The organism is Achromobacter insolitus (genome assembly GCF_002209555.1).
Lineage (GTDB): Bacteria > Pseudomonadota > Gammaproteobacteria > Burkholderiales > Burkholderiaceae_B > Achromobacter > Achromobacter insolitus.
This window is the reverse complement of sequence record NZ_NJIF01000005.1, coordinates 1-114,654: the sequence shown is the minus strand read 5'-3', so window position 1 is coordinate 114,654 and position 114,654 is coordinate 1. Positions and strand designations below refer to the sequence as shown.

The following is a 114,654-nucleotide window of genomic DNA, read 5'->3' as shown; positions in this document are numbered from 1 at the left end:
CCGAGCGCGGTGCCTATGGCAAAGCCGGTGAACTCCCGCGCCAGGCTGGCGCTCAGCGCGCGCCACAACCGGCCCGAAGATATCTGGCTGGCGGCGGTGTCCAGCACTTTTCCCGGCGACACCAGCAAGGGCGTGGAAACCCAGTCCAGCCGCGCCAGCGCCCACCACGCCAGGATCGCGGCGGCGGGTAGCACCAGGCCGCGCCATCGGGCCCGCAGCCAGGCGTGGAGAGCACCAGCCTTGGGAAACGAGCGTGTCTGTGCCGTCGTCATGCGTGGACTCCGGTGGACGCCGTGCCCAGGCGGGTCGCGGCCTGTCCGCCGCCTGCGCGGGCTTCGGCCACGTCCAGCAGCTTGTCGATGGCATAGCCGATGGCGCCCACCACGATCACCGCCGCCATGACCAGATCCAGCTGGAACAGTTGCCGGCCGTAGACGATCAAGTAACCCAGCCCTTCGCTGGACGCGACCAGCTCCACCACGACCAGCGACAGCCAGGCTTTGGTGAAACCCAGGCGCAGGCCCGTGAACAGCGTGGGCAAGGCGTGCGGCAGCACCACTTCCAGCACTTGCTGTCGGCGTGTGTAGCCGTAGACGCGGGCCACCTCCAGCAGGCTGGCCGGTGTCTGGCGGAATCCCTGCAGGGTGTTCAGCGTGACGGGTACCAGCGCCGCCTTGGCGATCAGGATGTACTTCAGCGGTTCGCCTATGCCGACCAGCAGCAGCACAAAGGGCAGCCAGGCCAACACGGGAATCTGCACCAGCGCGTTGAAGGTGGGCAGGATGTAGGCTTCCAGTGGCCGCCACAGGCCCATGGCGGCGCCCAGCGCCAATCCCAGCAGGCTGCCGGCCGCAAAGCCGACCAGCACGCGCTGCATGCTGGCCTGCACGTTGAGCCAGAGGTCTCCGCTGCTGTAGAGATCCTGCAAGGTAAGCCAGACGAAATGGGGGGACGGCAGCACCTGCGGCGAAATCCAGCCCCGGGACGCACCGAGTTGCCAAAGGGCGAGCAAGCCCAGGGGCAGCAGCCAGGGCAGCAGGCGATTGCCGGCGCTGCGCAGCAGAGCGAGAGGCGGGCGGGTTGCGCGGTGATGCGTGGAGGGAAACGGCGCGCTCAGGGTGTTGCCGGACATGACGGCTCCTTATCGCGCCACTGCGGCGCTTGCCTGGCGTTCGCCGGACGCGGGCTGGCCTTGCGCATTGAATGCCGTCCAGCGGGTGGAAAGATTGGCCTTTTGCAGCGCGGTATTGAGGTAGCGCGGCTCGAACCAGCCCTCCACGCTGACGGGGCGGCGGATCAGCTTCAGTTTCAGCGCGTCGTCCGCCACCGCCTGGTAGCGCGAGGCCAGGAACTCGTCCAGTAGCGGCGAGTTGCGCACGGCCAGCACTTCGCCATCGAATTCCGCCTGCCAGGAGGCATAAGGCGTGCCGCTGCGCGCCCAGATCTTGAAGAGAGCGTCGCGGTTCTGCTCGTCGGAGGCCCATTGCGCGGCGCGCACGAACACGTCGACCACGCGTTGCACGGCTTCGGGATTCTCTTTTTCGAAGTCTTCGCGCACGAGCAAGGACGCCTGGCGCGTGAACGAGGGATCCTGACCCTTGGTGGAATAGATGATGCGTGCCAGGCCCTGGTCGCGAAGCTTGAAGTATTCGTACCCGCCGAAAGCAGCATCCACTCCATTTGAGACCAGCGCCGCTTGCGCGCTGCCGGTGTCGAGGTTGACCCCCTTGATGTCGCGTTCGGTCAGCTGGCGCGAGGCCAGTACGTTGATGGCGACCAGATGGCCGTTGGTGCCGCGGAAGATCGACACTTTACGGTCCTTCAGGTCGTCCAGCGACTGCAATGCGGAATCTTTGGGCGTGGATACGTACAAGTTGTTGCGCACGCCGCTGCCAAGCAGGATGCGGGTCTTCAGGCCATTGGATCGGCCCACCACGGACGGCAGGTCGCCCTGGTAGGCGAAGTCGATCTGCTTGTTGGAGAGCGCTTCATTCACAGCGGGCCCCGCGCCCTTGAAGAACAGCCACTGCACCTCGGTGCCGGTGCCTTGGAAGGCCTCCTCCAGCCAATTGTTGGCGCGCGCGACGCCACCGGGAGATCCGCCCCAGGTGATGGGATCGCCGCCGCCGGCCGTCGCCACGCCAATGCGGACTACGTTGGGCGCGGCCAAGGAGGAGATGCTGACGGCGCACAAGGCAGCGCCCAGCAACAGGCGTGAAATCAGGCTGCGGGAAGAGAGCAGGGTGCGCATGGTCGTTCCGTAAGATGGTGATGGGTTACAGGCCCGCTGCCGACGCGCGCCGGCAGCGGGCAGGACAGTCCACTCGCCGGCTTGCGCCGGCGAGGATCGGTGTGGAGTTACTGGTTTGGCGGAAAGCTCAGGCGGCGCGTTTCTGGGGCTGGGCCTGCAGCTTCTGTTCGATGCGAGTGCCCTTGAAGAATTCGCTGTTCGCCTGCGTGTAGAAGCGGTAAGGGTTGTCGAAGACCAGCGCCTTGAAGTCCTCCGCGGTGATCACCCCGTCTTCGACCAAGTCCCAGCTTTCGGCCAGCGGCTCGGTCAGGTCGGGCACGTCCCAATGGCCGACGTCGGACGACCAGATTGCATTGAGCTTGGTGTGCAGCGGGTTGGCGCGGTCGTTGAAAGCGGCGCCTATGTTGCGGTCATCCGCTTCGGAACCGAAGTAGAAGCTGTCCACCCAGCGCTTGCGGATGTCCTCCACGCTTTCGATGCCGGCCGCGGCGAAGTCGTCGAGCTCGTCGCCCTCGGGCTCGCGGCTATGGTGCAGCGCCGACAGGCCCAGGCTGTCGCGCAGCAGGGTCTGCTTGTTGAGTTCGCGCCCGTTCAGCAATTCGGCGCCATAGCGCTCGAACAGGTCCGCCAGCAGCTCCACGTCCGCGTTGGCAGGGTTGTACTGCTGCACGGCGTTGCGGTTGCGCTTTTCCCAGCGGTCCACCAAGTGCGCATACACGTGCGCGCCCCAATCGGCTCCGCCCTCCAGCAGGGCTACGCGCAGATCCGGGAACCGCCGGGTCACGCCACCGAAGAACAGCGCCTTGGCGAAGGCCTGGGAACCATCGGCGAAGTGGCCGATATGGTTGAACATGTAATTGCTGATGGAGTGGCGACCAGTCCAGCCCTGGCTGCCGTAATGGGTCGCCAGCGGTACGCCCAGCTCTACTACCTTGGCCCAGAACGGGTCGTAGTCGTATTCGCTGTCCAGCCCGAAGAAATCCACGTAGGACGCATGCCGCGCGATTTCCGGATATTCGGAAGCGGGGTACTTGTCGGCGATGGCCTTGATCGGCCGGCGAACGCCGCCCGGAATGTTGGCCACTTTCAGCCCGAGCGTTTTGACGGCGAACTCGAGTTCCTCGATGGCTTCCTGCGGCGTATGCAGCGGAATTCCGGCCACCGGCGTCAGGCGGTCGCTGTACTTGCGGTACTGGTCCGCATGGAAATGGTTGATTGCGCGGTGCAGCGGCTGGCGGTATTCGTCGCCTGCGCCCAGCGGCGCCAGCACGTCGTTGGGAAACAGGATGGAGTAGTCCGAACCCTGTTCCTCCAGGCGTTCATACAGCAGTTCCGGCAAGGTGACCGTAGCCAGATCCAGCGTGTTGCGCGTAACCCGCGCCCACCACGGCGAACGCAGCGTACGGTTGTATTGCCGCTCTGCCGGGGTTTGCTGGTACCAGTCCTTGCCCTGGGATTTGGTGGCGAAGCGCGATCCCTGCGTCTTGCGCAGCACGTCCACGAGCTTGGACCCGCCGTAATGCTGGATGTAGTCCTCCAGAACGGGGGCATAGTCGTTGACGTGTACGTCGGTATCGATCACGGGATAGTCCAGCTTCGCCTTGATGGCGGCGGAGCGGGAAGCCTGGGTACGGTGCAGCCGGTCGTTCATGCGGGTCTCCGAGAGTGAAACGGACGCGGCGCCTTGCGGGGTCGGCAAGGCCGGCGCGGACAGGTCACAGTACGGGAGACGGGCGCTGGGCCAAACGACCGATTCGCAATTTCTATCTGAGTGATGTGCTTATGAACGGCACGCCGGGGACGGAGACTTCAGTTCGAGGCCTGCTTGGAGAAATCCCCCCGCTCCAGAACGAAGCTGGTTGCCACGCCGAATACCACGCCCCAGAAAGGGGCGCCGATGCCAAACAGGGGCAGGCCGCCCAGCGTCACGAGGAAAGCGACCAGGGCGCCAAGCGTGAAGTGTTGGCGGAACGCGGTATGGAAGGCGCCTTGCAGAATGCGCAAGAGCGCCAGCCCCGCAAGCGTTGCCACGAAGGCTGTGGGCGTGGCCAGCAGCGCTTGCGTGACCAAGGGCGAGAACAGCCCGAACACGATCACCATCACTCCCAGGAAGATCGCGGCAAGCCAGTGCCGCGATGCGTTGGCGCCCGAGGCGATGATGGCGTTCGACGGGCCGGCCAGACAGGTGGACACGCAGCCCAGGCAAGCGGTCAGCGCCGAGAACACCCCACAGGCATTGGTGATGGCATTGACCGGAGGCCGGTGCAGCGAATTGCGCAGCACGGCTATGCCCTGCGCGTTCTGTACCGCGATCACGGTAACGGCCAGAGGCAGGACCAGCTCGAATGCTGCGGCCCAGGAGAACGCAGGCGCGTGGAACTGGGGGCTGGCGACCGAGGTCGCCAGGGTGATGTGTTCCAGGGCGGGCGCTCTGCCCATGATGACCAGCGCGCACACACCGGCGATCAAGGCGCCAATGATGGGCGACAGCCTTTTTTGCACTGCCGGGAAGAACGAGACCAGGAAGAATGTGGCGGTCATTGCGCCGGCGAGCCAGGGATCGGAAGCAAATGAGCGAATCCAGTCCAGCGCGAAACTGAGGAAAACCCCGGCGACCATGCCCATGACGATGGGCATGGGTATGCGGTCCATGATGGTGCCCACCCATCCTGTGAGTCCCAGCACCAGCATGAGCGCCGCGGTTAGCAGATAGGCGCCGATGACCTCGGAGAAGGGCAGATGCTGCAGGGCGCTGGCCACGAGCACCGCGCCGGGAATGGTCCAGAGAAAGGCTAGCGGTTGCCGGTAGATGGCCGACATCACGATGGTAAGAATGCCGTTGAGCACGAAAGCCGCGAAGATCCATGAGGCCAGGTCGGCCTGGCTGAGGCCGCCCTTTACGCCTGCGCTCAGGATGATGGCGACGGGGGCGGATGCGGAGAACAGGAACGCGACAAAGGCGTTCGTCAGTTCGGTCGCGGGGAACGAGGATGGGGAGGCTGGAATCGCGTTTTGCTCAGCCATGGGTCCGCCCGCAAGTGAGTGGGTCACGACTGCTGAAGAAGAGGAAGAATGATTCGGGCGTCATTGCGGATCCGCTTTGCGTATTGGGCAGTTGGCCATGCTGTTCCCGGCGTCTCGCCGAGCCCTGCAATCATAGCCGGCTCCTGGCCGATGCTTGCGGGCTGGCGCGGGATCTGGCGGGGCGGACCTGCGGGGCGGGTACACGGTACCTGGGCATCGCGATCTCCGCGGTCATCCGAGGCGGCTGAAACGATCCCTGCCCAGGCCTGCGCCCAGCTGTCCGCTTTTACGCTGTCCTGTTTCGGGAGGCGCATATCACAGGCCGAATCTTCTGCTTGGCGTTCGTGGCGGGCGCGGGGCTGGTCCAGTTGTCATCGCGGCTTCCAGGTGCCGGCATCTGCGGGGGGCTTGCGGTTCTAGGCATGATTGCGCTTGCCGCGGGCCTGCGCTTGCAGCGGCGCATCTTGCGGCTGCTCGCAAGCCTGACGCTGGGCTTTTGCGCGGGGCTGCTCAACGCCAGTGTGCTGGCACAGTTCCGGCTGGACGATGCGCTGTCCGACGAACACCAGGATGCCGTGTCGCGCCTGGTCGTGCGCGTGGCCGGGCTGCCTCAAGGCGACGCGCGCGGCCAGCGTTTCGTGGCCGAACTGGCCGAGCCCGCGCCGCCCGGCATCCCGTCGCGCATCCAGGTGGCCTGGCAGGCGCCGCCCGGCCCGCATTCCGCGCTTCCATTGCTGATACCGGGCCAGGTGTGGCGCATGGCGGTGGTGCTACGGCGTCCGCACGGCCTGTTGAACCCGGCGGGCCCGGATACGGAAGGACGCATGTTCGCGCAAGGGATACGCGCGACGGGCACGGTGCGGGGGCAGCCCAGGCTGCTTGAGGACCGGCCTTGGGCGACGCCTGGCATTGCAATAGAGCGGGCACGCCATCGCGTGCGCGAGGGGTTGCGCGCCGCCCTGGGCGAACATCGCTATGCGCCGGTGATGATCGCGCTGGCGATTGGGGACCAGGCTGGCGTGGCGCGTGAAGACTGGCGCCTGTTCAATCGCAGCGGCATCACGCATCTGGTGTCGATCAGCGGCATGCACGTGACGTTGATCGCGGGCATCGCCGGGTTGCTGGTGGCGGCGTTGTGGCGGCGGGCTCGGTGGCGGGGCGGCGCGCTGGCCGAACATGTGCCTGCGCGTGTCGCGGGCGGCGCGGCGGCCGCGGCCGTGGCGCTGCTGTACTGCCTCTTGGCCGGGTGGGGCGTGCCGGCGCGGCGCACCTTCTTCATGTTGTCGGTCGTGCTGGCGGCGGCGATGTCGCGCCTGCCGCTGTCGGCGGATCGCGTGTTGGTCTGCGCGGCGGCGGTGGTGGTGGCGCTGGACCCCTGGGCGCCGGTGTCGGCGGGCTTTTGGTTGTCGTTCGGCGCGGTGGCTGTGCTGCTGCGTATCGCGCAACTGCCCGTGGATCCCGAGGCGGGGTGGGTCCGGCGTTGCGCAGCCAGGCTGTCGCAGGCGGCGCGCCTGCAATTGATGGTGACGCTGGGCCTTACGCCGTTGCTGGCATTCCTGGTGCACCAGGTATCTATTGGGTCGCCGTTGGCAAATGCGGTGGCCATACCCGTCGTGACCTTTGTGGTGACGCCGCTGGCATTGCTGTGCGCGGCGCTGTCGGTAGTGCCGGGCGCGCAGCCGCTGGGCTCCTTCGCCGGCCAGGCAGGGCTGCAGGCGTTCGATCTCACCATGGCGCCCGTCGCATGGGTGGGCAATGCCGCCTGGGCCAGTGTGCCGGTGGCGGCGGCGCCGTGGCCATGGCTATTGCTGGCGGTGGCGGGCATGGCCTGGGCGTTGCAGGTGCGGGGCTGGCCGGGCAGGCGCTTGGGATGGGTCTGCATGCTGCCGCTGTTGTGCTGGCGCCCTGACCGGCCCGAGCCGGGGCATTGGCACATGAGCGCGCTGGACGTGGGGCAGGGCAGCGCCATTCTGGTGGAGACGGCCAGCCAGACGCTGCTGTTTGACGCGGGGCCGCGCCATTACGGCGGCAATGACGCCGGCGAGCGCGTGGTCGCGCCGTTCCTGCTGGCCCGTGGCGTCCGGCAACTGGATGTGCTGGTGCTGTCGCACGCCGACCTGGATCATGTCGGAGGGCTGCGCTCGGTGCTGGCCGCTGTTTCCGCGCAGCGCAGCTACGCGTCCTTCGATTTGGACGCCTTCTTGCGCCGTGATGTCCGGGTCTGGCCGGGAGCGGGAAACAGTCTGCCGCCGCTGCCGGATGATAGACGGCCATGCTTGCGCGGTGACCATTGGGAGGTGGACGGCGTGGCCTTCACCTTCCTGCATCCCGCCGCCACTGCTGGCAAGGCCGGGCAGGATCGCAACGCGGATAGCTGTGTACTGCTGGTGCAAGGGGCGTCGCATTCCCTGCTGTTGACCGGGGACGTGGGGGTCGCGCAGGAACGCGAGCTGGCTCCCGAACTGCCACGGATCGATGTGGTGATGGCGCCGCATCATGGATCGGCGTCGTCCTCGGGCAGGGATTTGGTGTCGGCCGTGGCCGCCAGCCATGTGATTGCGCAGGCGGGCCACCTGAACCGCTTCCGCCATCCCGCACGCGCGGTTGAGCTGCGATGGACGCGGGCCGGCGCGACCTTCTGGCGCAGCGACCGCGATGGCGCGGTGATGGCGCGTTCAGGTCCCGATGGCTTGGAAGTCCGGGCGGAGCGCGAACGCGGACGGCGGTATTGGCATGGACGCTGAGGCCGGTCCTGTGCGGTCTATTTCGCGCCCAGGACTATCCCGTCCCGGATCTGCCGGAAGTCGGGGAGAGCGGCCGGCAGAGCGTCGCTTGCCGTCGTGCAGCGCATGGCGACGCGCAGCGTGGCCGTGTCCAGCAGCGCGTTGTACTCCAGCAGATGCACGCCATCCGGTCCGATACCGGCTGCAGCGACGTAGTCGACGCCTTTGGCGCCCTGAAGTTCGAAGGTGCTGCGGTGATCGAGCGACTGGCCCTGAGCCGCAAGGATGGTCTCGGCCGCCGCCAGCCGCTCGGCGGCCGATGGCGGCGCTTCGGCGCCAGGATGCGTCTTCAGCGACTTGCGCGGGGCGTTGAAACCGACACTGCATAAATAGCCGGCTGCGTCCGCAGTGTGTGGCCCGCCGCTGCGTTGGCCGATACGCACCAGCACGTCGAATTCATCGGACTTGCCGCTGCCCAGGACGCGGTAAGACCTCGGCACGTTTACGCCAAAGCCGCTACCCGGGTGGGTGTAGCGGCGCTCTGTTTCGTCCGGGGCGTCATCCGTTAACTGGAACCGCACCGGCAGCATCAGGATTTCCCGCTCTGCCTGCATGTCACTGGTGAACGCGGGCAGCGGGCTGGCGCGACGGACCATGTTGGCTGTCGCTTTGTCCACGGCCACGTATCCCGAGGAACTGGCCAATTCCACCGAGTCGATCTTGCCGTCCCGCATGACGATGAGGCGCAGGCGCAGGCTAAGCGGGCCGTCGAGCTCGTACGCTTCCTTGGGCATTTCCAGGTGATGCTGCAGTTTGCGCATCGCGCCGGCCGTCCATTCGGCGCGGTTGGCTGGCGCCGCGGCCGTGGCCGTGGCCGCGCACAGCATGATCGCGGCCGTGGTGCAAGCGCGTAGCGGCCATTCCATGGGGCAAGTCTCCTGGGTAAGCGGCGCCCGCCGGCCGGGCGCACCGGCGCAGCATAACCCGGGCGCACGCCAGGTTTCAGGCCCGTCCCTGCGCCAGTTCGTCGAACAGCAGGTCGCCGCCCATCTGTCCGCCCTTGAGCATCAGTTCGATGCCGTCGGTGACGGGATCGTCGCTGCGCGTCAGGCTGACCGTCACGCCCGGAGCGAGCACGCAGCGGAATGCCAGACCCCAGGCGCCCAGGGCCAGGGTGGCCTGGCTGGAGGTATCTCCACCCGCAATGCCGATGCGGGTCAGGCGCGTGCCGGCCCGAGCGCTGGCGCGCACAATGTCCGCCACCAGTTGGCCGGTGGCACGGGCGGTTGCCGCGGTCTGGTGTGCGGTGAGCGGCTGGGCCGGCCGGTCGGTATGCGCCAGCACGTTGCGCCCTTGCGCCAGCGCGGCGGTGGCTTGCCTGACTTGTTCGGCCGCATAGGCTGGATCCCGCAGCAGCCGTTCCGCCTGCAAAGGCTGGCGGTCGTATTGCCGGCACGCCGCGATCTGCCGGGCGGTGACGGGAGACAGGCTGCCGGCCACCGCCAGCACGGGGCCTGCCGCGGCAGGGAGGGAAGCGGTGGAGGCATGATCACGGCTTGTGGGCACGACGCGGGCCAGCGCCTGCTGCACGCTGCTGGGGCCGACCGCCAGCACGGGCAGGCACGAGGCGGCACGCCAGATAAGGCGCCCGATGATGGCGAGTTGTTCCTCATCGATCAGGTCGAACAGCAGCGGTCCATCGTTGGTCTCGATCACCTGGTCGACCCAGTCGTCCACCGCGGGCGCATCCGCCGCCTGGCGTACGCGAGGGTAGGCTGTGTGCGGTATCGAACGGATGTCGGCCAAGCCTTGCGCCGCCAGATGCAGGCGCAGGTCGGCCTCGTGCATGGGCGTGACCGGGTGCCTGCTCATGACCGGATGGCGGTCGATGCGGTGGATTTCCGGCGCGGAGCCCGCCCGCGCGTATAGCTGGGCGAAGCTGCAGTAACGGCCGATGCTGGGTTGCCCGCCGACGATGGGGACCAGTGGATTGGGCATGTGGCGGCGCAGTTCGTGCACGGCCGCGCCGATACTGCCTACGTGCGGCGCGCTGTCGAACGTGGAGCAGCATTTGTAATGCAGCACTCGGACGCCGGCGCGGGCCATGAATCGGCCGACGGCGGATAATTCAGTCCGCATCTCCGCTGGGGCCATGCCGCGCGCCGCGCCGGCGATGCCGATGGCGTCGAGCGCGCCCGCGCGTTGCAGCTGTTCCGTTGTTGGCACACCCAGGAAAAGCAGGCTGCGCAGGCCGGCTCGAGCCGTTTCCGCCAACGTGTCGGTGGCGCCCGTGAAGTCGTCGCCGTACCAGCCGATCTGCGGACGCGTCTCGTCGCGGGGCGTCGCGTTCATGCGCGGCCGCCGAAGCGTTCCATGGCGCGCCGCAGTTCAGGGGCATTGCGGGCATAGTCTTCCAGGCCTGCGCCTTCGCGCATGGCTTGCCAGGCCTGGCGGATGCTGAGCACGCCCGCGGCGGGACCGTCTGGGTGGGCCAGGATGCCGCCGCCGGACATGAAGAGCAGGTCGTCGCTTTGCACGGCTGCCCACGTGGCAGGCACGGTGCCAGCCCATTGGCCGGACGAAAACGCCGGCAGGACGGGATCGTCGATGCCGGGGGTCAGCGACGCCAGGCAGTCGCGCGCGGACGCGACGACCTCGGCGTCCTCTTGGGAGAACTTGCCCTGCAGGCCGTGCACGTGCATGTGGTCCACGCCGGCCAGGCGCCACAGCGTCTGATAGGCCTGGAAGCCCACGCCCAGCGCCGGGTGGCGCGACAGCGCGCCATATCCGTTGCGATGGCCGTGCAGCGCCAGCGGGGTGCTGCGGCGCAGGGTCTGGATGGCCGAGTAGCCGCAATGGTTCAGGCTGGCCATGACGCAAGTGCCGCCTTCGCGTTCGATCAGGTCGGCATGGCGGCGCATGGCGTCGGTTTCGTCGCTGATGTTGAAGGCCACCATCACCTGGCGGCCGGTGCGCTCGCGGTGCGCGCGCACCACCGCCATGACGGCGGCGACGCGTTGCGCCAGCGGCGCGTGCGCGGGGTTGGCGCAAACTTCGTCGTCCTTGATAAAGTCCACGCCCGCGGCGCACAGCTGGGCCGCCAGATGCGCGGTCTGTTCGGGCGACAGGCCCACGTTGGGCTTGATGATGGTGCCCACCAGCGGACCGCGCGCTACGCCCGTCAGTTGCCGCGTCCCGGCGATGCCGGCGCGCGGCATGTCGAACTGGGCGCGATAGTTGGCCGGCAGTTCCATGCTTTCCAGGCGCAAGCCGGTGACTTCGCCCAGGTCGTACAGATTGCCGCCCACCGTGGCCGCCAGCGTCGGCAAATTGGCGCCGACGTTGGCGACGGGAAACGAGATGCGCACCCGGGCGCGCCGGTAGAGACCGGGCATGCCGCCCGCTTGCCTCGCCAGCCAGGCGTTGGGCAGGCTGGGGACAGGGGTGGACTCCAGCGTCTCGATGGATTCGATCCGCGCGCGGGCGCGAGCGCGCAACTCATCGGTTTCGCCCTGCACCCGCGTGAAGGTGCCGCAGGATTGTTCGCCGGCCATGACCTCCGCGACGCCGGCGGGGTCCAACGGGGTTTCGATCAGGTAGGTGGCGCTAAACGATTGGGAATTCATGATGGCGGCTTGCGGCGTTATCGGTAAGGACGGGTCAGATCCGGCTCAGGTCGGGGAAAGGGCGAACGGGGTCCTTGCCGTCCCAGTCGCGCGCGCTGTCGCGGATCAGGTCGAACAGTCGGCCCTTGGGGCCGGCCACCTCGGACAGTTCGATAACGGTCCCGGGGTGGTACTCGGTGTCGAAGTAGATGAAGCGGCCTTTTTCGCCGACTTCGCCGCTCATCTTGGGCTTGAAGCCTTGCGCCAGCAGGCGTTCGAGGTCGGCGTCGTAGCTTTCGGTCCAGTAGGCCACGTGCTGCAGCCCGGTGCGGCCAGCCTGCAGGAAGTCTCGGTACATGGAAGGCACGTCATTGCGGGTCTGGATCAGCTCTACCTGCACATAGCCCGAATTGGCCAGCGCCACCGAGTTGTGCGGCTCGTGGCGGACGCCGTCGTACTGGTAATTGACGATGGGCACGCGCGGGTTGTAGTACCAGGGGCCGACGCCCAGCGTGGTGCTCCAGTAGTCCATGGCGGCTTCGATGTCGTGCACCACATAACCGAGTTGGCGGATCTCGCCCAGGAAACGACTCATGATGGATTCTTTGCGGATAGGGAGGATGGAAGGTTGCGGAGCGGGGCGGCCCGTGACGGGCCGCGAGGGCTCACAGGAAACCGATGGAAAACCAGGGGAAGGCGGCGACGACGACCAAGCCCACCAGCAGCGCGGCGATGTAGCCCCAGATAGGCCCTATGCCTTCGTTGGGATCGACACGGCTGATGGCGCAGGCGCCGTAGTAACCCACGCCGAAAGGCGGCGCGAACAGGCCGATGCCCATGGCGAAGATCACCACCATGGCGTAGTGCACTTCGTGCACGCCGGCCTGCGCCGCGATCGGGAACAGCAGCGGGCCAAACAGCACGATGGCGGGAATGCCCTCCAGCACGCTGCCCAGGATGATGAAGGCCACGATGGACACTGCCAGAAAGCCATAGCTGCCGCCGGGCATGCCGGCCATCAGGCGGGCCAGGTCGCCAGAGAATCCGGACTGGGTCAGTGCCCAGGCCATGGCGGTGGCGCAGCCCACGATCAGCATGATCGCGCCGGACAGCGAGGCGGTCTCGATCAGCATGGGCTTGAGCCGGCCCCAATCGAAGCGCCGGTAGATCAGCAGACCGACTATCGCGGAATACACGATGCCGATCGTCGAGACCTCTGTGGCGGTCGCCACGCCTTCGACCACGGCGGCTCGGATCACGAAGGGCAGGGCCACGGCGGGCAGGGCGATGACGAAGAAGCGTCCGATCTCCCGGGCGCTGAAGCGCTGGGCCAGCGTCAGGTCTTCCTTGCGGTAGCGCCACCACACCACCGAGCACAGCGCCAGCCCCAGCACCACGGCCGGCAGCAGCCCGCCCGTGAAGAGCGCGGCGATGGACACGCCCGTCACCGAACCGATGGTGATGAGCACGATAGACGGCGGGATGGTCTCGGTCTGCGCGCCCGTGGCGGACAACAAGGCGACCAGATCGCCTGGCTTGGCGCCGCGCTTCTGCATCTCCGGGAACAAGACCGGAGCGATGGCTGCCATGTCGGCGATCTTTGATCCCGAGATGCCGGATACTAGGTACATCGCGCCGATCAGCACATAGGACAATCCGCCGCGCACGTGTCCGAGCAGGCTGGCGAGGAACTGGATCATGGCGCGTGCCATGCCGGTCATTTCAATCAGCGAGCCCAGGAAGATAAATAGCGGCACCGCCAGCAGCATCAGGTGCGACATGCCCTCGTCCAGCCGGCCGACCATCACCACCATGGGCGTGTTTGTGGTCAGGGCCAGGTAGGAGAAGGTCGCCAGCGCGAATGAGAAGGCGATCGGCACGCCCGAAAATACCGTGGCGGCCACGATGCCCACGAAGAAGATCAGCAGGTTCAGTTTGCCCAGGGTGGCAAACAGCGGCTGCGCCACCCAGAACAGCGCAACCACCGCGGCCGCGCCGGCCAACGCCGCAAGCATCTGCGGTGCAGTCTGCGTGCGCAATAGGCGCAGCAGCGCGACCACTGCCATCAAGCCCATGCCCACGGGAATCGCGGCGGCGCGCCAGGCATTGCTCAGCTCCAGCGCGGGCGTGATGATGAAGTGTTCCTCGTGCGCATACTCCACGGCGGGCGCCAGAATCAACGCGAGGAAGGCGAGCGAGGCCGCCAGCGCGGCCGTTTCCAGCTGGGCGCGGCGCGCCGGGCTGACATTGTTGACGAGCGCGGTCATCCGCATGTGCTCGCCGCGACGCAAGGCAACCACGGCGCCCAGCATGGAAAGCCACAGGAACAGGATGGAGGCGAGCTCGTCGGACCAGACCAGCGGGCTGTGGAAGGCATAGCGCGCCACCACGCCCGCGAACAGCACGGCGATCTCCACCAGCACGATGGCCGCGGCCACGTGCTCGACGATGCCGCCCAGCAGAGCGTCGAGCGCGCCGGCGGCGCGGCGCAAGGGGTGGGCTGGGAGCGCCTGCGGCGCGGCGTGGGGAGCGGACAGGGAGGACATGGCGCGTCCTCAGGCCAGCTTGCCGACGGCCTGCTCCAGCAAGGTCCAGGCCTCGTTGCCGAAGCGCCCTTGCCATTCCTTGTAAAAGCCAGCGGCGCGCAATTGCTCGCGGAAGCTGTTGGCGGACGGTTGGTTGAACTGGAGCCCCTTGCCTTCCAGGTCCGACTGCACCGAAGCGTTGAGCTTCTTGATGTCTTCGCGCTGGGCCAGGCCAGCCTCGTTGATGCCGCGCGCCACGACCGTCTTCAGGTCTTGCGGCAAGCCCTCCCACATGCGGCCATTGGCGATGAACCAGTAGCCGTCCCAGATATGGTTGGTGAGCGAGCAGTATTTCTGCACTTCATAAAGCTTGGCCACCTGGATGATGGGCAGGGGATTCTCCTGAGCGTCCACCACCTTGGTCTGCAACGAGGAATAGACTTCGCTGAACTGCAGGCTGGCGGGGGCGGCGCCCAGACCCTTGAACATGGAGATCGGCAGAGAACTGACGGGTACGCGGATCTTCAGGCCCTCCATGTCGGCTGCCGACTTGACGGGCGCCTTGCTGCTGGTGGTCTGGCGAAAACCGTTGTCCCACATCTTCTCGAAGGCATAGAGCCGGCGCTGCGCGATGGCGGCGCGCACGTGGGCGCCGAGCGCGCCGTCCATGGCGCCCCATACCTGGTTGTAGTCCTTGAACGCGAAGCCCACGGCATTGATTGCCGCCACCGGCACCAGGGTCGCGATGACCAGCGCGGACGGCGTGAAGAAGTCGATGCCGCCCGAACGCACCTGGGCCAGCATGTCGGTGTCGCCGCCCAGTTGGTTGTTGGGGAAAATCTTGATGTCCACGCGCCCGTTGCTTTCCTTGAGGATGCGTTCCGCGGCTTCCTGCGCGCGGATGTTCAGCGGATGCGTGACCGGCAGGTTGTTGCCGTATTTGAGGGTGTAGTCGGCCGCGCGGGCGATCAGCGGGAAGCCCGCGCCCAGGGCGACGGCGGGTACCGCACAAAGGCGGCGCAGGGCACTACGGCGTGTCAGCAGCTTCATGGTTGTCTCCATAATCTTGGTTATGATGTTTTTTGATGTGCCACAAAAGCGCCAGTACCATGCGGCAGACTGGACAATAGTGAATCGTCGCCAATATCGTCAAACGCGATTAATGATGGATTTTGATGTGAATCGAACGCCTCCCGAACGTAAGCTGGCGCGCCTGGCCGATGTGGCGGAACGTGCTGGCGTGTCTACCGCCACGGCCGACCGGGTCCTGAATCGCCGGCCTGGCGTGCGCGCCAGCACGGCGCAAAAAGTCTTCAAAGCGGCCATCGAGCTGGACTATCTGCCGGAACAGGAGGTTCGAGCCGCCGCCGCGCCCGAGCCGCTGCGGCTGGTATTTCTGCTGCCGCGCGGCAGCAACCGCTACCTGCGCATGCTGGGCGATACGGTCAGCTATGCCCAGGAGCACTTTGCGCCGCTCAATGCCAGGTGCCAGGTGGAGTACGTCGAGAGCTTCAATCCCGACGCGCTTGCGCAAGCGCTGGCCAAGCACGGCAAGCGCGCGGACGGCATCGCGTTCATGGCGCTGGAGCATCCGACGGTGCGCGAGGCCGTCAACTCGCTGGCGCAGCAGGGCGTGCCGACGGTGACCTTGATATCCGACTTGGCCAATAGCGCGCGCGCGGCCTACGTGGGCCTGGACAACCGCGCCGCTGGCCGGACCGCCGGCTATCTGATTGCCCGCTTCATCGGTTCGAGGGCGGCGCATGTGGCGCTGATCGCGGGTTCGCGCCACTACCGGGCGCATGAAGAACGCGAGGGCGGCTTCCTGCAGCTGTACGCCGAGCAGTTCCAGGCCATGCAGGTGGTCGATTTGCGCGAAGGCTACGACGATGCGCAGCGAAACTACGAGCAGACCCGCCAATTGCTGGAGCAGTATCCGCAGCTGGCCGGCATCTACAACATCGGCGGCGCATCGGACGGCGTGGCGCGGGCGCTCAAGGAAGCCGGCCAGCAGCACCGGGTGGTCTTCATCGGGCACGGTCTCACGCCCGACACCCGCGCGCTGCTGATCGACGGCACCATGGATGCGGTCATCACGCAAAGCCCCATGGAAGCGCTGATGAGCTGCGTGCGCATCTTCTGCAACTTGCGCGACAAGCGCAGTCCGATGAACGGCGTGGAGCTGGCGCGCAGCCAGGTGATCTTCCGGGAGAACCTGCCCTAGGGCTGGCGGGGTCCGGAGTAACCCTGACTGCGCGGTCGTTATGCAAACTATGCATAAGGCGCACGGACCCGATCCCTATACTGCCTCGCATTCAGTCTGACGGCGCGGCGGTTGCAATGGATCTACGTTGGTTCCAGGATTTTCTGACCCTGGCGGAATGCGGGCAGTTCACCACGGCTGCAGAGCTGCGGCATGTGTCGCAATCGGCGTTCAGCCGGCGTATCCAGTCCCTGGAAACCTGGGCAGGCACGGCGCTGATAGACCGTAGCTGCTTCCCGCTGCGCCTGACGACGGCGGGAGAGCAGTTCCGCTCCAACGCCGCCGAGATCGTGCGCAAGGTGGTCGATGCCCGCGGCGAGGCCGGCGTGGCCAGCCACGAAGGCGCGGTCCTGCGGGTGGCAATGCCGCATTGCCTGGCGACCTCGCACTTCCCGGGTTGGTGCATTCGCTGGAAGGACGAAAGCGCGGTCGGTTCGTTGCGGCTGCACGTGGGCAATGTGCACGATTCGGTCGAGTGGCTGGCTGCCGGCGTCGTGGATCTGCTGGTCTGCTTTCGCCATGCGGCCGAAGACATACAACTGGATCCGCAAGCCTACATGCGCACCGGCATGGCGCCGGACGGCCTGCGCCTGTTCAGGCCCGCCGCGATGGACGTGGACGAAGCCGCTCTATACGCCAACGGCTCCGCCCAGCGCTATCCCTATGTGTCATACGCCCAGGGCGCGTATTTCCGGCGCCTGGTCGAATTGGCTTGCGGCGACCTGCTGCAGCGGCCCGTGCTCGAGCGCGTCTGCGAGACCGATTTCGTGGACGGCGCCCGCACGCTGGTCAGTGCGGGCGTCGGCTTGGCGTGGCTGCCGGACTCCAGCGCCAAGGCTTCGGTGGATGCCGGACAGATCGTTGCCATCAAGGACCGCCGCTGCGCGATTCCGATGCAGATCTGCATGTATGCGCGCCGCCAGGGACCGGCCCAGGAGCCGGTGGAGCGCGTGTTCAACCTGTATACCCAACGCTGACTGACGGCGGCCACAACTCCCGCGTTGGGCGGGCACGGGCGCGCTCGGCGGTGAATTCTGTGCAGCACCCCATAAGTACATGAATCCCAAGGAGAAAAGCATGACAATATCCATCAAGGCATCAATCGCAGCGTTCGCGATCGCAATGGCGGGCACCGCCGCGGCCCAGCAGCTCGACGGGACGCTGAAGAAGGTCGCGGATACCGGCACGATCACAATCGGCCATCGGGAGACCTCGATTCCGTTCTCCTACTATGACGGCAACCAGAAGCCCGTGGGCTATTCGATCGACATCTGCGAGCGCATCGTCAAGGCCGTGCAGGCGCGCCTGAACCGCAGCGATATCCAGGTGAAGTACCTGCCGGTCACCTCCGCCACGCGCATTCCGCTGATGGGCAACGGCACCATCGACCTGGAATGCGCCTCCACCTCCAACACGCTGGATCGCCAGCAGCAGGTGGCGTTCTCGGTTACCACTTTCGTGACCGGCAACCGCTTCCTCAGCCAGAAATCCGCCCAGCTGCGCAGCATCGACGATCTGAAGGGCAAAGTCGTGGCCTCGACTTCGGGAACCGCGAACATCCGCCAGATCAACGAGCTGAACGAGACGCGCGGGCTGGGCATGAGAATCGTGCCCGTGAAGGAGCACGCGGAAGGATTCCTGATGGTCGAGACGGGCCGCGCTTCCGCATTCGTGATGGACGACATCCTGCTCTATGGCCTGATCGCCAATGCGAAACAGCCCGACCGCTATCAGGTCTCGGAGGAATCCCTGTCGATCGAACCCTACGCCATCATGCTGCGCCGCGACGATCCGCAGTTCAAGGCGCTGGTGGACGACACCATCAAGGCCCTCTATGCCAGCGGGGAATTCGACGCGCTGTATGACCGCTGGTACCGCAGCCCGCTGCCGCCCAAGGGAATCAACCTGAACGTGGCAATGAGCGAAGCGCTCAAGCGCGTGGTGGCAAAGCCGACCGATTCGGGCGATCCGGCCGCCTACCGCTAGGCGCGCGACCCCGTTGCAATGCGCCGATGCGCGGCCCCAGCCAGGGGCCGGGACCGCGCGCGGCCTGATCATCGAGAAAAAGCATGGCATATCAATGGAACTGGGGCGTGCTGTTCGCTCCATCGCCCGACGGCGGGCACACCTATCTGCAGACCCTGCTGGACGGGCTGGGCGTGACGGTGAAGACCGCGGCGCTGGCGTGGCTGATCGCGCTGGCCATGGGCCTGGTCGTCGGCGTCGCGCGCACGCTGCCTTATCGCAAGGTGCAGGCGGCGGCAGCCGTCTATGTGGAAGTGTTCCGGAACATCCCCCTGATCGTGCAGATGTTCCTGTGGTACTTCGTCCTGCCGGAGCTGTTGCCGACCAGGGCCGGAGACTGGATCAAGCAGCTGCCGGACGCATCTTTCTACACGGCGGCGCTGGCTATCGGCATGTACATGTCGGCGCGCATCGGTGAGCAATTGCGCGCCGGCATCGAGGCCTTGCCGAAGGGGCAGCGCAACGCCGGCCTGGCGCTGGGTCTCACGCTGCCGCAGCTGTACTGGCATGTGCTTTTGCCCAATGCGCTGCGCACGGTCCTGCCGACCATGACGTCCGACTGCCTCAATACCATCAAGAACACCTCGGTGGCGCTGACGATCGGGCTGGCGGAGCTGACCGCCCAGGCCCACGCGATGCAGGAATTTTCGTTCCAGGTGTTCGAGGCCTTCCTGACCGCGACCATGGCCTATCTGGCGCTCAACCTGATTGTGATCGTGGTGATGCGGGCGCTCGAATACAAGCTGCGCATTCCGGGGCGCGCAGTCGGCGGGCGCGCGGCAAAAGGGGGCAGGGCATGACGGATTTCGACCTGCAAGCCATCGTCGACGCGTTGCCGTACCTGATCCTGTCGGGCCTGCGCTTTACCCTGCTGCTGACCTTCACGTCGACCGTGGGAGGCCTGCTGCTGGGCACCTTGCTGGCGATTGCGCGGCTCTACGGCGGCCGGCTGCTGGCCTGGCCAGCCACGGTGTATGTGAACCTGTTCCGCTCGCTGCCGCTGGTGCTGGTGATCTTCCTGATCTATTTCATCCTGCCCTACGCATTGCAGGCGGTTACGGGGGCTGAGCGGCCCATCGTGCTAGGCGCCATGGGGTCGGCCTTCATTACCTTCATCCTGTTCGAGGCCGCGTATTTCTCCGAGATCATCCGGGCAGGCGTGGGCAGCGTGGGGCACGGCCAGTATGCGGCGGGCAGCGCCCTGGGCCTCAGGCACGGACAGGTGCTGCGCAAGGTGATCCTGCCGCAGGCGTTTCGCAACATGCTGCCGGTGCTGCTGACGCAGGTGATCGTCATCTTCCAGGAAACGGCGCTGGTCTATGTCCTGTCGCTCACGGACTTCCTCGGGGCGGCGACCAAGATCGCGCAACGCGACAACCGCCTGGTCGAAATGTACATGCTGGTCGCGCTGGTGTTTTTCGTGATCTCGTTCACCGCCTCGCGCGGCGTGCGGGCGCTGCGTGCCCGAATCGGCGCCTGAACGGGCGAGTGTTTCACTGAGGAGCCTACATTCATGATCGAGATTCAACAGGTCGGCAAGCGCTATGGCGATTTGCCGGTGCTCAAACAATGCTCGCTGCGTGTGCAGCGCGGCGAGGTCGTGGTGGTCTGCGGACCGTCGGGATCGGGCAAATCGACGCTGATCAAATGCGTGAACCGGCTTGAACCGTTCGACGCGGGCCGCATCGTGGTCGACGGCACCGACGTCGGCGCCCCGGGCACGGATCTGCCCAAGCTGCGCGCCCGCGTCGGCATGGTGTTCCAGCACTTCGAGCTGTTTCCCCACCTGACGGTGCTGGAGAATGTCTGCCTGGGACAGGTCAGCGTATTGGGCCGCAGCCGCGCGCAGGCACAGGACAAGGCGGCTGCGCTGCTTGAGCGCGTGGGCGTGGCCGCGCATCGCGACAAGCATCCGGGCCAGCTCTCGGGCGGCCAGCAGCAACGCGTCGCGATCGCGCGCGCGCTGGCCATGGACCCCGTAGTCATGCTGTTCGACGAGCCGACTTCCGCGCTCGACCCGGAGATGATCGGCGAGGTGCTGGAAGTAATGACGGGACTGGCGCGCGATGGCATGACCATGATGGTCGTCACGCATGAAATGGGATTCGCGCGCCGCGTTGCCGACCGTGTCGTATTCATGGAGTCGGGAGAGATCGTCGACGACGCCAGCGCCGAGGCGTTCTTTGGCAACGCCGCGTCGGCGCGATCGCGCGCATTCCTCTCCCGCATCATCAGCCACTGATTTCCCTCACCCACATAAGCATCCATGTCCTCCATTTTCTATATCAACGGCAATCTCGTCCCGGCCGAGCAGGCCGTTATCCCGGCGCTGGACCGGGGCTTCCTGTTCGGCGACGGCGTCTATGAGGTGATCGCGGTGATCGACGGCCTGCTGCTGGAGTTCGAGCGGCACGCCGCCCGCCTGGCGCGCAGCCTGTCCGAAGTCGGCATCCGCAATCCCTTGCCGCGCGACGCGCTGCTGGAACGTTGCCGCGAGCTGGTGCGGCGCAATGGCCTGCGCGAAGGATCGGTCTACGTGCAGGTCACGCGCGGGGCCGACGTCAAGCGCGACTTCGCCTTCCCCGCGGACGTCGAGCCCACCGTGATGATGTACGTCAGCGAAAAGTCCCTGCGGGTGAATCCGCTGGCCGAATCGGGCGTGCGGGTGGCGAGCGTGCCGGACATGCGCTGGCAGCGGCGCGACATCAAGAGCGTTTCGCTGATCGCCCAGGTGCTGGCCAAACAGGCGGCGCAAACGTCAGGCGCATTCGAAGCCTTGATGGTCGATGCCGATGGCGTGGTGACCGAAGGGGCGTCGTCGAGCGCGCTGCTGGTCGACGAACGGGGACGGATCGTGGTGCGGCCTTTGTCGCGCGAGATCCTGCCGGGCTGCACGCGCGCCGCGGTGTTGGCCCTGGCGGCCAGGCGCGGGGTGGCGGTGGAAGAGCGCAAGTTCACGCTGGACGAGTGCCGGCGCGCGTCCGAACTGGTGCTGACCTCTGCATTGCACTTCGTGCTGCCGGTGGTCGAGCTGGATGGTCAGCCGGTCGGGACGGGGCGGCCAGGACCCGTATGCCACGAACTGCGTCAGCTATACCTGGAGTACGCGCTGGCGAGCGCGCTGTAGCGGCGCGCGAGCCGCCGCGGGCGTATGATTCCCGATAAGGGCTCGCACCCCGTCCGGCAGTGGCCGGTACGCCATTGCCTGTTCCATCGTACGGTTGCTCAACATCGGTCACCCGGGCCGTCCTGCGGGTGACCGTGAAGGCGTTGCGCCATGGATCATTTCCCGTCCGCTGTCCGCGTGGATGGCCCGGACTGCCCGCAGGCTGGCATCAAAGCCCGGTCACCGGCGCGTAACCACGATCTCCAGGTATTCACTGGGTACGACCATCGCGGTGTCGCCAGAGCGGTTGAAACGGTCTATTTGCACCATGAGGTCGTTGGTCAGCGCGGCCTGGGCGGCGGGCTCCAGCGCGCCAAACGCCTTGAGCAGCGGGCCATAGTAAGTCTTGAATACCTGCAGCCAGTGCTCCGGCGACCGATAGCGGAACACGAAATTGCGGGGTTCCGCCTGGATCGAGGATGCGTGCGGGCCGAACATCTCCTCGATGCGCGCCCGCGTGCCCCACAGGGCAGGCGACTTGACGCCGGCGGGCGGCGGCAAATGCTTGCCGATGGTCTTGAACACCTGGCCGATGAAGCCGTCCGGCGTCCAGTTGGCCAGGCCGATCTTGCCGCCGGACCGGCACACGCGGGCCAGTTCGGCTGCCGCCTTGTCCTGATCGGGTGTGAACATGACGCCGAAGGTGGAGACGACCGCATCGAATCCGCCATCCGGAAATGGCAAGGCCTCGGCGTCGGCTTCCTGGAACTCGATCTTCAGCCGTTCAGCGGCGGCGCGTTCGCGCGCGCGTCCCAGCAGCGCCGGCACGTAGTCGGTGGATACGACATCGCACCAGCGGCGGGCGGCGGCCAGCGAGGCATTGCCGTTGCCTGCGGCTACGTCGAGCACCTTTTGGCCGGCGCGGACATCCAGCGATTCGCACAGCTGTTCTCCTACGATCTGCAGTGTAGTGCCGACAACGGCATAGTCCCCGGAAGCCCAGGTACCCTGCTGGCGAGTCTTCAAGGCGGCCAGGTCGGGCTGCGCGGAATCGCGCACTGGACTGGTGGCGAGGGAGGAAATGGACATGGTCTGTCTCCATTAACGCGTTGTGTTTGCGGCAGCGCGCGATGCCGGCCTGCCGGGGAGTCGCAGGGGGCGCCGCGCAGGCTTGCGCGCGCCGTGCTTCCCAAGGGCCAAGTTAAGGGCCGGTCGTGGAGGCGAGCGTGGTAGCCGGCGTGGAATCCGCCGAGGTATCGGGGGACCGCGATCCGCAGGGCGGCGCCGTCCCCCAGGGAGCGGTGCGGGTACGCCTGCTCGGACCCATGGCGATCAGCCGCGCGGGCGCCGCCGTGGCGTTGCCGCCATCGCGCAAGCTGCGCGCGCTGATTGCCTACCTGGCGCTGGCTCCGCGTCCCGTCATGCGCGCGCATCTCTGCGAACTGCTGTGGGACATTCCGAACGATCCGCGCGGCGAACTCCGCTGGTGCCTCAGCAAGGCCAGGGCGTTGCTGGACGACCCCGGCCGCCGCCGGGTGGAAACGGCGCGGGACAGCGTCAGGCTGGATCTGGCTGATTGCCAAGTCGATGCCATCGAAATCGGTTGCGCGATGCAGGAGGATATAGGCGACCTGGGCGCCGAGCGTCTCCGAGCGCTGGCCGGGCTGTTCGCGGGCGATTTCCTGGAAGGGTTGGAGATCGACCGCAACCCCTATTTCAACAACTGGCTGACGGCGCAACGCCGGCGCTTGCGTGCCTGCCACGCGGCCGTCCTGGAGCACCTGGCGGGGGTGCTGCCGGCAGAGGGCGGCGAGATCTTTGCCTGCCTGGACAAGTGGCTGCAATTGGCTCCGTTCGACCGGCGCGCGCACGAGCTGCTACTGGACCTGCTGGCGCAGCGCGGCCGATGGCGCGAAGGCGAGGAGCATCTGGCCGCCGCCGTGCGCGCCTTCGACGCGGATGGGCTGGACTGGCGGCCCCTGCGCGACGCGTGGCGCGAGCTGAGGGGACGGCGGGCCAGTCAGATGCCTCGACCGGATGCCTTGCGCACGGTGGAGGCGGGAGAACCCGCTGGGGCTGCGCGGGACCATAAGGGCCGTGCCTCGATTGCGGTGATGCCATTCCTGGACAGGTCGGCGCAAGCCGGCGTGCGGGGCGGGCTGGCCGACGGCCTGGCCTATGACATCATTACCCGGTTGGCCAAGCTGCGCAGCCTGTTCGTCATCGCGCAAGGCACAGTCTTTGCGCTTGACCAGCGCAATGTGGGGCCGGATGAAGCGGGCCGCACGCTCAACGTGGACTATGTCGTCAGCGGCGCGCTGCAACGGATGGGCAAACGTCTTGCCGTGGCCGTCGAGCTCATTGAATCCAGGACCGCTCGCATTGTGTGGGCGGACGTTTTCGACCGCGAACTGGATGATGCTTTTGCCGCTCTGGACGAGATCGGCAACCGGATCGTCGCGGCCGTCGACATCGAGATCGAAGCCGCCGAGCGCAACCGCGCCATCTTGAGGCCGCCGAATTCCCTGGATGCCTGGCAGGCGCATCATCGCGGCCTTTGGCACATGTACCGTTTCAACCGGCCCGACAACGAGCAGGCGCGGCACTTTTTCCAAATGGCCTTGCGACTCGATCCGACGTTCTCGCGCGCCTACGCGGGCCTCTCGTTCACCTATTGGCAAGACGCGTTCCAGCGCTGGGGCGAGCAGGCGCCGGCCATCGACCTGGCGTTCGACGCCGCCGGCCAGGGTCTGATTGCCGATGACCGCGATCCGGCGGCGCACTGGGCCATGGGGCGGGCGTTATGGCTGCGCGGCAGTCAGGAGCAGTCGCTGGCGGAGTTGCGCAGCGCCGTGGAGCTGAGTCCGAACTTTGCCCTGGCTCACTACACGCTGGGCTTCGTCAACTGCCAGTCCGGCGATGCGGAAGCGGCAATCGGCTCGTCCGACCATTCGCGTGACCTCAGCCCCTACGACCCGCTCTTGTTCGGCATGCTGGCCGTGCGCGCGATCGCGCTGGTCCGGCTGGGCCGGTTCGACGAAGCCGCCGGTTGGGCGGTGAAGGCCGCCGCGCGTCCCAATGCCCATGTGCACATCCTGGCGATCGCGGCCTGCTGTCTAGCGATAGCCGGCAGGGGGGAGGAGTCTGCGGGCCTGCTCGCCGGGATCCGCAAGACGCATCCCTCGTATCGCGTGGACGATTTCCTCGCGGCCTTCCGTTTGGCGGGCGATGCCGAGGCATTGTTCCGCCTCGGCGCCCGGCGCATCGGCCTGGGTTGAGCTTCTGCTCGCGCCTTACGCGATTTCGACGGTGTCGCCATTGACGCGTGCCTGCCAGGTTCGCAGCCGCTGTTCCGGATACTGCACGCAGCGGCCGTCGGCCAGCCGGAAATGCTGCTTATACAGGGGCGATGCCACGACCAGTTCACCGCCGATGTGGCCGACGATGCCGCGGCCGATGACGTTGGCGCCGGACTTGGGGTCACGGTTTTCTATGGCGTAGATGCGGTCGCCGCCTGGCTGCGGTACGTAGAACAGGGCGATCTGCGCGCCGTCCATCAGCGCTACCACGCCGGAGTTGGGCACCAGGTCCTGGCGGCGGCACACTGGCCGCCAGGCGTGGGGTTCCGGGATCAGGGCGTCCATCAGACGATCTCCTCCGCAATGGGGATGATGCGCGCGGGAGCAGGCCGGGGCTGGCCGCGCTCCTGCACGAACTGAATGTCGGGATCGGCGCTGCGGTCGTTCACAAAGGTGCGGAAGCGCTTGAGTTTTTCCGGGTCGCTGAGGGCATTGGCCCATTCGCATTCGTACCGGTCCACCACCAACTGCATCTGCGCTTCAAGTTCGGCGCACAGGCCCAGGCTATCCTCCAGCACCACTTGCTTCAGGTAGTCCAGGCCGCCCTCCAGCGATTCGCGCCATACCGAGGTGCGCTGCAGCTTGTCGGCCGTGCGGATGTAGAACATCAGCAGGCGGTCGATGGTGCGTATCAACGCGGCGTCGTCCAAGTCGGTCGCGAAGAGTTCAGCATGGCGCGGGCGCATGCCGCCGTTGCCGCACACGTAGAGATTCCAGCCGTTTTCGGTGGCGATGACGCCGATGTCTTTGCTCTGCGCCTCGGCGCATTCGCGGGTGCAACCGGACACGGCGAACTTCAGCTTGTGCGGCGAACGCAGGCCCTTATAGCGGTGCTCGATATCCAGCGCCATCTTCACGCTGTCCTGCACGCCGTAGCGGCACCACGTGCTGCCCACGCAGGACTTCACTGTGCGGGTGGACTTGCCATAGGCGTGGCCGGTCTCGAAGCCCGCGGCAATCAGTTCCGCCCAGATGTCCGGCAGTTCATGCAGCTGGGCGCCGAACAGGTCGATGCGCTGGCCTCCGGTGATCTTGGTGTACAGCTTGTACTTCTTGGCAACCGCGCCGATCGCGATCAGGCCGTCGGGCGTGATCTCGCCCGCAGGGATGCGCGGCACCACCGAATACGTGCCGTTCTTCTGCATGTTCGCCATGAAGGTGTCGTTGGTGTCCTGCAGTGCCACCAGGTGGGGGGCCTGGATCGGCCGGTTCCAGCACGAGGCCAGGATGGACCCGACAGCCGGCTTGCAGATGTCGCAACCCTGTTGCCCGCGCCCATGGCTGGCCAGGAGTTCCTCGAAGGATTCGATGCCGCTGACGCGCACGATGGCGTACAGCTCCTGCCGCGTGTGCGGAAAGTGTTCGCACAGGCTCTTGTCCACGGCGACGCCGCGGCTGGCTAGTTCATGTTCGACCACTTGCTTGAGCAGGCCGGCGCAGCCGCCGCAGCCGGATGCGGCCTTGGTGCAGCGCTTGACCGCGCCCAGGTCCGTACAGCCGCCGTCGATCGCCGCGCAGACCGCGGCCTTGCTTACGTTGTGGCAGGAGCAGATGGTGGCGCCTGCGGGTAGCGCGTCCACGCCAAGCAGCGGAGCCGCCTGGCCTTGCGGCAGGATCAGGCTGGCCGGGTCAGCCGGCGGCGCAATGCCGTTCTGCACGTATTGCAGCAGCGTGTCGTAGTAGCGGTTGTCGCCCACCAGGACAGCACCCAGCACCCGCTTGCCGTCGGCCGAGACCACCAGGCGACGGTAGCTGGCGCCGGCTTCGTCGATGTAGCGATAGCTGAGCGCGCCGGGCGTGGCGCCGTGGGCATCGCCGATCGAACCTACGTCCACCCCCAGCAGCTTGAGCTTGGTGGACATGTCCGCGCCCGTGAACGCCTGGCCGGCTTCCCCACAGAGCGCCGCGGCCACCGTGCGCGCCATCTGGTAGCCGGGCGCCACCAGGCCGAACACGCTGCCGTTCCAGGCCGCGCATTCGCCGATGGCGTAGATGTGTTCGTCGCTGCTGCGGCACTGGTCATCGATGGCCACGCCGCCGCGCTCGGCCAGCGTCAATCCCGCTTGGCGCGCCAACGCGACCTGTGGCCGAATGCCCGCGGAGAACACGATCAGGTCGGTCTCCAGCGGCGCGCCTTCGGCAAAGCGCATGCGGTAGCGGTACTGCGTCCCGGGCTTGATATCCTGAGTGGCGCGCGACAGATGCACGCCCACGCCCAGCGCTTCGATGCGCGCCTTGAGCGCGGCGCCGCCTTGTTCATCCAGCTGCACCGGCATCAGGCGCGGAGCGAACTCGACAACGTGCGCCTCCAGCCGTAGCGACTTCAGCGCATGGGCGGCTTCAAGTCCCAGCAGGCCGCCTCCCACCACCACACCGCGCCGCGCGCCGTTTGCCGCCTCGCGGATCAGGTCCAGATCGTCGATGCTGCGGTACACCAGCCGCGACGCGCCTTCCGCGCCCGAGATAGGCGGCACGAATGGATATGAGCCCGTCGCCAACACCAGCTTGTCGTAGGCGGTACGGCCCCGCGCGGTCACGACCTCGCGGTGCCGGCGGTCTATTTCCAGCACGGGCGTGCCCAGATGCAAGGTGATTCCCTGCTGTTCATACAACGACGCATCGCCCAGCGCCATCGATTCGGCGTCACGCCCGTCCAGGTACTCGGAGAGGTGCACGCGGTCATAGGCGCGGCGGCTTTCCTCGCCGAATACGTGGATGCGATAGCGATCCAGCGCGCCTCGGGCGATGAGTTGCTCGACGCAATGGTGGCCCACCATGCCGTTGCCGATGACAACGAGGGTCTGCAGAGAATCGGATGTGGCCGCTACATTCATGGGATGTCCCTGGGGCTTGGATACACGGGTTTCAAAAACGCAATGGCGCCCTGGACCTTGCGGTCGGGGCGCCATTGCCGTCACTGCTCGAATTGTCTCGCCGGCCTTGCGGCCCGCGCACGAATCATCAAGCAAAGTCCGTGCCAGGAAAGCCGATGCTTATCCGCGCGCGCGGGGAGCTGAGGGTTCCATAGGGATAGCGGGAGGACGCAGGAGGGATCCGATGCAATTCCTGGCGGGCGACCGGGATGCCCGCGCGCCAAACGGGTGCATATCCCAGTGCGGATTTGCACCCGTTTGGCGCAGTGCAGCGCCCGCCCTCAGGCGAACGCGGCTTCTACCGCGGCAAATGCCGCCGCGACCAGCGGATCGTCGCGGCGCGAGGTCTGTGTGACGAAGGAGAGCTGGGCCTGGATCGACAGGTCCTTGACCAGTACCAGCCCGTTCGCCTGGGACTCGCGTAGCGCAATGGAGTCGCGCGCCAGCGACAGACCGACACCCGAACGCACCAGGTCCAGCATCGAGGCTTCCTGGTCAACTTCCGCCACGGCGTTGGGCGCGACGGCCAGCGCTTCGAACTGGTCCGACAGCAAGCGATGATGGACCGAGTCAGGCGGCGTCCAGATCCAGGGCAGCGCGGCAATCGCCGCCCAGTCGCGGCCAGCTACCTGCGGCCCCCAGCCCTTCGGAGCGACGACGCAGTAGGTAAACGACGCGAGCGGCAGCGCCTCCAGACCCGGATGGGCGGCACCGGGTCCTGACGGGCCCAGGGAAAAACCCACGTCCAGCTCGCCCGCGCGCACCTGCCTGGCCACCGATCCCGACATGCCGTGGCGCAGGGTGGGGCGGATCCTGGGATAGTGCTCGACCAGGTATTGCAGCGTGGCGCCAAGACGCAGGAACTCCGGATCGAGGATGGTGCCTATGCGCAGGTCGCCCTGGACAGTGTCGCGCAGGGCGCCGATCGCGCGCTGAAAGTCGTCCAAGGCCTCCAGTATGCGTTGCGCCGCGGGTAGCAGCGCGCGGCCGTCGGCGTTGGGCGCCAGCCCTTGCGCCGTGCGGGCAAACAAGGTGAGGTCCAGCGATTCCTGGAAATTCTTCAGTTGCAGGCTGAGCGCCGGCTGGGTCAGGTGCAGATGCTCGGCCGCGCGCGTCAAATTGCCCTCGCGGGCCACGGCGGCAAAGGTGCGGATGTGCTTCAGATCCATGGAGCGGTTCCCGGAGACGTTGGCCCTCGCCGTGCCAACCAGAGTGGAATAAGGCCGAGCATTATTTAAGATGCTTATAAACCGTTTTTCAACAATTCATTGGACAGTTGTTCCCGGCTGCGCGAGAGTCACGGTAGATGCCCGGCGTGCGCAAGGTCGCCAGAGCCGGGTCGGCTCACCCAGTCCGGGGCCCTCGTCCCGGCAAGAAGATAAGAAGAGCTTATGGAGACATACGACTACATCATCGTGGGCGCGGGCTCGGCAGGTTGCGTATTGGCCAACCGCCTGAGCCGCGATCCCGGCGTGCGGGTGCTGCTGCTGGAGGCCGGCGGCAGCGACAACTACCACTGGATCCATATCCCGGTGGGCTATCTGCATTGCATTGGCAACCCCCGGACAGATTGGATGTACCGTACCGCGGCGGAACCCGGTCTGGGCGGCCGTTCCTTGATCTATCCGCGTGGCCGTGTGTTGGGGGGGAGTTCTTCGATCAACGGCATGATCTACATGCGGGGCCAGCGCCAGGACTACGACGACTGGGCCGAGCTGTCCGGCGATCCTGCATGGGGCTGGGACCAGGTGCTGCCCGTGTTCAAGCGCAGCGAGGACTATCACCGCGGCGCCGACGAATACCATGGCGCCGGCGGCGAATGGAGGGTGGAATCGCAGCGCCTGCGCTGGGACATCCTGGAGGCTTTTGCCGGTGCTGCCGAGCAGGAGGGGATCCCTCGGGTGCAGGACTTCAATCGGGGCGACAACTTCGGTTGCGGCTATTTCGAGGTGAACCAGCGCGGAGGCTGGCGCTGGAACACCGCCAAGGCGTTCCTGCGGCCGGTCCGCAAGCGCCCGAACCTGCGCGTCATGACCGGCGCGCAGGCCGAGCAGCTGGTATTCGAGGGCAAGCGCTGCGTCGGCGTGCAGTTGCGCCACGGCGGACAGAGTGTGACGGTGCGCGCGCGTCGCGAGGTAGTGCTGGCGGCGGGCGCGGTCAACACGCCACATCTGCTGGAGCTCTCCGGCGTAGGCGAGCCGGCGCGCCTGCGCGAAGGCGGGATTGCGTTGCGCCACGCCTTGCCGGGCGTGGGCGAGAACCTGCAGGATCATCTGCAGCTGCGCGTCATCATCCAGGTGCAGGGCGTGAAGACGCTGAACCGCATCGCCTCCACCTGGCTGGGCAAGGCGGGCATAGGCCTGGAGTACCTGTGCAAGCGCAGCGGCCCCATGAGCATGGCGCCTTCGCAGTTGGGCGCGTTCGCCAAGTCCGATCCGGGCCAGCCGCGCGCCAACGTCGAATTCCACGTGCAACCCTTGTCGCTGGGCGCTTTTGGCGAACCTCTGCACGGCTTCGATGCCTTCACTGCCAGCGTGTGCAATCTACGCCCGACCTCGCGCGGCAGCGTGCACGCGCAGGGGCCGCAAGGCGCGCCGGTCATTACGCCCAAGTATCTGAGCACCGAGGAAGACCTGCGCGTGGCGGCGGACTCGATCCGCCTGGTGCGGCGGATCGCGGCGGCGCCCGCCTTGCAGCGCTACCAGCCTCAGGAATGGCTGCCGGGACCGGCGTTCCAGACGGACGCGGAACTGCGGGAAGCGGCCGGCAAGATCGGCACCACGATCTTTCATCCGGTGGGCACCTGCGCCATGGGGCGCGACGCGGACGGCGGTGCGGTGGTGGACGCAAGGCTGCGCGTCCATGGCCTGGAAGGCCTGCGCATTGCCGATGCATCGGTGATGCCGCTGATCACTTCCGGCAACACCAATTCGCCCACCATCATGATCGCGGAGCGGGCGGCGGACATGATCCGCGAAGACGCCGGGGGCGCGTCCGCGGGCCGTTGATCCTGCCCACGCCATCCCGAAAGAAAGGCGCCCCAGGGCGCCTTTCCTGCCGTTGCGTTGCCGCGTTCAACGCAGCGAGCGGTACATCTCCTTGCGCTGCGGGTGCGTCAGGATCACTTGCCAGAGCTGGCCCTCGCGCGACCGGAAGAAGCCCGCGCAGCACATCAGGTAGTACTTCCACATGCGGTAGAAGCGCGTGCCATAGCGCGGTTCCAGCGCGGGCCAGGCCCGTTCGAAGTTGTCCCACCAGGCCATCAGCGTGCGGTCGTAGTCGGCGCCGAAGTTGTGCCAGTCTTCGATGATGTAGCGGCCTTCCACCGCCGTTGCGATCTCGCGGGCGGACGGCAGCTTGCCATTTGGGAAGACATAGCGGTCGATCCACGGATCGGTGCTCTGGCTGGTCGCGGCGATGCCGATGGTGTGTAGCAGGAACACGCCGTCCGGCGCCATCAGGCGTTGTACGTTCGTGAAGTAGGTGTCGTAGTTCTTGGGGCCGACATGTTCGAACATGCCCACCGACACTACCTTGTCGAAGCTGCCCTGGAGGTCGCGGTAATCCTGCAGCAGGAGCTGCACCGGCAGGCCCTTCACCTTTTCCTGGGCCAGCGCCAGCTGTTCCTTGGACACGGTTACGCCGGTCACCTTCACGCCATAGCGCTCGGCGGCGAAGCGGGCCAGTCCGCCCCAGCCGCAGCCGATGTCCAGCAGGGTTTCGCCTTCGCGCAACTGCAGTTTGCGGCAGATCATATCCAGCTTGGCCAGCTGTGCTTCCTCCAGCGTCTGGGCGTTTTCCCAGTAGGCGCAGGAATAGATCATGCGGCTGTCCAGCATGGCCTCGAACACGTCATTGCCCGCGTCGTAGTGCTGCTCGCCGACCTCGAATGCGCGGCTCTTGGACTGGAGATTGAACAGCTTGTGGCGCAGGTGCTCTGCGATCAGCTTGACGCGGGCCAGGCCCAGCGCCGCCGATCCCATGTCCGCGCGCAGCAGGCGGGTAAACAGTTCGTCGAGCTGGTCGCAGTCCCACTCGCCGTCCATGTACGACTCGCCCAGGCCCAGCGACCAGCTGGAGAAGACGCGGTCGTACATATGCTTGTCATGAACCTGGATGTCCCAAGGGCGGGAGCCGTTGATGCGGACATCGGCTCGCGCCAGGATGTCCTGGAGCACTTTGGGCGGTTCGGGGGGAGGGGGGGTGACGGCGGGGTGGCTGGTGGCCAGCGGCGAGGAAGGACTGCTTTGCTGCATACGGACTCCATATCAATTTTGGGATGACTGATCTGGCAATGCTTGAAAACTTCCGACTCTGATCCTAACAGGTCCGCAACTCCAATTTAATGATTGGATCGCCTCGATAGGCAATGGCAATGCCGCGGCAGGCACGGCGATCCGGATGCAAGGATCGTAGCGACGAGCGGGCCGATAGTCCAGAACCTGGCGGGGTGGCTGTTGCGGCGGCGTCGCCCGGCGTCCTATAAGATACCGGCCTGGCGCGCCATACGCTGCGGCGCGCACCGACTTGTGGAGTGTATCGATGGTGGACGCCAGCCTGGAACCCCGTTTGGATTTCGTCACCTGCGCCAGCCCGGCCGGCCTGCACCGCATGGCCTATTGGGAATGGGGCGACCCGGCCAATGACCAGGTGCTGGTCTGCGTGCACGGCCTGACGCGCAGCGGACGCGACTTCGATACGCTTGCGCGGCGGCTGGCGGGGCGCTATCGCGTGGTCTGCCCGGACGTGGTCGGGCGCGGCCGTTCCGATTGGCTGGCTAACCCGGCTTTCTATACGGTGCCGCAGTACGTCTCGGACATGGTCACCCTATTGGCGCGGCTCAAGCCGGCGCGGCTGGCCTGGGTAGGCACGTCGATGGGCGGATTGATCGGCCTCGCGTTGTCGGGCGCGGCCGTGTTCGCCCGCGCCATGTTGGCCATGCGCCCTCACGCGGGCATGCTGCCGCCCGAACAGGGATTCCGCCTGGAAAAGCTGGTTCTCAACGATGTGGGCCCGCGTCTGGAAACCGGCGCGCTGGCCCGCATTGGCCAATACGTGGGCGAGCCCGGCGAATTCGCTACGTTTGAAGAGGCGGTGGCCACCATGCGCGCCAACTCCACCACCTTCGGGCCCCATACCGACGCCCAGTGGGCGGAATTGGCGCGCTACCTGTATCCCGAGCAGGGCGGCAAATGGGTCAAGCATTACGACCTGGCGCTGTCGCAGGCCCTGGCCGCCCAGACGCCCGAGGAATTGGCCGCGGGGGAGCAGATCCTGTGGCGTTCGTATGACTCGCTGGAGTGTCCGGTGCTGATCGTGCGTGGCGCGCAATCCGATCTGCTGACGCGCGCCACCGTTGAAGAAATGCTCAAGCGCAATCCCCGCGCGCAGGCGCACGAGGTCCAAGGCGTGGGCCACGCGCCCACCTTGATGTCGGACGAGCAGGTGAATCCGGTGGCGGCATTCCTGCTGTCCTGAGCGCGCGGACAAACCGGGGACGGCTTGGCGCTATCCAGGGTGCCGGGCCTTCTCTACAATAGCCGGATGAACGCGCGCACCCTGAACATCGATCTGCATTGCCATTCCACCGTCTCGGACGGCGCGCTGGCGCCGCGCGACGTGGCGCAACGCGCGCATGCCAACGGCGTGGACGTCTGGGCGCTGACCGACCACGATGAGGTGGGCGGCCTGGCGGAGGCGGCCCGAGCCGCGCGCGACCTGGAAATGGACTTCGCCACCGGCGTCGAGATTTCCGTCACCTGGGCGGGCGTGACGGTGCATATCGTGGGCCTGCGCTTCGATCCCGAAAACACAGCCCTGATCGAAGGCCTGCGCAAGACCCGTTCCGGCCGTGCCGAACGCGCCAAGCGGATCGGCGAACGCCTCGCGGCAATGGGCATGCCCGGCGCCTACGAAGGCGCGCTGCCGTTCGCAGGCAACCCCGAACTCATCAGCCGCACGCACTTTGCCCGCTATCTGGTCGAAGCCGGTTTCTGCCCGGACGTGCAGACCGTGTTCACCAAGCATCTGGGCGACGACCGGCCCGGCCACGTGCCCATGCAATGGGCCACGCTGGCTGAAGCGGTGGGCTGGATACGCGGCGCGGGCGGCATCGCCGTCATCGCACACCCCGGCCGCTACAAGTACACGCCGTTGCAATTCGCCGCCTTGTTCGACGAATTCCTGCAGCTCGGGGGCGTCGGCATTGAGGTCAACACCGGCAGCCATACCTCCGAAGAGGCCCGCTATTATGCCGATGTGGCGCGCCGCTACGGATTCCTGGCGTCGCGCGGTTCGGACTTCCATAGCCCGAACGAAAGCCGGGTGGACCTGGGCCGCTTGCCGGCGCTTCCGCCCGACCTGAAACCGGTCTGGCACGACTGGTTCTGACGCGGGCGGCGGCTTGGCCGCTCGCCCTATACGCTATTGACTGTGACCGCGCCTGACCGGCGCAACCGCCATGAACAAAGCATTTGTCAAAGAGTCGGACAACGAGGACGACGACGATCTGCCGCAAGCCCAGGCTCTGCCGGCGGGTTCCAAGAACTACATGACGCCTGGCGGCTACGAGCGCCTGCGCGGCGAACTCACGCACCTGATGAACGTGGAGCGGCCTTCCGTCGTGCAGGTAGTCTCGTGGGCCGCGTCCAACGGCGACCGCTCCGAGAATGGCGATTATCTCTACGGCAAGAAGCGCCTGCGCGAAATCGACCGCCGCATGCGCTTCCTGACCAAGCGGCTGGACATCGCCGAAGTGGTGGATCCGGCCGCGCAGCCCAACCGCGACCAGATTTTCTTCGGGGCCACCGTACTGTATTCGGACAAGGCCGGCCAGGAACACCACGTCACCATCGTCGGGGTGGACGAGGCCGAGCCGCTGGCGGGCAAGATCAGCTGGATATCGCCGGTGGCGCGCGCGCTGATCAAGGCCCGCGAAGGCGATACCGTGGTGCTGCGCACGCCCGGCGGAATCGAAGAGCTGGACATCCTGGAAGTCAGCTATCCATCTTGAAAAAATACGGGCGCCGGCTTTTGGCCGGCGCCCGTTGGTGGGCGGGATCTGACGTCCCTGCCTCGGTTGGCGGCTTGCGCCGCCGTTCCCCTGGGGCTTGCTGCTTGTTCTTGCGGGCAAGCCAGGCTGCCCGCGGATTTACTTCTTGCGGTTGGCGATCGACTTCTCGGCCAGGTTCACCAGGTCTTCGCCGATCTGCTTCTTCCACTTGTCGTAGACGGGCTTGGTGACTTTGACGAAGGCTTCGTGGTCCGCTTGGGAGAGCGAAGTGACGGTCACGCCGTGGCCCGCGATTTCCTTCAACAGTGACGGGTCTTCGGGAGTCACGCCCTTGCGCGCGATCACGATCTGCTGCTTGCCGGCGTCCAGCGCCGCCTGGCGCACGATATCGCGGTCCTTTTCGGACCACGAATTCCAGACCTCGCGGTTGACCACGAAGATCAGCGGATCAGCCACGTAGTTCCACAGGGTGAGGTATTTCTGGCCCACGGTATAGAGCTTGGAACCGGTGTAGATCGACAGGGGATTTTCCTGGCCGTCCACGGCGCCGCTGGCCAATGCCGGCTGGGCGTCGGCCCAGCTCATCTGCGTCGGGTTGGCGCCCAGGGCGGTGAACGTATCGATGTACAGCGGCGAGCCCACCACGCGCAGCTTCAGGCCCTTCATGTCCTCGGGCTTCTTGATTTCATGCTTGGAGTTGCTGAGCTGACGGTAGCCGTTCTCGCCCCAAGCCAGCGGCACCACGCCGGCCTTCTCGATGAGCTTGAACATTTCGCGGCCGACGTCGCCCTGCACCAGCGAATCGATGGCGGCATAGTCGGGCATCAGGAAGGGCAGGGAGAACAGGTTCAACTGCTTGACCTGCGGCGACCAGTTGATGGTGGAGCCGACGGCCATGTCGATCACGCCCTGGCGGATCGCGGTGAATTCGCGGGTCTGGTCGCCCTGGACCAGCGAGGTGCCGGGATAGACCTTGATGTTGATGCGGCCCTGGGTGCGCTCGCGCACCAGGTTCGACCAGATTTCGGCGCCCTGGCCCCAGGGGAAGGTCGTGCCGACGACGATGGAGAGCTTGTACTCGGGCTTGTAGGTCTGCGCATGCGCGGGCGTCATGCCCACGACGGCGGCCGCGCACAGGGCGGCTCCGATCAGGTTGCGGAATTTCATGTTGCGTCTCCTCTCATTGCGGGTCTGTCTGTTGTTGTAGTGAGTACCGGTACCGCCGGCCTTGGGGTCGCCCCGTCCGGCCACTTCAATAACCCAGTTTGTGCGGCAGCCACAGCGCCAGTTGCGGAAACACCAGCACCGCGACCAGCACCAGGAACATCGCGCCCAGCAGCCACACGACCCAGCGCACGGTGGACTCCATCGGCACGCGGGCGATGCGGCAGGACACCATCAGGTTCACGGCCAGCGGCGGGGTGAACTGCCCCAGCGCCACCTTCAAGGTCAGGATCACGCCGAACCACACGGGGTCCCAGCCATAGGCGTTGGCGATCGGCATGAGCAGCGGCACGAAGATCAGGAAGATCGAAATCCCGTCCAGGAACATGCCCACGGTCATCAGCAGCAGGATCAGGAGCGCCAGCACGCCCCATTCGCCCAGTCCGGAATTGACGATGGCATGGGTGATGGGATCGATCACGCTCAGCGTGGACAGGGCCCAGGCGAAGATGCCGGCCAGCGTCACGACCAGCATGATGACGGCGGACAGCTCCGCGGCTTCGCGCAGGATGGTGTACAGGTCGCGCAGCTTGATGGTGCGGTGGATGCACATGCCCACGAACAGGCCGTAGAACACGGCGACCACGGCGGCTTCGGTGGGCGTGAACCAGCCCATGCGCATGCCGCCCAGTATCAGCACCGGCGCGGCCAGGCCCCAGGACGCTTCGCGCAGGCTGGCCCAGAACGGCGGGCGGGGCAGGTGGGCTTCAAGCGCGCCCATCTTGTGCTTGCGCGCCAGCCAGACCGCCGGAACGATGAGGGCAATGCCGGCCAGGATGCCGGGGACCATGCCGGCGGCAAAGAGCGCGGGCACCGAGGCGCCAGGCACCAGCACCGAATAGATGATGAAGGCCACCGACGGCGGGATCAGGATGTCCGTGGCCGCGCCCGCCGCCACCACGGCGGCCGAGAAAGAACCGGGGTAGCCGGCGCGCGACATGGCGGCAATCATCACCGCGCCCACCGCGGCTGCGCAGGCCGGGCCAGAACCCGAGATGCCGCCCAGGAACATGGCCACCGCGATCGACACCAGGGGCAGCATGCCCGGGCCGCGTCCGACGATGGCGATGGCGAAGTCCACCAGCCGCTTGGCCACGCCCGAGCGGTCGAATATCGAGCCGACCAGCACGAACATGGGGATGGCCAGCAACGGATACTTGGCCAGGCCGGCATAGAAGTTCTGGGGTACGGTCAGCAGGCCATACCAGGGCGTGTCCAGGTTGGACAACACGATGGCCACGGTCCCGCCCAGGCCCAGGGCCACGCCGACCGGCACGCCGATCAGCATCAGGACGATGAAGACAATGAAGAGGATGGCGGCGATCATTGCTGATCCTGCCCGGCGGCGCCCGCGCTCCTGGCGATGCGGCGCAGCGAGCCGATGGTGCGCAACGAAATCGCCGCGGCCATGACGGGCAGCCAGATCGAATACCACCAGGTCGGCACGCCGATGGCGGGGGACGTCTCTTCGTAGATGTACTCGTCGGCCACCAGCTTCACCGACAACACCGTCAGCAGCAGGAAGAAGGCCAGCACGCAGCCATTGGAGATCAGCGCCATGATGCGCTGGCGGCGCGGCGAGCCGGAGTCCGCCAGGATCTCGATGCGGATATGGTGGTTGCGCACGAAGGCGACGCTGCCCCCGGCCATGGTCAGCACGATCAGCAGGAATACCGAGATCTCTTCTGTCCAGGCGAAGGACTGGTCGGTGAAGTAGCGCACCAGCACGTTCAGGAAGGTAATGATTGCCAGGGTCGCCAGCAGAATCACGGCCAGCCAGTCCTCGATGGCCAGCGGCACTTTGACTGCGGGATCTGCTTCGGCGGGAATGATCGGTTCGACAGGCTCGGCGGGGGCTTCGGGGCGGGACATGTGAGGCAACGGCCAGCGCGCGGGTAGGCGCTATTCATTTATGGGGTCGCTGCATCCTACCGTTGCGGCGTGAGGCCGGTAGTTCGTGTTTTCCCGTGGTGCGGGATGGCTGCAACATGCTGCGACGCAGCATAAATTCCTGGCCCGGCCGGTAAACGCAGCGGGGAAAAATTCGCAGCGCCGCGGAGTTGCTGCGGATGTTGCTATGCACCATTGCGGTGCGAGGCGGTCGGAATTCTTTTGTAACAATGGCCGAAATGGCCATGTCCGGCATTGATCGAACAACGTCTCCGGGAAAACCCCCTAAACAGGTAAAATCACTTTTTGCTCTCCTCTCTTTATACGGCGCCCGCATCGTGTCCCTAGTTCAGCATCTGCCTGGTTCCTCCGTCCTGTCCTCCTTCCGTCGCGATCGCCTCCTGGCGCAATTGAAGGAAGCCGGCCTGCCGGTGGCCGACATATCCGCCCGCTACGAGCACTTCGTCAGCACCGACGCGGCCCTGACGGCCGAACAACAGCAGCAGCTGGTCCAACTGCTTGACTACGGCACTCCCGCCACCGGCGAAGCGCCGGCCAAGAGCATTTCCCTGCTGGTGATCCCGCGGCTGGGCACGATTTCGCCGTGGGCCAGCAAGGCCACCGACATCGCCCACAACTGTGGCCTGTCGTCCGTGCACCGCATCGAGCGCGGCGTGCGCTACGTGATCACTCCCGAGCGCGGCCTGCTGGGCGCCAAGACTTTCGACGACGCCATGCTGGCGCGCGCGGCAGACTGCCTGCACGACCGCATGACCGAAACCGTGGTGGATGCCGGCTTCGATGGCCAGGCGCTGTTCCAGCCGCTGGCCGGCAAGCCCATGCGCACGGTCGACGTGCAGGCGCGCGGCGCGGCAGCCCTGGTCGAGGCCAACATCACGCTGGGCCTGGCACTGTCCGAAGACGAAATCGAATACCTGGCCAAGTCGTTCACCGACCTGGGCCGCGATCCCACCGACGTGGAACTGATGATGTTCGCCCAGGCCAACAGCGAACATTGCCGCCACAAGATCTTCAACGCCCAGTGGGTGATCGACGGACAGGAACAGCCCAATACGCTGTTCGGCATGATCCGCGCCACCCACAAGGCGCAGCCCGCGGGCACCGTGGTCGCCTATTCGGACAACGCCGCCATCATGGAAGGCGGCCCCGCGCAGCGCTTTCAGGCTGGCGTGCCGGGCGTGACGGGCGAGGGCGTCGATGGCGCCAAGTACATCCGCCGCGACACGACCGTGCATACGCTCATGAAGGTGGAAACCCACAATCACCCGACCGCGATCGCGCCGTTCCCTGGCGCCTCGACGGGCGCGGGCGGCGAAATCCGCGACGAAGGCGCGACCGGCCGCGGCTCCAAGCCCAAGGCCGGCCTGACCGGCTTCACCGTGTCGCACCTGCGCTTTGACGATGCCCTGCAGCCCTGGGAAGCCGACCACCACGGCCTGCCCGAGCGCATCGCCTCGCCGCTGTCCATCATGATCGACGGACCCATCGGCGGCGCGGCCTTCAACAATGAATTCGGTCGCCCCAACCTGTTGGGCTATTTCCGTTCGTTCGAGCAGACCGCCGGCGGCACGCGCTGGGGCTATCACAAGCCCATCATGATCGCGGGCGGCCTGGGCAGCATCGATGCCGGCCTGACCCACAAAGACGTGATTCCGCCGGGCGCGCTGCTGATCCAGCTGGGCGGCCCGGGCTTCCGCATCGGCATGGGCGGTGGCGCCGCCTCCAGCATCAGCATGGGCAGCAATTCGGCCGAACTCGACTTCGATTCCGTCCAGCGCGGCAACCCCGAAATCGAGCGTCGCGCCCAGGAGGTCATCGACCGCTGCTGGCAGCAGGCCGAGAACAATCCCATCATCGCGATCCACGACGTGGGCGCGGGCGGCCTGTCCAACGCCTTCCCCGAACTGGTGAACGACGCCGGCCGCGGCGCCATCTTCGACCTGAAGCGCGTGCCGCTGGAAGAATCGGGCCTGTCGCCCGCCGAAATCTGGAGCAACGAGTCCCAGGAACGCTATGTCCTGTCGATCCTGCCCAAGGACCTCGAACGCTTCGACGCCATTGCCCGCCGCGAACGCTGCCCCTATGCGGTGGTCGGCGTGGCCACCGAAGAACGCCAATTGCGCGTGGTGGACGGCGAGGGCTTGCCTGGCCTGGACACGATCCGTCCGCAAGGCGAGGCCGAAGTGCGGCCCGTGGACGTGCCGATCGACGTCATCCTGGGCAAGCCGCCGCGCATGACCCGTGACGTCACGCGCCTGCCCGGCGTGTCCGCGCCGCTGGACCTGGCCGGCATCGACCTGACCGAAGCCGCTTACCGCGTGCTGCGTCACCCCACGGTGGCCAACAAGTCCTTCCTCATCACCATCGGCGACCGCACCGTTGGCGGGCTGTCCAGCCGCGACCAGATGGTTGGCCCGTGGCAGGTACCGGTGGCGGATTGCGCCGTGACCCTGGCCGACTACGAAGGCTTCCGCGGCGAAGCGATGTCCATGGGCGAACGCACGCCGATCGCCATGCTGGACGCGCCGGCATCCGGCCGCATGGCCGTGGCCGAAGCCCTGACCAACCTGGCCGCCGCCGACGTGGCGCGCCTGGAAGACATCAAGCTGTCGGCCAACTGGATGGCCGCCTGCGGCGTGGCCGGACAAGACGCCGCGCTGTACGACACCGTGTCGGCGGTCAGCGAACTGTGCCAGGCCACTGGCCTGTCGATTCCTGTGGGCAAGGATTCCCTGTCCATGAAGACCTCCTGGGAACAGGAAGGCGAACAGCGCCAGGTGGTCGCGCCGGTGTCCCTGATCGTCACCGCCTTCGCGCCAGTGGCGGACGTGCGCGCCAGCCTGACTCCGCAGTTGCGCTCCGACGCCGGCGACAGCGTCCTGATCCTGATCGACCTGGGCCGCGGCCGCCATCGCATGGGCGGCTCGATCCTGGCGCAAGCCTATAACCAGGTCGGCGAAACCGTGCCGGACATCGACGCACCGCAAGACCTGCGCGCCTTCTTCGTCACCATCCGCACCCTGGCCGAGGCCGGCACCATCCTGGCCTACCATGACCGTTCCGACGGCGGCTTGTTCGCGACCCTGGCCGAAATGGCTTTCGCCGGCCGCACCGGCATCTCGGTCAACCTGGACATGCTGACCTTCGATCCGCAATCGGCGGATTGGGGCGACTACAAGATCCGTCCCGAACAGGTCGCGGTTCAACGCGAGGAATTGACCCTCAAGGCCTTGTTCTCCGAAGAAGCCGGCGCCGTCATCCAGGTGCCTGCGTCGCAGCGCGACGCGGTCATGCAGGTCCTGCGCGGGGCGGGCCTGTCGGCGCACTCGCACGTCATCGGCGGTTTGAATGGCGCGGACGAAGTCGAGTTCTACCGCGACGGCAAGAAGGTCTGGGGCCAGCCGCGCGCCGAACTGGGCCGCGCCTGGAGCGAAGTGTCCTATCGCATCATGTCTCGCCGCGACAATCCTGCCTGCGCGCAAGCCGAGCTGGACGTCTGGAACGACACCACGGATCCGGGCATGAGCCCCAACGTGGACTTCGATCCCCAGGAGGACGTGGCCGCGCCTTTCATCAACACCGGCAAGCGTCCGCGCGTGGCGATCCTGCGCGAGCAGGGCTGCAACAGCCAGGTGGAAATGGGCTGGGCTTTCGACACCGCGGGCTTCGAGGCTATCGACGTGCACATGACCGACCTGCTGTCCGGTCGCGTGGACCTTGCGCAGGTGCAGGGCCTGGTCGCCGTGGGGGGCTTCAGCTACGGCGACGTGCTGGGCGCCGGCGAAGGCTGGGCGCGCACCATCCGCTTCAACAGCAAGCTGTCGGACCAGTTTGCCGCCTACTTCGCGCGCCCCGATACTTTCGCGCTGGGCGTGTGCAATGGCTGCCAGATGATGGCCGCGCTGGCGCCGATGATCCCCGGCGCCGAATTCTGGCCGCGCTTCACGCGCAACCAGTCGGAAAAATACGAAGCCCGCCTGGCCATGATTGAAGTAGCCAAGTCGCCGTCGATCTTCTTTGCCGGCATGGAAGGCGCGCGCATTCCGGTCGCCGTGGCGCACGGCGAAGGCTATGCGGACTTCTCGCAGCAAGGCGACGCCAGCCGCCTCCTGGCTGCGGCGCGTTATATCGACAACCGCGGTCAGGCTACCGAAGCCTACCCCTTCAACCCGAATGGCAGCCCCGGCGGCCTGACGGCCGTCACCACTGCCGACGGCCGCTTCACGGTCATGATGCCGCACCCGGAACGCGTGACGCGCAATGTCATGATGTCGTGGGCGCCCGAGAAGTGGGGCAATGCGGATACGGGCGGCGCGTTCAGCCCGTGGATGCGTATCTTCCGCAACGCGCGCGTCTGGCTGAAGTAAGCGGGATCAGGCGCCACGCTTTGCATGGGCGCACATATGCCCCACCGGTTGCCGGTGGGGCATTTTTCATGCGCGACGTATTCAGAACTGGTATTTCACGCGGCCGATGACACTGCGCCGGCTCCCCGGGTAGCAATCGCTCAGGTCGGAGCAAGTTGCCAGGTATTCCTTGTCGAACAGATTGGTGGCGTTGACCGACAGGGTCAGGTGCTTGTCCACCGCGTAGGACACGCCCGCATCGACCAGCGTGCGGCCGTCGATCTTCAGCGTATTGGCGTTGTCGCCGTAGGTCGAGCCCACGTAGCGCACGCCCGCGCCCAGGCTCAGCCCGGCCAGCGCGCTGTTGCGCACTGTGTAGTTCAGCCAGCCCGAGGCGCTGTGCTCCGGCACCAGCGCAGGACGGTTGCCTTCAGTGCCGTTGTTGGCGCGGGTGATCCGGGCGCGCACGTAGGTGTAGGACCCGGTGAAGTCCCAGCCGTCGCCCAGGCTGAACTTGCCTTCCAGTTCCACGCCGCGTGATTGCACCTCGCCCGAAGCGACCTGGAATCCGGGGTTTTGCAGATCATTGGTTAGCACGTTGCTTTTTTTGATGTCGAAGACCGCCAGCGTGTAGAGCGCATTCGACCCGGGAGGCTGGAACTTGATGCCGCCTTCCCACTGGCGGCCGCGCGAAGGCGCAAACGTTGAACTGCCATTGGCGGGCGCCGAGGTTCCGGTGTTGGGCAGGAAGGACTGGGCGAAGCTGACGTAGGGCGCGACGCCGTTGGGCATGACGTAGTTCACGCCAGCGCGGCCGCTGAAGCGGCTGCCGCTCTGGTCGGTGTCGCTGTTCAGTATCCGGTTTTCCGTCTTCTGGCTGTACCAGTCGTAGCGGCCGCCCAGGGTCAGCACCCAGCGCTCATCGAAGCGGATCTGATCCTGCAGATAGAGGCCGGTCTGGTGCGTGCGTTCCAGGTAATTGGCCAGTGGGACGGTCGGGGTCGGCACGTCCACGCCATAGACCGGATCGAAGGGGTTCAGGCTCGGCGCCGGCCCCATGGTGCGCGACACGTCCGCGCTGCTACGGTTGAAGTCCAGGCCCAGCAGCACCGTATGGGAGAGCGGACCCGTGCGCAGGTCGAGCTGCGCCTGGTTGTCCAGCGCCAGCGCGGTCATGCTTTCGTCGTAGCGGCGCGCGGTACGGGCAATTCCAGTGGGAGTCAGGCCGGCCAGGAACAGGTTGTCCAGGATTGAATCGACGCGCCCGTAGCGCAGGTTCTGCCGTACCTGCAATGTATCGTTGAAGCGATGTTCGAACAGGTAGCCGATGCTCTTCTGGTCCTGGTCGTAGCGGTTGAAGTTGGGATCGCCGTTGCGCAGATTAGTTGGCTTGCCGTTGACAGTGACCGTGCCGATGGTGCCGCCAGAACGGTCGCGCAGGTACTCCGTCAGCAGTGTGAAGTGGGTTGCGGCGGAAGGCGCCCAGGTCAGCGAGGGCGCGAGGAATAGGCGGTCATCGGAAATGCGGTCACCGTTCGGGTAGGTGAATTGCGTGTTGGCGTCGCGCGCCACGCCGATGACGCGATACAGCAGGGTGCCGTCTTCGGTCGCGGGACCGGTCAGGTCGACCGCGGCCTGCTTGCGCTGGTAGCTGCCGTACTCCAGCTCGGCTTCATAGTGGGGCGTGGCCGATGGCAGCTTGCTGACGCGGTTGATGACGCCGCCCGCGTCGCCTTGGCCATACAGCACGGAGGAGGGGCCGCGCAGGACTTCGATGCGGTCGAGGGCGTAGGGCTCGCTGCGAAAGAGCGTGTAGCCGGAAGTGGCTTGCCGCAAGCCGTCCTTGTAGTCGCTGGTGGCCTGGGCGTTGAAGCCGCGCAGCATTACCCAGTCGAACCCCTTGGGATCGACGCCGTAGGTTTCCACCGTTACGCCGGGCACATAGCGCAGCACTTCGGTCACGCTCTGCGCGTTCTGAGCTTCCATCTGGGCGCGGGTCACGACGGAGATCGATTGAGGCACTTCCAGGATGGGCGTATCCGTCTTAGTGCCGGCACGGGTTTCCTCCGCAACGTAGCTGTCCGGCGCCACGCCCGAGGCGCGGACGGTGACCGGCTCCAGCGTGGAAACCCCGCCCGTGCCCGGCGGCAGCGGACGCAATACGTAGCCGCCGTCCTCCAGGCGAGCCGCGAGGCCGCTGCCCGCGAGGATGGCGGCGTAGCCGGAGTTCAGGCCATAGGTCCCGCGCAGGCCGGGGCTGCGCAGGCCGGCGGTCAGTGCGCCGTCGATGGTGATGGTCACGCCCGCCTGCTGGGCGTAGGCGTTCAACACCTGGTCCAGCGGGCCGGCCGGGATGTCATAGCGCTTGGCCGCCCGCTCCTGGGGCGCAGGGGCGCCAGGTCCCGCAGCCAAGGCGGCGGGGGGCGCGGCAAGCGCCAGGGCGGTCAGGGCCAGGGCCAGGGCCAGCGTGCTGCGGGCGGCCTTAGGGGTGGAGCGGGCGTGCATGTGGGGGTTCCTCGTTGCGGACGTGAATGCTGCGGGTATGCAGGTATCCCGAACGAGAAAGAAAAAGTGCTACGGTTTTCGCGGAATTTTTTTTCCGGGCTTTGGGGGGAGCGGGCTATCTGGGCTCTATCACCACCCAGTATCCGGTGTAGCGGGACACGCGCAGGGGCAGGACTCTTGCAAGGGAACTCAGAATCCGGTCGGTATCGTCCAGTGAGTACACGCCCGAGACGATCAGGTCCGCCACGCGCGGATCGCAACGGATGACGCCGCGCCGGTGACGTCCGACCTGATCCAGGAAGTCGGCCAGCCGCAGGCGTTCCGCCACCAACTGGCCGCGCAGCCAGCCCGGGGACTGTTGCGGCGAGTCCGGCATGCGTTCGGCGGCCATGGGGGTAAATGCGGCGGACTGGCCCGCGTCCAAGCGCAGGGCGCGGCCCTGGGAGGGCTGGATCTCGACCGCGCCCTCATATACCCCGACGCGTATCCGGTCGCGTTGGTGTTCCACGCTGAACCGGGTGCCCAGCGCCTGCACCTCGCCGTAGGCGGTCGTGACAAAGAAGGGGCGGCCCGCGGCGGCGGGCCCATGACCCGTCTCGATGTAGGCGTCGCCGCGCCGCAAGACCAGACGGCGCGCATCGGCAGAGTAGGCCAGGTCTACCGCGCTATCCCCGTTCAGCGTGAGGCGGGTGCCGTCCTCCAGCGCGATCTCGCGCCGTTCGCCTACCGCGCTGCGGTAGTCCGCAATGTAGGCGGGCCAGGGCAGTCGATGCGCCGCCAGGCCCGCCGTGCCGACGCCCAGCGCCGCCCAGCCCATCAGGCGCAGCGCCTTGCGACGGGCCGCCTGCCGGCCGGAACGGGCCAGGGCCTGGGCCGAGGCTTCGGGCGATACGTCCGTCAACCGGGCATCGATGCGCTGTACCTGCTGCCAGGCGCGTTCGTGATCGGGGTGGGCCGCGCGCCAGCGCTGCCAGGCGGCCCGTTCATCGGCGCTGGCTTCACCGGACCACAGGATGACCAGCCATTCCAAGCCCTGCGCGAGTATCGGTTCGGGGATGTCCCCGTGCCTGGCGCTCACAGCACGGCCAGACAGGCTTGGGCGGCACGCAACATGTGCTTGCGCACCAGCGCTACAGACACGCCCAGGCTTTGCGCGATGTCGGAATAGGTCCGACCTTCGAAGCGGGACAGGATGAAGACCTGGCGCGCGCGGGCGGGCAAGGCGTCCAGTGCGGCATCCACGGCCGTCAGTGTTTCCAGCGCCAGCGCGCGTTCCTCGGCGGAAGGCATGTGCGCCTCGGGCAGGCGGGCCAGAGCGTCCAGATAGGCGGTTTCCAACGCGCGGCGGCGGAACAGGTCCACCACCAGGCCCTTGGCGATCTGGGCAAGAAAAGCGCGGGCTTGTCCGGTTTCGGGCAGGCGACCGGAGTTCAGCAACCGTTCATAGGTGTCGTGCGACAGGTCCGCGGCGTCATGCGCGCAGCCCAGCCGCCGTCGCAGCCATCCCGCCAGCCATCCGTGATGGTCTCGGTAGAGCGTGTTCAAGGTGTGCGCCGTGGGCTGGGTTGCCGCCGTCACGATGGGTTCTCGTTAGGTCCAAAGATTGCAAATGATAATCGTTGTTAATTGTATTGGACAAGCGGGCTCGGACGGAAAAGCAGCCATGCAATCAACTGAGATATTTAACTTTTCATTGCGTCGTGTCGTAAAGCACACGTAGCCGCAATACGCAACCCGGAGTGACCCTTATGTTCAAGAATCTCAGCATTCGCGCGGTCTTGACGACCGCATTAGCCGTTTTCTTCGCGCTTTTCCTGCTGACTGGCATTGCCGTCCACCAGCAGCTGACTTCCAACCGCAATTCCATCGAAGTACTGTTGGACACCAATCTGGTGCGCGCCAACGCCGTGAACGGCGCCGGCACCGAATTGCTGCGCGCCCGCCTGGTGCTGCTGGCGGCCCAGACCGCGCTGATGGAAGGCAAGAGCCTCGACAACCTGGCCAGCATGCAGCGCCTGGACGGCTATACCAAAAAGGCCGGCGAACTGATCCAGCTGGTGCGCCAGACGCCGGAAACCTCGGCGCAGGGCAAGCCGCTGCTGGACGCTGCGCTCGCTGCCTACGACGTCTATCAGCGTGACGCCATCGTGCCGATGATCGCGGCGATTCGCGCGGGCAATGCACAGGAGTCCAACCGTCTCAACCTCGAAAAAGTGACCCCGCTGGGCCTGACGTTTACCGCCGCCATCCAGAAGTACGTGGACTACGCCGACGAGGTCGGCCAGCGCGTGGCCCGCGAGGCTTCCGCCCGCATCAATGGCGCCATCGCGCTGCTGATCGGCCTGCTGATAGTCGTGGCCGTGCTGGTGGTGGGGCTGTACGCGGTGTTCGGCCGCTCCGTGTTCCGTCCGCTGCATGAAGCGGGCCGCCTGTTCGACCGCATTGCCGGCGGCGACCTGACCAACCGCATCGAACAACGCGGCAACAACGAAATCGGCGTGCTGTATGCCGCCGTCAAGCGCATGCAGGAGAGCCTGGCCCGCACCGTGTCGGCGGTGCGCCTGGGCGTGGAAGAAATCCACACGGGCGCGCGCGAGATTGCCGCTGGCAACATCGACCTGTCTTCGCGTACCGAACAGCAAGCCGCCTCGCTGGAAGAAACCGCTGCCAGCATGGACGAATTGTCTTCCACGGTGCGCAACAACGCGGAAAGCTCGCGCAGCGCCTCGGAACTCGCCGTGGCAGCCTCCGAAGTGGCCACGCGCGGCGGCCAGGCCGTGGGCGATGTGGTCGGCACGATGCGCGGCATTGCCGACAGCTCCAACCGCATCGCCGACATCGTGGGCGTGATCGACGGCATTGCCTTCCAGACCAACATCCTGGCGCTGAACGCGGCGGTGGAAGCGGCGCGGGCAGGCGAGCAGGGCAAGGGCTTCGCGGTCGTCGCCAGCGAAGTGCGCGCCCTGGCGCAGCGCAGCGCTGCCGCCGCCAAGGAGATCAAGGGCCTGATCGACGACTCCGTGCAGAAGGTGTCGGTGGGTTCGGACCAGGTGGAAGCCGCCGGCGCCACCATGCAGGAAATCGTGGTTTCGGTGCGCCGGGTGACGGACATCATCAACGAAATTTCCAGCGCGTCTGAAGAACAGTCGCAGGGCATCCAGCAGGTCAACCAGGCCGTGTCGCAGATGGACAGTGTGACGCAGCAGAACGCCGCGCTGGTCGAAGAGGCCGCGGCGTCCGCGGCGTCGCTGGAAACCCAGGCGCAGCGCTTGCGCGAAGCGGTGGCCGTGTTCAAGCTGCAGACCGGCCGCGTGATCGACGCCGAGGCGCCCGCCGTGGGCCGCAACGGCGAACCGGCCTTGCTGGGCGCCTGATCGCGACCCTGATCGCGACCCTGATCGCGGCCCTATAGCGGCTGGCCCGGACACGGCCGGCCGCAAGCGGGAACAATGCCCCCAACGCGTCTGCGGTTGGGGGCATTGTTTTTGGGCCAGATGCCCGGGCCCGGGGCGGCACCCTTTTCCATTGCCGATAACAATCAGGGACAAAAGATGCCAGTCGTGCCGCGCAGGCATAAAATAGCAGATTGCCTATCCCCCCCTCCGCACACAGGATCCCGCGCCATGAACGCACGCATCCCCGAAGACGCTCTTCCTCCCACCCTGGACCCCAAGGCCTTGCAGGCGTTCGTGGACGAAAAATGGGACAACGAGATCATCCCGGCGCTGACCGACTACATCGCCATCCCGGCCAAGAGCCCGGCTTTTGACGCGGACTGGGAGAAGAATGCCTTCATCGAGCGCGTGGTGCGCGACGCCGCGCAATGGGTCGAAGCGCAAAAGGTCTCGGGCCTGAAGCTGGAAGTGGTGCGCCTGCCGGGCCGCACGCCCGTCATTTTCTTTGACGCGCCCGCCACCCGCAGCGACAACGGCGACACCGTGCTGCTGTACGGCCACCTGGACAAGCAACCCGAATTCTCCGGCTGGCGCGCCGGCCTGGGCCCCTGGACCCCCAAGCTGGAAGACGGCAAGCTGTACGGCCGTGGCGGCGCGGACGACGGCTACGCCGTGTACGCCTCGCTGACCGCCATCATGGCGCTGGACAAGCAGGGCATTCCGCGGCCGCGCTGCGTGGGCATCGTCGAAACCTGTGAGGAATCCGGCAGCTACGACCTGCTGCCCTACGTGGACGCGCTGCGCGACCGACTGGGCAACGTGGCCCTGGTGGTGTGCCTGGATTCGGGCGCCGGCAACTACGACCAGCTCTGGATGACGACCTCGCTGCGCGGCATGGTGTCGGGCACGCTGGAAGTACAAGTGCTGGACGAAGGCGTGCACTCGGGCGACTCCAGCGGCGTGGTGCCGTCGTCGTTCCGTATCCTGCGCCATCTGCTGGACCGCCTCGAAGACAGCGGCACCGGCCGCCTGTTGCCGCAAAGCCTGCATTGCGAAATCCCCGCGGAACGCATTGAGCAAGTGCACGCGACCGCGCGCATCCTGGGCGATGAGGTCTGGCGCCGTTTCCCCTGGAGCTGCGGCGCCGACGGCGGCTTCGTGCTGCCCATGACGACCGAACCCGAACAGGCTTTGCTGAACCGCACCTGGCGTCCGACCCTGTCCGTGACCGGCGCGGAAGGCCTGCCGCCGCTGTCCAGCGCCGGCAACGTGCTGCGTCCGCGCACCGCTTTCAAGTTGTCGCTGCGCCTGCCGCCGCTGGTGGATGCCGTGGCTGCCTCGCAGGAAATCAAGGCGTTGCTGGAGGCCGACGCGCCCTACAACGCCAAGGTGATCTTCAAGGCCAACGAAGGCGCCGCCACCGGCTGGAACGCCCCGGCCTCCGCGCCCTGGTTGACCCAGGCGCTGGATGCCGCCTCGCAGCAGTACTACGGCGCGTCCTGCGGCTACATCGGCCAGGGCGGCACCATCCCGCTCATGAGCATTCTGCAGAAGGGCTTCCCCAAGGCCCAGTTCATGGTCTGCGGCGTGTTGGGCCCCAAGTCCAACGCCCACGGCCCCAATGAATTCCTGCACGTGCCCTACGGCAAGAAGCTGACCGCGGCAGTGGCCCAGACCATGGCGGCAATGCCGGCATGATTTCCACTTCCGATGCCTACGCCAACGTGGTCGCCGAGACCAAGCATTGGCTGAACCAGGCCGTGATCGGCCTGAACCTCTGTCCCTTCGCCAAGGCGGTGCAGGTCAAGGACCAGATCCGCTTTGCCGTCAGTGACGCCACCGACGCCGAAGGCGTGCTTACCGACCTGCAGGACGAGCTGGCGCTGCTGGCCGAGGCCGATCCGGAGCAGATCGACACCACGTTGCTGATCATCCCGGACGCGCTGGACGACTTCCTGGAGTTCAACGACTTCGAAGACCTGTCGGACCGCCTGCTCAAGCGCATGCGCCTGGTGGGCGAGCTGCAGGTCGCCACCTTCCATCCGCACTTCCAGTTCGCGGACACGCAGCCGGACGATATCGACAACTACACGAACCGTTCGCCGTATCCCATCCTGCACCTGTTGCGCGAGGACAGTATCGATCGCGCGGTGGAGTCCTTCCCGGACGCAGCTGAAATCTATGAAAAGAACATCGACACGATGAGGCGCCTGGGGCTGGAAGGGTGGAAGAAACTGATGACCAAGGCCTGAGCCCCTGCGCTTCATCGGATCGCATACCAAATACCGCGACATAAATACCGCAGGGCGAAATCCCCGAGCTGCCTTCCATGCAAGGCCTCGGGATATCCCTAGATAGCCGGTCCGCGGTATTGCATACAACATACTGACGCCGTGACAGCTCGCCGTAAGGTGAGCGGCGCGCGTCCTTTCCCTTCGATTGCTTTGCCCCGTGGCCTTTCCCGGGCGCGGGGGCGTTGTCCTTGCCTGGAGAGTTGTATGCGATTCACCCGCCGCCATGCCCTGGGCGCGCTTGCCGCGCTACCCCTGATCTCGCGTCCCGCCTGGGCCCAGAACACCTTCCCGACGCGTCCCGTGCGCCTGCTGGTGGGCTTTGCCCCCGGCGGCTTGACCGACATTGCGGCGCGCGCCTTGGCCGAGCGCATGGGCAAGACGCTCAAGCAGAGCGTGATCGTGGAAAACCGCCCCGGCGGCCAGGCCATCATTGCCACGGTGGCGGTGGCGCGCGCGGAGCCCGATGGGTACACACTGGGCTTCGCCGGCACCAACGGCATGATCCTGAACCCCTTGCTCTACAACAACCTGCCTTACCAGCCGTCCGACTTCAAGCAGCTGGGCTCCATGGGCAAGTCGCCCATGCTGTTGATCGTGCACCCCGACCTGGGCGTGAAAAACGTGCAGGAGTTCATCGCGCTGGCCAAGAAGAAGCCCGGGGACATCACCTGCGCGCATGCGGGGCGAGGGGTGATCAATCACCTGGCGCTGTTGCATTTCCAGTCCAAGACCGGCACGCAGTTCCAGGATGTGCCCTACAAGGGCAGCGGCCCTGCGTTGCTGGACCTGATGGCAGGCACGGTGCAGAGCACCTTCGACTTTCCGACTTCGGCAATGCCCAACATCAAGTCGGGCAAGTTGCAGGTGCTGGCGGTCACATCGGACAAGCGCCTGTCCAGCCTGCCGGACGTGCCCACCATGAAGGAAGCCGGGCTGGATGGCTTCGAGCTCTACACCCGCATGATGATCTCCGGTCCGGCCGCGATGCCCGCGCCCGTGGTCGCCGCGCTGGAGAACGCAGTGCGCGAAGGCACGCGTGATCCCAGCCTGGTTCAGCAGTTCGCGGACCAGGGCGTGACCGTGGAGTTCACGTCCTCGGCCGATCTGGACAAGGTCATTGCGGATGAATCCGCCATGTGGGCCCAGGTCATCAAGGCCAACGGCGTGCCCAAGACCGACCTGAAGAGCTAAGGAGCCATCGTGGCAGAACAACCCAGCATTACCGTCACGCCGGAACGCGCCCTGATCGACGTGGCGCGCGAGATCCGCGTGAGCGGATTTCCGGCCTACGCTTTCATCACCGTGACGGCCAGCATGACCATGTGCGGCGCGCCGTGGCGATCGCAAGCCGTGTTCGTGGCTGGCCACGACGGCGCCCTGGACCTGGCCCGCGATTGCCCCGTGTCCGGCAGCTACGCGGAGCCCTCGGCCATGGGCATCGTCTGGTCCATGGCGTGCGAGGACGTCGCCAGCGTGGTGTTTCCGCCGGACCGCACCGAGCCGCTTGCCATCCGCATCGAAGCCAGCGATGGCCGCCAGACTGCCGCGGCAACCCTGGTGCAGGAGTTCCAGGCGGAGGGCGTGACCCACCGCGCCGTGCGCGAGCAGGTCGGCGGCATGACCGTGTCGGGCGAACTCTACACGCCAGCCGGTCCCGGCCCGCATCCGCTGGTGATCTACATGAATGGCTCGTCAGGCGGCGTCAACGCGCCCCGCGCCGCGCTTTTCGCGTCCCGCGGCTACCAGTGCCTGGCGCTGGCCATCTTCAACTACGAGGGTCGTCCCAAGTATCTGAACGACATGCCGCTGGAGTACTTCGAGCATGCGCTGCGCTGGGCGCGCGCCGAGCTCGCGCCGCGCGACGGCTTCGTAGCGCTGTCCGGCATCAGCCGCGGCGGCGAGACCTCGCTGCTGGTGGCTTCGCATTATCCGGATCTGGTCAGCGCGGTGGTCGCCTACGTGCCGTCGCCCGTCATGCACGGGGTGGTCAGCGCGGGGGCGCCCGGCACCGGCCGCGACGCGCAGGTCTGGACCAAGGCCGGCGCACCCCTGCCGCACCTGTGGCAGGACAACGCCAGCGCCAACTGGGACGCGGCCTATGCGTCTCAGCCGCCGTATCGTCAGACGCACGCCTTTCTCAGCGCCACGCGCGACAGCGCGGCGTTTGAGCGGGCCCGCATCCCGGTCGAGAACTATCCCGGTCCCGTCATGCTGGTCAGCGCATCCGATGATGGCTTCTGGCCCAGCACCGCGTACTCGGAAATTGTCATGCGCCGTCGGCAGGCCCATGGCCTGCCGACGTTCCACCACGTTTGCATGGGCGCTGGCCACCATGTGCACTATCCCTGCCTGCCCGCCACGCTGATCAGCAAGCCGCACGCGATGTCCGGCCTGCTGCTGGACGCGGGCGGAACGCCCAGCGCGAACGCGGCAGGCAATGAAGGATCCTATCTGGCGGTGCTGGATTTCCTGGGCAGGGTGGGAGGCGTGGCCAGATAGGCCTTGGGCGGGCGGCCAGGCGGGCGTCCGTTGCCCGGCACGCCCGCTTCATCCGTTGCGCAGTTTCTGTTCCGACACGAATGCCGACCAGCGCTGCAGCTCGCCCCGTATCAGCCCCGCGAATTCGGCCGGGCTGTTGGCCTGGGCGGCCTCCATGCCCAGGCCGGCCAGCCGTTCGCGCACGCCGGCGTCGGCCAGGATGGCCGTCATGGCGCCGTTCCACTTGGCGACCAGCTCTGGCGGCGTGCCTGCGGGCGCGACGATGCCTTCCCACTCCTTCAGGTCGAACGCGGGCACCCCGGCCTCGGCCAAGGTGGGCACACCGGGCAGGGCGTCCATGCGGCCGTCGCGCGTGACCGCCAGGGCGCGCAGCTTGCCGGACTGCGCCAGCGGCACGGCGACGGACGCGGTGGCGAACATGGTCTGCACATAGCCGCCCATGAGCGCCTGCGCCGCTTCGGCGGGGCCCTTGAAGGGCACGTGCAGCATGTCTATCCCCGCCGCCTGGCAAAAGGCCGCGCCCAGCAGATGGGCGGGTGAGCCGTTGCCGCCTGAACCGTAGCTGAGCTTGCCGGGCTGGCGCCTGGCCTGCTCGACCAGGCTGCGGACGTCGGCATAGTCGCTGCCTGGCGCGACGAGCAAGGCGTTGTACAGCCACACCAGGTTGGCGATCGGCGCGAAATCGCCGTCGGTGCGATAAGACACCTTGCCGAACAGCGCGGGCAGCACGGTGTGGGTCAGGAACATGATGCCCACGGTGTAGCCGTCCGGGGCGCTGCGGGCGACTGCGTCCAGGCCGATCATGCCGGTCGCGCCCGGCCGGTTCTCGACGACCACCGGCTGCCCCCACAGGCGCTGCAGCCTTTCCGCGATGACGCGCGCCAGCACGTCGGGAGGGCTGGCCGCGGGCAGCGGCACGATGATGCGCAGCGGTTTGTCCGGGTACGCGGCCCTGGCGGACCACGGCAGGGTACAGGCGAGGGCGGCGGACAGGCCCTTGAGTAGCGTGCGGCGGCGCATGGTTCAGGCCGCGGACGAAACAGGCGGCATGAAGATCACGTCGTATTCCGGCGCCACGGCCACCACCTCCGCCGGACTCGACATATTGTGGATGCGGCGGTAAAGCTCAAGCAGCTTGCCTGCGGGCGCCGCCCAGAACAGCGCGGTGGCGGGAACGCCGGAATTGTTGAAGAAGGCATGCGGCACGCCGCGGGGCATGCGCACCAGATCGCCCGGGCCGGCAGAGGTTTTCCTGCCGTCCAGCAGCAGGTCGATGCGGCCGTGCAGCACGAAGATGTACTCGTCCTGGTTGGGGTGCACGTGCGGTGGCACGAAGGACTCTTCGGGAAAAGTGGCGTGCCAGGAAATGCTGTCCAGGCTGACTTGCTTGGGCACGTATACCTGGCCCAGGATGTTCCAGGAGACGCCGTCCAGGCCGGCGTGCGCGCGGGTGATGTCTGGGGTTTCGAGAATCATGCTGCACTCCTCAGGATTGCGACAGCCGATCCAGCGTCGGCTTCACGAGCGGGTTGGATGAGGCGAAACGTGGCTTGAAGGTTTGCCTGGCGCGGGCCAGGTCGGCTTCGTCCCAATAGCCGATCAGGATGCCGCCTTCGGAAATGCGAGGCTGGACCTCGATGGACTCGATGGTGCCGTCGGCCACGGTGGCGCGTTGGCGGGGCTGGCGCGCCCAGCGGAACAGCAGATCCTCCATGCGCCGGCGCACCGCTTCGTGCGCGGGCGAGGCGCCCAGGTCGACGAATTCATTGGGGTCTTCCAGCAGGTCGTAGAGCATTGGCCGGTAGCCCTCGGCCATCACGTACTTCCAGCGCTCGTCGCGCACCATGCGCAGCCAGGCCTGCCGTGCCGGCGTGCCCAGCGTGATGCGCGAATCCTGGAAGGCATAGTCGTATTCGCAGATGACGTGGTCGCGCCAATCCGGCGGCGTCTGACCGAATAATAGGGGGCGCAGCGAACGTCCGTCCATGACGTGGGGCACCGGCACTCCGCCGCAGGCGTCCAGGAAGGTCGGCGCCAGGTCTATCGCTTCGACCATGGCCGCGCAACGGGTGCCGCGTGCCGCATCGGCGCGGGGATCCGGGTCGTAGACGATCAGTGGCGCGCGGATGACGGGTTCATGGAACAGGTCCTTTTCTCCCATCCAGTGATCACCCAGGTAATCGCCGTGATCGGACGTGAAAACGATCATGGTGTTGTCGAACAGGCCGCGCGCTTCCAGGAAGCGGAACAGCACGCCGAGCTGGTCGTCGATCTGCTTGATCAGTCCCATATAGCCCGGCATGACGGCCTCGCGCACACCGGGCTCGGAGAAGGTCGCCGATACGCGGTGCTTCATCATCGCGGCGTAGACGGGGTGCGGATCGGCCCGTTCGGCGTCATTGCGCACCACCGGCAACGCATCTTCCGGCCCGTACAGGCCGGCGTAGGGCGCCGGCGCCAGATAGGGCCAGTGGGGCTTGATGTAGGACAGGTGCAGGCACCACGGCTGTTCGCCGGCTTCGCTGATGAAGTCCATCACCCGGCGCGTGATGTACGGCGTCTCCGAATGTTCGTCCGGCACGCGCGCGGGCAGGTTGGAATACTTGAGGAACCAGCCCGAACGCACCGTGCCGTCCGTGTCCACGGCGGAGTTGGCCCAGCTTTCCCAGGGATTGTCGCCGCCGTACCCCTGCGCGCGCAGATAGTCGTTGTAGCGCGGGTCGGGATCGTGGCCGGAGTATGGATGGATGCCATCGTCGCGTTCGTAGGCGTCGAAGCCGCACTCGGCAATGCGGCGGCCGATGACCGACGCCGGGTCGATGCCCAGCCGCGACATGCCGGCCAAGTCCGCCCGCATATGCGTCTTGCCCACCAGCACGGAACGCACGCCCAGGGGCCGCAGATGGTCGCCTATGGTCATTTCTCCCGCCTTCAGCGGCACGAAGTTCCAGCTGGCGCCATGCGCATGCACGTAGCGGCCCGTGTAGTAACTCATGCGCGACGGACCGCATACGGGCGACTGCACGTAGGCGCGGTCGAAGACCATGCCGCGCGCCGCCAGCGCATCCAGGTTCGGCGTCTTCAGCGTGGGGTGGCCAAAGCAGGAAAGATGGTCGTAGCGCAGCTGGTCGCACATGATGAAGAGAATGTTCTTCACGCCTCGGGTCATGCTAGGCTCCTGTCTCCGATGGGGCATGCAGGAATTCTATCGACGGCCTGCGCGCCCATCCCTTGAATTGTTTTGATGTCGATTACCCCTGGTAATCGGCCGGAGAGGCGGCTTGCGACTCCAGCATCTGAACCTGTTGCTCACCCTGGCGCGGACAGGCAGCATGCGCGCTGCCGCGCAGGTCCTGAACGTGTCGCAACCAGCGCTGACCAAGGCGTTGCGCCAGCTGGAAGAAGAGGTCGGCACGGAGCTGGTGCTGCGCACGCCGAAGGGCGTGCGGCTGGCGCAGGCCGGCGAAATCCTCGCGGCGCGCGCCGCCGTCGTCATGCGCGAGATCGAAAAGGCCCATGAGGACCTTGCCTGGCATCTGCGTGGCGCGGAGGCGCAGGTGACGCTGGGCGTGTCGCCGGCCGCCGCAATCCTGCTGGCGCCGGGCGCGGTGGCGCGCTACGGCGCGCGCTGGCCGCAAGTGCGGCTGCGCGTGCGCGACACACTTTATCCGCAGGCGCTGGAGCGCATCCGGTCCGGCGAACTCGACATGGCGCTTGGGCCCTTGCCTGAAGCCGGCGGTGGCGGCGACCTGGCCGTGCAACCCCTGTTCGAAAGCCAGTCGGTCGTGGTTGCGCGCGCCGCGCATCCGCTTGCCCGTGTCCGCCGCCTGAGCGAGCTGGCCGAGGCCGCCTGGGTACTGACGGGACCGGCGCAAGGACCGGGCGATCCCAGGGCGCTATACGCCGACGAAGTGCAGGCGCGCGCCTTGCATCTGCAACTGGAGTGCGAGTCGTTCTCCACGCTGCTGGCGCTGATGCCGCAGCTGGATCTGGTCGGCATCATGCCGCAAGGGTTTCTGGACCGTTACGGCCCCGCGCTGGGACTGGTCCGCCTGGATCTCATCGACCCTTTGCCCAAGACCGTCATCTATGTGACGCACCGCGCGGATGCGCCGCTGACCGTGCCGGCGCGCCGTCTGCTGGATGCGCTGCTGGGCGAGGCCGCGCAGATGGCTGCGCACGCCTGAACCTAGGCCTTGGTTCATCGCGTTGACGGAAAATCTTCGATCCGCCGCAGACCCTGGCCGCCTACATCGAACTGCTGCGCGCACCCGCTGTGGGAAGGGCCGAAGCGTCCTGATCCGGCATCTGCGAAATGCCTGGCACGCCGCGCCGGATGTTGCGCGAGAACTCTGCTGCGTCCGAGGTGGCGCGGGCGCGCTGCGTGTAATGGCCCGCTTGCCGGTATCCCTCGGGACTGTCGGCGCCTTCCAGCGCGTCAAGCCGATACAGGTACTCGGGCAGGTAGCCCGACAGCAGCAGCCGGTAATCCAGGGGCAGGCCGGGCACGATCTCGTCCGCCAGCCGGTACACGATGGTGGTGCAGTTACCCGTCAGTGTGTTGTAGAAGCGGGGCTTGGCCACCAGCCGGGTCGCGGTTTCTACATAGGAAAGGAACAGCTTGCGGGCAGCGCCTTCCGGCATGTGCACGCGGTACAAGTAGCCTTCCTCGCCACGCACGTTGGTGCGCACGCGCAGGCTGTCTTCCTCGGTGGAAGCCAGTACCGCCAGTTCGTACTGGCGGAAGAAGCCGCCGATTTCGGAGAACACGTCGTGCAGCTTGCGGCGGATCTCCACCGAGAACACCACGTATTGCCCATCGTCGAAGCCGAACGACACCATGGCGTGGGCGACGGCGGGCCGGCCCCAATAGGACAACGCCAGATCCACCGAAGCCAGCCGCGTCAGATCGTAGGTGCGAGTTTCCCAGCGGATGTCGTAGTCGGTGCGCGAGCGCCAGTCAAAGTTGCGCACGTTGCGCAAGGTGACGATATCGCCCTCTATCGAGCCCTGGGTCTGGCGGGCGACTTCAGGCATCCATTGGCGGTCGTTGGAAGCACGCACCCCTAGCGTCCACCAGGCTATCAGCGCCAGCAGCAGGGCGCCGAACAGCCAGGCGGGAAAAGAATGTCCCAGGACCAGTCCGCTCAATGCAGCCGCAGCAAGCGCCAGCCATGCCGCGGACAAGGCGGCGCGTGCGCGGCCCCGGTACGGAGACTGGAACCAGAGGGCCGCCGCGCCCCAGGCGGCGCCGGCCACGATGGCCACGCCGAGCACGAGATGCAGCATCATGGGGTTTGCGTTTGCGTTTGCGTGTGCATCCGTGCGCGCGTTGCGGGTCCGCGCCCGCGGGCGCGCATCATTGCGCCCCTTGCGACGACTCGGCCTGCTCCGCATTGCGGGCGTGCGCGTGGCGGTCCTGCTTGCGCCAGCCGGCGCGCATGCGGGCGATCTGCCGCAGCGCGTCCTGCGATACCTTCCACCAGCCGAACGGCCGCGGGTCCGCCAACATGCTGAGCGCGCGCGCATAGTCCAGCGTCAGGCCAGGGGTCCAGGCCATGGTCAGGGCGCGCTTGCGGATCTGTGCCGCCACCCACAGTTCGGGCGTCAGCAGGAGGCGCAGCAGCACACGCCATCCGGCGCCTGCGCCATGCAAGCGGCCAACCACGCCGTCCAGCGCGGCTTCCAGCGCGCTGGACACGGAACTGGAGCAGTTCCGGTGAGTCAGGTTGTAGGTGGTGGTCTTGCGGTATTCGTCCCAGAATGCCTGTAGCTTGGCCGCGTCATAGTTGCGGATGCGGACCCGGGTCGTCGACGGCGTCCAGGCCTTGGACTCGGTGGCGTAGTCGGGCTGGAAAACGCCCGGCACGTTGTTCTCGGCCGTGGCGCGCAGTAGGGTGCCGAACTGTTCCGGAGAGTGGTCGATCTCCTGGGCCGGGTACAGGCTGATGTAGATGCCTTCCGGCGATTCCAGCGCGGCATGGCCGGTGGAAACCACGCCATTGATGTCCACGGCGGCGATATAGCGGTTCACGACGGGGTAGTTGCGTGTCTGGGTCTTGGCCGAACCGGATGGCGTCCAGACGTGAACGGTCAGCGCGCGCTCCGATTCCAGGGGAGGGCCGTCGAATACCCTCTGTGCGGGGCTGTCGGCGCGCGTGGGCATGAAGTCCGGGCTGGGGTTGACGTCCAGGGCCGGATTGGAGTCCAGGTTGCGGACCCGGCGCGCCAGCGACAGCAGGTGCAGACCCGAAAACGCCAGGAACAGCCCAAGGCAATACGGCACCGTACCGACGTAATGGGTGGGGTACGGCTGGAAAAAGAAAATGGCCAGCAGGATTTCCGCGACGCCCGAAGCGAAAACATAGCGCCAGCGCTCATAACGCACCACATAGGCGGCGGTGCATTGGATCAGCCCGTCCATCAGGAACATCAGGCCGAACAGCATGGACAGCACGAAATGCCCATGGTGGTGCCCGACCAGGACCAGCACGCCCGCAGTCAGCACGATGGCGCCTTTGGCATACCGCAGCACCCGTTGGCCGCCCACGCCCGATTTGGCGATCACCAGCGTGGCCAGGCCCTCGAGCACCAGCAGCGCCGCGAAGAAGTTCAGCGGAAAATAGACGGCATTATCCAGCGCGTCGATAAATAGCGTAACGCCTATCAGCAGAAGCAGGCCGCCGATGACATACAAGGCGCGGGCGCGCTTGCGCAGATAATCCACGCCCAGCAATAACAAAACCAGATTAGCCATTGCGCTTGAATCTCCTCTCCCGTAATCCAGTTAGTCCGCTCGATATTTTGGTTTGCTGACCACGTTAACAAATTTTCCGGCACCGATGCATGTATTCTTCTGAAGTATCCGCCCGCGGTCTTTTCCGGAATATGGCATGAATACCAAGACAAGCAGCGCAGGACAGGAACACGCTGGAGAGACCCCTGCCAGTCTGATAGACGCCAGGATCCGCGAGCTGGGTGACTGGCGGGGTCAGACGCTCGCGCTCGTCAGGGCCGTGATCAGGCAAGCCGATCCCGACGTGGTCGAAGAGTGGAAGTGGCGGGTGCCGGTGTGGTCGCACGACGGCATTATCTGCACCGGCGAGGCCTACAAAAGCGCCGTCAAGCTGACATTCGCCAAGGGCGCGGTCCTGGAGGATCCCACGGGACTCTTCAACGCCAGCCTGGACGGCAATACGCGGCGCGCCATCGATATCCGCCAGGGAGAGTCCCTGGACGAAGCGGCTTTCAAGGCGCTGATCCGTGCCGCGGTGCGCTTGAATGCGGCAGGCGCCAAATAGCAGCTTGCACGATGGCGCAATCAGGGCAATAGGCCGGCGTCCCGCAATAACGGTTCCTCATACGTGGAGTCCTCTGCCGGATAGCGCAGGCCCGGGAGGTTGCCGGCTTTGGCTAGCGCCCAGACGATGCTTTCGCCAGCGGGCAGGTTATCGGGCGCCTGAGCGTACAGCGGATCTTCAAACGCGGCGTTCGCCGCGGCGATTGTCCACCCTTGGGCGGTCAGCGCGGCAATCACGTCCGGCAGGGCGTCGGCATTGAGCTGGTTGGTGTGCAACAGCATGACATGCTTCGGGCTGCGTCCCAGGACTTGGCGTGCCAGCCCGTCGTAATACGCCGCGCGGTCCAGCAAATGGCGGATGTAGCGCTGCTTCACTCCCTGGGCCTTGGCAGTTTGGCCTGCCTTCATGTGATCGGCATAGACGCGGCTGTAATACCAGTCGCTTGCGTCGATGGATACCGGTGCGCTCCGGTAGCCGTTCTTCGTCATCCAGATGCGCATCCCATCACGTTTGGCTGGCGTATCGCCTTCCTTCAGATAGGGGAACCTCAACATCGGTACGAAGGTAGGCATGTTCCGGAGGGCGGCATCCGCTGTTTCCACATCGGCAATGAACGCTGCCAGCGACACCTGGGAATTGGCCAGACTGCGGTGGTTGGCGGTGTGGTTCCCGACCGAGTGTCCCGCCCGCGACCATTCGGCCACCAGCGCCAAACCTTCCGCGCCGCCTATGCGGATCAGCGAGGGAAACAACGCGGACTGGATCCCTTGGTTGCGCAAGGCGTCCAGTAGCTGGGCATTCCATTGAACCGCTTCCGGCTGCTTGCCCGGATTGAGTCCGTCATCGAACGTCAGGGCCACTGTCTGGGCGGAGCACCAGGATGCCCAGAGCGAGAAACAGGCGAGAAGGACAAGACGGGGGAAAAAGCAGGAAGCCATGCAGGAACGCCGATCCAAAGGAAGTTGTCGCGCACGCCAGGCATTCGGCCATGGCGCGGCCCGTGCCCCGGCGCGGGCCGGGGCATCAGGATAGCAGCGACGGCGAACTGGCGTGCTGGCCGGATCACGCCGCTGCGGGTCTGATGTTCTGGTTGTGCCGGAACAGATTCTTCGGGTCGTAGCGGGTCTTGGCCTGGACCAGGCGGTCGAAGTTTGGCCCGTAGGCGGCGCCCAGCCGTTCGGGTTCGTCCTGCGTCAGGAAGTTCACGTACACCCCTTCCTGCGCATAGGGCTCGGTGGTCCGGAACAGCGTCCGGGCCCACGCCATGCAGCGTTCGTCTTCCTCCGGAAAGTCCCAGCGCCCGTGCACATTCATGGCGAATTGCGCCGAGCGGTGTGGATAGGCCGTGGCGGACACCGGTACCCGCGAGGCTACCCCGCCGATGTAGCCCAGGAAGATTTCGCATTGCTGGGACGGCAGGTTTTCCACTGCCTCGACGATGGCGTCGATCAGTCCATCCTGCAGGCCGCCCAGATTGTGCGACTTCCAGTAATTGCGCGCGCCCGGCGTGAGCAAAGGATCAAAGGCCTTTTGCCAGGCGCCGTACGGCATGGGGCCCAGGTGTTCGCCATACGGCGTGCCCCAGCCGCGCACGGCTTCAACGGCGGCGGGGCCCTGGGCTGGATCTCCCGAATAGCACATGGCGAAGGCAACCATCGGCTTGCCATGCACCGCTTCCGGCAGGAAGGGCAGCGGGGGCGCGAGCCTCAGCACCGCCCAGACGGTCAGCTCCAGCGGCATGGCTGCCAGCGCGTCGCGGTACTTCCGCAACGCTTCCTTGCCCTGTTCCAGCGGCAGCACCACCAGGCCGCCATAGACCTGCGGGCCGATGGGATGCAACTGGAACTCGAACATGGTGACCACGCCGAAGTTGCCGCCGCCGCCCCTTATGGCCCAAAACAGCTCCGGGTTGTCCTGTTCGCTGGCATGCAGCAGTTGGCCATCCGCCGTGACGACGTCGGCCGAGAGGAGGTTGTCGATGGACATTCCGAACCTGCGGGTCAGCCAGCCGAATCCGCCGCCCAGGGTCAGCCCGGCCACGCCCGTGGTGGAATTGACGCCCAGCGGCGTCGCCAGGCCGCAAGCCTGGGCCTCGTGGTCGAAATCCGCGAGCGTGGCGCCAGGCTCCACGTAGGCGCGCGCCCGGAGGGGATCGACGCGCACCGACTTCATCGGCGACAGGTCCAGCATCATGCCGCCCTCGCAGACCGCCGTGCCGGCAATGTTGTGGCCGCCGCCGCGCACGGACAGGACCAGATCATTGTCGCGGGCGAAATCCACGGCGCGGCGCACGTCGGCGGCGCCGGCGCATCGGAAGATGACCGCCGGGCGGCGGTCGATCATCGCATTCCAGATTTTCCGGGCGTCGTCGTAGCCGGCGTCCTCGGGGCCCAGGACCTGTCCTCGGGCAGAGGCTTTCAGGTCATCCAGGGCGTTTGCGGGAAGTTTGCTCATCACACACCTCCTTGAAGGTGCTGTGCTTCGTGAACAATCTCTGAAACTGGGGCCTGCAAATGAGGCCCGGGCCGCCTAGGGAATTGGGCGCGGCATGGTGGACGCCTCCTGTGTGTGAGGCCATGGCCCGGAGAGGACGGCGCGCCGCGCCGGGAGCCTGGCGGCCCGCTCCCGTTTTGCGCGCCGTGGCGTGCGTATCGGGATAGCTTACTCCTCGCTGGTCCATTCCACCTGCACGCCGAGGCTGCGCAGGTTCTCGACGAAGCGCGGGTGGGCACGGCGGATCGGCGTGGCGTTGCGGATTTCCGAACGGCCGTCGATGCTGCTGGCGATCATGAACAGCGCGATGGCGACACGAATGATGTAGGGGCTTTCGACCACGGCGGGCGTCAGCGGCCGGCCGCCGAAGGTGATCAGCCGGTGCGGATCCGAGGAGAATACGTGCGCCCCGAACTTGGACAATTCACCGGTCCATCCCAGCGCGCCATCGTAGACCTTGTTCCAGAACATGGCGTTGCCCTGCGCACACACGCCCAAGGCAATGAAAATTGGCAGCAGGTCCACCGGGAAGTACGGCCAGGGCGCCGCCTCGACCTTGGTGAGCACATTGCTGGTAAAAGGCGTTTGCACCTTCAGCGGGCCAGAGCGCAGCGCGCGCGACCAGCCATTCTCGTGCACGATCTGCACGCCGAACTTGGCAAAGGTACGGTCGATCAGCGGGAAGTTCCCGGGCGTGCTGTTGCGCACCACCACGTCGCCGCCGGTGATCGCGCCCAGCGCGAGAAAAGTGGTGATCTCGTGGAAGTCTTCTTCGAACGTGAATTCGCCGCCGCCCAGGCGGGTGCCACCGCTTACGGTCAGGCGCGAGGTCCCGATGCCGTCGATCTGCGCGCCCATCATCGCCATAAAGCGGCAGAACTCCTGGACGTGCGGCTCGGAGGCCGCGTTCGTCAGGGTCGATTCCCCTTCGGCGGCCGCCGCACACAGCACAAAGTTCTCGGTCGTGGTGACCGACGCGTAGTCCAGCCAATGGTGGGTCGGCTTGAGCGGGCCGCTGGCGCGGACCAGCAGGGATCCGCTGGCGCGCTCTACCTCGCCGCCGAAGGAACGGAAGATGTCCACGTGTGGATCGATCTCGCGCACGCCCAGCGTGCAGCCCTTGACGTTGTCTTCCAGCCGGGCCACGCCAAAGCGTGCCAGCAGAGGCGGCACCAGCATGATGGACGACCGCATCTCCTCGGGCAGCCGGTGGGTGGCGGCATCGAAGGCGGTGTCGCGGTGGTGCAGGTCCAGCGTGCGGGTGGACTCGTCGAGCCGCACGTCGCTGCCGAGGGTGCGGAAGATGTCGAGGATCTTGCGCACATCGGTGATGTCGGGCACGCCGCGCAGCCGCAGCGGCTGATCCGTCAGCAGGGTGGCGCACAGCACAGGCAGGACCGCGTTCTTGTTGGCCGAGGGGATGACGCGGCCGCGCAATGGGGTGCCGCCGTGGACGATGAGGTTGGACATGGAGCGAGAAGGGCAAAAAATGGGGGGAAGGGAGCCGCCGGCGCTGCCTGCAGCGGATTGCTACTGACGAATGAGGCGGGCGGTAGCCGTTGGGGAGGCAGCGCTGCCGCGCTAGGTCCGGCGCCGCAGCCTTTCCTGGTGCAGCTGTCTGACCTGCTCGGCAAATTCCGGCACGGGCCCGTCGACGGGAACGCCGTCCACGACCTCGGCGATGGCGAGCGGCCGGACCTTGGACGTGGGGGCAACTCCCCATTCCTGCAGCCATTGCCGGTACTGGGCGGACGAGCTGGCGTAGACGATCCTGCCCAGGCCGACCCATCCGTGCGCCGACGCGCACATGGAGCAGTGTTCGCCCGAGGTATAGACGGTACAGGCGGCGCGCTGGGCCGGCGGCACATTATTGGCGGCCCAGCGGGCGATCTCGAATTCCGGATGCCGCGTGCGGTCGCCGCTGGAGACGTGGTTGTGGTCTTCGAACAGGACTACGCCCTCCGGCGAGACGAGGACGGAGCCGAAAGGTTCGTCACCGGCTTGCAGCGCCTGTTTCGCCAGCTCGACGCATCGCGCCAAGTGTTTCTTGTCCAGTTCGGTAATCATGCGGAGCCTCTCTCTGTATGCCGCGCAGCGGGGACCGGCGGACTGCGGCATGAGAAGGCCGCCGGCGTGCATGGCGCAAGCATAGCCTCCTTGGCGGCAGACTTAGTAGTACACGTCCACGTAGTCGGTCAGGCCGCCGCAGGCTTCCATCTGCTGCAGGCGCCAGTACTTGCGCTTGCCGGTGGCGCGGAACTCGAACTCGCCGTTGCGCTCGCAGCGCCGGCCCTTGTCCGGGGCGTCCAGGATCAGGATCGTGCCGCGGAAGAGGAAGCGGTCGCTTGCGATCGAAACAATGTCGCCCTTGATCTTCAGCGTGCCCTCGTGGTTGGCTTGCGTGCCTTCGATGCGGACCACATCGTTTTCATCCGTCGCGGTCAGATGGCCGCGTTGCGCCGACCAGAGCCATTGCAGGGTGATGCCGCTGTTGTTCATCAGACGTTCGTAGGCGGCCTGATTCTGGATGTCGGTCTTCTGCACGGAACCCGAAGCTGCGGCTGCAGCTGGCGCTGCCGCGGGTGCGGGCGTGGGGGCGCTTTGATGCGCCTTCATCGGCGGCGCGGCCAGGGCCGGCATTGCCGTGGCAAAGGCCAGCCCGGCCGCCAGCAGCAGGCCGGTGATCCGCTTTTTTCCCTGGGCGATGAGCGCGTCGCTTTCGAGGTTCGTGTGCATGGTTCTCGTCAAGTAGAGTGGGAGGGCGCGGCCCGAGGGTCCGGCGGGCGCATAAATTAGCACGCTCATCGGCCCCGATAATTGCTGTTGTTTGAGCGTGTGTATCTATCGGTTATTTTATTTACCAATAAATACGGCTCTGGGCCCGCCGCCGCCCGCTCAGCGTTTCAGGCTTGCGCTTTGCGCCCGGAATGCGGCCTCCCCGGCGTCGGATATTTCGACCCACTTCTTGTCGGGCGGGGCATCCGGCAGGTAGCTGTCGTGCCAGTTCCACCATTTGTAGGTCGGCGTCTGCGGATAACCTGCCGGTGAATCCTCCCAGACTTCCTGCCGGCCCAGCGGCGTGATATCCAGATAGTTCCACGTGCCGCCCATCTGCTCGTCACCGCGATTGTTCAGGAAGTAAGTGCGGAAGATCTGGTCCCCATCACGATAGAACACGTTGGTGCCATGCCATTCGTCCACGCCGAAGTCGGCGTCGAAACCGTCGGTCAAGGTGTACCAGGGCATGGTCCACCCCATCCGGGCTTTCAGGCGCGCAATGTCAGCCTGCGAGGCGCGCGATACGAAGACCAGGGTGGTGTCGCGGGCATTCAAGTGGGCCAGGTGAGCGACCTGGTCGGCCACCATGGAGCAGCCGCGGCAGGCGTGTTCCGGCCAGCCGTACACGCCTGGTTCGAAGAAGGCGCGGTAAACGATCAGTTGGCGGCGGCCATCGAACAAGTCGGGCAGGGCAAGCGTGCCGGACGGGCCTTCGAACGCATATGCCTGGGTCACCGTCGTCCAGGGCATGCGCCGGCGTTCCGCGGCCAAGGCATCGCGGGCGCGGGTGTGGGCCTTTTCCTTCACAAGCAGCTGCTGCCTGGCCGCTTCCCATTCCTGCGGCGAGACGACCGGGGGAGTGTGCATGCGGGTGCGATTGCTGGATGCAGTCATGATTTCGGTACCTCCTTATCGCGGGCCGGCGCCCTGGCGCAAGGGACTGCGCGCAGTGGCTGCTCGGCGGCCAGGAACCAGTCTGGCATCGCCAGACCCGCGAGGGGGAGTAACAAATGCGGCGCAATTCCGCCGGGGGGCTGCTTCAGAAGCTCACTGCCAGGCCGACGGAGAAGCCCGACACATTGGTCCCGAACACATAGCGGCCTACCAGCCGGGTGCGGGTAATGATGACGTCGTAGGCGCTGGAATCCAGCTCCAGGCCTGCGCCCACGGAAGTCAGCCGGTCGAATCCGAGAATGCCGCGCTGATCGCCCAGGAACTCCGAGTGCGTCAGCTCCAGCACATAGCGCAGCGGCCGCTGCAGCATCATGAATCCCGTGGGGGCCCGGTAGCGCGCCCACAGATTGGCCGACTGCGCCGTGGCATGGCCTTCTACGGCCGCCGAGCTGTCGAAACTTTGCAGGCGCATGTCGGAATAGCGCAGTTCAACGTCGACTTCATAGCCGGGGCGGTAATGCTCATAGTCCAGCATCAGCGAGCCGCCCAAGCCATACGCATTGAGCGATCCGCGGTCCAGGAAGCTGATGTCCTTGCCGGTCTGGCGCCCCACATACCAGCTGGCGGCGCGCAAGTCGCTGGTGACATTGCCCAGCGCGAAATTGAAGATGGGGCGCAGCTTCAATTCGTCGGTCAGCTTGAAGTCCCAGCCGATGCCTCCGGTGGCTGAAAAGCTGTTCCACTTGGTGGGGATGCTGCGAGTCTCCGCGCCTTGGGTGGCGATAAAAGTCGGATCGTAGCGGCTCGCCGCCAGCACGCCCTCGAGGTATATGGGAACCGACTTGGAGATCGTGTCGCCGCCTCCCAGCTGCGTCATGGCGAACTCGGTGGACCCGGAGACCGATCCGCTGCCACCACCGATGTTCAGGGAACTTGTGGTGATGTCCGGCACGATGGAGAACGACATGATGGCAAGCACCCCGTTGGCGCGCTTTTGCAGGTCGTCCTGGCTCAGCCGCAGCCCCTGTTGCGCCACGGCCATGGAGGATGCGCCGCAGGCCAGCAGCGCAAGCAGCCAGTGGGAACGTCGTTTTGCCATACGCACGGGCAAGGGCATGTCATCTCCGGAAAGAACGCGTGTCCAACTGCAGCCAGCCTTACGACGTAAGGGAATCTACTTGGCCGTGACAGGCGGGTCAATCATGGCTTGGCGCTGGGCGGCCAGAAGCGCGTCGCTCTGGTCGATCCGGATGGTGCCTATTCGGGGAAACTCGAAATCCACGATGATGTATATCGCTGCCGTCATCACCACCGCGTACACCAGCTGGTGCAGGAGGCTGTCGCGTTGGGACAGCGCAAGTTTCGAGCCTATCAAGCAGGCGCACACCAGGGCGAGAAAGACCAGGAAGACGTAGGTCGCGAGGGGCGGATGGACCTTCTGCGCCACGGTCTGGGCCGTCGACACGTCGAACATGTCATTGACCGCGTTTACGTATGACGCAGCGAAGGGAGGCTCGGTATTGCGGACCGCTTTCATCGACGTGGCCCAGATTTCGTTCTGCAGCGCGCCCACCTTGGCCGCGATGGCGTCGCGCTGGCCCAGATCGGAAACATGGCTGTAGTACTCGATGCGTCCGTCTACATAGCGCCTGAATTGGTCGCGCAGCCTGGGCTGGTCGGCGGCATTGAGCAAGTCGATACGCAGCCAGGCCGTGCCGATGGAGTTGACCTCCTGAACCAGCAGGTTGCGCCGTTCGGCCATGCGCTGGGCCGCGCCCGAAAACGTGAAGGCCACCAGCAATCCCAGCAACGCAAATACCGACGCCTCGATGGCGGCCGCGCCGGCGCCGCTCTTGTCGTCCGACCCGTGGCCCAGCCGCTTGCCGATTCTTATCGCAAGCAGCAACAGCGCAAAGAACAAGACCGCCAAACCCGCCAGCAGAAGGGAATAGTTCATCAGGTCACCATGCGTTCACTTACGGTTGGTCGGGTGGGCCGTCGCAGTCGAGGCCATGTCGCGCCACAGCGTGACGCGGTCGCGTCCCGCCTGCTTGGATTCATACAGCGCCTCGTCCGCCCGCCGGATCACGTCGGAGGCCGATGCGCCGTCCTGCGGCCACAGGGCGACGCCGATCGACACCGTGACGCGGCCTACGCTGTCCGGCATGATGCGCTGGGCCACGGCGGCGCGCAGGCGTTCGGCCACCTCGCAAGCCTGCGTGGCGGAGGCGGTGGGCAACAAGGCGATGAATTCTTCGCCGCCTACCCTGAAGGCGCGGTCCTGGTCGCGCAAGCCGCCACGGATAACCTCCGCAAGCGCCATCAGCACTTTGTCGCCGGTCAGATGGCCGAAGGTGTCGTTGATGCGCTTGAAGTGATCCAGGTCCATGGCGATGATCGCGACGGGCGCGCCGTCAGCGGCGTAGGCGCCCAGCACGTCGGTCATGGCCCGGCGGTTCAGGAGGCCGGTCATGGGATCCGTCTGCGCCTGGGTGTTCAGCCGTCCCACTTCGTCCTGATGCTGGTCCAAGGTCGACTGGACGGCCTCGCGCAAGGTATCGGCCTCGACGTACCAAGTGTTGATCCGCCCAAGATCCGCATTGGCGGGTTTCCCCGCTCGCATGGCGCGCGTCAGTCGCGACAAGGGTGACGCGATGGCATAGGCCAGCCCGCATACCAACAGCAGCGTCAGGATGATGGCCGGGATGGCGGAGCGCAACGCCTCCCCGAGCAATTCCCGCAGCGGCGACAGCACCTGATCCAGAGAGCGCTGCGCCACCACCGCCCAATTGCCTTTGGGAAGGGGCGCATAGCCGGTCAGTATCTCCTTGCCTTCCGCATTCGAGAGCAGGGCGGAGCCACCGCGCCGGGTGGGTTCAATGCTCGCCAGGTCTAGCGCTTCCGGACCCGCATGCTTGCGGTACAGCACCTGGCCGGCTTTTCCGATAAGGAACACCGACATGCCGGCGATATCGTCGCGGTTGCCGATGACGCGGTCCATGCCGCTGTCTTCACCCAGTTTGATGACCAGGGCCAGATAGGCCAAGGGTTTGCCGGCGGTGTCGTTCACCGGCTCTACCGTGGTGAGCACGGTGGCGTTCGACCCGGCAAGCGTGGCGACCCAATGGCCTGGAGCGGGCGCGGTCAATCCCAGGTCGGCAAGGCGCGCGATGCGAGTGCCTGCGGCCTGGCCGCTAGGCGTCGCAGCCGTGATACCGCCAGCGGTGTCTGCAAGCAGCACGGCGTATACCGAGTCGATCTGGCCGGCCAGGCGCTGCAATTCGGCCTGCAGCGCCGCCGGATTGTGCAGGAGGGCGGGAAGTTGGCGCGCGCTATTGCCGGCCTGGCGATGCAGCGCAGCAACATAAACGTCGACAACCTCGGCGATCTTTTCCGCTCGTGCCTGATTGGCGGCCAGCGAGTTTTTGATTATCTGCGCCTTTTGTACCTGGTAGCTGGAGTACATGGCGTTGGAAAAGCCGACGGCGACGCTCAGCACGGCCAAGGCGACCAGGACCGCATGCAGTCCAACCTTATGCTTGCGCCTGCCTGCGAGGCCAGACCGAGGGCTCATCGAAACTCCATGCAATATCACATGCGTGGTGATGTATCGACCGCGTTGAGAGTGACAACAATAAATGGGCTGGCACTGCGCCGCAATACCAAGCGCGAGTAATTGCAACTCACCATTGATTTACGGAGAAAAATGTGTAGGCTTTGTGCGGTAAATCCAACATAGCGCTGCGTGATGCCGTTCACGCCGGTAATTTCTTATTACCTACGCCGCTTCGGTTGTCACGCACTGCCGGTTTTCATACGTGTGATCATGCTCTCTGCATTCGCCTGACTTCGTCGTTCACCGGACCGCCATTTGGCGCGATTCGTCCCGTTCCCCGTCTGGAGAAAGTGATTATGAAGCTGATACGCCGCGTGACTGCCTTCCGTTCACAACCGGGCCTGGCGCTCAGGCGCCGCGTGTCGGCACCCCTGACGTTGACCGCGCTGGCCATTGCGCTTGCGGCTCCGGCGTGGTCGGCCGAAGCGCCCAAGCCGGCGGAAGCGTCGACCAAGGCAGCCAATGCGGCCCTGCTGAAAGAATTGCCGTTTTCGGATAAGACCGCCTTCGAATTGGCGCACAAGGGATTCATCGCGCCGCTACCGGGCGGCATGATCAAGGGCGCCCAGGGCAATCCGGTATGGGACTCGGACAAGTACGGCTTTATCAAGGAAGGTTCCGAGGCTCCGGACACCGTGAATCCCAGCCTGTGGCGGCAGGCGCAGCTGATCAATATCTCGGGCCTCTTCCTGGTGGCCGACGGGATATACCAGGTGCGCAATCTGGACCTGTCGAACATGACCATCGTCGAAGGCAAGGAAGGCCTGACGATCATGGACCCGCTGATTTCCACCGAAACGGCCAAGGCCGCGTTGGATCTCTATTATCAGCACCGCCCCAAGAAGCCGGTTGTGGCCGTCATCTACACCCACAGCCACGTGGACCACTACGGCGGGGTGCGCGGCGTGGTCGATGAAGCCGACGTGAAGGCCGGCAAGGTGAAGATTTACGCGCCGCTCGGATTCCTGGAGCACGCCGTGGCCGAGAACGTGATGGCCGGCACTGCCATGAGCCGCCGCGCCAGCTACATGTACGGCAACCTGTTGCCGCCCAGCGCGACAGGCCAGGTGGGCGCGGGGCTGGGCACGACGACCTCTGCCGGAACGGTCACCCTGATACCGCCCACCGACATCATCGAAAAGACGGGCGAAAAGCGCACGATCGACGGCTTGACCTATGAATTCCTGTATGCGCCCGGCAGCGAGGCGCCAGCCGAGATGCTGTACTACATCCGCGAGAAAAAGGCCCTCAATACGGCCGAGGACTCCACGCACACCTTGCACAATACCTATTCGTTGCGCGGCGCCAAGATCCGCGACCCGCTGGCCTGGTCAAAGTACCTGAACGAGGCCCTGAACCTGTGGGGCGACGACGTCGAAGTGATGTACGCCATGCATCACTGGCCGGTCTGGAACAACAAGGAAGTGCGCGAGCAGCTGAGCCTGCAGCGCGACATGTACCGCTACATCAACGACGAGACCCTGCGACTGGCCAACATGGGCTACAACAAGGAAGAGATCGCCGAACAGGTCAAGTTGCCCAAGTCGATCGCCACCAAGTTCTCCAACCGAGGGTATTACGGTTCCGTCAATCACAACGTCCGCGCCACTTATGTGCTGTACCTGGGGTGGTTCAATGGCAACCCCGCCACGCTGCACACCTTGCCCATCGAGGAGGGCGCGAAGCGCTACGTCGACATGATGGGCGGCGTGGACGAGGTGGTGAAGAAGGCGCGCGAGTATTACGCCAAGGGGGATTACCGCTGGGTGGCCGAGGTGGTCAATTACGCGGTGTTCGCGGATCCGAAAAACCAGGCGGCCCGAGACCTGCAGGCCGATGCGCTGGAACAGTTGGGCTACCAGGCGGAAAGCGGCCCGTGGCGCAACTTCTACCTGACCGGCGCCAAGGAGCTGCGTGAAGGCGTGCAGAAACTGCCGGTGCCGGACACGGCCAGCCCCGACACGGTGCGCGCCATGACGCTGGACATGCTGTTCGACTATTTCGCGGTGCGCCTGAACCGCGAAAAGACCGAGGGCAAGCACGTCGTGTTGAATGTCGATTTCACCGACACGAAGCAGAAGTACATGCTGGAGATGGCCAATAGCGTGCTTAACCACTCCGAGGGCAAGCAGGCCAAGGAGCCTAGCGCCAGCGTGTCCCTGACGCGGGAAACGCTCAACAACATCATGCTGAAGCAGACCACGCTGAAGGACGCCATGGACAAGGGAGACGTCAAGGTCACGGGCGATCAGACCAAGCTTGCCGAAGTGTTCGGCGCGCTGGACGACTTCCCGTTCTGGTTCAACATTGTTACGCCGTAGGCGTTTAACGCCAGAGGCTGATCCTGGCTTTTGGCCGCAAGAGCCGACGGTCCCGCGCGCCAGCCGCACATGGGACCGTTGGCAGGAGACTGAACATGGTTAGCAAAAACACTGTCTGTATCTGGTATGACCAGGACGCCCTGGAAGCCGCGCAGTTCTATGCAAAGACCTTTCCGGACAGCGCCGTGCGCAAGGTCCTGCGCGCGCCGGGGGACTACCCCTCGGGCAAGCAAGGCGATGTGCTGACTGTCGAATTCACGGTGGCGGGCATACCCTGCGTCGGCCTGAATGGCGGCCCGGCGTTCAAGCATACCGAAGCCTTCTCGTTCCAGATTTCCACCGAGGACCAGGCCGAAACCGACCGCCTGTGGGATGCCATCATCGGTAATGGCGGCCAGGCGAGCGAATGCGGCTGGTGCAAGGACAAATGGGGCCTGTCCTGGCAGATCACGCCGCGGGTGTTGATCGAGGCTATTTCGGATCCCGACCCCGCCGCCGCCAAGCGCGCATTCGACGCCATGATGACCATGGCCAAGATCGATATCGCCACCATCGAGGCGGCACGCCGCGGATAGCGCCTTAAAGCGTTTCCTGCGGCGGCTGTCCGAGAGCGGACCGCCGCGAGGTGGAGTTACCCGAGCCGATGGGGCCTCAGCCTCCGGCCGGCAATACCCGGATCCCCGTGCGCTTCACGAATTCCTCGTAGCTGATGGGCGGTCCGGCCTTGGTGCTGGCGGCGTTTGCCTGCCAATGCACCCACGAGCGGCCCGTGGTGGCGTCGTAGACCACCTTGTAGATATAGGTGGGCACGGCAACGCCTGAGCCTATGGTTTTGGGCTTGTCGGCGTAGATGGGCCCGGTGAAGACATAGACGTCGCCCGCCGCGCGCATCACGTACTTGCGCGTGTCCTGTTCGATACTGCTCCAGGCGCCGCCGTTATGCGTCTGGTCCTGGGGCACCATATTGGCCAGCGAAAAGCTCTGCGCCATGGCTTCCGGCGTGGACATGTCGCCTGCCGGCGCCATGTGTCCGCGGGAATATCCCGAGCCGCGATAGTCGTCCAATTCGGCGCGCTCGGCGCGCGGCAGCCGCGCTTCGGCGTAGAACTTGTCGGTGCGGCGCATTCCCTGGGCCTGCGTCAGCATCTGGCGGTTCAGGCGCTCGGCGACGAACACCGGCGTCTTGGTCTGGCCGTCGTGTAGGATGGCGAAGGCGGAAAAACAGACCTCGCGCAGCTTCTGGCCGCCCGGCACTTCGGGCGGGCGCGAGTGCGGAAAGAACTGCCGGCATTCCGCAAACATTGTTTGAACTGGCGCCCCTGTCCGCGCTGCGGTCGGTATGGCCACGGGCGGCGCATGCCCGCGTTCTTGAGGCCACCCCAGGCGCGATATGACTTCCTGTACGGGGGCCGGAATCCGCCACTGCGGATTCAGCATATAGGTGGCGGCGCCGAAACTCGCCAGGGACGAGAACAGCAACGCCTTCAGGAATCGGGGGAAACGGCCGCTGGCTCGGGAACCGGCGCGGGCCTTGGATCTGCTGGGGGAACTTCTTTTCTTGGGAGCGGAGGTCTTCGCGCGCGTCATTACTACCTGTGAGCTACTGCCCGATTGCGGTTGGCAACCGGCGCCGCCACGGATTGTAGATGAGTGGCAAATTTGTCACTGGGTGGGATTTTTTCGTTTTGCGAGACGGCGACGCGGGCCGCTGTTGCGTGACGCGCAACTGAGTTGTGACAGGGGTTACGCTATGTTTCTGCAGCGCAATTCCCACGTAGAATTCTTGCTGGCCGCCGCGATGCCGCGAGGCCATCTCCCCGCGTCCAAGATGTACGTCGATCTCCTCACCCTTTACTTCATCATCATCGGAACGCTGCTCGCCAGTGCTGGCCTGACGTTCTGGGAGCATCGGACTCACCCCAATCGCAGCGGATCCTTGCGTATCCTCGCGGCGGGTTTTGCCACGCTTGCGCTGGGATGCCTGGTTGCACTGTTCCGCGGCAAGCTGCCCAGTCCGCTGGGATCGGCCGTTGCCAACCTCATCGTGCTCAGCGGCTATCTCCTGATCATGAACGGCGCGGCATCGTTGAGCGGCAGGCGTTACCGCGCTGCTTCCATCGGGTTGTTGATCGTGATGGCCTTGATCTGGCTGGTGGCCGGCGATCAGCGCGAGGACCTGGTCTGGAAGTACGTCAGCGCGTTTCCCATTGCGCTGGTCAGCGGAATGACCGCCTGGGAACTGATGCGCTGCCAGCCGCTGAAGTTGCTGACACCGCTACGCATCGCCACTGCGGCGGCCAGCCTGCATGCGCTCGTCTACGCCGCCCGCGCCTTCATCCTGCCGTGGTGGGTGGCCGAGCACGGCCCCGGGATACATCTAGCCGCCAGCACGCTGACCATGTATGAAGGCGTGCTGTATTCGATCGTGCTGCCGATGACGCTGCTCAAGCTGATTCGCGAGGAAACGCACGGAGAGTTGCTGCGGGAGTCGCAGACGGATTACCTGACCCGCCTGGGCAACCGCCGCTGGTTTTTCGAACAGGGCGCCCGCATTATCGACAGCGGGGCCGGGCGTGGTCCCATTGCCGTGCTGGCCTTCGACCTGGACCAGTTCAAGGCCATCAACGACAGGCATGGCCACCATGCCGGCGACCAGGTGCTGAAGTTCTTTGCGGATTCCGCGCGCAGCGTGTTGGGCGCGGACGCGTTGCTCGCCCGCCTCGGGGGTGAAGAGTTCGCTGCGCTGTTGTCAGGGCCCGACGCGCGGCGCGCCACCGTGCTGGGCGCCGCCGTGGCTCAACACTTTGCCGTGACGGTCTCGGGCCGGGACGACAGCCTGGGCATACCGGCCACGGTCAGCGTCGGGCTGGCGCAATTCGAAGACAGGGTTCCGCCCCTGGCCGATGCGCTGGCCGCCGCCGACCGGGCCTTGTACCAGGCCAAGGCGCTAGGCGGGAACCGGGTGGAGCTGGCTCGCGCTGCCGCGAGCGCGGTGAGCGCCTGACTGCAAGCCGCGCGGCTCAGGTCCGCCGCCGCGAGCGCGGGCTGGGTGCCACGCCCATGCGCGGATCGCGCGCCAGTGCAAGCTGCGCCATCCGCGTGGCTATCGTCTCGAAGTCCTCGTCGGTCTGGGGCAGGTATAGCCATTTTCCCAGCACCGGATGCGGCTGCAGGGCCGGGAACTCCCCCATCAGCGCCGCCTGGCGTTCTCGGGATGTGCAGATCAGCAGCCCGCTCCATGGATCCTCCCGGTCGGCCGCCACCAGATACAGCAGGCCGTCCAGGTACGCCGCATCGCAGCCGAACATTTTGCGGCGCAGGTAGGCGCTATCGCGCTCCAGCGGCTCAAGGATCCAGAGCAGCGAATTGAGTCGGACGGCCCGTTGCTTCGGGGGCGGGGCGAATGGGTCTGGGCGATTGCGCATGGAAATGACGCCAGGCTGGATGGACTGTGGCGGAATTCGAGGATACTGCTAATAACGGTGTCGGATTACGGTTTGCTTGCCGAAGAGATATTTTGCGTGCACCGGCGTCGAAGGCGGAACCGCCACGACGAGCCAACAGTTGCCCGGCTATCACCGGCCGCAGACCGCTGCGCTGCCTATAATGGCCCCGATCCCCGTTTCGACGGCAGTCTTGCCGTGCTTCATGTCCTCTTTGCCTTTACGCGTGCTGTCCGTCATCCCGCCGATGACGCAGCTCAATACCCCCTATCCGTCCACCGCCTACCTGACCGGTTTTCTGCGGTCGCGCGAGGTCACTTCGTTTCAGGAAGACCTGGCGCTGGCCCTGGTACTGCGTCTGTTGTCGGCCGACGGCTTGCGCGCCGTGGCGCAGCGCGTGGCCGCATTGCCGGCCAACAAGCGCACGCCCGCCGTGCAGGCCTTTGCGGAACAGGAGGCGCGCTACCTGGCGACCATAGACCCCGTGATCGCCTTTCTGCAAGGCCGGGACTCCACGCTGGCGCACCGCATCGTCGGGCGTAATTTCCTGCCCGAAGGACCGCGTTTCAGCTCGCTGGACGTCTATCTGGACGAGGAGGGCGGCGATCCGCTGGGCTGGGCGTTCGGAGCCCTGGGCCTGCACGACCGGGCCAAGCACCTGGCGACCCTGTATTTGAACGATTTGGCCGACGTGCTGCGGGACGCCGTGGATTCGCGGTTCGAGTTCGTGCGCTATGCCGAGTCGCTGGCTGGCAGCCAACCCACGTTCGACCCGCTGGCGCAGGCGCTGGCGGCGCCGCCGACGCTGGTGGACGACGTGCTGCGCAACCTGACCTCGGAAGCGCTGGCGCGCCATGCGCCCACGGTGGTCCTGCTGTCCGTGCCGTTCCCCGGCGCGGTTTACGCGGCCTTCCGCATCGCGCAGACCATCAAGGCGCACGATCCCGGAATCGTCACCGTGCTGGGCGGGGGCTTTGTCAACACCGAACTGCGCGAACTGAAAGACCCGCGCGTCTTCGACTACTTCGACTATGTCACGCTGGACGCGGGCGAACGTCCCTTGCTGTCGCTGCTCGAACACGTGCAGGGCAAGCGCTCGCGCCAACGCCTGGTGCGCACGTTCCTGCGCGATGCGGACACGGGCGCGGTGCGCTACGTGAATATGGTGGAGCCCGACATCGCCTTCGCGGAAGTGGGCACGCCGACCTGGGATGGCCTGCCGCTGGACCGCTATCTGTCGCTGCTGGACATGCTGAATCCCATGAACCGGCTCTGGAGCGACGGGCGCTGGAACAAGCTGACCGTGGCGCATGGCTGCTATTGGAAGAAATGCAGCTTCTGCGACGTCAGCCTGGACTACATTGGCCGCTACGAGGGCGCGTCCGCTGCCGTGCTGGCCGACCGCATCGAGGCCATCGTGCGCGAAACCGGCCAGACCGGATTCCACTTCGTCGACGAGGCCGCGCCGCCCAAATCGCTCAAGGCCTTGGCGACCGAGCTGATCGCACGCAATACCGGCATCTCCTGGTGGGGCAATATCCGGTTTGAAAAGACCTTCAGCCCCGAGCTCTGTGAACTGCTGGCAGACAGCGGTTGCATTGCCGTATCCGGCGGCCTGGAGGTCGCATCGGACCGTCTGCTGAATCTGATGAAGAAGGGCGTGTCGGTGGACCAGGTGGCTCGCGTCACGCGAGCCTTCACGGACGCCGGCATCCTGGTGCACGCCTACCTGATGTATGGCTTCCCCACGCAGACGGTGCAGGACACCGTGGACGCGCTGGAGTACGTGCGCCAGTTGTTCGCTAATGACTGCATCCAGAGCGGCTTCTTTCACCGCTTCGCCTGTACGGTGCATTCGCCCGTGGGACAGAACCCGGAAGAATACGGTGTGACCCTGCGTCCCTTGCCCCCGATTACCTTCGCCAAGAACGACGTCGGCTTCGATGACCCCACCGGGGTGGACCATGACGCGCTCGGCCGCGCGCTGAAAAAGGCCATCTACAACTTCATGCACGGCATCGGGCTGGACGAGGACGTGCGCACGTGGTTCCCGTTCAAGGTGCCGAAGACCACCGTGGCAAAGAACCGGATCAGCCGGGCGTTGAGCCAGCGAGGGTAGGGCGGCCGCCCGGCGACCGCGGTCCCGTCAGCGCAGCAGCACGTCCTCGTAGAACGCGCCCAGGGGCCGCCGCGCGTCGCGCACCTGGATCTCCAGTACCCAGATGCCGTCGGCGGGCACGAAGTCGGCCTGGGCGAGCACATGCCTGCCATACAGCGCATGGGGAAAATCCGAGACCCGGTGACCGGGAATTTCCCGCACCAGTTCGCATCCATGCTCGCGGGCATACTCGGTGGCGCGGTCGTACAGGGCCGTGCCGGTCAAGCCTTCCAGCCATGCCTGGCGGGTGCGCTTGAAAACGCCGCGGGCGGCCTCGGCGCAACGGCGGCGGTCTTCGTCGGCGCCGAGTACGAAGGTGTCGCCATAATCGCCCTCGTAGCCGTCCCAAACCGGGCCTATGTCCAGCACGAAGAGGTCTTGCTCTTGCAGCTTGCGGTCATAGTCGGTGCGCTGGATCGGAGGGGACTGGGTGTCCGGGCCGAAGCGCACGTAGGTCGGATGCCAATTGTGGGATGCGCCCATCCGGCGCAGGTGCTCGTCCGCGACTGCGATGGCCTCGCGCGTTGTCATGCCCGGACGTATCAGCCCGGCGATTTCCTCTACCGCCCTCATGGAGCGCTGCCGCGCGTCCAGGATGCCGGCCAGCGTATAGCGCGGGCTGATGCGTTCCCAGGGATGGGCCGGGCGCTGCGGCGCAGCGCCTGCCGGACCGCTGGCCGCGGGGTGGAAGGCTTCGGCCCGATACCGATATGCGGGCAGGCCGGCCGCAAGCAGCCGTTCGCGAGCTGCGCTTACCATCGCCGGGTTGCCGCAGGCGTAGACCAGGCTGCGGGACCAGTCATGCCCGGCTTCGGCGGCCGCATCCTGCACGCGTTTCCTGGCGGACTCGCCGGCAGATAGCACGGCATGCCACTGGAAGCCGTCGCCCTTGCCCTGCAAGGCGTCCAGCATCTGGCTGGCGTAGTGGTCGTCCGGCGTCCGGCCGCCCCAGTAAAGCGTTACCGTTTTCAGCGCTCGGCTGTGCAGCGCGGCCATGAGTATGGGCGCCACGCCCGCGTAGCCGGTGCCAGTGGCCAGCAGCACCAGGTGATCGGTGTCCTGCAGTTCATCCCCGCGCCAGGTGCAATCTCCCCGGGCGGCATCCAAAGTCAACGGGTCGCCGGACTGGAGCGCGGGCAAGATGCCGCTAGTGAAGGCGCCGCCCGGCATGTGGCGGATGTGGAATTCCAGCCGTGCGGGGCCTGCGGCCGCGGGTGCGTTCGCAATCGAGAAGTTGCGGCGGGCGCCGCCTTCCAGAATCAGCTGGGCATGCTGGCCGGGCAGATAGTCGTAGTCTTCCCCGTCCTGCAGTTCGACGATGAGCTGGGTAACGTCAGGCGCCAGTGGCAAGCGCGACACGACGTTGGCTCGGCGCGGAGGCCGGGCTTGCGCCGGAGCGCGCCAATGGGGAAACCGCAGCGTCAGGTCGCTGGCCGCGCGGCACTGGCACATCAGCAATTCGTCGGCGGCCGCCTGATAACTGCCGTCCGTCGGCGGTGCGATGCGCTCGAAGCAGCCCTCGACGACCTTGGCGCGGCAGGAGCCGCAGGCTCCGCGCTGACAGGAAAACGGCACCGGTATGCCCTGGGCCAGCGCCGCCTCGAGGATCGAGGTGGTGCCATCGGTCACAAAGGGACCGGTATCCAGGGTAATGGTGTGGCGGGGCGCGGGCCGGGTGGTATCCATATCGAGTTCCAGGAGGAAGCCCCGGTGGGGCACAGGGAGTCAATCTACCGATAGAATGGCTATGTGAAATAGAGCCATTTCTGTCAATATGAGCAAGCCACTTTCCGCGAAAAACGCCAGCCCCAGGCGCCAGGAAGCCAGCCTGGACCTGCCCATGGATGCGCCGCGGCGCGGGGAATCCAAGCAGGCCTGGGTCTATCGCGAGATCCGCGAACGCATCCTGAAGGGGGCGCTGCCGTCTGGCGCGCGCCTGCCGTCCACGCGGAGCCTGGCGGAAAGCTGGCACATTGCGCGCTCCACGGTCGAGGCGGCCTACGACCAACTGCGCAGTGAAGGCTATACCGCGGGTACGGTCGGCTCGGGCACCTATGTGGCCGCGGTGATCCCGGACAATTTCTTTCGCGCCGGGCTGCCAGGGGAGGACGCCGGGGCATCCGAGGCTGGCGCGCCACGACCCGCGCCGACAACCCATCCGTCGCCGCCTATGCCGCCCATGCCGCATCTTGCCGCGATCTTCACGGCCACGCCGCAGAATTCCCTGTTTTTCTCCCGCAGTGCCGACGCAGCGCTCTTTCCCATGGAGCGCTGGCGCAAAGGGTTGCTCGCCAGCGCCCGAAGCGTCACGCCTGCCCAGCTTGCCAATGATGAACCCCAAGGCTGGCGCCCTTTGCGCGAGCAGATTGCCCGCTACCTGGGCGCGGCGCGTGGCATCAGTTGCGACCCGGACCAGGTCATCGTCTTGAGCGGCATCCGGGACGGCCTGGATCTCTGCGGCCACCTCTTGCTTCAGCCTCAGGACAGGGTGCTGATCGAGGACCCGGGCTACCTCAACGCCGAGCCGATCTTCGGCCACTACACCCGGCATATCGTTCCGCTGGCCATCGACGCCGAAGGCTTTCCCGTGGCGCAGGCCAGGCGCCAGCGCGATGTGAAACTCGTCCATGTCACTCCTGCACATCAGTCACCCACTGGCGCCACCATGTCGGTGTCGCGCCGCCTGGAATTGCTGGACTGGGCCGCGCAGGCCGGTTGCTGGATCGTCGAAGACGACTACGACAGCGAGTTCAGCTATGACGGCGCGCCGTTGGCTGCCTTGAAAAGCCTGGACAGCGCCGATCGCGTCATACACTGCGGCAGCTTCAACAAGACCTTGTTCAACGCCTTGCGTATCGGTTACGCGGTGGTGCCCAAGGAATTGGCGCCGGCGTTCGTGCGGGCGCGCCGTCGGGCAGGGCGTTCGCCCAGCATCATCGAACAGATGACGCTGGCGGCTTTTCTGCGGGATGGCAGCTTCGCGCGCCATGTGCGCAAGGCGCGTGGCGTGTACGCGCGGCGGCGCGACGCTGCGCTGCGCGCGTTGCGGCAGGCGGTAGGCGCCGAAGAGTTGCGCGTCGGCGGCGAGCACGCGGGTTTTCATCTGCTGTGGTGGTTGCCGCCCGGCTGGGACGTGGCCCAGGCCGTGGCGGCGGCTCGCGGCGCGGGCGTCGGCATGCAGCCGGTCGCGGAGTTTTGCCGCAAGGTGGACTTGCCCCCGGGCGTCGTGGTGGGCTTTAGCGCGGTAGACGAAACGGCCTTGCTGAAGCTGGGACCGCTGTTGCGGCAAGCGGCGCCGGGAGCGGACCCGCCGCAGGATCCGGCCTTGCTGCGCCGCTTGCTGCGTGTCAAGGACCGCATGGACGCGGCGTCGCAGGAAGCCTGGCCGGTGGAGCGATTGGCCGAGGTCAGCGGCATCTCCAAGGCCCATTTCGCCCACTCCTTCAAACGGGCCTTCGGTCTTCCGCCTCACCGCTATCTGCTGACGCGGCGCATCGAACAAAGCGTGGCCCTGCTGCGGGACACGGAGCGGAGCGTCACCGAAATCGCCTATGCCACGGGCTGGGAAAGCCTGGGCACCTACAGTCGCGTCTTTCGCGACATTACCGGACTCAGCCCTAGCGCCATGCGCGCGCGGGCCCGCGCCGACATGCAGGCGCTGGACCGCGTGCCCGCCTGCGTCGTGAAGGCCGCACAGCGCCCCGATCTCAAAATCGCCGTTTTGGAGAAGCGCCGCCGCGAGGCCGACGGTAAATTGCCCCCATCAACCAAGGAGGTCTTATGAACCAAGGCATCAGTGTGGCGGGCGTGTACGTGGAGGATCAGGACGAGGCGCTGGCATTCTACGTGGACAAGCTCGGATTTCGTGTCCATACGGACGTGCGCAACGGGCCGTATCGGTGGCTGACGGTGCAGCATCCGGATCAGCCCTCGTTCCAGCTGGGTTTGTTTGCGCCCGGGCCGCCCGTCCATGACGAGGCCACTGCGCAAACGCTGCGCGCCATGGTAGCCAAGGGGGCCATGCCGCCCCTGGTCCTGCACGTGGCGGACTGCCGCGAAAGCTATGCTCGGCTGCGGGCCCAGGGTGTTGAATTCACGCAGGAACCCATCGAGCGTTACGGCAGCGTGGACGCCGGTTTTCGCGACCCCGCGGGCAATGGCTGGAAGATGATCCAGGCGCCGCGTAGCGGCGCATGAGGTCCGGCCCCGGGCGAGGGCGGCGCGGTCAGTAGGCGATCCGCACCGAAGCCGCGCTGCGCTCGGCCCCCGCGCGCGTGACGGCTTCAATGTTGTTGCCATCCGGGTCGAGCACAAAGGCGGCGTAGTACCCAGCATGGTAGGCGGCGCGCTCGCCCGGCGGGCCGTTGTCCCGGCCGCCGTGCGCCATTGCTGCTTCGTAGAAGGCGTTCACCATCGCCTGGTCTTCCGCCTGGAACGCCAGGTGCACGCGGCCGGTCAGCGCGCCTTGTACCTCGGCGCTGCCGGGCGCAGAGATAAACAGCTCATCCGCCCAGAAATTCTTGTCGTCGGATCCGCCGATGGGGATCTTCAAGGCGTTGAACACCGCGGTGTAGAAGGCCTTGCTGGCCGGCAGGTCGCGCACGACCAGCCCGATGTGATCGATCAACCGGCCTTTGTGTCGTTCTTTCTGCGCCATGCATCGCTCCTGGTAATCAACAAGGGGCCAAGTTCGGAAGGCCAGGCCATCGGCGTGGCGCCCCGCTCAATCCTGTCCCGCCATGGCCCGCATGGGTTGACAGGTCAGTTCCTTCTCTTCTTCCCCAAAATCCGCCATGGCCGTGCGCGCCTTCGTGTAGGCGCGCAGATACTCCGCATCGAACACCAGGGACGACACACCTGACTCGCGTGTGGCTGATTGCTGCCGTTTCTTCAGGATGTCCAGCAGCTCGGGGGTGAGCACCCCGCAATATTCCATGATTGCGTGAATCTGGGCCAAGGAGGTGGCCCGCTCGAGGTTCGCTTGCGCCGAAGCCGTTGCGGCTCCCAGCGACAGGAAGGCGGCCGCCGCCAAGGCGACGGGTTTGAGCAGAGGGTGAGGCATTCCGGGGGTATTCCGATCCTGTTGCAATAGACCGCATTTAACACGATCTTCCCCTTGACCATCACGTCGATGGCCAAGGAAGCATGGCGGTGGGTCTACAATGCCTCCCGCTCCATTCGGGGGCTCCGGCTGTCTATGCGTGTAGTGTCGATAAAGGTCTACCCATGCGTCTGAACCAGTGCCAGAACTTCCACGACTTTCGCCGCATGGCTCGCCAGCGGTTGCCCGGCCCCATCTTCAACTACATCGACGGCGCGGCCGACGATGAAACCACCTACCGCCGCAATACGGCGGCCTTCGAATCCTGCGACCTCCTGCCCGACGTATTGCGCGGCGTGGCAGAGGTGGACATGTCCGTCACCGTCATGGGGCAGAAGCTGGCGCTGCCGGTCTATTGCTCGCCGACCGCCTTGCAGCGTTTGTTCCATCACGACGGTGAGCGCGCCGTTGCGGCCGCCGCGGGCAAGTTCGGCACCATGTTCGGGGTGTCGTCGCTGGGCACCGTCAGCCTGGAAGAGGCCCGCCAGATCAGCGGCGGCCCCCAGGTCTACCAGTTCTACTTCCACAAGGACCGGGGCCTGAACCGCGAGATGATGGCGCGCGCCAAAGCGGCCGGCGTCCAGGTCATGATGCTGACCGTGGACAGCATTACCGGCGGCAACCGCGAACGCGACAAACGCACGGGCTTTGCCATTCCGTTCAGGCTGAACCTGGCCGGCATCGCACAGTTTGCGGCCAAGCCGGCGTGGGCGCTCAACTACCTCACCCACGAACGTTTCCGCCTGCCGCAACTGGACAGCCACGTCGACATGGGCAAAGGCGCGATGTCCATCAGCCGCTACTTCACCGACATGCTGGACCCGGCGATGACCTGGGACGATGTCGCCGACATGGTGCGGCAGTGGGGCGGCCAGTTCTGCCTGAAAGGCGTGATGTCGGTGGAGGACGCCAGACGCGCGGTCGATATCGGCTGCACTGGCATCGTCCTGTCCAATCACGGCGGCCGCCAACTGGACGGCTCGCGCAGCGCCTTCGACCAGTTGGCGGAAATCGTCGATGCGGTGGGCGATCGCATCGATGTGATGATGGACGGCGGCGTGCAGCGCGGCACCCATGTGCTCAAGGCCCTGGCCCTGGGCGCCAAGGCGGTGGGACTCGGCCGCTATTACCTGTTCCCGCTGGCGGCGGCGGGCCGCCCGGGCGTGGAGCGGGCGTTGGAGCTGATGCGGGTAGAGATCGAGCGCGCCATGAAGCTGATGGGATGCCGTTCTGTCGCGGAGCTGCAGCGGCGGCATTTGCGCTTTCGCTGATCGATTCCCAGGCTGAGCTCGGACATATGACCCGCGAATGAGGCAACCGCTATTGCTCCAGTTCGGTCAGGGTTATCGGCATGCGAGGCTTCGGGGCGTGTGGTCAAGATTCTGAATATCGCATAGACGTTTTCATCGCTTATCCCTGCGGGAACTCGTGGGCTTCAATGGCGTGTGCCGCGTGGCAAGTTATCATGCGGTGGTTTTCGTGGATCGACCTCTTTGACGGTCAGAAGGCCATTCAATGAAAAAAAGCATCCCGCTCATATTGCTGTCCTCGATGCTCCTGACGGCTTGCGGTCCCGACAAGATCATCGCCGATCTGCCTTCGCCCGGCGGGAAGTATCACGTCGAAGTCCGCAAATGCCCTCAACGTGGGTCCTTGACCTGGGCGGAGAAGACGCAGGTTTCCGTTCTTGAATCCGGCGTGTCCGAAAAATGCAATGCCTTCATAGCAGCGCTGACCCAGTTCGACTCATATTCGCCCGACGAGCAGCTGCAACTGGAATGGACGTCCGATACGGAACTCAGGGCGTGGCATCCTGCGTTCGACCCAAAGAATGGCCCCAGGGCCAGCACGTTCAAACCGAATGCGCCGGTTCAAGTGATTTTCGCGCCTGAGAAATAAGATATTCCCGTACCGCCCCACCCGTGATGCCGGCGCCGCCAGTTGCCGCGCCGCAGGCCGCCAGGCTGAGACCAAGCATGAATATCGAAGACATCAAAGGCCGGTTGGCTTTTCTTCAGGAAGCCGAAAAACTCAAAAGCGTGCTGCGTAGCGGGTTCACGTCTACCGGCCGTCCCGAAAGCACGGCCGAGCATAGCTGGCGCCTGTGCCTGATGGCGATGGCTTTTGAAGACGAACTGGCCGGCCTGGACATGCTCAAGGTCTTGAAGCTATGTGTGATCCATGACCTGGGCGAGGCGATTCACGGCGACGTTCCTGCCATCGAAAAACACCGTCATCCGGACAAGAGCGAGCAGGAAAAGTCCGACCTGCTGCACCTGACCCTCTCGCTGGATGAGAAACAGCGGGCGGGCATCCTGGCGCTTTGGCAGGAATACGAGGACGCCGCAACGCCGGAGGCCAAAGCCGTCAAGGCCCTGGACAAACTCGAAACCATCCTCCAGCACACGCAGGGCTTGAATCCGCCGGATTTTGATTACGGCTTCAACCTGACCTACGGCCAAAAGCACACCGATACGGATCCCTTGTTTGCCTTGATGCGCACTATCCTGGACGAGAAGACGCGCGCCCGGATCAATCCGCAGACCTGAATGGATTTGGCGGTCCAGCGGCGGGGCTAGCGGCGCTCTCGGGTGCGGTCGGACGCCGTTCGTGCGTGCCGAACCAGACGCCGGCCAACACCAGAATAAAAGCCCCCGTCAGGCGCCAGCTCAGCGGATACGAGCCAATTAACAGCTCGATCAAGACTGCCGTGATCGGCGCCAGCGCCTGAAACGACATGACCCGGCTCGCCTCCAGGCGGCTCAGCGCCCACAGCAGGCAGAAATAGCCCACCGCGCTGGAAAGCCCGATGAACATCACATTCGCCCATTGAAAGCCCGACAGGCTGGGCAGCAATGGCGCGTTTCGTACGAGGCAGACGCCCGCCAGGAACAGGACCGACACAAGCATCGCCACCACGCTGACATACATGGATGGATAGCGGCGCAGATACGGACGATACAAAAGACTGCAAGCTGCGCCGATAATCGTCGCGCCCAACAACGCGGCCCAAGCCCAGCTGTCCGCGGCGCCGCCCGCCACGGCGGCGGAGGGTTGCAGCAATAGCGCAATACCCGAGACCGCCACGCCCGCGCCGATCAGCCGCGGCCAACTGAACCGTTCCCGTCCCGTGGCAATCGCCAGGCACAGGGTCACCAGCGGCAGCGTGGAAAACACCAGCGCGCAGGTGGCGGCCGGCAGTCGCGCCAGCGCGTAGTTCAACAGCAATATCAGCATCGCGAACTGCAGGATGCCCAGGCCCGCCACCGCACAGAAATCCTTGGCCGTAAACCGTACCGACCAGCGCCGCAGCATGGGCGCGGCAAGCACGGCCGCCCCGATGGCATAGCGCAGGAATGCCAGCGTCTCCGCCGACACGTCGCTCGATACTGCGCGTGTGGAGACCATCGCGGCCCCCACAAGCGCGCCCGTGACGGTGGCGGCGCAGATGGCCTGGGCGCGTTCACTCACCGCAGCCGCGCCTGTCCGCAATATGCATTTCATTCGAGTGCAAGAAGGGCATCGCGTTCCTTACAGATCCCGCGCCCAGACCTGTCCCACCAGATCCTTGCCGAAGCTATGGTGCGGTTCTTCCTCGATCAGCGCAAAACCCGCCTTCTCGTAGATCCGCCGCGCATCTGTCAGCACGCTATTTGTCCACAGGATCATGCGCTTGTAGCCCGCCTGCCGCGCAAAACGCAGGCATTCGTCAACCAGCCGGCGGCCGATGCCCAGGCCGCGCGCGGAACCGTCCACGTACAACAAGCGCAGCTTCGCCGTCGTTTCGTCCTGGCGCACCACGAAGACCGAGCCCACCATCTTCCCGTCCTTCTCCGCGATCCAGCAACGCTCGCTTGCGCGGTCGAATTCCCGGATGAACTTCGCCACGATCTCGGCCACCAACGCCTCGTATTCCGAATTCCAGCCGAACTCTTGCGCATAGACCCTGGCCTGATTTGCCACGACCAAGCCCATGTCGCCCGGGCGCGGATCGCGCAGCACATAGGGCAGGGGCGTGTTGTCGCTAAGGAGGTTCTGGATCTCGTTCATGGCATGGACCAGCTGCGCTTGCGCCGGCTCCGAGAGTTGCTTGAGGATGGCGATGATCTCGTTGCGCGAGGCCTCATTGAGCGGAGCAAATGCCTCGCGGCCTGCGTCGGTCAGTTCCAGCAGGCCCACGCGCGCGTCTGCCGCTGAACGCGTCTTGGCGATCAGGCCGTTTTTTTCGAATCCTGAAATCACCCGGCTGACATACCCGGCGTCCAGGTTCAGTTCGCGGCACAGGTCTGAGATGCTGAGCGCCTGCCGGTGGGCCAGCTCATAAAGAATACGGACTTCCGTCAACGAGAATTTGCTCGCGAGCAGATGCTCGTGCAGCACGCCGATCTGGCGTGTGTAGAAACGGTTGAAATGCCGGACCGCTTCGGCGCGGTCATAGAGCGATTGCCCGGTCATGGAACATCCAATTGCTTGCCTAAAGCATATTATTATTTGCTTCAGGCAAGTATTGGAAGGCTTTTTTTCTGATGCAGGGTGGACAACCCGATAGCTCGGCGCTATTTCACGGGCCGCCGTCGCAATCAGCGTTGCCGGAACTGCTTCCGGTAGGCGGCGGGAGACACGGAAAAGGCAGCCGTAAAGTGCTGGCGTAGCGACACCGTCGAGCCAAACCCTGTCGCCTCGGCCACTCGGTCCACCGACAGAACGCCGGTCTCCAGCAGGCGCTGCGCCGCGGCCAGCCGGTGGTTCAACACCCATTGCGTCGCGGTCGTGCCGGTTTTCAGCTTGAAACGCCGCGTGAAATTGCGGCGGCTCAGCCCGGCTTGGTCGGCCAGGCGGTCCAGCCCCAACGGTTCCTGCAAGTGTTCGATGGCCCATTCCATGGCGACGCTTATCGGATCGCCGCCGTCCTCCCGCGTGAGCGGCCGTTCGATGTACTGCGCCTGCCCGCCATCGCGATGCGGCGCCATCACCATGCGGCGGGCTACCCGGTTCGCCAGCTCCGCGCCATGGTCGCAACGCAGCAGGTGCAGGCAGCAATCGATGGCGGCGGCGGTACCGGCGGACGTCAGGATGTCGCCATCGTCCACATACAGGGCCTTGCGGTCCAGCCGGATCCGCGGGTACTTGCGGGCGAAGTCGTCGCTCCAGACCCAATGCGTGGACGCCGACCGGCCGTCCAGCAGTCCCGCCTCGGCCAGCACAAAAGCGCCCAGGCACAAGCCAATGATCCGCGCGCCGCGCCCATGGGCGGCGCGCAAGGCCTGCAACATGCTTTCAGGGGGACGTTCGTCCGGATCGCGCCAGGCTGGCACGATGACCGTGTCGGCCTCCGCCAGGGCGGAGTAGTCATGCGGCACATGGATATCGAAGCCCGACATTGTGGCGACTGGCCCAGCCTGTTCACCGCAGACCAGCAACCGGTAGCGCGGCACGCCAAGACGGGCCAGGTCGTCGCCGAACACCATGCAGGGCACGGACAGGTGGAAGGAGCTGATGCCTGCGAAGGCGACGACCGCGATGGTGTGCATGGCGAGGGTGGCTGGAGTCTGTATTTGGCCCGATCCTATCATTTATTGGTCTTTGGGCCACTTTCCGGCTTCGGGTGGATGGAGGATGCTTGATGCCGTTCGCCCTCATGCGTGAACAGCCCACGAAATGCCTACAGATCAAGGATCTACGATGAATCATCCGACCATCCGCGCCATCGCCGGCGCCACCGCTCCACAGTCCATCGACCCCGCCAGCACCGCTTTGCTGGTGATCGACTTCCAGAACGAATACTTCAGCGGCAGGCTGCCCATTCCCGACGGGCCCGCGGCCCTGCGCAACGCCGCCAGGCTCGTCGCTTTTGCCGACCAGAATGGAATTCCGGTCTTCCACATCCAGCACGCCACGCCCGCCGGTAGCCCGGTCTTCGCCGAGGGCAGCGCCGGCCTCGATTTCCATCCCGACCTGCGCCCCGCGCCCGGCCATACTGTGCTGCGCAAGTCCACCGTCAGCGTGTTCCCCAGTACCGACATCGACCAGCGCTTGAAAGCCGCCGGCATCCGCACACTGCTCGTCACCGGCCTGATGACCCATGCTTGCGTCGCGGGTGCCGCCCGGGACGCGGTGCCGCTGGGCTATCAGGTCATCGTGGCCGCCGACGCCTGCGCCACTCGCGACCTGGATACCGGCGCGAGCGATTCCTCCGCGCTGCCGCACGCGATACTGCACCGGGCCGCCCTGGCGAGCATCGATGACACCTTCGGCGACATCATGACGACGAAGCAGGTGCTGGAGTTGCCGCTGGCTTGAGGGCGGGCAGGGCCGGCATGCGTTCCGGATAGCCGGGAGAGCCGGCACGAGTTCATGGACATGCCTGGGCGCCGCAGTCGATCACGTGTCGGGCCCGCTCTCCGCCTCGCCAATCCGGAACACCTGGGACAGATCCCAATCTGCCATGCCGCGTTGCACGGCGTCCTGCAGCAGGCGGCGCACTTCTGGCAGCACGCGTTGGACCGTCGCGCTCGCTTCTGCGAGCTCGGCGATCGCGTCGAGATCCTTGAGCATGACGCGCACCGTGCCGGTGGCATGCTCGGGCGGCGTCACCATGCGCGGCCACAGCGTTTGCAGCAGCACGGAATCGGCCCAGCCGCCTTGCAAGGCCGAGGGCAGGGCGGCGGTGTGGATTCCACTGCGCTTGGCCAGCACGAAGGCTTCGGCCAAGCCGGCGAGCGTCGTCGCGACGATGGCCTGGTTGGCCAGTTTGGTGGTCTGGCCCGCGCCCACATCGCCCATGCGCGTGACGCGCGAGGCGAACGCGCGCAGCACGGGCGTCACGGATTCGATCGCATCCGCCGGTCCACCCGCCATGATGGCCAGCTTGCCGGTGGCCGCGCCGTCCGTGCCGCCCGAGACGGGAGCATCGATCCATACCCCGCCGGTTGCTGCCGTCCAGCGGCGGGCCAGGTCGCGCGTGAGCGCGGGCGACAAGGTCGAATGGTCGACGAGACAAGGGGGCGGCGTGGCGGAACGAGCAAGTCCGTGTTCGCCGAACACGACCTCCTCTACGGCTTGGCCGTCGCCCAGGCAAAGCAGGACGATTTCCACGTCCTCGCCCAGCGCCTGCGGCGTGGTCCGGGCCTGCGCCCCGGCAGCGGCAAGGGGGCCAAGCTTTGCGCTGGAACGGTTCCAGACCGCGACCTCGTGTCCGGCGGCCAGTAGCCGCCGGGTCATGGGTTCGCCCATGCGGCCGATCCCGCAAAAGCCGATACGCGGCGTCTTCGTCATTGTTGGTTTCCTTGTGCGGGCGTTTCCCCGAGAGGGGGTTCGTAAGGCCAATCCACGGCTCCGGAATGGGTAACGGCGCCCAGCTTGGCCGGACGCACGAGCGCCTCGTATTTCTCGAGCACGCCGCCCAGCCTGCCGCGCGCAAACGGCTGGCTTGCCGCCGCGCGCTGCGCGAGTTCTTCGTCGGAGAGTTCGACGTCGAGACTCCCCTTGAGCGCATCGATGTGTATGCGGTCGCCGTCGCGTAGCAAGCGTATCGGCCCGCCCGCCGCGGCTTCAGGGCCGACATAGCCGATGCACATGCCGCGTGTGGCGCCCGAGAACCGGCCATCGGTGAGCAGCGCGACTTTTTCACCCATGCCTTGTCCGTAGATTGCCGCGGTGACGCTCAGCATTTCACGCATGCCCGGGCCGCCCTTGGGGCCTTCGTTTCGGATTACCAGGACGTCGCCTTCCCGATAGGCGCCGGCGGCAACCACCGCCATGCAGTCTTCTTCAGTCTCGAATACCCGCGCCGTGCCCGAAAACACCAGCTGCTTGAGGCCGGCGGTCTTCAGTGCGGCGCCGTCGGGGGCCAGATTGCCGCGCAGGACCACCAGCCCCGCATTGGGCGAGAGCGGTTCGTCATGCGGCTTGACCACGCGGCCGTCCGGGCCGGGGAAGGCGCGCAGCGCCGCTTCCAGCGTTTCGCCGCTTTGCGTGAGCGTGTCGCCGTGTATATGCCCGCCCGCGAGCAGGGCATTGAGCACCGCTGGCACGCCGCCGACGTGGTGCAGATCCACGGCAAGATAGCGTCCGCCCGGCTGCATGTCGCCGATAAGCGGCGTGCGCGCCAGGACTTCCGAGACGTCATCGAGCGTGAATGTAATACCTGCCTCGTGGGCGATGGCCGGGATGTGCAGCATGGCATTGGTCGACCCGCCGGTGGCGGCGACGGCCGCGCAGGCATTCTCCAGGCTCTTGCGCGTCACCAGGTCGCGCGGCAGCGGCCCGCCATTGCGCAGCGCGCGCATGACGTTTTCACCGGCGCGGCGGGCAATCGCGATCCGTTCGCTGTAGACGGCCGGCACCATCGCCGATCCCAGCGGGGCAAGCCCCAGCACTTCGGCGACCATCGCCATGGTGTTGGCCGTGAACTGTCCCGGGCAGGAGCCGGCGGTCGGCGTGCAGCGCTTTTCAATGCCGCGCAGCGCTTCGGCCGACATGTCGCCCCGCTGCGCCGCGCCGACGGCTTCGATGGCCGTCAGAATCGTGGCCTGCGAGCCGTCCGGGGCCACGCCCGGCAACATGGCGCCGCCGAACAGGAACACGCCGGGGACGTTCACGCGCACCATGCCCATCAGGATGCCGGGCAGGGTCTTGTCGCAACCGGCCACGCCGACGAGCGCATCGTAGCAATGGGCGCGCACGAACAATTCGACGCTGTCGGCAATGGTCTCGCGCGACACCAGCGAGAACCGCATGCCCGAGTGATTCATCGACGTGCCGTCCGAGACCGAGATCGCCGAGCCGCGTATCGGCACCCCGCCGCCGGCCGCGATTCCCAGGCGGACGTTGTCCGATACCTGGTTCAGCGACATGGAACAGGGCGTGTTCTCGCCGAAGGTGTCGACGATGGCGACGAACGGCTTGTCGATGGCCTCGTCATCCAGGCCCGTGGCGCGCAGGAAGGCGCGGTGCGGGGCGCGCGTCACGCCTTCGGTGACCGTGCGGGAGCGGTGTTTGTGCAGATCTTTCATGGAGTATTCCTTATGTCGGTGGGCTCAAGTGTTGAGCAGCAAGCCGTTCTCAATGGCCAGCACCTGACCCGTCATTGCTGGCGCCCGCGCGGCGATGAACCACACCAGTTCCGCGATCTCGGACGGCTGGCACACCCGCTTGAGCGGCGCGTTCTCGCGCATGCCGTCGACCACGCGGGCGTAGGCCTCGTCGCCGAGCACGCGCCGCAACAAGCCGTCGTCGACCATGCCCGGGGCGATGGCATTCACGCGGACACGCGGGGCCAGATTGCGCGCGAGCGACAGCGTCAGCGAATTGACCGCGCCCTTGGAGGCCGCGTAGGCAATCGATGATCCCGTGCCATTGAGGGACGCTAGCGAAGAAATATTGATGACGCAGCCCGACCCCGCGCCTGCCGGACGATCGCGCATCAGGGGCGCCGCGGCGCGCGTCATCTGGAACATGCCGATGAGATTCACGCGATAGACGCGTTCGAATTCGGCGGCGTCGATCGCGTCGAGGTCGTCGTGCGCAATCACGCGCGTCGTGCCCGCGCTGTTCACTACGGCGTCTAGCCGTCCCCACTTCGCCGCGACGGCGTCGACCATGGCGCGGCAGGCAGCATCGTCGCCCACGTCGGCATCCACGATGAGGGTCGGGGCGCCGGCGTCGCCGCACTGTGCGGCCACCGCCTCGGCCGCCGCGCGGGTGCCGTGGTCGAAATTGTTGATGGCCACGGCCCACCCTTCACGCGCGAAGCGCAGGGCCGTGGCGGCCCCGATGCCGCTGGCCGCGCCGGTTACCAGACAGACGGGCACGCTCATGCCTGACCCCGCTTCGTGCGCAGCGACATGGCGATGAGGGCGCCGCCGACCAGCGCGCAGGCCAGCAGGATCATGCCGGGCAGCAGCCGCCCGGTCGTATCCTTGAGAAAGCCGATCACATACGGGCTCACGAAGCCGGCCAGGTTGCCGACCGAGTTGATCAGCGCGATGGCCGCAGCCGCGCCCGCGCCGCTCATCATCGCCGTGGGGATTCCCCAGAAAACCGGCGCGATCGAATTGATACCGATGGCGGCAACGATGAGCGCGGCCATCGACCACCAGAGGTGTTCGGCGAGCAGCACCGATACCAGCATGCCCGCGGCGCCCAGCACACAGCACACGGCGACGTGGATGCGGCGTTCGTTGGTACGGTCCGCATGGCGCGCGATGAGGATCATCGCCACAGCGCTGACCAGCGACGGCACCGCCGACAGCAAGCCGATACTACCCAGGTTGGCGACACCCGCGGCGCGTATCATCGTCGGCAGCCAGAATACGAGGCCATAGTTGCCCATGGCGATACAGAAGTAGAGCAGGCCAAGCAACCAGACTTTGCGGTCGCCGAACACCTGCCGCACGCTATGGCGGGCCCGGGTGCTGTCGTCGGCGGCCAGATCCTGCGCCAGCAGGCGTTTCTCGTCCGCGTTCAACCACTTCACCGTCTCGATCCTGTCTTGCAGCATGAAGAAGGCGGCAATCCCGACCACCAGCGACCCCAGCCCTTCAACCAGGAATAGCCACTGCCAGCCGGAGAGGTCATGCATGCCGCCGAACCGCTCCATGATCCAGCCGGACAGCGGGCCGCCGATGGCGCCAGACACCGGGATCGCCACCATGAACAGGGCGATGATCTGCGAGCGACGGCTCGACGGGAACCAGGTGGACAGGTAGAGCACGATGCCGGGGAAGAAGCCGGCTTCGGCCACCCCCAGCAGGAACCGCAGCAAATAGAACGACAGCGGTCCTTGCGCGAACATGGTCAAGCACGAAATGATCGACCAGGTGACCATGATGCGCGCGATCCAGATGCGCGCGCCCACGCGGTGCAGGATCAGGTTGCTCGGCACCTCGAAGATGAAGTACCCCAGGAAGAAGATGCCGGCCCCCAGGCCGTAGACCGTTTCCGACAGAGACAGGTCGGAGAGCATCTGCAGCTTCGCGAAACTCACATTGACGCGATCGATGTACGCGACGATGAACGACAGGAACAGGAACGGCATGATGCGCCAGGCCAGCTTGCGGTACAGCGCGTCAAGCTGCGCGGGATGCTGCGCGGCCTGAGAGCCGGCATACGCCTGCGCGCCGCCGGAAAGGGACGTACTCATGAGTGTTGTCTCCGTGGGTGTGTGCCATGGGGCACATCGAGTTATTCAGCAGTCTGCGAGTTCGGTTATGCGTGCGGCATCTGCTTGGGAAACGTCGTTGCTCCCGGTTGTTCATCGATGCATCACGAAAAGCTTGCGCTGCAGTGCTGTCCGTTCGAAGGGTACGGGTTGCTCCTGCCAGACGGCAAATCACACTTTGCGCATCCGGCATTACCGTTTGGTTATGATTGGCGCGTTTGTGCTCTTATGCCATGACGCCATTCAGCCATTGCGCGATGGCGCTCGAATCCTTCGTCTTTCCATGCCCGATATGTCAGCCAGCTCGCCGTCCGACAATTCGATAGAACGCTTTTTCCGCAGCGGCCTGAAGCTTGGGCACTTGCGCATCCTGGTGACGCTGGGCGAGCTGCGCCAGGTCACGCGGGTGGCTGCGGCGTTCCATGTCACTCAGCCTGCCATTTCCAAGCAGATCGCGGAGATCGAGGAGGCGCTGGGGACGCCGGTCGTGCGCCGCGTGGGCAACGCCGTCGAACTGACGCGCATAGGACGTGTGCTGGTTGAACGCGGGCGCGAGATCCTGCGGCAGATCGAACTGGCGCGGCGCGATGTCACCGCGCTGGCCTCCGGCACGGCGGGCCACGTGAGATTCGGCGCCGTGGTGACGATTCCGCAACCTCTGATCGCGCATGCCGTCGAACTGTTCACGCGGCGAGCGCCGAATGCGTCGTTCTCATTCGTGGAAGCCACGCTAGATCGTTTGCTGAAGATGATGGACGAAGGCAACCTCGACCTGGCCTTGGGCCGCAACCGTGTGACGGGGAATCTTCCAGTGATGCGCCACGAGTCGCTGCATCACGAGCCGTTCGTGTTCGTGGTGGGTACGCGGCATGCTTTGGGCGGCCCAGACACGCCGGTGGCCTGGGAAGACTTGCAGGATGTGCGCTGGATCACGCCCATGCAGGGTTCGCCTGCCTTTGCGACCATGGTCGAAATCCTGGCTGAACATGGCGTGACCCTGTTGCGTCCGACCATCGAGTCGAGCTCATTGGCGCTCAACCTGTCCTTGCTGCGCGACGGGGGGTACGTTTCGATCCTGCCCCTGTCGCTCGCAAGGCGCTACGTGCAGCGCGGAACGATGCGGATGCTGCCGCTGCCGCCATTGGGCCCCCTGGGCGAGGCCATCCTGTACTGGCGCGAAGACACCACGACATCCACCACGCAGCTGTTCGCCGAATGCCTGCGGGAGTCCTCGGCGGAATTGATCGATTCCGCCGGCGCCTAGGGGCCGGCCGCCTTACTTCGGCTCAGACCCGGTCCGTTCCACATAGATCGGGCTGGAATAGATGAAGAAGCCATCCTCGGTTGTGATGCGCAGATACACGGCATTGTCGGAGTCTGTGTGCAGCGGCACGCGCACGCGGGCCTGCATCCGCCGGACCGGGTTCGCGTCCGGCAGGCGATAGACCTGAAGCCGGCGGCGGATGCCGCCATTTTCGACGACAGCCGGCTCCAGCCCGATCCGGTCGACGGCGAGTTCGGTGCGCACGACCGGCGTGTCGATTTTCAGCACTCCGGCGCGCGGATCGCGTAGCCGCACGTCTATGCCGCTGAAACCGCCGGTAGTCAACGAGCGCCAGCTCAGCGTGTCGGGACGAGGCTGCGCCAGGGTCTTGTCCAGGTTCCAGAAATTGATCGTCAGCGGGTCGACGAAGGCGTTGCCTTCTAAGGTCGCGCTGCCGTCCCAAACCGTCTGGCGGCCGCGCCCACGGTACTCGGAGCCTTCCCAGACGATGCGGATGCGGCTGCCGAGCGCGGCCTCGTCGTAGGGGTACAGCGTTTGCACCACGTCCATGCGGTTGCGGACTTCCACGCGTTCGATGGCGCCATGGGTCAGTACCTTGAAGGACAATTCCAGCGAATCGCCGTCGTACGACAGGATGGCGCCCATATCGGCCTGCGTGACGGGCATGTGCGTGACAGGGGCGCCTAGCTTGGGATCGTCGGAATAGCGCTGCGCCGGCCGGTCGAAATGCGCTTGCACGTCAAGATAAGCGCGGCATCCGGTGGTGGCGTAGTGGCGGCGCTGGCGCAGGCACTCGGCAATGGATTCGCGAGTGAGTTTTTCGGCAATCAGACAGCTCAGCCCGCCGTATGCGCCGAACAAGGATGCGCCAGGATGGCTGGCGCCATGCCGGCCCTTGTGTCCGTCGCTATTGGCCAGGATGCCGACGCGGTAGCCCAGCCGGAAAGCGTCCTCCAGCAGCCATTCGAAGGTGCCCCAGTCGGAGTGGATCTCAATGGAGCGTTCCAGCCGCGCGTCGTGCGAGCGGGTAATGTCGGCGTAGCGGCCGCCGATGTGCGCGAACACCACCACGTCCTCGTCCTTCAGCGCGTCGAACAGCGCGTCGGCGTCGTTGGCATCCAGCGGCAAGTCCGACAGGTCGTCGATCAGGGCGTGCGAAGAACGATGGATGGGGCGGCCTTCCTTCAGATACAGCACGTTGCGGTCGCCGCCCAGGCCGGTGTTGCCCGACCATTCATAGCCGGGGAAGATGATGAACGAACCATCCCGGTTGTACTGCGCCGTAAGCTTGTTCAACTGTTCCCAGAACGGCGTGGTGATCTGGAAGTCATTGCCTTGGTGGCTCATCACGTCAAGAAAGGCGCGGTCGCGCGCGAACAGAATCAAATCCTCGGCGGAATTGGTGCCTATGGTTTCCTCGGACTGCCCGTGCAGATCGGCCCAATAGTGCCCGCGTGTACCGCCGCCAGCCTTGACGATGCGGCAGGGCGTGCTTTGCGCCACGGGCAAGCCATCGCGCAGCACCTCGATACGCAGCTCGCCGGGCGCTTCGGCCACCAATCCTTCGAGCCTCGCAGCAAACTCGCCCTCGCGCATCGTGAAGGTTTCGGGCAGGCCGCGCAGCGGCAGGCTGCTGCGCAGGATGAACTCGCCCGCTACCTGGTCGCTGGGGTTGCCCCATTTGTCTTCGCCCTTGAAACCCAGGCTGAAGGGCTCGCCCGCGACGGCCTGGCTGGGCAGAATGGCCTTGTAGGTGACCGCAGGCCCTGCCACCACCGCAATGGTGGGCGAGTGTTCAAGCTCGGTGTAGTTGTAGGTGGCGAAGGCGTCCACCAGCACCTTGAATTCGAAAGTCGGCTCGCTGAACGTCTGCACCCGCATGCCGGGCGAGCCCTGCCGCGTATCGCCGAAGCGCACCACGATGCGATCGCCTTCTTCCAGATAGCCGCGCACCACGCGGATGAACAGCGTCTTGTCCCAGGGGCGAATGTTGCGCTTGCCGTCGTATTCCACCTGCAGAACCGCGCCGTTGGAGGCCTCGACCGTGGTGTAGTTCCAGCCGTCCGGCTGGTCGAACTGTGGCTTGCCCATGTCGCTGGCAAAGCGGTGCACGATCTTGATCGACCCGGTGTCGTCGATGCCAAAGTAACCCGCGGTGTAGGTGAGGGTGAACGACGCGAAGCTGCCCGCTTCGAAGCGGCCCGAAGGTTCGACGATGGCCGATCCCATGCGGTCGGCGGCGTAGGAAGAGTGCGGCATTGCGGTTCCGTGCGGGTTAGGGAAATCCCATCTTAGGGAGCGCGCACCCATATAGCTATAGTATGCAAACTATTCCATCATGACGTCGCTACATGGCTGAGCCGATCGAATCCGTGTCCCTGCGCCAACTGCGGGCGCTAGTCGCTATCGGTGAAACGGCCAGCTTCACCGCCGCGGGTGAACGCCTGGGCCTGTCCCAGCCCTCGGTCAGCCACTTGATCCGCCGCCTGGAAGCCGAAGTCGGCCAGCCGCTGGTCGTGCGTGGCCGCGAGGTCTCCTTGACGCGGGATGGTCAAGCCATGGTCGACGCGGCCCGGCGCGCCATCCTGGCCATCGACAGCTCGATCCAGGAATGCCGCGAGCACTCCGACCTGAAGCAGGGCAAGGTCATGGTCGCCGTGGGCCACGTCAGCGCCGCCACTTTGCTGCCGCACATCCTGATGGAGTTTCGCCAGCGCCATCCCCAGCTCGACCTGATCGTGGTCGACTGCATGGTTCAGCAGATCCGCACCCGGCTGTTTTCGCACGAGGCTGACGTCGGCCTGGGCGCCGTCATGCCGGACGACGACTCCCGCATCATGGTGGAACAGCTGTCGGACAGCGGCGTGGCACTCTTCGCGCGCACGGATCATCCCTTGGCCAGGCTGGACGAGGTGGACGCCAAGGTGCTGGCCGAGTTGCCCTGTATCCAGCTGAACCCGGAAGCGCCTGCGTGGCTCAATATCAGCCGCCGCTTGATCGCCGCCAATATCTATCCGCGCGTGGAACAGCGCGTCGTCCTGCTGTCCACGGCCATCGGCCTGATACAGGCCGGCATGGGCGTGGCCATGCTGCCGCAGATCGCGCGGGGGCAGATGCCCGCCGGCATCAAGGGCATTGCGTTGCGCAATCCGGCGCTGGAATGGCCCATCTCCATCGCGCGGCTGGCCAACTACCCTTTGTCTCCCGCGGCCCAGGCCTTCGTCGCCGTGGTCCGCTCGGTTTCCCAGCGCCTGCGCCGCGACGCCGCCATGCCATGATGGCATGACGCTATAGCAGCCCGCATATTTTTCGGGGCTGCCTCCTCGGATACGCTGCTTGGCATCATGCAAGCCCGCATGGTTTCCATCGCTCGCGCCACCGCGGAGGCATCATGAAAGCACTACTGGGGGTTCTCTTGGCCTGTGCGCCGTTTATCGCGGCGCCGGCCGGCGCGGCGCCGTTTCCGGATCGCCCCATCACCCTGGTGGTGCCGCTGGCGGCGGGCAGTACGGCGGATATCCTGGCGCGTTCCATCCAGCCTGGCTTGAGCCAGCAACTGGGGCAGACGGTGGTCGTCGAGAACAAGCCCGGCGGCGGCGGGCAGATCGCCATGAGCTATGTGGCCAAGGCGCCACCCGACGGTTATACGCTGGTGCTGGGTTCCAACAATACCTGGGCCATCAACCTGGGGCTGTTCTCGAAGCTGTCCTACGATCCGACCAAGGACTTCGTGCCGGTCGCCTATCTGGCGGGCGGCTCCAATGTCTTGGTTGTGCCTTCCGACAGCCCATACCGCTCGGTGCGCGAACTCGTCGCTGCCTTGAAAGCCCAGCCGGGCAAATTGATGTACTCGTCCGGCGGCAACGGCACCACCCATCATCTGTCCGCGGAACTATTACTGTCGATTACCGGGACCCAGGCCTCGCACATTCCCTACCGTGGCGCGCCGCAAGGGGTGGCTGCCGTCATGGCGCATGAGGTCGCCTTCGCGTTTTACAACACGCCCAGCGTGTCCGGCCTCGTCAAGGAAGGCAAGCTGCGCGCGCTGGCGGTCACCGGCGAAGCCCGATCCCCCTTGCTGCCCGACGTGCCCACCATGATGGAAGAGGGCGTGCCGGGCTACGTGATCACCGTCGACCTGGGGTTGATGGCCCCCGCCGGCACGCCGTCGGACGTCGTGGCGAAACTCAACACCGCGGCGCGCAAAGTGATGGACGGCGCCGAGCAGCGCCAGCGGTTGCAGGCATTGGGGTACGAGATCTTCCACGATGGACCGCCCAGCGGGTTGGCGGCTTTCATCAAGGCGGATATCGCTAAATGGGTGCCGCTGGTGCAGCGGTCGGGGGCGAAGGTGGATTGAGCGTACGCGCGGCCTGATTCCTCTGCCTGCCAAAGACCAAGGGCCCCAGCTTACAATTCGCCGGCCCCAACCACCTCAGCAGAGTGAGTCCCGCCTATGTCCGAACACCACCAGTTTCTGTGCCCCCGCGACATGCATTTGCCGCCGCCTGATTGGCGGGCGCAGGAAGCCAAACTGCTGGAAGGCGGATACGTAATGGAACCGCGCGGTGATGCCATTCCGTATCGCGCCCTGTTGAACCTGAGCTTCGACCTGGCCAGCCTCAACGAAGGTTCGTACCAATATCAGGAAGGCCTGCGCACCACGGGAGACGTGATCGCCATGTATGTGCGGGCGGGGCATTTGCCAGCGGATGTGCCGGTACGCCATAACGACACCATGGAAGAAGCCCTGGCGCTGCTGGCTGAGCACGGCATTACGCCGGCGGACCGGTATGCGGATAACGAGAGCAGCGACTGGAACAGCCCGCAGTACTGCCTGGGGCCGGCGGCACGAGCCTATCTGACTGCCGACACGCGGGCTTCCTATGACGCGGACCCCAAGAATTTTCCGTTGATGCTGCTGGCCTATGACGGGCCCGAGCCCCACGTGGCGGTAGGCGAGAATCTGTCCGAGCCTAGCTTGCCGGGGTCAGATGAACTGTTGGAGTCGATGCCGCCGTTCGACTCGCACGTCGATTTCATCGGCGCGGCCTACGAAGATCCGGCCGCGCAATGGCATTGCGCGGAAAATGGCCAGGACTACCGGATACTGGAGCTGGATTGGCAATACAGCCTGGCCATGGGGTTTCGCATGATCCGGACAGAATGGCTGGATGACGGCAGTGCCCGGGGGCTGGCCAGACTGATCGCGGAGCTGACCGGGCAGGCGATGGTTTGCAGTCATCGGCATTTGTGAATGCGGCGTAGGGGATAGGTGCTGGCTGTTATTCCCTTGGTCTCGCAAAGCATAAACCTGCGGTGAGGATGAGAGGTGTCGCTACGGCTGTTCCAGCGGCCACACTTCAACGACGCCGTGCGCGACGGCGCAGGGCGTTTGCGACACCATTGCTATAGCTTCGGCCATGTCGACGGCTTCGATGATGGCGAAGCCAGCCACTGGCAAGGGCGATTTCATGAACGGGCCGGGCGTTGTTTCGACCCGAGTGGCTTCAGGGTTGCGTACTTGTACCGGCTTGCCTGCGACGCCCATCAACACGCCGCTTTTCTGCAATTTTGCGTCGTGTGCATGCGCTGCGTTTCGGATAGCCGCGGGCGCACGATCGTAGCCCGCTTGATCGCCATATCCGATGGTCACGAATTTTGGCATGGACGTCTCCTTAGCGTGGGTGAGATTACGACGGGGTTGCAACGCTCGGTCGATAAAAATGGTGTCAGGCTAAACGGTTATTACGAATTTTGGCATGGAACGTCTCCTTGACGTTGACGTCTGGAACACGTTTACCGATCTGGCGGCGCGGCCGAATCGAACGCCGCTGCCTTGCCGTTGATTGCGGCTTCCAGCGCGCGCATCCAGTCCGTCTTGCCGGCGGCCTGTTCCAGCACGCGGTAACCCACCATCGCCGCGAACAACACCATGGCCTCGGCATCGTCGCCGCCTTGGGCGCGCGTATCCTCGACGAATTGCTTGAATAGCTTTCCGGCGCCGGCCGAGTACGCCAGCGCTGCGTCGCTGTCGGCGGCATCCTGAGCCGCGTGGGGCGCGAATGCCAGCAAGGGACAGCAGCGTTCCGCGCGCCGGTTGCCCAGATACTGCGGCACCAACGCGCCGACCCGGCTTTGCTTGCGTTCATCGGCCCCGTGGAACACCTTTTGCCATGAGGCCGTGGCCTGATCGAACACCGCCGAGACCGCTTGTGCCGCAAGATCATCCTTGGACGCGAAGTGCTTGTAGAAGCCTCCCACCGTCAAGCCGCAATCACGCATCACATCGGCAATCGATACCCCGTCGATGCCGTGCGTGCGGAACAGACGCGCGGCGGCATCCAAAATGCGTTGGCGATTTTCGCCCGCTTTTTCCAGGGATGAGCGGCCCATGATGCCTACTTCCTTCGGAAGCTGACGATCTTGCTGGTCAGCTTCTGCACTTCCTCGCCATCCTGGTTCGAGGTAATGCTCTCGACCAGGACAATGCCGCGATCGGGCTTGCTGCGGGACGGCGTGATGTTCAAGATCGTGCTTTTGACGCTGAGCGTGTCACCCGGCCGGGTAGGCCGTGCCCAACTGATCTCGGCGCCCGCGCCGATCACGCCATCGGCCAGCGGCAAGCTATCGACCAACAAGCGCATCGTGATGGCCACGGTGTGCCAGCCGCTGGCGGCCAGCCCCTGGAATAGGGAGGCCTGGGCTGCCGCTTCATCCAGATGAAAGGGCTGGGGATCGAACTCAGCGGCAAAACGGCGGACTTGATCCGCGTCCAGCCGATGCGTTGCGCTGGTGAATGTGTCGCCGACCGCGAGATCGTCGAGGAACAGCTTGTTGGGGATTCCGGGGGGTGTCATTTGCCGCGTCCTTTCAAGAAGGGAGAAGCGTGGGTCTTGCGTGCTGCTTCTTCTAAATAGATTATTAGTGTAATCTAAATTGCACGCAAACCGCCGGTCATGGCCTGTGGGCAGGCAAGGCGGTCATTTCCCCCTCACGCGCAAGGAGCGCCGACATGCCTTTCGTTCGCATCGATATCCGGAAGAATGATGACCCGCTGTTCGCAAAGAAAATCGGCGAGGTCGTCTACCGCTCGTTGAAGGCAACCATGAACGTTCCCGACAAGGACAACTTCCAGATCCTGAACGAGCATGATGCCGGTCACTTCATCTACGATCCCGCCTACTTCGGGATCGCGCGTACCGACGGGTTGGTTTACATCCAGATAACGCTTAACGAGGGGCGCACGCTGGACCAGAAAAAGCGGCTCTATAAAGCCATAGTCGAGGGGCTCCATACGGAGCTCGCGACCCGGAAAGAGGACGTCTTCATCAGCCTTGTCGAGGTCAAGAAGGAAAACTGGTCCTTCGGCAACGGAGACGCCCAGTACGCCGATTGACCCGCATCGAGCCCGTGGTATTGCGCATGGGCCGCGCCCCGCGCCGCCCCAGCTGGACTGGAACGCGCTCAAACGTGCTATACCGCCGCGCGGCGGCGCGCGACGATAGACGTTTTCCTTGACGCGGAGTCTCGTCGTGTTTGATACCAAAGTGGCAATCATCGTCCGTAATGATCTGGCAGCCTGGCAACGCCTGAATGTGGTCGCCTTTCTTTCCACCGGCCTGGCGTCCGCCGCGCCCGAGATGCTGGGCGCGCCCTATATAGACGCGGCGGGCCGGTCCTACGCCAGCATGTCGGTGCAACCCATACTGGTTTTCGAAGCGGACTTGCCCGGCATTCAGGCCGCGCATCGCACCGCCCTGGATCGCCGGATCACCATCGTTCCCTTTATCCATGCCATGTTCGCCACCGGCCATGAAGAAGCAAACCGGAACGTATTCCGGGCGGAGGACGTCGACCATATGAACTGGGTGGGCATCGCGGTGCGCGGGCCGAAAAAGGCGGTCGACAAGACCGTAAAAGGACTCAAACTGCATCCCTGAAAGGGTTCGGGACGGGAGCCTTGGTTCCTGGCGTTCTCGGTATCATGTCTCTCGGACTTCCCGCGACCTTCCGGAATGGAACATGAAAGCCCTCACATCGCTCACTGTCTTAGGCTTGCTGACCCTCAACCTTTCCGCCAGCCCCGCTGCCGCCGCGGGGTCCATCGCCTACCTGGGTCCCGCCGGCTCCTGGACCCACCAGGCCTGCCTCGACCTCTTTGGCGACAAAGACCTGGTGCCGCTGACTCGCGACGAACTCTTCAAGAGCTACACCGATGGCAAAGTCGAACGCGCCTGCGTTCCGGTCACCACTTCCGTGGTCGGCGTGACGCCGTACCTGGACGCCGTCCTCGACCTGCCCAACGTCACCATCGTCGCTGAATATCCCAAAATGCTCGGCTACAGCCTGCTGGCCAGGCCCGGCGCCAAGCGCGAAGACATCAAGGAAGTCTACGCCCACCCCGTGGCCTTCGAAGAAGTCAAACCCTGGGTGGACCGCGAAATGCCCAATGTCCGCCGCACCGATGCCGCCAGCGGCGGCGCCGCGGCCCAAACCGTCGCCAACAGCCCGAGCCTGGACAAAGCTTCCTTCGGCCCCAAAGTCGGCGCCAGCGTGTACTCCCTGGTGTCGCTGGTGGACGGCATCGAAGAAGGTCCCCATAACGTCACCCGCTGGTGGGTCCTGGGCCGCGACATGCCCGCGCCCAGCGGGAACGATAAAACCTCGCTGCTGCTGAATACCTCCGACGATAAGTTTGGCGCTACGCTTGCGGCGCTGACTGCTTCCGGTGTGCAAGTCCTGACCCTCTACGAACGCCCCAGCAAGAAAACCCTGGACACGCATCGCTACTTGATCGAGGTTGCCGGGCATGCCAAAGAAGGGAAGCTGGCGGAGTTCTTGGCGAAGAATGGGGAGTTCCGGGTGCTGGGGTCTTATCCCAGGAAATAAACGATCGCCGCTTCAGAGACGGAGCCCCCATCGCATGCGGCATCCTTTTGTCGTGGGCACAACCATTTGCCCGGGCAGGATCAGGCGAGAATTCGAATATGTATAATGAGATCAATTCTCATTGCATTCAACCTTCCACTGTCCTGTCCTCATGCCAGCCCAGGATCCCCCTGTTACCGATGATTTGGCCGGGCTGTATGTCGAGCACAGCTCATGGCTACAAGGCTGGCTGCGCAGGCGGCTGGGCGACACGTTCGCGGCAGCCGACCTGACGCAAGACACTTTTCTAAGTTTGCTGGACCGCAAGACCGCTGCCGTCGATATCCGGAAGCCGCGCCCCTTCCTGGCAACGATTGCCGGTCGGCTCCTCGCTCACCGGCACCGGCGGCAATTGCTCGAAACCGCTTACCTCGAAGCTCTGGCGTGCTTGCCAGAGGAAGTAGCCCCATCGCCGGAGGCGCGGCTGATGGCTGTCGAGAGCCTGCAGCAGATCGACCGCGTGCTCGATGGCCTGCCTTTCAAGGTGCGAGAGGCCTTTCTGTTGGCGCACCTGGTTGAATTGAGCTACAGCGAGATTGCCGAGCGCCTGGGGACCTCGACCAGTTCGGTGAAGCAATATCTGACCCGGGCCAACCGCGAATGCATGTTCGCGCTGGCTGTCTGACGTCATGGCCTCCCATGGAGATACGCTGACCCTGCCCAGCGGCCGGGTCATCAGCCGGGCCACCGCGGATGCTGCCGCGGACTGGCTCACCCTGCTGATGTCCGGAGAGGCTGGCGACGAGCAGCAACGCCTATGGCGCCAATGGCGCCAGGCGCATGTCGACCACGAGGCTGCGTGGCAGCATGTCGAGGCCGTCACGGGCCGGATGAAATCCCTGGAAGGCGCTTCGGCCTATGCCGCGCTGTCGTCCGCCGCCACGAGCGCTCAGCCGGCCTCCGCCGCCCGCCGGCGGGCTACCCGTATGCTGCTGTGGGGCGGCCTGGCCACCGGGGCAGGGCTCTTGGTTTCTCGCACCGGCACCTGGCAGGCCACTATGGCCGACTATCGCAGCAGCACTGGCGAGCAACGCAACTTCACCCTGTCGGACGGCACCCGGTTGACGCTCAACACGGACAGTGCGGTGAATCTGCGTTTCGATGCAAGCCAGCGCTGCATCCTGCTGGTGGCGGGCGAGATCATGATCGCCACTCGCCATGAGCCGAGGCCGGCCGATCCACGGCCGCTGCTGGTGACGACGGCAGAAGGCAGCATCCGCTCGCTGGGCACCCGGTTCACCGTGAGGCAGCGCGCCGGTAGGACCGGCGTGGCGGTTCTGGAGAGCGCTGTCGAAATTTCTCCCTGGGCCGGGCGTGCCAGTGCGCGACTGCTGCATGCCGGCGAGCAGACCCTGTTCAGCCGCAACGCGGTCGACGCGCCTCGCTCGGTCGATGAGCACACGGATGCCTGGACACGAGGCCAGTTGGTGGCCGACGAGCAGAGGCTGGGCGACTTCCTGGCCGAACTGGGGCGCTACCGGCCGGGCGTACTGCGCGTGGATCCGCAGGTCGCGGACCTGCGCCTTTCGGGTGTATTCCCCCTGGCCGACACGGATCACATCCTGGGCACGCTGCCCAGCGTGCTGCCGGTACGCGTGCAGTGGCGCACCCGCTTCTGGGCGACGGTGGGGCCGGCGGGTTGAAGCCACGGGAAAAAATATTTCTCGCATCGACTGCCCGATCGGCATTCTCGCGGCACCTACCTTACGAGGGACCGGAATTTCTGGAGGTCCAATCAAGAGGAAGAACATGCCGAACCTGCACCGCGCCCAAGATTCGGGGCGGCCCCATCCATCTCCTATTGCGTTTGCTGTCCTGGCGCTGACCCTCGCCCTGGCAGCTGGCGCCACGGCTCCCGCGCGTGCCCAGGGCGCCGCGGCCGTTGCCGGCTCCGCCGCGTCCGACTTCAGGATTGCCCCCGGGCCGCTGGCTCCGGCGTTGCGTCAGCTGGCCAGCACGGCCAACATCCTGTTGACCTTCACTGCCGAGCAAACCGACGGTAAACACACGGCCGGCGTGAGCGGACGATATTCAGCCAGCGGCGCGCTGGCGCTATTGCTTGCCGGCAGCGGCCTTCAGGCCGTGCAACTGGACAATGGCGCCTTCGTGTTGCGTGTCGACAATACCGTGGCGCCGCAAGCGTCCGCCACCACGCTGCCCCTGGTCACGGTGGTCGGCGCAACGGCGGCCGATGGCACGACCGAGGGGACAGAGTCGTACACCACCGGCAGCATGAGCACGGCCACCCGGCTAAACCTGTCCATGCGCGAGACGCCGCAGTCGGTCACCGTCATCACCAGCCAGCGCATGCAGGATCAGGGCCTGAAGACGGTCAATGACGTGGTGCAGGCCGCTCCCGGCCTGACCTACCGGCGCTTCGGGCCGGAGCGCGCTTCCTTCTATGCGCGCGGCATGTACGTGGACAACATCATGTACGACGGCCTGCCGGTGGGCCTGGACAGCTCCAACCTGTCGCAGGACCTCCTGGCCACCGACATGGCCATTTACGACCGGGTGGAGATCGTGCGCGGCGCCACCGGACTGGTGCAGGGCGCGGGCAACCCGTCGGCCGCCATTAACCTGGTGCGCAAACGGCCGACCGAGGCGCCGCAGGTGTCCCTCGGCGTGAGCGCGGGAAGCTGGGACCGCTATAGGGCTGAATTGGATGCCTCCGGTCCGCTATCGGAGGACGGCAGTCTGCGCGGCCGCGCGGTCGTCGCCGCTCAGGACTACGGAAGCTACAAGCGCGGCGAAAGCAGCGACGGCCAGACCTTCTACGGGATTCTGGAGAAGGATCTGAATGCCTCCACCACGCTTACGCTCAGCGCGCTGCACCAGGAAAACCGCCTGCACGGCAATGGATTCACCGGTCTTCCGGTAGGCCGCGATGGCAGCGATCTGGGCTTGCCCCGATCCACCTCCTACGCCAATGACTGGGAGCATTGGAACAAAACCACGAACTCGGCCTTCCTGGGGCTGGACCACCGATTCGACAATGGCTGGCGGATGCACCTCTCGGCCTACTATGCCCAGGCCGATGTCGACATGCTGGGCCATTACCTCAGCTACAGCATCGCCACCGGCAAGTACAGCCAGCTGGGTGCGCGCAACGCCCACAAAGAAAAGCAAAGCAGCGTGGATCTGTATGCCAACGGGCCCTTCGATCTGTTGGGCCGCACGCACGAGCTGGTACTGGGTGCCAGCTACCGCAACGTTGATTTCGACGGGGACAGCCGTCAAGGCCTGGTACTCAACAGCAACCTTGACCTCTACAACTTCGATCCGAGCGCCGTTGCCAAACCCAATATTCCGCTGCGGGACTGGATGGACGCCAAAATCTCCCAGCAAAGCGTGTACGCCACCACGCGCCTGAATTTGGCCGACCGGCTGAAGCTGATACTGGGCGGGCGGCTGGACTGGTTCGGGTACGACGACACCGTCAACACCTATCCGAACTTCGCCTCCAACACGCCATCCGTCAGCGCGCATAACCGCTACAGCGTCAACAACCAACTGACCAAGTATGCCGGCCTGGTCTTCGATCTGAACGATCAGCACTCCCTCTACGCCAGTTACACCGATATCTTCAAGCCCCAGAACTACCTGGACGCCAGCAACAATCTGCTGGATCCGGTGGTGGGCAACAACTACGAAATCGGTATCAAGGGCGAGTACTTTGGCGGTGCGCTGAATGCTTCGGCGGCGGTGTTCCGCATGGACCAGAAGAACCGTGCCTTCCGCAGCACCGACCAGACCCAATGCGCCGGCTACCCGACCGTGGCCTGCTATTCGGCTGCCGGCGAGGTGCGCAGCCAGGGTGTGGAGTTTGAGTTGCAGGGCGCCATTACACCCAACTGGCAGGTAGGTTTGGGGCACACGGTAGCCATCGCGCGCTATCGCAAGGATGCGAACCCCAGCAATGTGGGCGAGCTTTTCGACACCGACACGCCACGACACCTGTTCAAGCTGACGACCATGTACCGACTGCCCGGCGATCTGCACCGCTGGCGCATTGGAGGCTCGATCTACCGTCAGGACCGCATCTACAACCAGGGCACCACTAGCGGTGTGCCGTTCCGCATTACCCAGGGCGCCTACACCGTGACCGATCTGGTGGTGGGCTGGCAGGCGACACCGAAGCTGGACGTGCAGCTCAACATCAATAACGTATTTGACAAGAAGTACTACAACGCGCTGTCCGGCAGCGTAAGCTTCCCGAGCAACGTGTATGGCGAGCCACGCAACGCAATGTTGTCGGCGCGCTACCAGTTCTGATGGGCAGCGGCATGCGTGGCGCGCTGGTCGTGCTGCACCGCTGGTGCGGCCTGTTCATCGCTGGATTCCTGTTCGTCGCAGGGTTGACGGGCGCGGTGATCGCCTGGGATCACGAAATCGACGAATGGGTTAATCCCGGGCTGTTCCAGGCCGCCTCCGGTGCGACGGACAGCCCGCTGCCGCCTTTGGCGCTGGCGCGTCGGGCCGAGGCGGATGATCCGCGCCTGCGGGTCAGCTTCCTGCCGCTGGCGCTGGAGCCAGGCCATACGGCGATGCTGGGTGTCGCCGCGCGCATCGATCCCGTCACAGGCGCGCCGTACGCCCTCGGCTTCAACCAACTGGCCCTGGACCCGGCCACGGGCCACGCCCAGGGACGGCGGCAATGGGGCCAGATATCGCTGTCGCGCGAAAACCTGCTGCCTTTTCTCTACAAGTTGCACTACACCATGCATATTCCCAAAGGCTGGGGTATCGACTTTGGCGTTTGGCTGATGGGCGTGGTGTCGGCGGTCTGGATCGTCGATTGCTTCCTGGCGCTGTGTATCTCGTTTCCCAGCGCGAAAACCTGGCGCAAGTCGTTGAGCTTCCGGCTGCGCCAGGGCGGCGCCAAGCTCAATTTCGATGTCCATCGCTCCGGCGGCGTGTGGGTATGGGGTCTGTTGCTGATGCTGGCTGTGACCTCGGTGTCGCTGAATCTGGGAACGCAAATAATGCGGCCGCTGGTGTCGGTATTCTCGCCCCTGACGCCCTCGCCATTCCAGTTGCGTCAGGGCAGTCGCGAGCGGGAACTGGCCGAACCGCTGTTGAGCCGAGAACAGATCCTCGCGATCGCCGAGGCCGAGGGCCGCCAGCGTGGCTGGGCCGCTCCCCCTGGGTCCATCTTCTATGCGCAGCGCTTCGGCATCTACGGCGTGACGTTCTTCACGCCGGACAATGACCGGGACGACAATGGCTTGGGCAACGAGGTCCTCCACCTGGATGGGGGCACGGGTGCGATTCTCGGCGTAAAGGTGCCGGGGGAGGGCACCTGGGGCGACGTCTTCATGCAGGCGCAATTGCCCTTGCACTCCGGCCGGCTGCTGGGCACGCCGGGGCGAGTATTGATGTCGCTGATGGGACTAGCCGTCGCGGCACTGAGCGTGACCGGTCTGGTGATTTGGGTGCGCAAGCGCCGGGCGCGAAGGGTGAACCAGCTGCGGGGAACGTTCAACGCGCGTTGGCAATAACGCCGCGAGCTCATGCGCATCCCGCACGTGATCTGCGGGAAATGGGTCTGAGGTTTCCCCACGAATTCATTGCCGTCTTCCAAGGAGTTCGGTGGAGCCCAATGATGATTGCAAGAGCCCAAGAACTGAGATTCCGGTCAAGGCCATAGCCCGCTCGGTACAAACGACTGCCCCGAGCCTAAGCAACGAGATGGTCGACCTATCTTTCCGATCCCCAGGGTGCGACCCGCAATGCGGTAGGGCGCAAGCCTTTATCGGACTCCTCCTATTTCCCCTTTTCGGGGGCTCACATACAACAGGAGGTCCGTTGTTCGAACCCTGATGCCGCCGCCGCGCGCCTGCATTTCCCCCCACTACGCATGATGTCCAAGTTTCGCTCCCTGATCATCTGGTCCGTCGTCTTCACGCAAGTCTGCTCGCCTGTGCTTGCGCAGACCCTGCCGATTTCGGTGGACAGGAGCGTGCCTGGCGCAAAGCCTTCGGTGGGCGTCAGCAACGGCGTGCCCGTCATCAATATTGCGCCGCCTTCCGCGGGCGGTGTTTCCAATAACCGCTACACGCAATTCAACGTCGGCCCGTCCGGCGCGGTGCTCAACAACAGCGGCGGGCCCAGCCAGACGCAGCTGGCCGGCCAGGTGGGCGGCAACCCCATGCTGGGCAACCAGCGCGCCCGGACCATCCTCAACCAGGTCACCGCGCCCAATCCTTCGCAGCTGTTGGGCACGCTGGAAGTGGCCGGCAACCGCGCCAACGTGATCGTCGCCAACCCCGCGGGCATCACGTGCAACGGCTGCGGCTTCTTGAACGCGGACCGTGCCACGCTGACCACGGGCAAGCCCCGGGTGGGGGCCGAAGGCGGCATCGGCTTCGATATCGCGGCGGGCGAGATCCACGTCGACGGCGCGGGCTTGAACGGCGCCAATCTCAGCCAGGTAGACCTCTTGGCGCGCACGCTGCAAATCAATGCGGACGTCTGGGCAGACCGGCTCAACATAAGCGCGGGCGCGGCGCGGGTCGACTACGCATCGGGGTCCGTCTCAGCCCAGGCTGGGCAAGGCGCGGCGCCCGAGCTCGCCCTGGACACCGCGGCGCTGGGCGGCATGTACGCCAACAGCGTGCGCCTGATCGGCACCGAGGCCGGGGTGGGCGTGAACATCGGCGGCAATCTGGTGGCGCTGACGGGCGACCTGCAGCTCACTGCCGCGGGCGACGTGCGCATCGCGCCGCGCGGCGCCACGCAGGCGGCCGGCAATCTGCGCCTGGATAGCGGCCGCGACCTGACCGTGCAAGGCACGGCGCAGGCGGGCGGGGCCGTCGCGCTCGCTGCCGCGCGCGACGTCTCCGTTCAAGGCGCTGTCGGCGCGGGCGCGTCCTTGAGCATGGAGGCCGGTGGCGACGCGTCGGTCGGGGCGCAGGGCAGCTTGCGCACGCGAGGCGCCTTGCGCGTGGCGGCCGGCAAGGATCTCGCCTTGTCGTCGGACCTGCTGACTTCGGATCAAAACGTGCGCGTGCAATCTGGGCGCAACCTGATGGTGGCGGGCGGCGCGGCAGTGCCGCCTATCGGCCAGGGGGCAATCGCGGGTGGAGGAGCCGGCGAGGATGCGGGTTCGGGGTCGGGTTCGCGTTCGGGTTCGGGCACGACCTCGGGCGCGAGCTCGGGCACCGGCTCCAGCACCCATGCCGGCGGGGAATCCGGCAAGCCCCCCGAGCCGGCGGCTCCTGGCGATCAAGACGGCGGTGCTTCCGTGGCGGGGGGCGTGGTGTCCGCCAAGGACGGCATCACGCTGCTGGCGGGGCGCGACTTGCGCTTGTCGCGTCAGGTATACGCCTCGGGCACGGTGCAGATGCTGGCTGGCGCGGACGCCGTCTCCGACGCCGGCACGCAGTTGCGGGCCGGCGGTGGCCTGACGGTACGCGCCGGCGAGGACGTGGCGCTGGCCGGTGCGGCCGTGGCCGATGGCGCGGTGCGCATCGAGGCGGCGCGCGGCTTGCGCCTGGACGGCAGCGCGCTGGCCCATGTCGGTCCCCTGGACCTTAAAAGCGGGGGTGACCTGCGCCTGGGCGCGGGTGGCCAACTGCAAGGCCGGGGCGTGCGCACTGACGCCGGGCGCGATCTGGTTCTGGATGGCGTCCTCGCCTCCATGGCCGACGCGGACCTGCGCGCGCGGCGCAATCTCCACGCCAACGGCAAGGCGGTCGCCAACGGCACCCTGCGCGCGGACGCGGCAGGGAACCTGACCATAGGCGAAGCGGGGCTCGCGCAAGGCAGCTCGCGGCTGCAGCTGGGCGCGGGCCAGGACCTGCGCATCGCAGGCATCGCAGGTACCGCAGGCACCGCCGCGGGTGCCGGGGTTGGTGCCCGCACTGTGGGCGGAGCTCTCCAGGCTGCCCGCACGGCGGGCGGCATCTTGCAGGCCCAGGCGGGCCGCGACCTATTCATCACCGGCACGGCAACCGCCGGCTCGCCCATCGTCCTGGGCGCGCAGCGCGACATTCGCCTTGACGGCATCGCCACGGCGCTGGAAGGCGATCTGACGGCCGACGCCGGCGCGAACCTGCGAGTCGGCGCGGCGGGCAGGTTGCAGGCCTCGGACAGCCTGAATGCCCGCGCAGGCGCAGACCTGGAATCCGATGGCGTCATTGCCGCGGGCGGTGGCCTGGCGCTTGCCGCAAGGGGAGACATCCTGCTGGGCGGCGTCGTGGCGGCGCTGGGCGAACGCGCGGCGGGCAATGCGACCCTCAACGCCAAAGGCGATCTCGTCGTGAAGCAGGGCGGGCAGGTCCAGGCCGCTGGCACGCTGACTGCCCGTGCCAAGCGCGATTTAAGCGTGATTGGCGCCTTGAGCTCGGTTGACGAGTTGCGCATGGACGCTGCACGTCGCGCGTGGGTGGACGGCTTCGCCGCCACCCACGCCAATCTGACGCTGACGGGCCGCGACGTGACAGTCGGGCCGAGTGGGGCGGCGCAGGCCGGCGGCAAGCTGACCGCCAGCGCGCAAGGCGCGCTGCAGGCGACCGGACGCCTGCTGGCGGGCGGCTCGCAATCGCTGGCTGCGGGCGATAGCCTCACGGTTGACGGCACGGTGGCCGCCTTGCAGGGCGATCTGTCATTGCATGCCCGGCGCGGCGACCTGGCGCTGGGCGCGGCCTCGCACCTGCAGGCGGCAGCCACGTTGACGGCGCAAGCGGCAGGCGCGTTGACCGCGCTCGGCTCGGCTGCCGCGGAACAAGGCATGACCTTGCGGGCCGGCACGGACGCCACGCTGGGCGGCATCATCGCCACGCAGGCTGGCAACCTTGTCGTCAGCGCCGCGGACAAGCTCGCCGTCACGGCGGACAGCCGCCTGCAGGCCGGCGCGGCGCTGGATCTGAGCGCGGGCGGCGCGCTGCTTAACGCGGGCGTTGCTTCGGCGGACACGCAGGCCAAGGTGCGGGCCGGATCCGCGCTGGACAACGCCGGCTCGGTGCTGGCAGGCGGTGACCTGATCGCCACCGCCTCAGGCTCACTTTCCAACGCGGGCCGTTTCGTGGCCGGGGTGGGCGCCGATGGCGCGCTCAACCAGCCGGGCAGCATCACGCTGACTGCGGACGCCATTGTTCATGGCGGCACCAGCCTTGCCGGCACGGATCTGAGCCTGTCTGCGGGTGGATTGAATCTGGCGGACGGCAAGCTGTCCGCGATAGGGAAGGTCGCCCTGTCGACGCCGGGCGACGTGGACAGCCGTGATGCGGTCGTTCAGGGCGGCGCTTTGGACATCGCTGCCGCCAATCTTTTCAACCAGCGCGGCAAACTGACCACAATGGCCGGCGCCGCGATCAAGGTCGATGACGAGCTGGACACCTCCGGCGGAGTGATCGCCGCCGCCGGCAATGCGCGCATCGAGGCGGCGCGTCTCGTCAACCGCGAGGGCACGCTCGCCGCCCATGACCTTGCCATCACCGCCACCGGCGCGCTGGACAACCGCGGCGGCCTGATCCAGGCCGACAACACGCTGGCCCTGAACGCGGCCAGCCTCGACAACCGCGGCCCAGGCGCCGCCGGTCTTGGCAACCGCAGCATCCCGGACGCCGCCAGGCCGCCGACAGGCGTGCTCGGCAAGGTGGCCTCCCTCATGGCGGACCGCATCGACAACCGGTCGGGGGATATCCGGGCCGTTGAAGCCCTGAGCCTGACCTCCTCCCACTTGGACAACACCGGCGGCCAGATCGCCTCCCTGGGCGATTCGCGCATCGTCGCCGACACGCTCAGGAACTCTCGCGGCCAGCTGCACGCGAACCGGACCCTGACTGTCATCGTGCAAGCGCTGCAAGGAGTCGGATCGCTGCAATCCGCGGGCGACCTGGGGTTGCAACACGCGGGATCCCTGGACCAGGACGGGGATATCTCCAGTGGCCGAGACCTGAGCCTCGTGATCGGCGGGGCCCTGGATAACCGCACCCGCGTCCGTGCCGGCCGCGACTTGAGCATTACGGCGGATTCGCTGAACAACCAGGCATCGGGCGCCTTGCTGGCCAGAGGCGTGAACACCATCGCGGTGGCGCAGGGCCTGACCAACGCCGGCCTCATCGACGGCGGCTCGACCCGAATCACCGCAGGCCACGTCGACAATATCGGCCGCATCTACGGCGATGCCGTGTCGATCCAGGCGGGCGCGCTGGTCAACGGCGCGGATGGGGGAGGCAGCGGCGGGGCGGTCATCGCCTCGCGTGCCGACCTGGACCTGGGGGTGG

The 114,654-nt window shown here is 65.8% G+C and carries 95 protein-coding genes (1 of these 95 only partly in view); 43 read left to right on the top strand and 52 right to left on the bottom strand.

Annotated features, from left to right (window positions below; all coding sequences use genetic code 11):
* The 5 genes from CEY08_RS18270 to CEY08_RS18250 form a co-directional block, all read right to left on the bottom strand.
* Positions 1-272 carry the beginning of an ABC transporter permease gene (locus tag CEY08_RS18270; RefSeq protein WP_076814215.1) on the bottom strand. It extends 538 nt beyond the left edge of the window, so the window shows 272 of its 810 coding nt (coding positions 1-272); its start codon is at positions 270-272; its stop codon lies beyond the left edge, outside the window.
* Complete coding sequence (locus tag CEY08_RS18265; protein WP_063642456.1) at positions 269-1,132, bottom strand: ABC transporter permease; 864 nt, start codon at positions 1,130-1,132, stop codon at positions 269-271. Before CEY08_RS18265 ends, CEY08_RS18270 begins: the two co-directional genes overlap by 4 nt.
* A 9-nt stretch (positions 1,133-1,141) precedes the next feature.
* Entirely contained in the window at positions 1,142-2,251 is a 1,110-nt protein-coding gene (locus tag CEY08_RS18260; protein ID WP_063642457.1) for an ABC transporter substrate-binding protein, read from the bottom strand.
* A gap of 127 nt (positions 2,252-2,378) precedes the next feature.
* The gene (locus tag CEY08_RS18255) at positions 2,379-3,902 is read right to left on the bottom strand and encodes an amidohydrolase family protein (RefSeq protein ID WP_042794034.1); all 1,524 of its coding nucleotides are present in this window, start codon (positions 3,900-3,902) and stop codon (positions 2,379-2,381) included.
* 158 nt (positions 3,903-4,060) lie between these two features.
* A complete protein-coding gene (locus tag CEY08_RS18250; RefSeq protein WP_076814212.1) occupies positions 4,061-5,275 on the bottom strand; it encodes a benzoate/H(+) symporter BenE family transporter in 1,215 nt (404 codons plus the stop codon).
* A 422-nt stretch (positions 5,276-5,697) separates the two neighbouring features.
* On the opposite strand from CEY08_RS18250, the gene CEY08_RS18245 reads away from it, so the two are divergent.
* Positions 5,698-8,019 (top strand): DNA internalization-related competence protein ComEC/Rec2, encoded by a 2,322-nt coding sequence (locus CEY08_RS18245; protein ID WP_170946334.1) that lies wholly within the window; start codon positions 5,698-5,700, stop codon positions 8,017-8,019.
* 17 nt (positions 8,020-8,036) lie between these two features.
* Here CEY08_RS18245 and CEY08_RS18240 read toward each other — a convergent pair whose 3' ends face one another.
* The 6 genes from CEY08_RS18240 to CEY08_RS18215 all read right to left on the bottom strand — a co-directional run bounded on the left by CEY08_RS18240 (position 8,037) and on the right by CEY08_RS18215 (position 15,178).
* Positions 8,037-8,924, bottom strand: coding sequence for a TonB family protein (locus CEY08_RS18240; protein WP_088607744.1), 888 nt, complete (start codon positions 8,922-8,924; stop codon positions 8,037-8,039).
* A 76-nt stretch (positions 8,925-9,000) separates the two neighbouring features.
* Positions 9,001-10,350 (bottom strand): four-carbon acid sugar kinase family protein, encoded by a 1,350-nt coding sequence (locus tag CEY08_RS18235; protein ID WP_063642459.1) that lies wholly within the window; start codon positions 10,348-10,350, stop codon positions 9,001-9,003.
* Positions 10,347-11,624: a ribulose-bisphosphate carboxylase large subunit family protein gene (locus CEY08_RS18230; RefSeq protein ID WP_076814202.1), complete on the bottom strand. Its 1,278-nt coding sequence runs from the start codon at positions 11,622-11,624 to the stop codon at positions 10,347-10,349. Before CEY08_RS18230 ends, CEY08_RS18235 begins: the two co-directional genes overlap by 4 nt.
* Positions 11,625-11,658: 34 nt before the next feature.
* Positions 11,659-12,198, bottom strand: a complete 540-nt coding sequence (locus CEY08_RS18225; RefSeq protein ID WP_063962268.1) for a VOC family protein — start codon at positions 12,196-12,198, stop codon at positions 11,659-11,661.
* A gap of 70 nt (positions 12,199-12,268) precedes the next feature.
* On the bottom strand, positions 12,269-14,149 hold the full coding sequence (locus CEY08_RS18220; RefSeq protein ID WP_076814199.1) for a TRAP transporter large permease: 1,881 nt from the start codon (positions 14,147-14,149) through the stop codon (positions 12,269-12,271).
* 9 nt (positions 14,150-14,158) lie between these two features.
* On the bottom strand, positions 14,159-15,178 hold the full coding sequence (locus CEY08_RS18215) for a TRAP transporter substrate-binding protein (RefSeq protein ID WP_076814198.1): 1,020 nt from the start codon (positions 15,176-15,178) through the stop codon (positions 14,159-14,161).
* Between the two features lie 112 nt (positions 15,179-15,290).
* Between CEY08_RS18215 and CEY08_RS18210 the strand changes: the two genes are divergently transcribed.
* From CEY08_RS18210 to CEY08_RS18180, 7 genes are all read left to right on the top strand, one after another.
* Complete coding sequence (locus CEY08_RS18210) at positions 15,291-16,352, top strand: LacI family DNA-binding transcriptional regulator (protein WP_042794025.1); 1,062 nt, start codon at positions 15,291-15,293, stop codon at positions 16,350-16,352.
* A 116-nt stretch (positions 16,353-16,468) separates the two neighbouring features.
* A complete protein-coding gene (locus tag CEY08_RS18205; protein ID WP_076814196.1) occupies positions 16,469-17,368 on the top strand; it encodes a LysR family transcriptional regulator in 900 nt (299 codons plus the stop codon).
* Between the two features lie 100 nt (positions 17,369-17,468).
* On the top strand, positions 17,469-18,377 hold the full coding sequence (locus CEY08_RS18200; protein WP_042794023.1) for an amino acid ABC transporter substrate-binding protein: 909 nt from the start codon (positions 17,469-17,471) through the stop codon (positions 18,375-18,377).
* Between the two features lie 83 nt (positions 18,378-18,460).
* Positions 18,461-19,216, top strand: coding sequence for an amino acid ABC transporter permease (locus CEY08_RS18195; RefSeq protein ID WP_076814194.1), 756 nt, complete (start codon positions 18,461-18,463; stop codon positions 19,214-19,216).
* Positions 19,213-19,896, top strand: a complete 684-nt coding sequence (locus CEY08_RS18190) for an amino acid ABC transporter permease (protein WP_063962271.1) — start codon at positions 19,213-19,215, stop codon at positions 19,894-19,896. Before CEY08_RS18195 ends, CEY08_RS18190 begins: the two co-directional genes overlap by 4 nt.
* 33 nt (positions 19,897-19,929) lie before the next feature.
* Positions 19,930-20,658 carry an amino acid ABC transporter ATP-binding protein gene (locus CEY08_RS18185; protein ID WP_042794020.1) on the top strand — a complete coding sequence of 243 codons (729 nt, stop codon included), beginning with the start codon at positions 19,930-19,932 and terminating at the stop codon, positions 20,656-20,658.
* Between the two features lie 24 nt (positions 20,659-20,682).
* Positions 20,683-21,543, top strand: a complete 861-nt coding sequence (locus tag CEY08_RS18180; RefSeq protein ID WP_063642466.1) for a D-amino acid aminotransferase — start codon at positions 20,683-20,685, stop codon at positions 21,541-21,543.
* Positions 21,544-21,762: 219 nt separating this feature from the next.
* On the opposite strand, the gene CEY08_RS18175 is transcribed toward CEY08_RS18180, so the two are convergent.
* A complete protein-coding gene (locus CEY08_RS18175) occupies positions 21,763-22,611 on the bottom strand; it encodes a class I SAM-dependent methyltransferase (protein ID WP_042794018.1) in 849 nt (282 codons plus the stop codon).
* Between the two features lie 137 nt (positions 22,612-22,748).
* Between CEY08_RS18175 and CEY08_RS18170 the strand changes: the two genes are divergently transcribed.
* Positions 22,749-24,800: a tetratricopeptide repeat protein gene (locus CEY08_RS18170; protein WP_232033842.1), complete on the top strand. Its 2,052-nt coding sequence runs from the start codon at positions 22,749-22,751 to the stop codon at positions 24,798-24,800.
* A gap of 15 nt (positions 24,801-24,815) precedes the next feature.
* Here CEY08_RS18170 and nirD read toward each other — a convergent pair whose 3' ends face one another.
* From nirD to CEY08_RS18155, 3 genes are all read right to left on the bottom strand, one after another.
* Positions 24,816-25,166, bottom strand: coding sequence for a nitrite reductase small subunit NirD (nirD, locus tag CEY08_RS18165; RefSeq protein WP_042794016.1), 351 nt, complete (start codon positions 25,164-25,166; stop codon positions 24,816-24,818).
* Positions 25,166-27,715 carry a nitrite reductase large subunit NirB gene (gene nirB / locus CEY08_RS18160; RefSeq protein ID WP_076814190.1) on the bottom strand — a complete coding sequence of 850 codons (2,550 nt, stop codon included), beginning with the start codon at positions 27,713-27,715 and terminating at the stop codon, positions 25,166-25,168. Before nirB ends, nirD begins: the two co-directional genes overlap by 1 nt.
* Positions 27,716-28,035: 320 nt before the next feature.
* Complete coding sequence (locus CEY08_RS18155; protein WP_042794014.1) at positions 28,036-28,923, bottom strand: LysR family transcriptional regulator; 888 nt, start codon at positions 28,921-28,923, stop codon at positions 28,036-28,038.
* Between the two features lie 222 nt (positions 28,924-29,145).
* Between CEY08_RS18155 and CEY08_RS18150 the strand changes: the two genes are divergently transcribed.
* Entirely contained in the window at positions 29,146-30,762 is a 1,617-nt protein-coding gene (locus CEY08_RS18150; protein ID WP_063642469.1) for a GMC family oxidoreductase, read from the top strand.
* A gap of 66 nt (positions 30,763-30,828) precedes the next feature.
* Here the strand turns inward: CEY08_RS18150 and cfa are convergent, their stop codons facing one another.
* Positions 30,829-32,010 (bottom strand): cyclopropane fatty acyl phospholipid synthase, encoded by a 1,182-nt coding sequence (gene cfa, locus CEY08_RS18145; protein WP_042794013.1) that lies wholly within the window; start codon positions 32,008-32,010, stop codon positions 30,829-30,831.
* A 286-nt stretch (positions 32,011-32,296) separates the two neighbouring features.
* Here cfa and CEY08_RS18140 point away from each other — a divergent pair, with 286 nt between their 5' ends.
* The 3 genes from CEY08_RS18140 to greB all read left to right on the top strand — a co-directional run bounded on the left by CEY08_RS18140 (position 32,297) and on the right by greB (position 34,766).
* Positions 32,297-33,232, top strand: a complete 936-nt coding sequence (locus CEY08_RS18140; protein ID WP_076814188.1) for an alpha/beta fold hydrolase — start codon at positions 32,297-32,299, stop codon at positions 33,230-33,232.
* 66 nt (positions 33,233-33,298) lie between these two features.
* The gene (locus CEY08_RS18135) at positions 33,299-34,144 is read left to right on the top strand and encodes a 3',5'-nucleoside bisphosphate phosphatase (protein WP_076814185.1); all 846 of its coding nucleotides are present in this window, start codon (positions 33,299-33,301) and stop codon (positions 34,142-34,144) included.
* A gap of 70 nt (positions 34,145-34,214) precedes the next feature.
* The gene (gene greB / locus CEY08_RS18130) at positions 34,215-34,766 is read left to right on the top strand and encodes a transcription elongation factor GreB (protein WP_042794010.1); all 552 of its coding nucleotides are present in this window, start codon (positions 34,215-34,217) and stop codon (positions 34,764-34,766) included.
* A 138-nt stretch (positions 34,767-34,904) separates the two neighbouring features.
* On the opposite strand, the gene CEY08_RS18125 is transcribed toward greB, so the two are convergent.
* From CEY08_RS18125 to CEY08_RS18115, 3 genes are all read right to left on the bottom strand, one after another.
* Positions 34,905-35,933, bottom strand: a complete 1,029-nt coding sequence (locus CEY08_RS18125; RefSeq protein WP_042794009.1) for a DctP family TRAP transporter solute-binding subunit — start codon at positions 35,931-35,933, stop codon at positions 34,905-34,907.
* Between the two features lie 85 nt (positions 35,934-36,018).
* Positions 36,019-37,317, bottom strand: a complete 1,299-nt coding sequence (locus CEY08_RS18120) for a TRAP transporter large permease (protein WP_042794008.1) — start codon at positions 37,315-37,317, stop codon at positions 36,019-36,021.
* On the bottom strand, positions 37,314-37,862 hold the full coding sequence (locus CEY08_RS18115; protein ID WP_042794007.1) for a TRAP transporter small permease: 549 nt from the start codon (positions 37,860-37,862) through the stop codon (positions 37,314-37,316). The genes CEY08_RS18120 and CEY08_RS18115 overlap by 4 nt, the downstream gene beginning before the upstream one ends.
* 356 nt (positions 37,863-38,218) lie before the next feature.
* On the opposite strand from CEY08_RS18115, the gene purL reads away from it, so the two are divergent.
* Positions 38,219-42,268 (top strand): phosphoribosylformylglycinamidine synthase, encoded by a 4,050-nt coding sequence (gene purL / locus CEY08_RS18110; protein WP_076814182.1) that lies wholly within the window; start codon positions 38,219-38,221, stop codon positions 42,266-42,268.
* An 81-nt stretch (positions 42,269-42,349) separates the two neighbouring features.
* Here purL and CEY08_RS18105 read toward each other — a convergent pair whose 3' ends face one another.
* The 3 genes from CEY08_RS18105 to CEY08_RS18095 form a co-directional block, all read right to left on the bottom strand.
* Positions 42,350-44,752 (bottom strand): TonB-dependent siderophore receptor, encoded by a 2,403-nt coding sequence (locus tag CEY08_RS18105; protein ID WP_076814180.1) that lies wholly within the window; start codon positions 44,750-44,752, stop codon positions 42,350-42,352.
* 115 nt (positions 44,753-44,867) lie between these two features.
* Positions 44,868-45,830 (bottom strand): FecR family protein, encoded by a 963-nt coding sequence (locus CEY08_RS18100; protein WP_232033843.1) that lies wholly within the window; start codon positions 45,828-45,830, stop codon positions 44,868-44,870.
* Entirely contained in the window at positions 45,827-46,330 is a 504-nt protein-coding gene (locus CEY08_RS18095) for a sigma-70 family RNA polymerase sigma factor (RefSeq protein ID WP_042794004.1), read from the bottom strand. The genes CEY08_RS18100 and CEY08_RS18095 overlap by 4 nt, the downstream gene beginning before the upstream one ends.
* Positions 46,331-46,500: 170 nt before the next feature.
* Here CEY08_RS18095 and CEY08_RS18090 point away from each other — a divergent pair, with 170 nt between their 5' ends.
* The 5 genes from CEY08_RS18090 (at position 46,501) to CEY08_RS18070 (ending at position 52,940) form a co-directional block, all read left to right on the top strand.
* Positions 46,501-48,126, top strand: a complete 1,626-nt coding sequence (locus tag CEY08_RS18090; protein WP_063642475.1) for a methyl-accepting chemotaxis protein — start codon at positions 46,501-46,503, stop codon at positions 48,124-48,126.
* A 249-nt stretch (positions 48,127-48,375) separates the two neighbouring features.
* A complete protein-coding gene (locus tag CEY08_RS18085; RefSeq protein WP_063642476.1) occupies positions 48,376-49,845 on the top strand; it encodes a M20 family metallopeptidase in 1,470 nt (489 codons plus the stop codon).
* Positions 49,842-50,399 carry a DUF1415 domain-containing protein gene (locus CEY08_RS18080; protein ID WP_063642477.1) on the top strand — a complete coding sequence of 186 codons (558 nt, stop codon included), beginning with the start codon at positions 49,842-49,844 and terminating at the stop codon, positions 50,397-50,399. Before CEY08_RS18085 ends, CEY08_RS18080 begins: the two co-directional genes overlap by 4 nt.
* A gap of 246 nt (positions 50,400-50,645) precedes the next feature.
* Positions 50,646-51,632 (top strand): Bug family tripartite tricarboxylate transporter substrate binding protein, encoded by a 987-nt coding sequence (locus tag CEY08_RS18075; protein ID WP_042793999.1) that lies wholly within the window; start codon positions 50,646-50,648, stop codon positions 51,630-51,632.
* 9 nt (positions 51,633-51,641) lie between these two features.
* Positions 51,642-52,940, top strand: coding sequence for an acyl-CoA thioester hydrolase/BAAT C-terminal domain-containing protein (locus tag CEY08_RS18070; RefSeq protein ID WP_063642479.1), 1,299 nt, complete (start codon positions 51,642-51,644; stop codon positions 52,938-52,940).
* A 48-nt stretch (positions 52,941-52,988) separates the two neighbouring features.
* On the opposite strand, the gene CEY08_RS18065 is transcribed toward CEY08_RS18070, so the two are convergent.
* Genes CEY08_RS18065 through CEY08_RS18055 form a run of 3 tightly spaced genes read right to left on the bottom strand, consistent with a single transcriptional unit; the run spans position 52,989 to position 56,109 of the window.
* Positions 52,989-53,960 (bottom strand): Bug family tripartite tricarboxylate transporter substrate binding protein, encoded by a 972-nt coding sequence (locus CEY08_RS18065; RefSeq protein ID WP_063642480.1) that lies wholly within the window; start codon positions 53,958-53,960, stop codon positions 52,989-52,991.
* Between the two features lie 3 nt (positions 53,961-53,963).
* The gene (locus CEY08_RS18060) at positions 53,964-54,416 is read right to left on the bottom strand and encodes a cupin domain-containing protein (RefSeq protein ID WP_042793996.1); all 453 of its coding nucleotides are present in this window, start codon (positions 54,414-54,416) and stop codon (positions 53,964-53,966) included.
* Between the two features lie 10 nt (positions 54,417-54,426).
* Positions 54,427-56,109 (bottom strand): alkaline phosphatase family protein, encoded by a 1,683-nt coding sequence (locus CEY08_RS18055; RefSeq protein ID WP_076814178.1) that lies wholly within the window; start codon positions 56,107-56,109, stop codon positions 54,427-54,429.
* 112 nt (positions 56,110-56,221) lie between these two features.
* Here CEY08_RS18055 and CEY08_RS18050 point away from each other — a divergent pair, with 112 nt between their 5' ends.
* On the top strand, positions 56,222-57,127 hold the full coding sequence (locus tag CEY08_RS18050; protein ID WP_063642483.1) for a LysR family transcriptional regulator: 906 nt from the start codon (positions 56,222-56,224) through the stop codon (positions 57,125-57,127).
* A gap of 61 nt (positions 57,128-57,188) precedes the next feature.
* Here the strand turns inward: CEY08_RS18050 and CEY08_RS18045 are convergent, their stop codons facing one another.
* Positions 57,189-58,232 (bottom strand): Lnb N-terminal periplasmic domain-containing protein, encoded by a 1,044-nt coding sequence (locus CEY08_RS18045; protein WP_076814176.1) that lies wholly within the window; start codon positions 58,230-58,232, stop codon positions 57,189-57,191.
* Positions 58,233-58,299: 67 nt separating this feature from the next.
* Positions 58,300-59,697: an HdeD family acid-resistance protein gene (locus CEY08_RS18040; RefSeq protein ID WP_042793991.1), complete on the bottom strand. Its 1,398-nt coding sequence runs from the start codon at positions 59,695-59,697 to the stop codon at positions 58,300-58,302.
* A gap of 136 nt (positions 59,698-59,833) precedes the next feature.
* Here CEY08_RS18040 and CEY08_RS18035 point away from each other — a divergent pair, with 136 nt between their 5' ends.
* Positions 59,834-60,241: a DUF1801 domain-containing protein gene (locus CEY08_RS18035; protein ID WP_076814174.1), complete on the top strand. Its 408-nt coding sequence runs from the start codon at positions 59,834-59,836 to the stop codon at positions 60,239-60,241.
* Positions 60,242-60,261: 20 nt separating this feature from the next.
* On the opposite strand, the gene CEY08_RS18030 is transcribed toward CEY08_RS18035, so the two are convergent.
* The 9 genes from CEY08_RS18030 to CEY08_RS17990 all read right to left on the bottom strand — a co-directional run bounded on the left by CEY08_RS18030 (position 60,262) and on the right by CEY08_RS17990 (position 69,980).
* Positions 60,262-61,179, bottom strand: a complete 918-nt coding sequence (locus CEY08_RS18030) for a polysaccharide deacetylase family protein (protein ID WP_076814173.1) — start codon at positions 61,177-61,179, stop codon at positions 60,262-60,264.
* Between the two features lie 124 nt (positions 61,180-61,303).
* The gene (locus CEY08_RS18025) at positions 61,304-62,695 is read right to left on the bottom strand and encodes an FAD-binding oxidoreductase (RefSeq protein WP_076814170.1); all 1,392 of its coding nucleotides are present in this window, start codon (positions 62,693-62,695) and stop codon (positions 61,304-61,306) included.
* A gap of 207 nt (positions 62,696-62,902) precedes the next feature.
* Positions 62,903-64,204: a UDP-N-acetylglucosamine 1-carboxyvinyltransferase gene (locus CEY08_RS18020; protein WP_076814168.1), complete on the bottom strand. Its 1,302-nt coding sequence runs from the start codon at positions 64,202-64,204 to the stop codon at positions 62,903-62,905.
* A gap of 111 nt (positions 64,205-64,315) precedes the next feature.
* A complete protein-coding gene (locus CEY08_RS18015; RefSeq protein WP_042793987.1) occupies positions 64,316-64,801 on the bottom strand; it encodes a nucleoside deaminase in 486 nt (161 codons plus the stop codon).
* Between the two features lie 102 nt (positions 64,802-64,903).
* Positions 64,904-65,470, bottom strand: a complete 567-nt coding sequence (locus CEY08_RS18010; RefSeq protein ID WP_063960826.1) for a hypothetical protein — start codon at positions 65,468-65,470, stop codon at positions 64,904-64,906.
* A 159-nt stretch (positions 65,471-65,629) separates the two neighbouring features.
* Complete coding sequence (locus CEY08_RS18005; protein WP_076814166.1) at positions 65,630-66,406, bottom strand: DUF899 domain-containing protein; 777 nt, start codon at positions 66,404-66,406, stop codon at positions 65,630-65,632.
* A 145-nt stretch (positions 66,407-66,551) separates the two neighbouring features.
* Positions 66,552-67,523 carry a hypothetical protein gene (locus tag CEY08_RS18000; protein WP_063642492.1) on the bottom strand — a complete coding sequence of 324 codons (972 nt, stop codon included), beginning with the start codon at positions 67,521-67,523 and terminating at the stop codon, positions 66,552-66,554.
* Positions 67,524-67,580: 57 nt separating this feature from the next.
* Entirely contained in the window at positions 67,581-68,363 is a 783-nt protein-coding gene (locus CEY08_RS17995) for a bestrophin-like domain (RefSeq protein WP_076814163.1), read from the bottom strand.
* Between the two features lie 15 nt (positions 68,364-68,378).
* Complete coding sequence (locus tag CEY08_RS17990) at positions 68,379-69,980, bottom strand: sensor domain-containing diguanylate cyclase (RefSeq protein WP_076814161.1); 1,602 nt, start codon at positions 69,978-69,980, stop codon at positions 68,379-68,381.
* A 338-nt stretch (positions 69,981-70,318) separates the two neighbouring features.
* Between CEY08_RS17990 and CEY08_RS17985 the strand changes: the two genes are divergently transcribed.
* Positions 70,319-72,343 carry an alkyl/aryl-sulfatase gene (locus tag CEY08_RS17985; protein WP_084738562.1) on the top strand — a complete coding sequence of 675 codons (2,025 nt, stop codon included), beginning with the start codon at positions 70,319-70,321 and terminating at the stop codon, positions 72,341-72,343.
* 95 nt (positions 72,344-72,438) lie between these two features.
* Positions 72,439-72,918, top strand: coding sequence for a VOC family protein (locus CEY08_RS17980; protein ID WP_042793981.1), 480 nt, complete (start codon positions 72,439-72,441; stop codon positions 72,916-72,918).
* A gap of 76 nt (positions 72,919-72,994) precedes the next feature.
* Here the strand turns inward: CEY08_RS17980 and CEY08_RS17975 are convergent, their stop codons facing one another.
* On the bottom strand, positions 72,995-73,930 hold the full coding sequence (locus tag CEY08_RS17975) for a DNA/RNA non-specific endonuclease (RefSeq protein ID WP_076814158.1): 936 nt from the start codon (positions 73,928-73,930) through the stop codon (positions 72,995-72,997).
* A gap of 241 nt (positions 73,931-74,171) precedes the next feature.
* On the opposite strand from CEY08_RS17975, the gene CEY08_RS17970 reads away from it, so the two are divergent.
* A complete protein-coding gene (locus CEY08_RS17970; RefSeq protein ID WP_063960850.1) occupies positions 74,172-75,347 on the top strand; it encodes a GGDEF domain-containing protein in 1,176 nt (391 codons plus the stop codon).
* Between the two features lie 16 nt (positions 75,348-75,363).
* Here the strand turns inward: CEY08_RS17970 and CEY08_RS17965 are convergent, their stop codons facing one another.
* Positions 75,364-75,768 (bottom strand): hypothetical protein, encoded by a 405-nt coding sequence (locus CEY08_RS17965; RefSeq protein ID WP_063642494.1) that lies wholly within the window; start codon positions 75,766-75,768, stop codon positions 75,364-75,366.
* A 223-nt stretch (positions 75,769-75,991) separates the two neighbouring features.
* On the opposite strand from CEY08_RS17965, the gene CEY08_RS17960 reads away from it, so the two are divergent.
* Positions 75,992-77,905: a B12-binding domain-containing radical SAM protein gene (locus CEY08_RS17960; protein WP_170946333.1), complete on the top strand. Its 1,914-nt coding sequence runs from the start codon at positions 75,992-75,994 to the stop codon at positions 77,903-77,905.
* A 27-nt stretch (positions 77,906-77,932) separates the two neighbouring features.
* On the opposite strand, the gene CEY08_RS17955 is transcribed toward CEY08_RS17960, so the two are convergent.
* The gene (locus CEY08_RS17955; protein WP_076814156.1) at positions 77,933-79,630 is read right to left on the bottom strand and encodes an NAD(P)H dependent flavin oxidoreductase family protein; all 1,698 of its coding nucleotides are present in this window, start codon (positions 79,628-79,630) and stop codon (positions 77,933-77,935) included.
* Positions 79,631-79,718: 88 nt separating this feature from the next.
* On the opposite strand from CEY08_RS17955, the gene pdxR reads away from it, so the two are divergent.
* Positions 79,719-81,728 (top strand): MocR-like pyridoxine biosynthesis transcription factor PdxR, encoded by a 2,010-nt coding sequence (gene pdxR, locus CEY08_RS17950; RefSeq protein WP_076814154.1) that lies wholly within the window; start codon positions 79,719-79,721, stop codon positions 81,726-81,728.
* Positions 81,725-82,141 carry a VOC family protein gene (locus CEY08_RS17945; protein ID WP_076814152.1) on the top strand — a complete coding sequence of 139 codons (417 nt, stop codon included), beginning with the start codon at positions 81,725-81,727 and terminating at the stop codon, positions 82,139-82,141. The genes pdxR and CEY08_RS17945 overlap by 4 nt, the downstream gene beginning before the upstream one ends.
* Positions 82,142-82,169: 28 nt before the next feature.
* Here the strand turns inward: CEY08_RS17945 and CEY08_RS17940 are convergent, their stop codons facing one another.
* Both CEY08_RS17940 and CEY08_RS17935 read right to left on the bottom strand, forming a co-directional pair.
* Positions 82,170-82,601, bottom strand: coding sequence for a VOC family protein (locus tag CEY08_RS17940; RefSeq protein WP_063642497.1), 432 nt, complete (start codon positions 82,599-82,601; stop codon positions 82,170-82,172).
* A gap of 66 nt (positions 82,602-82,667) precedes the next feature.
* A complete protein-coding gene (locus CEY08_RS17935) occupies positions 82,668-83,006 on the bottom strand; it encodes a hypothetical protein (protein WP_042793977.1) in 339 nt (112 codons plus the stop codon).
* 164 nt (positions 83,007-83,170) lie between these two features.
* On the opposite strand from CEY08_RS17935, the gene CEY08_RS17930 reads away from it, so the two are divergent.
* The 3 genes from CEY08_RS17930 (at position 83,171) to CEY08_RS17920 (ending at position 85,594) form a co-directional block, all read left to right on the top strand.
* Positions 83,171-84,316: an alpha-hydroxy acid oxidase gene (locus tag CEY08_RS17930; protein WP_042793976.1), complete on the top strand. Its 1,146-nt coding sequence runs from the start codon at positions 83,171-83,173 to the stop codon at positions 84,314-84,316.
* Between the two features lie 244 nt (positions 84,317-84,560).
* Positions 84,561-84,944 (top strand): hypothetical protein, encoded by a 384-nt coding sequence (locus CEY08_RS17925; RefSeq protein WP_063642500.1) that lies wholly within the window; start codon positions 84,561-84,563, stop codon positions 84,942-84,944.
* Positions 84,945-85,021: 77 nt separating this feature from the next.
* Positions 85,022-85,594, top strand: coding sequence for an HD domain-containing protein (locus CEY08_RS17920; RefSeq protein WP_076814150.1), 573 nt, complete (start codon positions 85,022-85,024; stop codon positions 85,592-85,594).
* Here CEY08_RS17920 and CEY08_RS17915 read toward each other — a convergent pair.
* The 3 genes from CEY08_RS17915 to CEY08_RS17905 form a co-directional block, all read right to left on the bottom strand.
* Positions 85,578-86,516 (bottom strand): DMT family transporter, encoded by a 939-nt coding sequence (locus CEY08_RS17915; protein ID WP_232033844.1) that lies wholly within the window; start codon positions 86,514-86,516, stop codon positions 85,578-85,580. The two genes, CEY08_RS17920 and CEY08_RS17915, sit on opposite strands and share 17 nt — an antisense overlap.
* Before the next feature lie 60 nt (positions 86,517-86,576).
* Positions 86,577-87,500: a bifunctional helix-turn-helix transcriptional regulator/GNAT family N-acetyltransferase gene (locus CEY08_RS17910; RefSeq protein WP_042793974.1), complete on the bottom strand. Its 924-nt coding sequence runs from the start codon at positions 87,498-87,500 to the stop codon at positions 86,577-86,579.
* Between the two features lie 125 nt (positions 87,501-87,625).
* Positions 87,626-88,576: a GlxA family transcriptional regulator gene (locus CEY08_RS17905; protein WP_076814146.1), complete on the bottom strand. Its 951-nt coding sequence runs from the start codon at positions 88,574-88,576 to the stop codon at positions 87,626-87,628.
* Positions 88,577-88,727: 151 nt separating this feature from the next.
* On the opposite strand from CEY08_RS17905, the gene CEY08_RS17900 reads away from it, so the two are divergent.
* Positions 88,728-89,345, top strand: a complete 618-nt coding sequence (locus CEY08_RS17900) for a cysteine hydrolase family protein (protein WP_076814144.1) — start codon at positions 88,728-88,730, stop codon at positions 89,343-89,345.
* Positions 89,346-89,426: 81 nt separating this feature from the next.
* Here CEY08_RS17900 and CEY08_RS17895 read toward each other — a convergent pair whose 3' ends face one another.
* The 4 genes from CEY08_RS17895 to CEY08_RS17880 are packed head-to-tail and all read right to left on the bottom strand — an operon-like array spanning position 89,427 to position 94,188.
* Positions 89,427-90,320: an NAD(P)-dependent oxidoreductase gene (locus CEY08_RS17895; RefSeq protein ID WP_076814141.1), complete on the bottom strand. Its 894-nt coding sequence runs from the start codon at positions 90,318-90,320 to the stop codon at positions 89,427-89,429.
* Positions 90,317-92,059, bottom strand: coding sequence for a dihydroxy-acid dehydratase (gene ilvD / locus CEY08_RS17890; RefSeq protein WP_076814140.1), 1,743 nt, complete (start codon positions 92,057-92,059; stop codon positions 90,317-90,319). The genes CEY08_RS17895 and ilvD overlap by 4 nt, the downstream gene beginning before the upstream one ends.
* Positions 92,060-92,083: 24 nt before the next feature.
* Positions 92,084-92,863 carry an SDR family NAD(P)-dependent oxidoreductase gene (locus CEY08_RS17885; RefSeq protein WP_076814138.1) on the bottom strand — a complete coding sequence of 260 codons (780 nt, stop codon included), beginning with the start codon at positions 92,861-92,863 and terminating at the stop codon, positions 92,084-92,086.
* The gene (locus CEY08_RS17880) at positions 92,860-94,188 is read right to left on the bottom strand and encodes an MFS transporter (protein WP_063642507.1); all 1,329 of its coding nucleotides are present in this window, start codon (positions 94,186-94,188) and stop codon (positions 92,860-92,862) included. The genes CEY08_RS17885 and CEY08_RS17880 overlap by 4 nt, the downstream gene beginning before the upstream one ends.
* A 310-nt stretch (positions 94,189-94,498) precedes the next feature.
* Here CEY08_RS17880 and CEY08_RS17875 point away from each other — a divergent pair, with 310 nt between their 5' ends.
* Complete coding sequence (locus tag CEY08_RS17875; RefSeq protein ID WP_076817750.1) at positions 94,499-95,470, top strand: LysR family transcriptional regulator; 972 nt, start codon at positions 94,499-94,501, stop codon at positions 95,468-95,470.
* Between the two features lie 12 nt (positions 95,471-95,482).
* Here CEY08_RS17875 and CEY08_RS17870 read toward each other — a convergent pair whose 3' ends face one another.
* Positions 95,483-97,750 (bottom strand): DUF3604 domain-containing protein, encoded by a 2,268-nt coding sequence (locus CEY08_RS17870; protein ID WP_076814135.1) that lies wholly within the window; start codon positions 97,748-97,750, stop codon positions 95,483-95,485.
* Between the two features lie 92 nt (positions 97,751-97,842).
* On the opposite strand from CEY08_RS17870, the gene CEY08_RS17865 reads away from it, so the two are divergent.
* The 3 genes from CEY08_RS17865 (at position 97,843) to CEY08_RS17855 (ending at position 100,748) form a co-directional block, all read left to right on the top strand.
* Positions 97,843-98,769 carry a LysR family transcriptional regulator gene (locus tag CEY08_RS17865; RefSeq protein ID WP_042793965.1) on the top strand — a complete coding sequence of 309 codons (927 nt, stop codon included), beginning with the start codon at positions 97,843-97,845 and terminating at the stop codon, positions 98,767-98,769.
* A 113-nt stretch (positions 98,770-98,882) separates the two neighbouring features.
* On the top strand, positions 98,883-99,851 hold the full coding sequence (locus tag CEY08_RS17860) for a Bug family tripartite tricarboxylate transporter substrate binding protein (RefSeq protein ID WP_063642509.1): 969 nt from the start codon (positions 98,883-98,885) through the stop codon (positions 99,849-99,851).
* A 96-nt stretch (positions 99,852-99,947) separates the two neighbouring features.
* Positions 99,948-100,748, top strand: coding sequence for a hypothetical protein (locus CEY08_RS17855; RefSeq protein WP_076814133.1), 801 nt, complete (start codon positions 99,948-99,950; stop codon positions 100,746-100,748).
* A gap of 81 nt (positions 100,749-100,829) precedes the next feature.
* Here the strand turns inward: CEY08_RS17855 and CEY08_RS17850 are convergent, their stop codons facing one another.
* From CEY08_RS17850 to CEY08_RS17840, 3 genes are all read right to left on the bottom strand, one after another.
* Entirely contained in the window at positions 100,830-101,159 is a 330-nt protein-coding gene (locus CEY08_RS17850; RefSeq protein ID WP_076814131.1) for a YciI family protein, read from the bottom strand.
* Between the two features lie 131 nt (positions 101,160-101,290).
* Entirely contained in the window at positions 101,291-101,887 is a 597-nt protein-coding gene (locus CEY08_RS17845; protein ID WP_076814128.1) for a TetR/AcrR family transcriptional regulator, read from the bottom strand.
* 5 nt (positions 101,888-101,892) lie between these two features.
* Positions 101,893-102,351, bottom strand: coding sequence for a MaoC family dehydratase (locus CEY08_RS17840; RefSeq protein WP_076814126.1), 459 nt, complete (start codon positions 102,349-102,351; stop codon positions 101,893-101,895).
* Positions 102,352-102,506: 155 nt separating this feature from the next.
* Here CEY08_RS17840 and CEY08_RS17835 point away from each other — a divergent pair, with 155 nt between their 5' ends.
* The 8 genes from CEY08_RS17835 to CEY08_RS17800 form a co-directional block, all read left to right on the top strand.
* Positions 102,507-102,890 carry a tautomerase family protein gene (locus CEY08_RS17835; RefSeq protein WP_063960843.1) on the top strand — a complete coding sequence of 128 codons (384 nt, stop codon included), beginning with the start codon at positions 102,507-102,509 and terminating at the stop codon, positions 102,888-102,890.
* A 136-nt stretch (positions 102,891-103,026) separates the two neighbouring features.
* Entirely contained in the window at positions 103,027-103,434 is a 408-nt protein-coding gene (locus CEY08_RS17830; protein ID WP_076814124.1) for a DUF2000 domain-containing protein, read from the top strand.
* 82 nt (positions 103,435-103,516) lie between these two features.
* Positions 103,517-104,383: a prephenate dehydratase gene (locus CEY08_RS17825; RefSeq protein ID WP_076814116.1), complete on the top strand. Its 867-nt coding sequence runs from the start codon at positions 103,517-103,519 to the stop codon at positions 104,381-104,383.
* A 151-nt stretch (positions 104,384-104,534) separates the two neighbouring features.
* Positions 104,535-105,047 carry a sigma-70 family RNA polymerase sigma factor gene (locus CEY08_RS17820; RefSeq protein ID WP_042793959.1) on the top strand — a complete coding sequence of 171 codons (513 nt, stop codon included), beginning with the start codon at positions 104,535-104,537 and terminating at the stop codon, positions 105,045-105,047.
* Positions 105,048-105,051: 4 nt separating this feature from the next.
* Positions 105,052-106,065, top strand: coding sequence for a FecR domain-containing protein (locus tag CEY08_RS17815; protein WP_076814107.1), 1,014 nt, complete (start codon positions 105,052-105,054; stop codon positions 106,063-106,065).
* 106 nt (positions 106,066-106,171) lie between these two features.
* On the top strand, positions 106,172-108,697 hold the full coding sequence (locus CEY08_RS17810) for a TonB-dependent siderophore receptor (protein WP_076814106.1): 2,526 nt from the start codon (positions 106,172-106,174) through the stop codon (positions 108,695-108,697).
* On the top strand, positions 108,697-109,923 hold the full coding sequence (locus CEY08_RS17805) for a PepSY-associated TM helix domain-containing protein (RefSeq protein ID WP_197723199.1): 1,227 nt from the start codon (positions 108,697-108,699) through the stop codon (positions 109,921-109,923). The genes CEY08_RS17810 and CEY08_RS17805 overlap by 1 nt, the downstream gene beginning before the upstream one ends.
* A 359-nt stretch (positions 109,924-110,282) precedes the next feature.
* A partial coding sequence (locus CEY08_RS17800) for a two-partner secretion domain-containing protein (RefSeq protein WP_141099895.1) occupies positions 110,283-114,654 on the top strand: 4,372 nt, incomplete at its 3' end.

Bases quoted from the DNA above. Each gene is read 5' to 3' on its own strand.
- CEY08_RS17855 (WP_076814133.1), top strand. From the start codon at position 99,948: ATGTCCGAACACCACCAGTTTCTGTGCCCCCGCGACATGCATTTGCCG.
- CEY08_RS17815 (WP_076814107.1), top strand. From the start codon at position 105,052: ATGGCCTCCCATGGAGATACGCTGACCCTGCCCAGCGGCCGGGTCATC.
- CEY08_RS18085 (WP_063642476.1), top strand. From the start codon at position 48,376: ATGAACGCACGCATCCCCGAAGACGCTCTTCCTCCCACCCTGGACCCC.
- CEY08_RS18265 (WP_063642456.1), bottom strand. From the start codon at position 1,132: ATGTCCGGCAACACCCTGAGCGCGCCGTTTCCCTCCACGCATCACCGC.
- CEY08_RS17870 (WP_076814135.1), bottom strand. From the start codon at position 97,750: ATGCCGCACTCTTCCTACGCCGCCGACCGCATGGGATCGGCCATCGTC.
- CEY08_RS18075 (WP_042793999.1), top strand. From the start codon at position 50,646: ATGCGATTCACCCGCCGCCATGCCCTGGGCGCGCTTGCCGCGCTACCC.
- CEY08_RS18230 (WP_076814202.1), bottom strand. From the start codon at position 11,624: ATGAATTCCCAATCGTTTAGCGCCACCTACCTGATCGAAACCCCGTTG.
- CEY08_RS17885 (WP_076814138.1), bottom strand. From the start codon at position 92,863: ATGAGCGTGCCCGTCTGTCTGGTAACCGGCGCGGCCAGCGGCATCGGG.
- CEY08_RS18035 (WP_076814174.1), top strand. From the start codon at position 59,834: ATGAATACCAAGACAAGCAGCGCAGGACAGGAACACGCTGGAGAGACC.
- CEY08_RS17845 (WP_076814128.1), bottom strand. From the start codon at position 101,887: ATGGGCCGCTCATCCCTGGAAAAAGCGGGCGAAAATCGCCAACGCATT.
- CEY08_RS18090 (WP_063642475.1), top strand. From the start codon at position 46,501: ATGTTCAAGAATCTCAGCATTCGCGCGGTCTTGACGACCGCATTAGCC.
- CEY08_RS17895 (WP_076814141.1), bottom strand. From the start codon at position 90,320: ATGACGAAGACGCCGCGTATCGGCTTTTGCGGGATCGGCCGCATGGGC.
- CEY08_RS18200 (WP_042794023.1), top strand. From the start codon at position 17,469: ATGACAATATCCATCAAGGCATCAATCGCAGCGTTCGCGATCGCAATG.
- CEY08_RS18215 (WP_076814198.1), bottom strand. From the start codon at position 15,178: ATGAAGCTGCTGACACGCCGTAGTGCCCTGCGCCGCCTTTGTGCGGTA.
- CEY08_RS17965 (WP_063642494.1), bottom strand. From the start codon at position 75,768: ATGCGCAATCGCCCAGACCCATTCGCCCCGCCCCCGAAGCAACGGGCC.
- CEY08_RS18030 (WP_076814173.1), bottom strand. From the start codon at position 61,179: ATGGCTTCCTGCTTTTTCCCCCGTCTTGTCCTTCTCGCCTGTTTCTCG.
- CEY08_RS17980 (WP_042793981.1), top strand. From the start codon at position 72,439: ATGGTTAGCAAAAACACTGTCTGTATCTGGTATGACCAGGACGCCCTG.
- CEY08_RS17935 (WP_042793977.1), bottom strand. From the start codon at position 83,006: ATGCCTCACCCTCTGCTCAAACCCGTCGCCTTGGCGGCGGCCGCCTTC.
- CEY08_RS18065 (WP_063642480.1), bottom strand. From the start codon at position 53,960: ATGCGCCGCCGCACGCTACTCAAGGGCCTGTCCGCCGCCCTCGCCTGT.
- CEY08_RS18195 (WP_076814194.1), top strand. From the start codon at position 18,461: ATGGCATATCAATGGAACTGGGGCGTGCTGTTCGCTCCATCGCCCGAC.
- CEY08_RS17945 (WP_076814152.1), top strand. From the start codon at position 81,725: ATGAACCAAGGCATCAGTGTGGCGGGCGTGTACGTGGAGGATCAGGAC.
- CEY08_RS17810 (WP_076814106.1), top strand. From the start codon at position 106,172: ATGCCGAACCTGCACCGCGCCCAAGATTCGGGGCGGCCCCATCCATCT.
- CEY08_RS18010 (WP_063960826.1), bottom strand. From the start codon at position 65,470: ATGCACACGAACCTCGAAAGCGACGCGCTCATCGCCCAGGGAAAAAAG.
- CEY08_RS18260 (WP_063642457.1), bottom strand. From the start codon at position 2,251: ATGCGCACCCTGCTCTCTTCCCGCAGCCTGATTTCACGCCTGTTGCTG.
- CEY08_RS18105 (WP_076814180.1), bottom strand. From the start codon at position 44,752: ATGCACGCCCGCTCCACCCCTAAGGCCGCCCGCAGCACGCTGGCCCTG.
- CEY08_RS17865 (WP_042793965.1), top strand. From the start codon at position 97,843: ATGGCTGAGCCGATCGAATCCGTGTCCCTGCGCCAACTGCGGGCGCTA.
- CEY08_RS17975 (WP_076814158.1), bottom strand. From the start codon at position 73,930: ATGACGCGCGCGAAGACCTCCGCTCCCAAGAAAAGAAGTTCCCCCAGC.
- CEY08_RS17920 (WP_076814150.1), top strand. From the start codon at position 85,022: ATGAATATCGAAGACATCAAAGGCCGGTTGGCTTTTCTTCAGGAAGCC.
- CEY08_RS18240 (WP_088607744.1), bottom strand. From the start codon at position 8,924: ATGGAATGGCCGCTACGCGCTTGCACCACGGCCGCGATCATGCTGTGC.
- CEY08_RS17995 (WP_076814163.1), bottom strand. From the start codon at position 68,363: ATGAACTATTCCCTTCTGCTGGCGGGTTTGGCGGTCTTGTTCTTTGCG.
- CEY08_RS17825 (WP_076814116.1), top strand. From the start codon at position 103,517: ATGAAAGCCCTCACATCGCTCACTGTCTTAGGCTTGCTGACCCTCAAC.
- CEY08_RS17860 (WP_063642509.1), top strand. From the start codon at position 98,883: ATGAAAGCACTACTGGGGGTTCTCTTGGCCTGTGCGCCGTTTATCGCG.
- CEY08_RS18060 (WP_042793996.1), bottom strand. From the start codon at position 54,416: ATGATTCTCGAAACCCCAGACATCACCCGCGCGCACGCCGGCCTGGAC.
- CEY08_RS17925 (WP_063642500.1), top strand. From the start codon at position 84,561: ATGAAAAAAAGCATCCCGCTCATATTGCTGTCCTCGATGCTCCTGACG.
- CEY08_RS17955 (WP_076814156.1), bottom strand. From the start codon at position 79,630: ATGGATACCACCCGGCCCGCGCCCCGCCACACCATTACCCTGGATACC.
- CEY08_RS18120 (WP_042794008.1), bottom strand. From the start codon at position 37,317: ATGATCGCCGCCATCCTCTTCATTGTCTTCATCGTCCTGATGCTGATC.
- CEY08_RS18125 (WP_042794009.1), bottom strand. From the start codon at position 35,933: ATGAAATTCCGCAACCTGATCGGAGCCGCCCTGTGCGCGGCCGCCGTC.
- CEY08_RS17940 (WP_063642497.1), bottom strand. From the start codon at position 82,601: ATGGCGCAGAAAGAACGACACAAAGGCCGGTTGATCGATCACATCGGG.
- CEY08_RS18015 (WP_042793987.1), bottom strand. From the start codon at position 64,801: ATGATTACCGAACTGGACAAGAAACACTTGGCGCGATGCGTCGAGCTG.
- CEY08_RS18000 (WP_063642492.1), bottom strand. From the start codon at position 67,523: ATGCCCTTGCCCGTGCGTATGGCAAAACGACGTTCCCACTGGCTGCTT.
- CEY08_RS18190 (WP_063962271.1), top strand. From the start codon at position 19,213: ATGACGGATTTCGACCTGCAAGCCATCGTCGACGCGTTGCCGTACCTG.
- CEY08_RS18080 (WP_063642477.1), top strand. From the start codon at position 49,842: ATGATTTCCACTTCCGATGCCTACGCCAACGTGGTCGCCGAGACCAAG.
- pdxR (WP_076814154.1), top strand. From the start codon at position 79,719: ATGAGCAAGCCACTTTCCGCGAAAAACGCCAGCCCCAGGCGCCAGGAA.
- CEY08_RS18245 (WP_170946334.1), top strand. From the start codon at position 5,698: ATGATTGCGCTTGCCGCGGGCCTGCGCTTGCAGCGGCGCATCTTGCGG.
- CEY08_RS18045 (WP_076814176.1), bottom strand. From the start codon at position 58,232: ATGATGCTGCATCTCGTGCTCGGCGTGGCCATCGTGGCCGGCGCCGCC.
- nirD (WP_042794016.1), bottom strand. From the start codon at position 25,166: ATGGACGCCCTGATCCCGGAACCCCACGCCTGGCGGCCAGTGTGCCGC.
- greB (WP_042794010.1), top strand. From the start codon at position 34,215: ATGAACAAAGCATTTGTCAAAGAGTCGGACAACGAGGACGACGACGAT.
- CEY08_RS17960 (WP_170946333.1), top strand. From the start codon at position 75,992: ATGTCCTCTTTGCCTTTACGCGTGCTGTCCGTCATCCCGCCGATGACG.
- CEY08_RS17850 (WP_076814131.1), bottom strand. From the start codon at position 101,159: ATGCCAAAATTCGTGACCATCGGATATGGCGATCAAGCGGGCTACGAT.
- CEY08_RS18220 (WP_076814199.1), bottom strand. From the start codon at position 14,149: ATGTCCTCCCTGTCCGCTCCCCACGCCGCGCCGCAGGCGCTCCCAGCC.
- CEY08_RS18005 (WP_076814166.1), bottom strand. From the start codon at position 66,406: ATGACTGCATCCAGCAATCGCACCCGCATGCACACTCCCCCGGTCGTC.
- CEY08_RS17835 (WP_063960843.1), top strand. From the start codon at position 102,507: ATGCCTTTCGTTCGCATCGATATCCGGAAGAATGATGACCCGCTGTTC.
- CEY08_RS17900 (WP_076814144.1), top strand. From the start codon at position 88,728: ATGAATCATCCGACCATCCGCGCCATCGCCGGCGCCACCGCTCCACAG.
- CEY08_RS17805 (WP_197723199.1), top strand. From the start codon at position 108,697: ATGGGCAGCGGCATGCGTGGCGCGCTGGTCGTGCTGCACCGCTGGTGC.
- CEY08_RS18180 (WP_063642466.1), top strand. From the start codon at position 20,683: ATGTCCTCCATTTTCTATATCAACGGCAATCTCGTCCCGGCCGAGCAG.
- CEY08_RS18155 (WP_042794014.1), bottom strand. From the start codon at position 28,923: ATGGATCTGAAGCACATCCGCACCTTTGCCGCCGTGGCCCGCGAGGGC.
- nirB (WP_076814190.1), bottom strand. From the start codon at position 27,715: ATGAATGTAGCGGCCACATCCGATTCTCTGCAGACCCTCGTTGTCATC.
- CEY08_RS18235 (WP_063642459.1), bottom strand. From the start codon at position 10,350: ATGAACGCGACGCCCCGCGACGAGACGCGTCCGCAGATCGGCTGGTAC.
- CEY08_RS17820 (WP_042793959.1), top strand. From the start codon at position 104,535: ATGCCAGCCCAGGATCCCCCTGTTACCGATGATTTGGCCGGGCTGTAT.
- CEY08_RS17840 (WP_076814126.1), bottom strand. From the start codon at position 102,351: ATGACACCCCCCGGAATCCCCAACAAGCTGTTCCTCGACGATCTCGCG.
- CEY08_RS18225 (WP_063962268.1), bottom strand. From the start codon at position 12,198: ATGAGTCGTTTCCTGGGCGAGATCCGCCAACTCGGTTATGTGGTGCAC.
- CEY08_RS18150 (WP_063642469.1), top strand. From the start codon at position 29,146: ATGGAGACATACGACTACATCATCGTGGGCGCGGGCTCGGCAGGTTGC.
- CEY08_RS17985 (WP_084738562.1), top strand. From the start codon at position 70,319: ATGAAGCTGATACGCCGCGTGACTGCCTTCCGTTCACAACCGGGCCTG.
- CEY08_RS17930 (WP_042793976.1), top strand. From the start codon at position 83,171: ATGCGTCTGAACCAGTGCCAGAACTTCCACGACTTTCGCCGCATGGCT.
- CEY08_RS18255 (WP_042794034.1), bottom strand. From the start codon at position 3,902: ATGAACGACCGGCTGCACCGTACCCAGGCTTCCCGCTCCGCCGCCATC.
- CEY08_RS17990 (WP_076814161.1), bottom strand. From the start codon at position 69,980: ATGAGCCCTCGGTCTGGCCTCGCAGGCAGGCGCAAGCATAAGGTTGGA.
- ilvD (WP_076814140.1), bottom strand. From the start codon at position 92,059: ATGAAAGATCTGCACAAACACCGCTCCCGCACGGTCACCGAAGGCGTG.
- CEY08_RS17970 (WP_063960850.1), top strand. From the start codon at position 74,172: ATGTACGTCGATCTCCTCACCCTTTACTTCATCATCATCGGAACGCTG.
- CEY08_RS18205 (WP_076814196.1), top strand. From the start codon at position 16,469: ATGGATCTACGTTGGTTCCAGGATTTTCTGACCCTGGCGGAATGCGGG.
- CEY08_RS18210 (WP_042794025.1), top strand. From the start codon at position 15,291: ATGATGGATTTTGATGTGAATCGAACGCCTCCCGAACGTAAGCTGGCG.
- CEY08_RS18055 (WP_076814178.1), bottom strand. From the start codon at position 56,109: ATGACCCGAGGCGTGAAGAACATTCTCTTCATCATGTGCGACCAGCTG.
- CEY08_RS17875 (WP_076817750.1), top strand. From the start codon at position 94,499: ATGTCAGCCAGCTCGCCGTCCGACAATTCGATAGAACGCTTTTTCCGC.
- CEY08_RS17910 (WP_042793974.1), bottom strand. From the start codon at position 87,500: ATGACCGGGCAATCGCTCTATGACCGCGCCGAAGCGGTCCGGCATTTC.
- CEY08_RS17880 (WP_063642507.1), bottom strand. From the start codon at position 94,188: ATGAGTACGTCCCTTTCCGGCGGCGCGCAGGCGTATGCCGGCTCTCAG.
- CEY08_RS18135 (WP_076814185.1), top strand. From the start codon at position 33,299: ATGAACGCGCGCACCCTGAACATCGATCTGCATTGCCATTCCACCGTC.
- CEY08_RS18140 (WP_076814188.1), top strand. From the start codon at position 32,297: ATGGTGGACGCCAGCCTGGAACCCCGTTTGGATTTCGTCACCTGCGCC.
- CEY08_RS18115 (WP_042794007.1), bottom strand. From the start codon at position 37,862: ATGTCCCGCCCCGAAGCCCCCGCCGAGCCTGTCGAACCGATCATTCCC.
- CEY08_RS18025 (WP_076814170.1), bottom strand. From the start codon at position 62,695: ATGAGCAAACTTCCCGCAAACGCCCTGGATGACCTGAAAGCCTCTGCC.
- CEY08_RS18185 (WP_042794020.1), top strand. From the start codon at position 19,930: ATGATCGAGATTCAACAGGTCGGCAAGCGCTATGGCGATTTGCCGGTG.
- CEY08_RS18020 (WP_076814168.1), bottom strand. From the start codon at position 64,204: ATGTCCAACCTCATCGTCCACGGCGGCACCCCATTGCGCGGCCGCGTC.
- CEY08_RS17905 (WP_076814146.1), bottom strand. From the start codon at position 88,576: ATGCACACCATCGCGGTCGTCGCCTTCGCAGGCATCAGCTCCTTCCAC.
- CEY08_RS18175 (WP_042794018.1), bottom strand. From the start codon at position 22,611: ATGTCCATTTCCTCCCTCGCCACCAGTCCAGTGCGCGATTCCGCGCAG.
- cfa (WP_042794013.1), bottom strand. From the start codon at position 32,010: ATGCAGCAAAGCAGTCCTTCCTCGCCGCTGGCCACCAGCCACCCCGCC.
- CEY08_RS18250 (WP_076814212.1), bottom strand. From the start codon at position 5,275: ATGGCTGAGCAAAACGCGATTCCAGCCTCCCCATCCTCGTTCCCCGCG.
- CEY08_RS18040 (WP_042793991.1), bottom strand. From the start codon at position 59,697: ATGGCTAATCTGGTTTTGTTATTGCTGGGCGTGGATTATCTGCGCAAG.